General features: G+C 53.8%; 110 protein-coding genes, 6 tRNA genes, 3 rRNA genes and 1 pseudogene. 73 read left to right on the plus strand and 47 right to left on the minus strand.

Annotated features, from left to right (window positions below; all coding sequences use genetic code 11):
- Positions 1-384 precede the first annotated feature (384 nt).
- The 9 genes from JDW22_RS08070 to JDW22_RS08110 all read left to right on the plus strand — a co-directional run bounded on the left by JDW22_RS08070 (position 385) and on the right by JDW22_RS08110 (position 6575).
- Entirely contained in the window at positions 385-552 is a 168-nt protein-coding gene (locus JDW22_RS08070; RefSeq protein ID WP_200522595.1) for a hypothetical protein, read from the plus strand.
- Positions 553-579: 27 nt separating this feature from the next.
- Positions 580-948, plus strand: coding sequence for a hypothetical protein (locus tag JDW22_RS08075; RefSeq protein WP_200522596.1), 369 nt, complete (start codon positions 580-582; stop codon positions 946-948).
- A 69-nt stretch (positions 949-1017) separates the two neighbouring features.
- Entirely contained in the window at positions 1018-2913 is a 1896-nt protein-coding gene (gene mnmG / locus JDW22_RS08080) for a tRNA uridine-5-carboxymethylaminomethyl(34) synthesis enzyme MnmG (protein WP_200522597.1), read from the plus strand.
- A gap of 389 nt (positions 2914-3302) precedes the next feature.
- Positions 3303-3761, plus strand: coding sequence for an HvfX family Cu-binding RiPP maturation protein (locus JDW22_RS08085; RefSeq protein ID WP_200522598.1), 459 nt, complete (start codon positions 3303-3305; stop codon positions 3759-3761).
- Between the two features lie 76 nt (positions 3762-3837).
- Positions 3838-4017, plus strand: coding sequence for an HvfA family oxazolone/thioamide-modified RiPP metallophore (locus JDW22_RS08090; RefSeq protein ID WP_200522599.1), 180 nt, complete (start codon positions 3838-3840; stop codon positions 4015-4017).
- Between the two features lie 204 nt (positions 4018-4221).
- On the plus strand, positions 4222-5097 hold the full coding sequence (locus JDW22_RS08095) for an HvfB family MNIO-type RiPP peptide maturase (protein WP_200522600.1): 876 nt from the start codon (positions 4222-4224) through the stop codon (positions 5095-5097).
- Positions 5087-5821, plus strand: coding sequence for an HvfC family RiPP maturation protein (locus tag JDW22_RS08100; protein WP_200522601.1), 735 nt, complete (start codon positions 5087-5089; stop codon positions 5819-5821). The genes JDW22_RS08095 and JDW22_RS08100 overlap by 11 nt, the downstream gene beginning before the upstream one ends.
- Entirely contained in the window at positions 5818-6408 is a 591-nt protein-coding gene (locus JDW22_RS08105; RefSeq protein WP_329610726.1) for a sigma-70 family RNA polymerase sigma factor, read from the plus strand. The genes JDW22_RS08100 and JDW22_RS08105 overlap by 4 nt, the downstream gene beginning before the upstream one ends.
- A complete protein-coding gene (locus JDW22_RS08110; RefSeq protein WP_003793114.1) occupies positions 6405-6575 on the plus strand; it encodes a zf-HC2 domain-containing protein in 171 nt (56 codons plus the stop codon). The genes JDW22_RS08105 and JDW22_RS08110 overlap by 4 nt, the downstream gene beginning before the upstream one ends.
- 118 nt (positions 6576-6693) lie before the next feature.
- Here JDW22_RS08110 and JDW22_RS08115 read toward each other — a convergent pair whose 3' ends face one another.
- Both JDW22_RS08115 and guaB read right to left on the minus strand, forming a co-directional pair.
- Positions 6694-7002, minus strand: a complete 309-nt coding sequence (locus JDW22_RS08115; RefSeq protein WP_003793116.1) for a hypothetical protein — start codon at positions 7000-7002, stop codon at positions 6694-6696.
- 132 nt (positions 7003-7134) lie between these two features.
- Complete coding sequence (guaB, locus tag JDW22_RS08120) at positions 7135-8598, minus strand: IMP dehydrogenase (RefSeq protein WP_003793117.1); 1464 nt, start codon at positions 8596-8598, stop codon at positions 7135-7137.
- A 163-nt stretch (positions 8599-8761) separates the two neighbouring features.
- Here guaB and JDW22_RS08125 point away from each other — a divergent pair, with 163 nt between their 5' ends.
- The 3 genes from JDW22_RS08125 to JDW22_RS08135 all read left to right on the plus strand — a co-directional run bounded on the left by JDW22_RS08125 (position 8762) and on the right by JDW22_RS08135 (position 11815).
- On the plus strand, positions 8762-9193 hold the full coding sequence (locus tag JDW22_RS08125; RefSeq protein ID WP_207748822.1) for a hypothetical protein: 432 nt from the start codon (positions 8762-8764) through the stop codon (positions 9191-9193).
- 229 nt (positions 9194-9422) lie between these two features.
- Positions 9423-10898 (plus strand): aldehyde dehydrogenase family protein, encoded by a 1476-nt coding sequence (locus JDW22_RS08130; protein WP_003793121.1) that lies wholly within the window; start codon positions 9423-9425, stop codon positions 10896-10898.
- A 146-nt stretch (positions 10899-11044) separates the two neighbouring features.
- Positions 11045-11815 carry a hypothetical protein gene (locus tag JDW22_RS08135; RefSeq protein ID WP_235965033.1) on the plus strand — a complete coding sequence of 257 codons (771 nt, stop codon included), beginning with the start codon at positions 11045-11047 and terminating at the stop codon, positions 11813-11815.
- Between the two features lie 448 nt (positions 11816-12263).
- Here JDW22_RS08135 and hemL read toward each other — a convergent pair whose 3' ends face one another.
- A complete protein-coding gene (gene hemL, locus JDW22_RS08140) occupies positions 12264-13547 on the minus strand; it encodes a glutamate-1-semialdehyde 2,1-aminomutase (protein WP_200522604.1) in 1284 nt (427 codons plus the stop codon).
- Between the two features lie 35 nt (positions 13548-13582).
- A complete protein-coding gene (locus JDW22_RS08145) occupies positions 13583-13858 on the minus strand; it encodes a hypothetical protein (protein WP_200522605.1) in 276 nt (91 codons plus the stop codon).
- A gap of 54 nt (positions 13859-13912) precedes the next feature.
- Between JDW22_RS08145 and rsmD the strand changes: the two genes are divergently transcribed.
- The 18 genes from rsmD (at position 13913) to JDW22_RS08235 (ending at position 29873) form a co-directional block, all read left to right on the plus strand.
- Positions 13913-14494 carry a 16S rRNA (guanine(966)-N(2))-methyltransferase RsmD gene (gene rsmD / locus JDW22_RS08150; RefSeq protein WP_200522606.1) on the plus strand — a complete coding sequence of 194 codons (582 nt, stop codon included), beginning with the start codon at positions 13913-13915 and terminating at the stop codon, positions 14492-14494.
- 110 nt (positions 14495-14604) lie between these two features.
- Positions 14605-14856 (plus strand): YfhL family 4Fe-4S dicluster ferredoxin, encoded by a 252-nt coding sequence (locus tag JDW22_RS08155; protein ID WP_200522607.1) that lies wholly within the window; start codon positions 14605-14607, stop codon positions 14854-14856.
- A gap of 83 nt (positions 14857-14939) precedes the next feature.
- Positions 14940-15023: transfer RNA gene (locus JDW22_RS08160), tRNA-Tyr, on the plus strand.
- 34 nt (positions 15024-15057) lie between these two features.
- A tRNA-Gly gene (locus JDW22_RS08165) sits at positions 15058-15131 on the plus strand.
- Positions 15132-15138: 7 nt separating this feature from the next.
- A tRNA-Thr gene (locus tag JDW22_RS08170) sits at positions 15139-15213 on the plus strand.
- Positions 15214-15269: 56 nt separating this feature from the next.
- The gene (gene tuf / locus JDW22_RS08175) at positions 15270-16454 is read left to right on the plus strand and encodes an elongation factor Tu (RefSeq protein WP_003793138.1); all 1185 of its coding nucleotides are present in this window, start codon (positions 15270-15272) and stop codon (positions 16452-16454) included.
- Between the two features lie 11 nt (positions 16455-16465).
- Positions 16466-16541: transfer RNA gene (locus JDW22_RS08180), tRNA-Trp, on the plus strand.
- A gap of 65 nt (positions 16542-16606) precedes the next feature.
- Entirely contained in the window at positions 16607-16828 is a 222-nt protein-coding gene (secE, locus tag JDW22_RS08185; protein WP_081446068.1) for a preprotein translocase subunit SecE, read from the plus strand.
- Between the two features lie 2 nt (positions 16829-16830).
- Entirely contained in the window at positions 16831-17370 is a 540-nt protein-coding gene (nusG, locus tag JDW22_RS08190; RefSeq protein WP_003793139.1) for a transcription termination/antitermination protein NusG, read from the plus strand.
- 122 nt (positions 17371-17492) lie between these two features.
- Positions 17493-17927: a 50S ribosomal protein L11 gene (gene rplK / locus JDW22_RS08195; RefSeq protein ID WP_003793142.1), complete on the plus strand. Its 435-nt coding sequence runs from the start codon at positions 17493-17495 to the stop codon at positions 17925-17927.
- Positions 17927-18622 carry a 50S ribosomal protein L1 gene (gene rplA, locus JDW22_RS08200; RefSeq protein ID WP_200522608.1) on the plus strand — a complete coding sequence of 232 codons (696 nt, stop codon included), beginning with the start codon at positions 17927-17929 and terminating at the stop codon, positions 18620-18622. The genes rplK and rplA overlap by 1 nt, the downstream gene beginning before the upstream one ends.
- A gap of 242 nt (positions 18623-18864) precedes the next feature.
- Positions 18865-19362 (plus strand): 50S ribosomal protein L10, encoded by a 498-nt coding sequence (rplJ, locus tag JDW22_RS08205; protein WP_003793148.1) that lies wholly within the window; start codon positions 18865-18867, stop codon positions 19360-19362.
- 72 nt (positions 19363-19434) lie between these two features.
- Positions 19435-19809: a 50S ribosomal protein L7/L12 gene (rplL, locus tag JDW22_RS08210; RefSeq protein WP_003793150.1), complete on the plus strand. Its 375-nt coding sequence runs from the start codon at positions 19435-19437 to the stop codon at positions 19807-19809.
- A gap of 271 nt (positions 19810-20080) precedes the next feature.
- Positions 20081-24277, plus strand: a complete 4197-nt coding sequence (gene rpoB / locus JDW22_RS08215; protein ID WP_200522609.1) for a DNA-directed RNA polymerase subunit beta — start codon at positions 20081-20083, stop codon at positions 24275-24277.
- Entirely contained in the window at positions 24258-24440 is a 183-nt protein-coding gene (locus JDW22_RS08220) for a hypothetical protein (protein WP_003793154.1), read from the plus strand. Before rpoB ends, JDW22_RS08220 begins: the two co-directional genes overlap by 20 nt.
- Before the next feature lie 8 nt (positions 24441-24448).
- Positions 24449-28675, plus strand: a complete 4227-nt coding sequence (gene rpoC / locus JDW22_RS08225) for a DNA-directed RNA polymerase subunit beta' (RefSeq protein ID WP_200522610.1) — start codon at positions 24449-24451, stop codon at positions 28673-28675.
- Between the two features lie 84 nt (positions 28676-28759).
- Positions 28760-29245, plus strand: coding sequence for a prolyl-tRNA synthetase associated domain-containing protein (locus JDW22_RS08230; RefSeq protein ID WP_200522611.1), 486 nt, complete (start codon positions 28760-28762; stop codon positions 29243-29245).
- Between the two features lie 70 nt (positions 29246-29315).
- On the plus strand, positions 29316-29873 hold the full coding sequence (locus JDW22_RS08235) for a hypothetical protein (protein WP_200522612.1): 558 nt from the start codon (positions 29316-29318) through the stop codon (positions 29871-29873).
- A 53-nt stretch (positions 29874-29926) separates the two neighbouring features.
- Here the strand turns inward: JDW22_RS08235 and JDW22_RS08240 are convergent, their stop codons facing one another.
- The 3 genes from JDW22_RS08240 to JDW22_RS08250 all read right to left on the minus strand — a co-directional run bounded on the left by JDW22_RS08240 (position 29927) and on the right by JDW22_RS08250 (position 33055).
- Positions 29927-30076: a hypothetical protein gene (locus JDW22_RS08240; protein WP_155802908.1), complete on the minus strand. Its 150-nt coding sequence runs from the start codon at positions 30074-30076 to the stop codon at positions 29927-29929.
- A gap of 197 nt (positions 30077-30273) precedes the next feature.
- Complete coding sequence (gene uvrC / locus JDW22_RS08245) at positions 30274-32133, minus strand: excinuclease ABC subunit UvrC (protein ID WP_200522613.1); 1860 nt, start codon at positions 32131-32133, stop codon at positions 30274-30276.
- 112 nt (positions 32134-32245) lie between these two features.
- Positions 32246-33055, minus strand: coding sequence for a hypothetical protein (locus tag JDW22_RS08250; protein WP_200522614.1), 810 nt, complete (start codon positions 33053-33055; stop codon positions 32246-32248).
- A gap of 141 nt (positions 33056-33196) precedes the next feature.
- Between JDW22_RS08250 and JDW22_RS08255 the strand changes: the two genes are divergently transcribed.
- Entirely contained in the window at positions 33197-34408 is a 1212-nt protein-coding gene (locus JDW22_RS08255) for an esterase-like activity of phytase family protein (RefSeq protein WP_200522615.1), read from the plus strand.
- A 98-nt stretch (positions 34409-34506) separates the two neighbouring features.
- Here the strand turns inward: JDW22_RS08255 and JDW22_RS08260 are convergent, their stop codons facing one another.
- The 5 genes from JDW22_RS08260 to JDW22_RS08280 form a co-directional block, all read right to left on the minus strand.
- Entirely contained in the window at positions 34507-35406 is a 900-nt protein-coding gene (locus JDW22_RS08260; RefSeq protein ID WP_200522616.1) for a bifunctional helix-turn-helix transcriptional regulator/GNAT family N-acetyltransferase, read from the minus strand.
- Between the two features lie 174 nt (positions 35407-35580).
- Positions 35581-38328, minus strand: coding sequence for a DNA gyrase subunit A (gyrA, locus tag JDW22_RS08265; protein WP_200522617.1), 2748 nt, complete (start codon positions 38326-38328; stop codon positions 35581-35583).
- 187 nt (positions 38329-38515) lie between these two features.
- The gene (locus tag JDW22_RS08270; protein WP_003793177.1) at positions 38516-39124 is read right to left on the minus strand and encodes a hypothetical protein; all 609 of its coding nucleotides are present in this window, start codon (positions 39122-39124) and stop codon (positions 38516-38518) included.
- A gap of 78 nt (positions 39125-39202) precedes the next feature.
- Positions 39203-39796: a hypothetical protein gene (locus tag JDW22_RS08275; RefSeq protein ID WP_200522618.1), complete on the minus strand. Its 594-nt coding sequence runs from the start codon at positions 39794-39796 to the stop codon at positions 39203-39205.
- A 79-nt stretch (positions 39797-39875) separates the two neighbouring features.
- Positions 39876-40544 carry an NAD(P)H-dependent oxidoreductase gene (locus tag JDW22_RS08280; protein ID WP_200522619.1) on the minus strand — a complete coding sequence of 223 codons (669 nt, stop codon included), beginning with the start codon at positions 40542-40544 and terminating at the stop codon, positions 39876-39878.
- 196 nt (positions 40545-40740) lie between these two features.
- Here JDW22_RS08280 and JDW22_RS08285 point away from each other — a divergent pair, with 196 nt between their 5' ends.
- From JDW22_RS08285 to JDW22_RS08295, 3 genes are all read left to right on the plus strand, one after another.
- Positions 40741-42102, plus strand: coding sequence for a chloride channel protein (locus JDW22_RS08285; protein ID WP_235965044.1), 1362 nt, complete (start codon positions 40741-40743; stop codon positions 42100-42102).
- Between the two features lie 101 nt (positions 42103-42203).
- Complete coding sequence (locus JDW22_RS08290) at positions 42204-42455, plus strand: hypothetical protein (RefSeq protein ID WP_200522620.1); 252 nt, start codon at positions 42204-42206, stop codon at positions 42453-42455.
- 33 nt (positions 42456-42488) lie between these two features.
- Complete coding sequence (locus tag JDW22_RS08295) at positions 42489-43214, plus strand: nitroreductase family protein (protein WP_200522621.1); 726 nt, start codon at positions 42489-42491, stop codon at positions 43212-43214.
- Between the two features lie 43 nt (positions 43215-43257).
- Here the strand turns inward: JDW22_RS08295 and JDW22_RS08300 are convergent, their stop codons facing one another.
- The 3 genes from JDW22_RS08300 to JDW22_RS08310 form a co-directional block, all read right to left on the minus strand.
- Positions 43258-43503, minus strand: coding sequence for a hypothetical protein (locus JDW22_RS08300; protein WP_200522622.1), 246 nt, complete (start codon positions 43501-43503; stop codon positions 43258-43260).
- 15 nt (positions 43504-43518) lie between these two features.
- Positions 43519-44982, minus strand: a complete 1464-nt coding sequence (locus JDW22_RS08305; protein WP_200522623.1) for an efflux transporter outer membrane subunit — start codon at positions 44980-44982, stop codon at positions 43519-43521.
- Positions 44983-45049: 67 nt separating this feature from the next.
- Entirely contained in the window at positions 45050-45277 is a 228-nt protein-coding gene (locus JDW22_RS08310) for a hypothetical protein (RefSeq protein ID WP_200522624.1), read from the minus strand.
- A gap of 326 nt (positions 45278-45603) precedes the next feature.
- Here JDW22_RS08310 and JDW22_RS08315 point away from each other — a divergent pair, with 326 nt between their 5' ends.
- Complete coding sequence (locus tag JDW22_RS08315) at positions 45604-46461, plus strand: TIGR02452 family protein (protein ID WP_200522625.1); 858 nt, start codon at positions 45604-45606, stop codon at positions 46459-46461.
- 5 nt (positions 46462-46466) lie between these two features.
- Here JDW22_RS08315 and JDW22_RS08320 read toward each other — a convergent pair whose 3' ends face one another.
- On the minus strand, positions 46467-46838 hold the full coding sequence (locus tag JDW22_RS08320; protein ID WP_200522626.1) for a winged helix-turn-helix transcriptional regulator: 372 nt from the start codon (positions 46836-46838) through the stop codon (positions 46467-46469).
- A gap of 86 nt (positions 46839-46924) precedes the next feature.
- Here JDW22_RS08320 and JDW22_RS08325 point away from each other — a divergent pair, with 86 nt between their 5' ends.
- On the plus strand, positions 46925-47473 hold the full coding sequence (locus JDW22_RS08325; protein WP_200522627.1) for an NAD(P)H-dependent oxidoreductase: 549 nt from the start codon (positions 46925-46927) through the stop codon (positions 47471-47473).
- Positions 47474-47635: 162 nt separating this feature from the next.
- Positions 47636-48394, plus strand: coding sequence for a 4,5-DOPA-extradiol-dioxygenase (gene ygiD / locus JDW22_RS08330; RefSeq protein ID WP_200522628.1), 759 nt, complete (start codon positions 47636-47638; stop codon positions 48392-48394).
- Positions 48395-48550: 156 nt separating this feature from the next.
- Here the strand turns inward: ygiD and JDW22_RS08335 are convergent, their stop codons facing one another.
- Positions 48551-49678: an ABC transporter permease gene (locus JDW22_RS08335; protein ID WP_200522629.1), complete on the minus strand. Its 1128-nt coding sequence runs from the start codon at positions 49676-49678 to the stop codon at positions 48551-48553.
- 67 nt (positions 49679-49745) lie between these two features.
- Positions 49746-50882 carry an ABC transporter permease gene (locus JDW22_RS08340; protein WP_200522630.1) on the minus strand — a complete coding sequence of 379 codons (1137 nt, stop codon included), beginning with the start codon at positions 50880-50882 and terminating at the stop codon, positions 49746-49748.
- 339 nt (positions 50883-51221) lie between these two features.
- On the opposite strand from JDW22_RS08340, the gene JDW22_RS08345 reads away from it, so the two are divergent.
- On the plus strand, positions 51222-52022 hold the full coding sequence (locus JDW22_RS08345; protein ID WP_200522631.1) for a DUF4198 domain-containing protein: 801 nt from the start codon (positions 51222-51224) through the stop codon (positions 52020-52022).
- A 97-nt stretch (positions 52023-52119) separates the two neighbouring features.
- Here JDW22_RS08345 and JDW22_RS08350 read toward each other — a convergent pair whose 3' ends face one another.
- The 3 genes from JDW22_RS08350 to JDW22_RS08360 all read right to left on the minus strand — a co-directional run bounded on the left by JDW22_RS08350 (position 52120) and on the right by JDW22_RS08360 (position 54110).
- Entirely contained in the window at positions 52120-52440 is a 321-nt protein-coding gene (locus tag JDW22_RS08350; protein ID WP_329610728.1) for a Rossmann-fold NAD(P)-binding domain-containing protein, read from the minus strand.
- Between the two features lie 7 nt (positions 52441-52447).
- Positions 52448-53011 (minus strand): SDR family NAD(P)-dependent oxidoreductase, encoded by a 564-nt coding sequence (locus JDW22_RS08355; protein ID WP_200522633.1) that lies wholly within the window; start codon positions 53009-53011, stop codon positions 52448-52450.
- Positions 53012-53252: 241 nt separating this feature from the next.
- Complete coding sequence (locus tag JDW22_RS08360; protein ID WP_200522634.1) at positions 53253-54110, minus strand: LysR family transcriptional regulator; 858 nt, start codon at positions 54108-54110, stop codon at positions 53253-53255.
- A 162-nt stretch (positions 54111-54272) separates the two neighbouring features.
- Here JDW22_RS08360 and JDW22_RS08365 point away from each other — a divergent pair, with 162 nt between their 5' ends.
- Genes JDW22_RS08365 through JDW22_RS08375 form a run of 3 tightly spaced genes read left to right on the plus strand, consistent with a single transcriptional unit; the run spans position 54273 to position 55135 of the window.
- Positions 54273-54674: a nuclear transport factor 2 family protein gene (locus JDW22_RS08365; RefSeq protein WP_200522635.1), complete on the plus strand. Its 402-nt coding sequence runs from the start codon at positions 54273-54275 to the stop codon at positions 54672-54674.
- Positions 54674-54904: a DUF2798 domain-containing protein gene (locus JDW22_RS08370; protein ID WP_003793222.1), complete on the plus strand. Its 231-nt coding sequence runs from the start codon at positions 54674-54676 to the stop codon at positions 54902-54904. The genes JDW22_RS08365 and JDW22_RS08370 overlap by 1 nt, the downstream gene beginning before the upstream one ends.
- A 54-nt stretch (positions 54905-54958) precedes the next feature.
- Positions 54959-55135, plus strand: coding sequence for a hypothetical protein (locus JDW22_RS08375; RefSeq protein ID WP_200522636.1), 177 nt, complete (start codon positions 54959-54961; stop codon positions 55133-55135).
- On the opposite strand, the gene JDW22_RS08380 is transcribed toward JDW22_RS08375, so the two are convergent.
- From JDW22_RS08380 to JDW22_RS08400, 5 genes are all read right to left on the minus strand, one after another.
- Complete coding sequence (locus tag JDW22_RS08380; RefSeq protein ID WP_200522637.1) at positions 55122-55748, minus strand: zinc-binding dehydrogenase; 627 nt, start codon at positions 55746-55748, stop codon at positions 55122-55124. The two genes, JDW22_RS08375 and JDW22_RS08380, sit on opposite strands and share 14 nt — an antisense overlap.
- 42 nt (positions 55749-55790) lie before the next feature.
- Entirely contained in the window at positions 55791-56069 is a 279-nt protein-coding gene (locus JDW22_RS08385; protein ID WP_200522638.1) for an alcohol dehydrogenase catalytic domain-containing protein, read from the minus strand.
- The gene (locus tag JDW22_RS08390) at positions 56066-56395 is read right to left on the minus strand and encodes a hypothetical protein (RefSeq protein WP_200522639.1); all 330 of its coding nucleotides are present in this window, start codon (positions 56393-56395) and stop codon (positions 56066-56068) included. Before JDW22_RS08390 ends, JDW22_RS08385 begins: the two co-directional genes overlap by 4 nt.
- Before the next feature lie 219 nt (positions 56396-56614).
- A complete protein-coding gene (locus tag JDW22_RS08395; RefSeq protein WP_200522640.1) occupies positions 56615-56965 on the minus strand; it encodes a winged helix-turn-helix transcriptional regulator in 351 nt (116 codons plus the stop codon).
- Between the two features lie 53 nt (positions 56966-57018).
- Positions 57019-57762, minus strand: a complete 744-nt coding sequence (locus tag JDW22_RS08400; protein ID WP_200522750.1) for an alpha/beta fold hydrolase — start codon at positions 57760-57762, stop codon at positions 57019-57021.
- Between the two features lie 246 nt (positions 57763-58008).
- Here JDW22_RS08400 and JDW22_RS08405 point away from each other — a divergent pair, with 246 nt between their 5' ends.
- Entirely contained in the window at positions 58009-59022 is a 1014-nt protein-coding gene (locus JDW22_RS08405; protein ID WP_200522641.1) for a zinc-binding alcohol dehydrogenase family protein, read from the plus strand.
- 347 nt (positions 59023-59369) lie between these two features.
- Here JDW22_RS08405 and JDW22_RS08410 read toward each other — a convergent pair whose 3' ends face one another.
- From JDW22_RS08410 to JDW22_RS08430, 5 genes and pseudogenes are all read right to left on the minus strand, one after another.
- A complete protein-coding gene (locus tag JDW22_RS08410) occupies positions 59370-59750 on the minus strand; it encodes a putative quinol monooxygenase (RefSeq protein ID WP_200522642.1) in 381 nt (126 codons plus the stop codon).
- An 80-nt stretch (positions 59751-59830) separates the two neighbouring features.
- The gene (locus JDW22_RS08415; protein WP_200522643.1) at positions 59831-60679 is read right to left on the minus strand and encodes an aldo/keto reductase; all 849 of its coding nucleotides are present in this window, start codon (positions 60677-60679) and stop codon (positions 59831-59833) included.
- Positions 60680-60756: 77 nt separating this feature from the next.
- Complete coding sequence (locus tag JDW22_RS08420; RefSeq protein ID WP_200522644.1) at positions 60757-61176, minus strand: cupin domain-containing protein; 420 nt, start codon at positions 61174-61176, stop codon at positions 60757-60759.
- Positions 61177-61178: 2 nt separating this feature from the next.
- Entirely contained in the window at positions 61179-61508 is a 330-nt protein-coding gene (locus JDW22_RS08425) for a carboxymuconolactone decarboxylase family protein (RefSeq protein ID WP_200522645.1), read from the minus strand.
- Between the two features lie 118 nt (positions 61509-61626).
- Positions 61627-62571, minus strand: a pseudogene (locus JDW22_RS08430) (SDR family oxidoreductase).
- Here JDW22_RS08430 and JDW22_RS08435 point away from each other — a divergent pair.
- From JDW22_RS08435 to JDW22_RS08470, 8 genes are all read left to right on the plus strand, one after another.
- A complete protein-coding gene (locus JDW22_RS08435) occupies positions 62522-63343 on the plus strand; it encodes a class I SAM-dependent methyltransferase (protein WP_200522646.1) in 822 nt (273 codons plus the stop codon). The pseudogene JDW22_RS08430 and the gene JDW22_RS08435 sit on opposite strands and share 50 nt — an antisense overlap.
- A 160-nt stretch (positions 63344-63503) precedes the next feature.
- The gene (gene fabA, locus JDW22_RS08440) at positions 63504-64028 is read left to right on the plus strand and encodes a 3-hydroxyacyl-[acyl-carrier-protein] dehydratase FabA (RefSeq protein WP_200522647.1); all 525 of its coding nucleotides are present in this window, start codon (positions 63504-63506) and stop codon (positions 64026-64028) included.
- Positions 64029-64133: 105 nt separating this feature from the next.
- Positions 64134-65348: a beta-ketoacyl-ACP synthase I gene (gene fabB, locus JDW22_RS08445; RefSeq protein ID WP_200522648.1), complete on the plus strand. Its 1215-nt coding sequence runs from the start codon at positions 64134-64136 to the stop codon at positions 65346-65348.
- A gap of 112 nt (positions 65349-65460) precedes the next feature.
- The gene (locus JDW22_RS08450) at positions 65461-65715 is read left to right on the plus strand and encodes a type II toxin-antitoxin system prevent-host-death family antitoxin (RefSeq protein ID WP_200522649.1); all 255 of its coding nucleotides are present in this window, start codon (positions 65461-65463) and stop codon (positions 65713-65715) included.
- Entirely contained in the window at positions 65715-66143 is a 429-nt protein-coding gene (locus JDW22_RS08455) for a type II toxin-antitoxin system VapC family toxin (RefSeq protein WP_200522650.1), read from the plus strand. The genes JDW22_RS08450 and JDW22_RS08455 overlap by 1 nt, the downstream gene beginning before the upstream one ends.
- A gap of 59 nt (positions 66144-66202) precedes the next feature.
- A complete protein-coding gene (locus JDW22_RS08460) occupies positions 66203-66742 on the plus strand; it encodes an SUKH-4 family immunity protein (RefSeq protein WP_200522651.1) in 540 nt (179 codons plus the stop codon).
- 124 nt (positions 66743-66866) lie between these two features.
- Positions 66867-67004 carry a hypothetical protein gene (locus tag JDW22_RS08465; protein WP_200522652.1) on the plus strand — a complete coding sequence of 46 codons (138 nt, stop codon included), beginning with the start codon at positions 66867-66869 and terminating at the stop codon, positions 67002-67004.
- The gene (locus JDW22_RS08470; protein ID WP_200522653.1) at positions 67001-67165 is read left to right on the plus strand and encodes a hypothetical protein; all 165 of its coding nucleotides are present in this window, start codon (positions 67001-67003) and stop codon (positions 67163-67165) included. The genes JDW22_RS08465 and JDW22_RS08470 overlap by 4 nt, the downstream gene beginning before the upstream one ends.
- 279 nt (positions 67166-67444) lie before the next feature.
- Here the strand turns inward: JDW22_RS08470 and JDW22_RS08475 are convergent, their stop codons facing one another.
- The 8 genes from JDW22_RS08475 to JDW22_RS08510 all read right to left on the minus strand — a co-directional run bounded on the left by JDW22_RS08475 (position 67445) and on the right by JDW22_RS08510 (position 75271).
- Complete coding sequence (locus JDW22_RS08475) at positions 67445-67909, minus strand: four-helix bundle copper-binding protein (RefSeq protein ID WP_200522654.1); 465 nt, start codon at positions 67907-67909, stop codon at positions 67445-67447.
- Positions 67910-68015: 106 nt separating this feature from the next.
- The gene (locus JDW22_RS08480) at positions 68016-68207 is read right to left on the minus strand and encodes a hypothetical protein (protein WP_200522655.1); all 192 of its coding nucleotides are present in this window, start codon (positions 68205-68207) and stop codon (positions 68016-68018) included.
- Entirely contained in the window at positions 68200-68547 is a 348-nt protein-coding gene (locus tag JDW22_RS08485) for a DUF2019 domain-containing protein (RefSeq protein ID WP_200522656.1), read from the minus strand. Before JDW22_RS08485 ends, JDW22_RS08480 begins: the two co-directional genes overlap by 8 nt.
- A gap of 103 nt (positions 68548-68650) precedes the next feature.
- Positions 68651-68932 (minus strand): DUF6966 domain-containing protein, encoded by a 282-nt coding sequence (locus JDW22_RS08490; RefSeq protein WP_200522657.1) that lies wholly within the window; start codon positions 68930-68932, stop codon positions 68651-68653.
- 34 nt (positions 68933-68966) lie between these two features.
- A complete protein-coding gene (locus JDW22_RS08495) occupies positions 68967-70040 on the minus strand; it encodes an AI-2E family transporter (RefSeq protein WP_200522658.1) in 1074 nt (357 codons plus the stop codon).
- 169 nt (positions 70041-70209) lie between these two features.
- Positions 70210-70458 carry a hypothetical protein gene (locus JDW22_RS08500; protein WP_200522659.1) on the minus strand — a complete coding sequence of 83 codons (249 nt, stop codon included), beginning with the start codon at positions 70456-70458 and terminating at the stop codon, positions 70210-70212.
- Between the two features lie 214 nt (positions 70459-70672).
- Entirely contained in the window at positions 70673-73873 is a 3201-nt protein-coding gene (locus JDW22_RS08505) for a YadA-like family protein (protein ID WP_200522660.1), read from the minus strand.
- Between the two features lie 408 nt (positions 73874-74281).
- Entirely contained in the window at positions 74282-75271 is a 990-nt protein-coding gene (locus tag JDW22_RS08510; RefSeq protein WP_235965056.1) for an Acg family FMN-binding oxidoreductase, read from the minus strand.
- Here JDW22_RS08510 and JDW22_RS13700 point away from each other — a divergent pair.
- On the plus strand, positions 75270-75491 hold the full coding sequence (locus JDW22_RS13700) for a hypothetical protein (RefSeq protein WP_235965059.1): 222 nt from the start codon (positions 75270-75272) through the stop codon (positions 75489-75491). The genes JDW22_RS08510 and JDW22_RS13700 overlap by 2 nt on opposite strands.
- A gap of 275 nt (positions 75492-75766) precedes the next feature.
- Here JDW22_RS13700 and JDW22_RS08515 read toward each other — a convergent pair whose 3' ends face one another.
- The 3 genes from JDW22_RS08515 to JDW22_RS08525 form a co-directional block, all read right to left on the minus strand.
- On the minus strand, positions 75767-76216 hold the full coding sequence (locus JDW22_RS08515; protein ID WP_200522662.1) for a DUF4304 domain-containing protein: 450 nt from the start codon (positions 76214-76216) through the stop codon (positions 75767-75769).
- 175 nt (positions 76217-76391) lie between these two features.
- Complete coding sequence (locus tag JDW22_RS08520; RefSeq protein ID WP_235965062.1) at positions 76392-77846, minus strand: OmpP1/FadL family transporter; 1455 nt, start codon at positions 77844-77846, stop codon at positions 76392-76394.
- A 308-nt stretch (positions 77847-78154) separates the two neighbouring features.
- Positions 78155-79699 carry an ATP-binding cassette domain-containing protein gene (locus tag JDW22_RS08525; protein ID WP_200522664.1) on the minus strand — a complete coding sequence of 515 codons (1545 nt, stop codon included), beginning with the start codon at positions 79697-79699 and terminating at the stop codon, positions 78155-78157.
- Between the two features lie 335 nt (positions 79700-80034).
- On the opposite strand from JDW22_RS08525, the gene arcD reads away from it, so the two are divergent.
- The 4 genes from arcD (at position 80035) to arcC (ending at position 84962) form a co-directional block, all read left to right on the plus strand.
- On the plus strand, positions 80035-81492 hold the full coding sequence (gene arcD, locus JDW22_RS08530; RefSeq protein ID WP_200522665.1) for an arginine-ornithine antiporter: 1458 nt from the start codon (positions 80035-80037) through the stop codon (positions 81490-81492).
- 87 nt (positions 81493-81579) lie between these two features.
- Entirely contained in the window at positions 81580-82824 is a 1245-nt protein-coding gene (gene arcA, locus JDW22_RS08535; protein WP_200522666.1) for an arginine deiminase, read from the plus strand.
- Positions 82825-82928: 104 nt separating this feature from the next.
- Positions 82929-83939, plus strand: coding sequence for an ornithine carbamoyltransferase (locus tag JDW22_RS08540; protein ID WP_200522667.1), 1011 nt, complete (start codon positions 82929-82931; stop codon positions 83937-83939).
- 78 nt (positions 83940-84017) lie between these two features.
- Positions 84018-84962, plus strand: a complete 945-nt coding sequence (gene arcC, locus JDW22_RS08545; protein ID WP_200522668.1) for a carbamate kinase — start codon at positions 84018-84020, stop codon at positions 84960-84962.
- Positions 84963-84981: 19 nt separating this feature from the next.
- On the opposite strand, the gene JDW22_RS08550 is transcribed toward arcC, so the two are convergent.
- The gene (locus JDW22_RS08550; RefSeq protein ID WP_200522669.1) at positions 84982-85248 is read right to left on the minus strand and encodes a SemiSWEET family transporter; all 267 of its coding nucleotides are present in this window, start codon (positions 85246-85248) and stop codon (positions 84982-84984) included.
- Between the two features lie 284 nt (positions 85249-85532).
- Positions 85533-89591, minus strand: a complete 4059-nt coding sequence (locus JDW22_RS08555; protein ID WP_200522670.1) for a pilus assembly protein — start codon at positions 89589-89591, stop codon at positions 85533-85535.
- Between the two features lie 378 nt (positions 89592-89969).
- Between JDW22_RS08555 and JDW22_RS08560 the strand changes: the two genes are divergently transcribed.
- Entirely contained in the window at positions 89970-91070 is a 1101-nt protein-coding gene (locus tag JDW22_RS08560) for a putative transporter (RefSeq protein WP_235965080.1), read from the plus strand.
- A 111-nt stretch (positions 91071-91181) separates the two neighbouring features.
- Here JDW22_RS08560 and JDW22_RS08565 read toward each other — a convergent pair whose 3' ends face one another.
- On the minus strand, positions 91182-91586 hold the full coding sequence (locus JDW22_RS08565) for a hypothetical protein (protein WP_200522671.1): 405 nt from the start codon (positions 91584-91586) through the stop codon (positions 91182-91184).
- Positions 91587-91826: 240 nt separating this feature from the next.
- Here JDW22_RS08565 and JDW22_RS08570 point away from each other — a divergent pair, with 240 nt between their 5' ends.
- Both JDW22_RS08570 and JDW22_RS08575 read left to right on the plus strand, forming a co-directional pair.
- Complete coding sequence (locus tag JDW22_RS08570) at positions 91827-92597, plus strand: sulfite exporter TauE/SafE family protein (RefSeq protein WP_200522751.1); 771 nt, start codon at positions 91827-91829, stop codon at positions 92595-92597.
- A gap of 37 nt (positions 92598-92634) precedes the next feature.
- Positions 92635-92979 carry a hypothetical protein gene (locus JDW22_RS08575; RefSeq protein ID WP_200522672.1) on the plus strand — a complete coding sequence of 115 codons (345 nt, stop codon included), beginning with the start codon at positions 92635-92637 and terminating at the stop codon, positions 92977-92979.
- A 168-nt stretch (positions 92980-93147) separates the two neighbouring features.
- Here the strand turns inward: JDW22_RS08575 and JDW22_RS08580 are convergent, their stop codons facing one another.
- The gene (locus JDW22_RS08580; protein WP_200522673.1) at positions 93148-93354 is read right to left on the minus strand and encodes a (2Fe-2S)-binding protein; all 207 of its coding nucleotides are present in this window, start codon (positions 93352-93354) and stop codon (positions 93148-93150) included.
- Between the two features lie 244 nt (positions 93355-93598).
- Here JDW22_RS08580 and JDW22_RS08585 point away from each other — a divergent pair, with 244 nt between their 5' ends.
- From JDW22_RS08585 to JDW22_RS08650, 14 genes are all read left to right on the plus strand, one after another.
- Positions 93599-95857, plus strand: coding sequence for a UvrD-helicase domain-containing protein (locus JDW22_RS08585; protein ID WP_200522674.1), 2259 nt, complete (start codon positions 93599-93601; stop codon positions 95855-95857).
- A gap of 313 nt (positions 95858-96170) precedes the next feature.
- Positions 96171-96680: a pilin gene (locus JDW22_RS08590; RefSeq protein ID WP_200522675.1), complete on the plus strand. Its 510-nt coding sequence runs from the start codon at positions 96171-96173 to the stop codon at positions 96678-96680.
- A 365-nt stretch (positions 96681-97045) separates the two neighbouring features.
- The gene (locus JDW22_RS08595; protein ID WP_003793334.1) at positions 97046-97555 is read left to right on the plus strand and encodes a type IV pilin protein; all 510 of its coding nucleotides are present in this window, start codon (positions 97046-97048) and stop codon (positions 97553-97555) included.
- Positions 97556-97763: 208 nt separating this feature from the next.
- The gene (ligA, locus tag JDW22_RS08600) at positions 97764-100103 is read left to right on the plus strand and encodes an NAD-dependent DNA ligase LigA (protein ID WP_200522676.1); all 2340 of its coding nucleotides are present in this window, start codon (positions 97764-97766) and stop codon (positions 100101-100103) included.
- Positions 100104-100115: 12 nt separating this feature from the next.
- The gene (locus JDW22_RS08605) at positions 100116-100511 is read left to right on the plus strand and encodes a hypothetical protein (protein WP_200522677.1); all 396 of its coding nucleotides are present in this window, start codon (positions 100116-100118) and stop codon (positions 100509-100511) included.
- A gap of 175 nt (positions 100512-100686) precedes the next feature.
- Positions 100687-101799, plus strand: coding sequence for an aspartate-semialdehyde dehydrogenase (asd, locus tag JDW22_RS08610; RefSeq protein WP_200522678.1), 1113 nt, complete (start codon positions 100687-100689; stop codon positions 101797-101799).
- Between the two features lie 630 nt (positions 101800-102429).
- A 16S ribosomal RNA gene (locus JDW22_RS08615) occupies positions 102430-103970 on the plus strand.
- A 67-nt stretch (positions 103971-104037) separates the two neighbouring features.
- Positions 104038-104114 (plus strand) — tRNA-Ile (locus JDW22_RS08620).
- A 50-nt stretch (positions 104115-104164) separates the two neighbouring features.
- Positions 104165-104240 (plus strand) — tRNA-Ala (locus JDW22_RS08625).
- Between the two features lie 369 nt (positions 104241-104609).
- Positions 104610-107498 (plus strand): 23S ribosomal RNA (locus tag JDW22_RS08630).
- Positions 107499-107636: 138 nt separating this feature from the next.
- A 5S ribosomal RNA gene (rrf, locus tag JDW22_RS08635) occupies positions 107637-107749 on the plus strand.
- The 16S, 23S and 5S rRNA genes sit together here with 2 tRNA genes alongside, the layout of an rRNA operon.
- Before the next feature lie 190 nt (positions 107750-107939).
- Positions 107940-108278: a ComEA family DNA-binding protein gene (locus JDW22_RS08640; RefSeq protein WP_200522679.1), complete on the plus strand. Its 339-nt coding sequence runs from the start codon at positions 107940-107942 to the stop codon at positions 108276-108278.
- 141 nt (positions 108279-108419) lie between these two features.
- Positions 108420-110129: a biotin--[acetyl-CoA-carboxylase] ligase gene (locus JDW22_RS08645; RefSeq protein WP_200522680.1), complete on the plus strand. Its 1710-nt coding sequence runs from the start codon at positions 108420-108422 to the stop codon at positions 110127-110129.
- A 2-nt stretch (positions 110130-110131) separates the two neighbouring features.
- A complete protein-coding gene (locus JDW22_RS08650; protein WP_200522681.1) occupies positions 110132-110734 on the plus strand; it encodes a cell division protein in 603 nt (200 codons plus the stop codon).
- A gap of 341 nt (positions 110735-111075) precedes the next feature.
- Here the strand turns inward: JDW22_RS08650 and JDW22_RS08655 are convergent, their stop codons facing one another.
- On the minus strand, positions 111076-112140 hold the full coding sequence (locus JDW22_RS08655) for a 2,3-butanediol dehydrogenase (RefSeq protein ID WP_200522682.1): 1065 nt from the start codon (positions 112138-112140) through the stop codon (positions 111076-111078).
- A 358-nt stretch (positions 112141-112498) separates the two neighbouring features.
- Here JDW22_RS08655 and sstT point away from each other — a divergent pair, with 358 nt between their 5' ends.
- Positions 112499-113734, plus strand: coding sequence for a serine/threonine transporter SstT (gene sstT / locus JDW22_RS08660; RefSeq protein WP_200522683.1), 1236 nt, complete (start codon positions 112499-112501; stop codon positions 113732-113734).
- Positions 113735-113799 lie beyond the last annotated feature (65 nt).

The following is a 113799-nucleotide window of genomic DNA, read 5'->3' on the forward strand; positions in this document are numbered from 1 at the left end:
TTACCTGAATATTGGGTTTTTCTTATTGTTTTTTTCAAATTAAGCGGTGTTTGCTGGTGAAAATGATACAGGCAAACAGTGTTTTGCATTCGGACGGCTGGGTATGAAAGAACCGGCTTGGTTCTCGCTTTTGCGGCAGCCTGAAAAGCGCAGTCAAACGGCAAGGCAAAAATGGTTTTAAAAGCGCGTATAATCGCGCGCCTTAATTATCAAGGCAGCCTGAAATCGCGTAAAATTTGCGCTGTTTAGTGAACCCGAATAGGAGCGTTACCATGCAAACCAAAATCTGTTTTAGCGTTATCGCATTATCCGCTTGGCTATTGGGCGGTTGCGCCACATAAGTTGATGCACGACAAAGTCGATCAAATACCTGAGCAAAAGGAAATGTACAGCCAAGAAACCCTGTGCTACATGGGTTTGGACAAAGACGGGCAGTTGATTATGATGACCGACTGGCATCATCTGGTGTTGTCGCCTAATGAATCAACGTTGCGCCAGCATCAGGCAAAAATATTTGCCAAAATGAACCGCTGGGCGCAGCAATATCCCTAAGCGGCGGTCAGAATCGATAAGGTTTATTTGAAAAACGATGGCAGCGCAGAGGCGGAAATTTCGTGGCGACTGGAAAATCCCGCCATTATTAAAGATTTTTCCAGCGAATACAGCTGCGCGTGCATGCAGCCGGACGCGCATAGCCATACGGTTAAAGTGGAGCTGTCGTATGAAGGCAAATACTACGTCGCCGCGCCGGATACCGATTACCGCCTCAACGGCATAACGGCGATGAATATGCCGATAAACGTGGTGCAGTACCGCCGCAGCAAAGCACACGCTGCCGCCAAAGCAGCGGCCGTGCTGGCCACGCCGTTTACCGCAGCGGCGGATGTGATTACGCTGCCGATTCAAATTCCTGTTTTTATTCACGGCTTGTCAAGCATCAGATACTGAATGATTTTTTATTTTCAGGCTGCCTTGTGATGATAAAAAGGCAGCCTGAAACCCGAAAGACACACCCCAATGACCCCCATCACTTACCCCAAAACCTACGACGTCATCATCGTCGGCGGCGGCCACGCCGGTACGGAAGCTGCGCTGGCCGCTGCACGCATGGGCGCGCAAACGCTGCTGCTCACCCACAATATCGAAACGCTCGGACAAATGTCGTGCAACCCCTCCATCGGCGGCATCGGCAAAGGCCATCTCGTGCGCGAACTCGACGCGCTCGGCGGCGCGATGGCGTTGGCAACCGACAAATCCGGCATCCAGTTCCGCCGCCTGAACGCCAGCAAAGGCGCGGCAGTGCGTGCCACGCGCGCGCAGGCAGACCGCATTCTCTACAAAGCCGCCATCCGCGAAATGCTGGAAAACCAGCCCAATTTGGACTTGTTCCAGCAGGCGGTGGACGACATCCTGCTTGACGGCGAGCGCGTATCGGGCGTGAAAACCGCGATGAATGTCGTGTTCAAAGCCCGCGCCGTGGTGCTCACCGCCGGCACATTTTTGGCGGGCAAAATCCACATCGGTTTGGAAAACTATTCTGGCGGCCGCGCAGGCGACCCTGCCGCACAGTCGCTTTCAGGCTGCCTGAAAGAGCTGAACCTGCCGCAAGGCCGTCTGAAAACCGGCACGCCGCCGCGCATCGACGGGCGCACGATTGATTTTTCCGTGCTGGAAGAGCAGCCCGGCGACACGCCGATACCCGTGATGTCCATGCGCGGCAACGCGGCGATGCACCCGCGCCAAGTGTCGTGCTGGATTACCCACACCAACACGCAAACCCACGACATCATCCGCACAGGCTTTGACCGCAGCCCGATGTTTACCGGCAAAATCGAAGGCGTGGGCCCGCGCTACTGCCCATCCATCGAAGACAAAATCAACCGCTTCGCCGACAAAGACAGCCACCAAATCTTCCTCGAACCCGAAGGCTTAACCACGCACGAATACTACCCCAACGGCATCTCCACCAGCCTGCCGTTTGACATCCAGCTTGCCCTCGTGCGCTCGATGAAAGGCTTGGAAAACGCCCACATCCTGCGCCCCGGTTACGCCATCGAATACGACTATTTCGACCCGCGCAACCTCAAAGCCAGCCTGGAAACCAAAACGATTAACGGCTTATTCTTCGCCGGACAAATCAACGGCACAACAGGCTACGAAGAAGCCGCCGCGCAAGGCTTGCTCGCGGGCGCAAACGCCGTGCAGTATGTGCGCGGGCAAGAGCCGCTGATTCTGCGCCGCGAACAGGCGTATCTCGGCGTGTTAGTCGATGATTTGATTACCAAAGGTGTGAACGAGCCTTACCGCATGTTTACCAGCCGCGCCGAATACCGCCTGCAACTGCGCGAAGACAACGCCGATATGCGGCTCACCGAAGACGGCCGCAAAATCGGCTTAATCGGCGACGCGCAATGGCGCGCGTTCAACGAAAAACGCGAAGCCGTCGAGCGCGAAATCCAGCGGCTCAAAACCACTTGGTACACGCCGCAAAAGCTGCCCGAGTCCGAACAAATGCGCGTATTCGGACAAAAGTTAAGCCGCGAAGCCAACCTGCACGACCTGCTGCGCCGCCCCAATCTCGACTACGCCGCCCTGATGACCCTGCCCGACGCAAGGCCGTCTGAAACGCTGCCTGAAAACGTGGCGGAACAGGTGGAAATCCAAGTCAAATACCAGGGCTACATCGACCGCCAGCAGGAAGAAATCAACAGCCGCCGCGACATCGAAACCCTGCGCCTGCCCGCCGAAATCGACTACGCCAAAGTGAAAGGTTTGTCCGCCGAAGTGCAGCAGAAACTCAACGCCCACAAGCCCGAAACCGTGGGGCAGGCGAGCCGCATTTCGGGGGTAACGCCCGCTGCGGTCGCGCTGTTGATGGTGCATTTGAAACGTGGGTTTAGAGACGCGAAGTAAACGGTGAAGGCAGCCTGAAAAGCCATTGCCCCGTTTTCAGGCTGCCTTTGTCATGCTGATCAAGAAACCACCCTGTCCGCCTGCTGCGCCGCCATCACATCAGCCCAACTGCACGGCATCATCAAACCCGAAATCCTGTGCGAAGCCGCAAGTTATCAGGGGCAAAGTGCGCCGGACAAATCCAAACCACACAACCGATAGGCAGCCTGAAAAGCCATTACCCCGTTTTCAGGCTGCCTAAATGCTGTCTTTCAGGTAGCCTGAAAACTTTTTCTCATTTGAAAACAGTGCATAAGAAAATTTTTCACCTTCCCCCGTAAGAAACTTTTCAGGCTGCCGTCCAAAGCTGCATAAGGCAATACAAACCACCAAACAGAAAGGAACCCACCATGCCCCGCACCGCCAAAAAGCAGCCTGAAAAACTGTATCCGCTCATCGGCGAAGCCGTCGGCCAGCTCGGACTGCGCCTCTTGCTGGCGTATGAATTCTTCGAATCCGGCCTGACCAAATGGAACGGTGAAAACTGGTTCGCCGAAATCCAAGACCAGTTCCCCTTTCCCTTTTCGCTGTTTTCGCCCGATGCAAACTGGTACGCGGCAATGGGTAGCGAGCTGCTGTTTCCCGTGCTGCTGCTGTTGGGGCTGTTCACCCGCTTTTCCGCTTTCGCACTGATGGTGCTGACCGCCGTGGCGTGGTATGCCGTCCACGCGGGCAACGGCTACAATATCGGGCAGGGCGGCTACAAGCTGTCGCTGATGTACATCGTGATGCTGCTGCCGCTACTGGGGCAGGGCGCGGGCGTGTTGTCGCTGGACTATCTGTGGAAACGCTACCGCAGCGGCAAATAAACCGATTGTTTAACGCCGACGAAGCCGGGCGTTTTCAGGCTTCATTTTTTAATCTTTTTTATTGGAGTACACCATTATGAAAAAATCTTCCGCAATCGCATTGGCCGGCGCTTTGGCGCTGACTTTGGGCACTCAGGCCGTTGCCGCTCCCGCCGCGAAACAAGACGCGCCTGCCGTGAACAAAACCATGAAAGCCAAAGCCAAAACCAAAGCCGCCGAAGGCAAATGCGGCGAGGGCAAATGCGGTTCACACTAAGCCCGCAGGCATAAGCCGACCCCGTTTTCAGGCTGCCTCTGACAACTGCCTCGGGCAGCCTGAAAGCTCCCGCAAGGGCAAACCCCCGCCCTGCCGCCGTTTGGCGGAAAACCGTGCCGCCGCGCCGTTTTCCGCGAAACGGCAGCCTGAAAAACCATACGGCCTGCTCCCAGAGGCAGCCTGAAAACCACAATAAGGACCGCCATGACCCGAACACTACAAGGTGCAGGACTCGGCTACCGCCGCGACTTGGCAGACGATTTTCTCAACCTGCCCGCCAACAGCCCCATCGCCTTTATCGAAGCCGCGCCCGAAAACTGGCTGAAAATGGGCGGCGCGGCGCGCAAACGCTTTGACGAAGCCGCCGAACGCCTGCCGCTGGCCTTGCACGGGCTGTCCCTCTCGCTGGGCGGGCAAGCTCCACTGGACACCGAACTGCTCGCCGGCATCAAAGACATGATGCGCCGCTACGGCTGCACCTTCTTTTCCGACCACCTGAGCTACTGCCAAGACCTAGGCGGGCATCTTTACGACCTGCTGCCGCTGCCCTTCACCGCCGACAGCGTGCGCCACACCGTCCGCCGCATCCGCCAAGTGCAGGATTTCCTCGGCTGCCGCATCTCGGTGGAAAACACCTCCTACTACCTGCACAGCCCGCTGGCGGAAATGAACGAAGCCGAATTTCTCAACGCCGTGGCGCAGGAAGCCGACTGCGGCATCCATCTGGACATCAACAACATCTATGTGAACAGCGTGAACCACGGGCTGCTCGCGCCGCACGATTTCCTCAACACCGTCGATATGGCGCGGGTGGACTACATCCACATCGCCGGCCACGACGACGAAAACCCGCAAATCCTCATCGACACCCACGGCGCTCCGGTGAAAGACAACGTGTGGGACCTGCTCGCCGCCGCCTACCGCCGCATGGCGCACATCCCGCCCACCCTACTGGAACGCGATTTCAACTTCCCGCCCTTTGCTGAGCTGGAAGCCGAAGTCGCCCGCATCGTCGGCATCCAAGCCGCCGCAATGCAACCTGCCGCCGCCATGAAAACGGAGTACGCCCATGCAGCCTGAAAACGCCTCAGCCGCCTTCCAAGAAACGCTCGCCCGCGCCGTGCGCCAAGGCAGCGCCGATGCCGATGCCAATACCCCGCTGGATGCCGAACGCCTCGCCGTGTATGCCCGCCTGGTGCGCAACAACATCAACGGCTTTATCCAACGCTGCTACCCGCAGGCCGCGCGCTACGCCGACCCCGAGCAATGGGCGGCCGCCAAAGAAGCCTTTGTGGCCGAAGGCAGCGCCCACAGCCCCTATTTCCAAGACATCCCCGGCGAATTTCTCGCCTTCTGCCGCCAAGGCCGCGCCGCTTTCAGGCTGCCCGAGCACATCTTGCAGCTGATGCGCTTCGAGCACAGCCAATTGGTTGCCGAAATCGCCGCCACCCCGCCCAACGCCGCCTTCGAATGGGACGAAGACACCCCCTTCGTACTTTCCCCCGTCGCCGGCATCGCCGACTACCCGTTCAACGTGTGCGCCGACGAACCCGATTTTCAGGCTGTCCCCACCACCGTAGCCGTGTGGCAGGACGCGGGCGGCAGCGTGTACCACAGCCCGCTGGACGAAATCGACCGCATCCTGCTACAAGCCGCCGCCCAGTCCCCCCTGTCGCAAGCGCAAATCTGCGAAAGCCTCGCCGGCGTGTCCGAACAAGCCGCCCAATGGCAGCCTGAAATCGAACGCCGCTGGCAGCAATGGGTGGACGCCGACGTGCTGCTGCCCGCGGAGCGCAGCGCGTGAGCGCCGCCCTGCAATGGGACGAAGCCGATTTGGTGGCTCTGCAAAGCGACTTGCTGCGCTTTGCCCGCATCCAAACCGGCAACGCCGAAACCGCCGAAGACCTCGCCCAAGAAACCCTGCTCGCCGCCCTGCGCCACCGCGAGCAGTTTCAAGGGCGCGCCCAGCTCAAAACCTGGCTGTTCGCCATTTTGAAAAACAAAATCACCGACCACCTGCGCCACAAACAGCGGCATGGCAGAATCTTCGCCGACACCCCCGCCGACACCGAACTGGACGAACTCTACCAATCCCAGTTCCGCGCCGACGGCCACTGGCTGCCCGACGCCGTCCCCGCCCACACCGCCGGCCCCGAACAGGATTTGGAAAACCGCCAGTTCCAAGCCGTATTCCAAGCCTGCCTCTACCGCCTGCCCGAAAACACTGCCCGCGTATTCATGCTGCGCGAAATCATGGGCTGGGACGCGCCCGACATCCAAAGCCACTGCGGCATCAGCGCCGCCAACTACTACACCGTGATGCACCGCGCCCGCGAAGCCCTGCGCCAATGCCTGCAAATCAAATGGTTCAACCATCGGGAGCCGACATGAAAAAATGCCGCCAAATCACCGCCCTCATCTCCCAGCGCGCCGACCGGCCGCTCACCCGCAGTGAACGCCTCGCCCTGCGCCTGCACCTGATGATTTGCCCCCACTGCCGCGAATACGCCCGCCAGATTGAACTGGTGCAGCAGGCGGTGAAGAAATTCGAGCCGTAAACCGCGGCTACAAACAACGGATGCGCCGCCCGTGCACACGCGGACAAGCAAAAGGCAGCCTGAAAAACCACCTATCTGGTTTTCAGGCTGCCTTTTGTCTTTTTGATTGGCTTGCCGGCTATTGCGACAGCAGCCAAAACTCGTGCAACACCTCGCACGGGCAGATTTCGGTTTGAAGCAGCAGGCTCACTTTCACCTGCCCGCGCACCGCCGCCACCCCTTTCACCATCAAATGCAGCGTATCGCCCCCGCGTTCCGACACCACGCGCAAACCGCTGCCCGCAGGCAAAATCCGCGCCCGCGCTGACACAATCTTCCCCTCGGGCAGGCTGATATGGGCGCAATAGCCGTGCCCCACGCGGGCGGGCGGCAGGCGGTGGGTGCAGGCATCATCCAGCAGCAGCAAACATACAGACAAATCTTTCATTATCACTCCGTTTCAATCGTTTCCTGCCGTGTAGATAGTGGCAGAGCATCATTTTATAAAGAGACGCAACGCAAAGGCAGCCTGAAAATGGAAAATCCTGTTTTCAGGCTGCCTTTGCATGATTCAACCCGCTTAGCGGCTGTAATTCGGCGCTTCCTTGGTAATCTGCACATCATGCACGTGCGATTCGCTCATCCCCGCAGACGTAATCTCCACAAACTCCGCCTTCTCGTGCATTTCGGCAATGGTGGCGCAGCCCAAATAGCCCATGCTGGAACGCAAGCCGCCCATAATCTGATGGATGATGTTGATAATCGGGCCTTTGTGCGGCACGCGCCCCTCAATGCCCTCGGGCACGTATTTGTCCGTGTTTTCTGTTTTCTCTTGGAAATAGCGGTCGCTCGAACCTTGGCTCATCGCCCCCAGCGACCCCATACCGCGATACGATTTATACGCCCGCCCTTGGTACAGCTCGATTTCGCCTGGCGCTTCGTCTGTGCCCGCAAACATCCCGCCCAGCATCACGCAATCCGCGCCCGCCGCCAACGCTTTGGCGATGTCGCCCGAAAAACGGATGCCGCCGTCGGCAATCACCGAAACGCCCGTGCCTTTCAAGGCTTCGGAAACATTATGCACCGCCGTCAATTGCGGCACGCCCACGCCCGCCACAATGCGCGTGGTGCAAATGGAACCGGGGCCGATGCCCACTTTCACCGCATCCGCGCCCGCTTTTGCCAAGTCCAGCGCCGCCGCCGCCGTGGCGATGTTGCCGCCGATAACCTGCACATCGGGGAAGGTCTGCTTCACCCATTTCACACGGTCAATCACGCCTTGGCTGTGCCCGTGCGCCGTGTCCACCACCAGCACATCCACGCCCGCTTCCACCAGCGCCCGCACGCGCGCTTCGGTTTCGCCGCCCGTGCCCACCGCCGCGCCCACGCGCAAACGCCCCTCGCTGTCTTTGTTGGCATTGGGAAACTCGGTGTTTTTAACGATGTCTTTCACCGTAATCAAGCCTTTGAGCTCGTCTTGCTCATTCAAAACAAGCACGCGTTCGATTTTATGCCGGTGCATCAATTCGCGTGCTTCTTCGATACTCGTGCCAACGGACACGGTAACCAATTTTTCGCGCGGGGTCATGATGGCGCGCACGGGCAAATCCAAGCGCGTTTCAAAACGCAAATCGCGGTTGGTAACAATGCCGATTACCTTGCCGTTTTCCACCACCGGCAAGCCCGACATTTTGCGCTTGCGCTCCTGGCGCTCCGCCAGTAAATCGCCAATCAGCTTATCGGGCGACACGGTAACTGGGTCTTTCACCACGCCGCTTTCATGGCGTTTCACCTTGCGGACCGCCAAGGCCTGCTGTTCAACGGTCATGTTTTTGTGAATGATGCCGATGCCGCCTTCTTGCGCCATAGAAATCGCCAAGCGCGCCTCGGTAACCGTGTCCATAGCGGCCGACAGCAAGGGCAGGTTCAGGGTGATTTTTTTAGTGAGCGGGGTTTTGAGCGAGACATCGCGCGGAAGAATTTGAGAATGGGCGGGGACGAGCAGAACGTCGTCGAACGTGTAGGCTTTTTCTATGATGCGCATTTTTTCATACCTTTACGGCTGTTTAAAATGCACGCGATTGTAGCATATTTGACGCGCTTTTAGGCAGCCTGAAAACGGTTTTCATGACAGGGCGAAAGAAACCCATTAGAATTCAGTCTGTTTACACGCAGTGTGCTTTGATAACTTAAACAAGGAAAAGATTATGAAAACGAAAATTGCTTTATCCGCCATCGCTTTGGCGATTGCCGCCTCGTCTGCCATCGCCGCCGATACTTCTATCTTCACATGGAAACAACGCAGCGGCGCAACCGCATTTGCCGACACGCCCCCAGGCTTGAAAATGGGGCGCGCCAGCACCATCAACGTACGCACCCGCACCGTAACCCCGCCGCCCGTTGTGAAAAAAGACGACCCCAATATGTCCACCGCCGACAAACAAGCCGCGTTGAACAAAGAAATCGAAGAAGAAAACCGCCGCAAAGAAGAAGCCAACAAAAAACAAATGGAAGAAGCGAAAAAAGAAAACTGCAAAGCGGCGCAAATGAACAAAGAAACCGTAACCAAAGCCAACGCGAAAAACAAAGATGCGTTGATTCCCAAATACGATGCCGATATTGCCAAATACTGCAACTAATCCGGCATAAAACGCTTTTTAGGCTGCCTAATATTCCATATTTAGGCAGCCTGAAATTTTATTACTATCTTGCAAAATCAAACGTTTAAAACAGCATCTTGGCGAGCGCTCTTGTATCTCCGCGCCAACTACACCATACTACATCCACGCAATCGCGTAAGGCAACGCTCTATATCTAAATAGCATTCGCAGTCGGCATTGCCCTCAACAACTCATCAAGGAGACCGTCATGGCTAAAAATCTAAACGTGTTTGACAAAGAGTATGGTTTATTGATTAACGGCGCGTGGACGAAGCCCGCCAATTTGCTCGCTTCCTACAACCCCGCCAATGGTGCGGAACTGGCAAAATTCACCGATGCCAGCGATGCCGATGTGGATGCCGCTGTTGCCGCCGCGCAAGAAGCGTTCAAAACTTGGAAAAAAACCACCACCACCGAGCGCGCGGCTATTTTGAACAAAATCGCTGACGTGATTGACGAGAATGCCGAATTATTCGCGCTGCAAGAAACGCTGGACAACGGCAAACCCATCCGCGAAACCCGCGCCGCCGATATTCCGCTGGCTTCCGACCATTTCCGCTATTTTGCCAGCGTGATTCGCGGCGAAGAGGGCACTGCCAACCAATTGGACGAGGAAGATTTGTCGCTGGTGTTGCGCGAGCCGATTGGCGTGGTGGGGCAAATCATTCCGTGGAACTTCCCGTTTTTGATGGCAGCTTGGAAAATCGCGCCTGCGTTGGCGGCGGGCTGCACCATTGTGATTCATCCGTCCAGCAGCACGTCTTTGAGCCTGTTGTCGCTCGCGCAAAAAATCAATCATTTGCTGCCCAAAGGCGTGTTGAATGTGATTACGGGGCGCGGCAGCAAATCGGGCGAATATATGCTGCACCACAAAGGCTTCAACAAGCTGGCGTTTACCGGTTCAACCGAAGTGGGCCGCCGCGTGGGCATTGCCGCTGCGGAATTGCTGATTCCTTCTACTTTGGAATTGGGCGGCAAATCGGCCAACATTTTCTTTGACGATATGCCGTTTGACAAAGCGTTGGAAGGCGCGCAAAAAGGCATTTTGTTCAACCAAGGGCAAGTGTGCTGCGCGGGTTCGCGGATTTTTGTGCAAGAGGGCATTTACGATAAATTCGTGGCTGCGCTGGCAGAGGAATTTAAAAAAGTGAAACTGGGCCTGCCTTGGGAAGACGACACGCAAATGGGTTCGCAAGTGAACGCGGGGCAGCTGGAAACGATTTTGAAATATGTGAAAATCGGCGAGCAAGAGGGCTGCCGCATCATCACGGGCGGTAAGAAAGTGGCGGGCGATTTGGCCGGCGGCGAATTTGTCGAGCCTACTTTGATTGAGGTGAAAGACAACAGCGCGCGCGTGGCGCAAGAGGAAATCTTCGGTCCGGTGGCGACTGTCATCAAGTTTAAAACGGAAGAAGAAGTGGTTGCCATGGCAAACGACAGCGAATACGGCTTGGGCGGCGCGGTGTGGACGCGCGACATCAACCGTGCGTTGCGCGTGTCGCGCGCGCTGGAAACAGGGCGCGTGTGGGTGAATTGCTATAACCGCTTGCCTGCCGGCGCGCCGTTTGGCGGCTACAAAACGTCGGGCATCGGGCGCGAAACGCATAAAATGATGCTGGCGGCTTACACGCAAGTGAAAAACATTTACATCAGCACCCGCGAAGAGCGCGAAGGCTTGTATTGATGTAGGTTAAGCAGGCAGCCTGAAAACGGGGTTCTCCATTTTCAGGCTGCCTTTTTGCGGCTATGATTTTGCGGTTTGATGTGTGGCGGGAACGGGCATGCCCCTCCGCGCAAATGATTTTCAGGCTGCCCATAAGGAGTGCGGTTATGTCTTTTTCTCGGTTGAAACCTTTGGCGGTAACGATGTTGGCAACGGCTTTGGCGGCGTGCATGTCGCAGCCGATGGCTGACCGCGTGGCGGCGGTGTCTATGGAAACTGCGCCCGATAATGCGATGGCGCATAAATCGGTGGCGCGGGCGGAGCGGCTGGGCACGCAATGGGGCGATGAAGTGCAATCGTCTGTGCGCCATGTGAACTTGATTCGCGTGGACTCGCAGCCTTTGGCGGAACACGTTTTGCATTATTCGGCAAAGGATTATCGCGGGCGCAGCCTGAATTCTATTTCGCTGGCGGCGGGCAGGGTGGCGCTTTCGGTGCAGGGTGATAACCGCCACGCTTTGCCGATTTTCCGCGACAACGGGCGGTATTTCTTGCGCGGCAAGGCGGGGCAGGCTTATCAGCTGGTGTATCAGAACAACAGCGATAAAACGCTGGAAATTGTGGCGAGTGTGGACGGCTTGGATGTGATTTCCGGCAGGGCGGCAAGCCGTTATCACAGCGGTTATGTATTGCGCCCGCATGGCACGTTGAGAATTGAAGGTTTCCGTAAGAGCGACAGCTCGGTGGCTTCGTTTATTTTTGGCAAGCCAAGCGATGCTTATGCGGCGAACACAGACGCGGGGTCGGTGCAGAACGTGGGCGTGATTGGCACGGCGGTTTTTGAACTGCGCGACCCGAATCGTGCGCCTGATGGGGCGGCGAATGCGTTTCCTGCGGATGGGGAGCGGGATAATGGTTATGCGAAAGCGCCGAGGTAGTTTGGTGTGAATGAGGCAGCCTGAAAGTGGGGAAAACCGTTTTCAGGCTGCCTTTGTGTTTGGAATGGGGGTGATGTGAACACGAATAGCGGGATAAATCAGAAATGCCAATCAATCGGCGTGTAGGAGATGTGCTACAGGCACGCACGTGGACTTTGGTTGAGGATTGGCAAACCGCGTGCGTGGCAAAGCCACACGCCCTATTGGTGTTGGTGTGATTTTGTCTCGCTACAAAAGACAGCCTGAAAACAGAAATATGGTTTTCAGGCTGCCTTTAATAGTGGAAATAGAGCAGGGCGATGTGAACAAGATTTTGAGGCAGCCTGAAATCTTGGCGAAACCGCCGACCCCATCCAACTGCTGTCATGCTCATCCACGCGGGCATAACGGCATTTCTTGCTTTTCAGGCTGCCTTTGGGCTTGGGCAAAGGTTTCAGGCTGCCTCTGCCTACGCCATCCCCGCAAACACCTCCGCCGCCACCGCAATCGTTTCGTCCACCAGTTCCGCCGTGTGCGCGGCAGACATAAAGCTGGCTTCATACGCCGATGGTCCGAGTGCCACGCCGCGTTCCAGCAGCCCGTGGAAAAAGGTTTTAAACGCGGCGATGTTGGAAGCTGCCATGTCGCTGTAATTTTGCGGGGCGTGGTCGGCAAAATAAAAGCCAAACATGCCGCCGATGCTGTCGGCGGTGAAGGTGATGCCTGCTTGTTTTGCGGCTTGGTTGATGCCGTTTACCAGTTGCTCGGTGCGCGCGGTGAGGTGTTCGTAAAAGCCTGTGCGTTGGATGATTTCCAGCGTTTTCAAGCCCGCTGCCACGGCAACGGGGTTGCCCGACAAGGTGCCTGCTTGGTAAACCGCGCCCAACGGCGAAATGCAGTCCATAATCTCTTTTTTACCACCAAACGCTGCCAGCGGCATCCCGCCGCCGATGACTTTGCCCATGGTGGTCAAATCGGGCGTGATGCCGTGCACCGATTGCGCGCCGCCCAACGCCACGCGAAAGCCAGTCATTACTTCGTCGTAAATCAACACACTGCCGTGTTGCGCGGTGATTTGGCGCAGCGTGTGCACAAATTCTGGGCTCGGTTTCACCAAGTTCATGTTGCCCGCAATCGGCTCCAAAATCACGCAGGCGATTTGCTCGCCAAACTGCTCAAAACAGGTTTTCAGGCTGCCTACATCGTTATACGGCAGCACGATGGTGTGTTGAGTGAAATCGGCAGGCACGCCCGCCGAGCTGGGGTTGGCAAACGTGAGCAAGCCGCTGCCCGCTTTCACCAGCAAGCTGTCGGAATGCCCGTGGTAGCAGCCTTCAAACTTCACAATCTTGTCGCGCCCCGTGTAGCCGCGCGCCAAGCGGATGGCAGACATCGTTGCCTCCGTGCCCGACGACACCAAGCGCAAACGCTCCACGCTGGGCATAATTTGTGCGATGGCTTCTGCGATGACGATTTCCGCCTCCGTGGGCGCACCAAACGACAGCCCGCCCAACGCCGTCTCGCGCACCGCTTCAATCACCTCGGGATGTGCGTGTCCCACAATCGCCGGCCCCCACGAGCCAACGTAATCAATATAACGCTGCCCGTTTTCATCCCACACAAACGCCCCCTGCGCCTTGCGGATAAAACGCGGCACGCCCCCCACGCTGCCAAATGCCCGCACAGGCGAGTTCACGCCGCCGGGGATAATTTTTTTTGCACGTTCAAAAAGCTGCTCATTGCGGTTTGCCATGATGATTTTCCTGTTGATTGAGTAAAAATGAAATTTTAGCATTTAAGGCAGCCTGAAAATACCGCCCAAGCCATTTTCAGGCTGTCTATTGAGCGGAAAACAAGCAAACGCAAGCCAACTACCACGCCTGCAATAGGCAGCCTGAAAACCGTGTGAAGCCGCAAACGACGGCGCAGCAAAGGCGTGCTAATCCGTTGCCAACTATTAAATGCGCCCTGCACATAGTTTTCAGGCTGCCTTATTATGGCGGGCAACAAAGGCAGCCTGAAAATCAGCAAAACACCGCAGCCCAGCCCATCTTCGCCGTGCAAGCAACGCCCGCAAATCCGCTATAATTCCTCTCCTTTTTCCATCCCCAGCACGCCATGAACCCCAGCAAAAAACACAACCCCAAACACAGCAACCAAGTCCGCATCATCGGCGGCGACCTACGCGGCAGAAAAATCCCCTTTATCAGCGCAGACGGTTTGCGCCCCACCCCCGACAGCGTGCGCGAACGCCTGTTCAACTGGCTCGGGCAAAACCTCACCGCACAACACACCCTAGACCTCTTTGCAGGCAGCGGCGTACTCAGCTTTGAAGCCATCTCCCGCCACGCCCAAAGCGCCACCCTGTGCGACACCCATCCCCAAACCGTCCGCCAACTCCGCAGCATCGCCCAACAGCTCAACATCGCCCGCCAAACCCACATCCACCAACAAAACGCCATCGCCTACCTGCGCGCCACCACCCAGCAATACCACACCCTATTTCTAGACCCGCCCTACGCATGGAATGATTGGGTAAATCTGTTTCCCGCCATTCAGCCCCGTCTTCATGCCCATGCTTATGTTTACCTGGAAGCCGGCCAAATTCCCCCGCTGCCGGAATGGCTATCCATCCATCGGCAAGGCAAAGCGGGGCAAAGCCGATTTCTGCTGCTCAAACATACTCAACCCACTGATTAAAATAAACATAATAACCATTCTCAAACCGTAAAACGCACTGCAAAAGCAGCCTGAAAATAAAAAATCCGCTATAATCCAGCCCCATTTCAAACCACACAAAGAGATTCAAAATGTCCCTATTCATCACCGATGAATGCATCAACTGCGATGTATGCGAACCCGAATGCCCCAACGATGCCATCTCGCAAGGCGAAGAAATCTACGAAATCAACCCCAACCTATGCACCCAATGCGTCGGACACTACGATGAACCCCAATGCCAACAAGTCTGCCCCGTAGACTGCATCCTGATAGACGAAGAACACCCTGAAACCCATGAGCAGCTGCTCGCCAAATACTACAAAATCGTCCAAGAAAAATAAACGCAAAAACAAAAACATCCAACAAAATAACAAACTTATGCTTGACCAAAATTTAAAAACTAACGTATAGTTGCAATTCTTTTGGTGGGATTCCCGAGCGGTCAAAGGGAGCAGACTGTAAATCTGCCACGAAAGTTTCGAAGGTTCGAATCCTTCTCCCACCACCATAAAATTCTTGCTGTATTTTGGAGTAGAAAATAAGCGGGTGTAGCTCAATGGTAGAGCAGAAGCCTTCCAAGCTTACGGTGAGGGTTCGATTCCCTTCACCCGCTCCAAATTAAAGCCCATGTAGCTCAGGGGTAGAGCACTCCCTTGGTAAGGGAGAGGCCGGCAGTTCAAATCTGCCCATGGGCACCATCTAAAAATATTTCCAAATCCAATTTATTAACAAACTAACTGAATAGGAATTTGCCATGGCAAAGGAAAAATTTGAACGTAGCAAACCGCACGTAAACGTTGGCACCATCGGTCACGTTGACCATGGTAAAACCACTTTGACTGCTGCCCTGACCACCATCTTGGCAGAAAAATTCGGCGGCACAGCAAAAGCGTACGACCAAATCGACGCCGCTCCCGAAGAGAAAGCACGCGGTATTACCATTAACACCGCACACGTTGAATACGAAACCGAAACTCGCCACTACGCACACGTTGACTGCCCAGGGCACGCCGACTATGTGAAAAACATGATTACAGGCGCAGCGCAAATGGACGGCGCCATCTTGGTGGTATCTGCTGCTGACGGTCCTATGCCCCAAACGCGTGAACACATCTTGTTGGCCCGCCAAGTAGGCGTACCTTACATCATCGTGTTTATGAACAAATGTGACATGGTGGACGATGCTGAGTTGTTGGAATTAGTAGAAATGGAAATCCGCGACTTGTTGTCTAGCTACGATTTCCCAGGTGATGACTGCCCAATCGTACAAGGTTCAGCTTTGAAAGCCCTAGAAGGCGATGCTGCCTACAAAGAAAAAATCTTTGAATTGGCTGCCGCATTGGATAGCTACATCCCCACCCCAGAACGCGCCATTGACAAACCTTTCTTGTTGCCAATTGAAGACGTATTCTCCATCTCTGGTCGCGGTACCGTAGTAACAGGTCGTGTAGAACGCGGCGTTATCCACGTAGGCGACGAGATTGAAATCGTAGGCTTGAAAGACACTCAAAAAACCACTTGCACCGGTGTGGAAATGTTCCGCAAATTGCTGGACGAAGGTCAAGCAGGCGACAACGTAGGCGTATTGTTGCGCGGTACCAAACGCGAAGAAGTAGAACGCGGTCAAGTATTGGCAAAACCCGGCACCATTACCCCTCACACCAAATTTAAAGCCGAAGTGTATGTATTGAGCAAAGAAGAAGGTGGTCGTCATACCCCATTCTTCGCCAACTACCGTCCACAATTCTACTTCCGTACTACTGACGTAACGGGTGCGGTTACCTTGTCTGAAGGCGTAGAAATGGTGATGCCGGGTGAAAACGTAACCATCACCGTTGAATTGATTGCACCGATTGCGATGGAAGAAGGCTTGCGCTTTGCGATTCGCGAAGGTGGTCGCACAGTAGGTGCGGGCGTTGTGGCTAGCGTGATTGCTTAATTAAGGTTAATAGGCCAATAGCTCAATTGGTAGAGTATCGGTCTCCAAAACCGAGGGTTGTAGGTTCGAGACCTACTTGGCCTGCCATAATAGAAAACTAACCGGTCTAGAATCGGTTAGTTTTTTTCTTATCTATTTATTTCGGGTGAAAAATGAATAAAAGTGCTCACCAAGATAATCGAGTTAGATTTAATTTATTTCGATATATCAAAGATTCTGTTGCGGAAGTAAAAAAAGTAGTGTGGCCCAGCCGTAGTGACACAGTGCGAATGACGATGTTCGTGATTGCATTTACATGTGTTTTTGCTATTTTTATTTATGGCGTAGATACCCTTATTGGGATAGTGTTTAATTATATTTTGGTAAAGGGATAATAATGTCAAAGCAATGGTATGTCGTGCAAGCTTATTCTGGATTTGAAAAAAATGTGCAGAAGGCGTTAAAGGAGAGAATAGCGCGAGAGGGGGTGGAGAATTATTTTGGTCAGATTTTAGTTCCCGTTGAAGAGGTGGTTGATATTAAAAACGGGCGCAAAACGGTTTCTGAAAGAAAGTTTTTTCCCGGTTATGTGTTGGTAGAAATGGAAATGACTGATGCTTCATGGCATCTTGTCAAAAGCACACCTAGGGTGAATGGTTTTATCGGTGGGACTGCAAACCGCCCTTTACCAATATCTCAACGAGAAGTTAACTCCATCATGGAGCAATTTGGTGGCATGCAAGGAGAGAAGAAGCCTAAGCCTAAAACCGAATTTGAAGTTGGGCAACAGGTTCGAATTAATGATGGTCCTTTTGCTGATTTCACAGGTGATGTGAACACGGTTGATTATGAACGTAGCAAATTGCGTGTTTCTGTTCAGGTTTTTGGGCGAGAAACGCCTGTCGAATTGGATTTTGGGCAAGTGGAGAAAATATAAGGCGTGGGTAATCTGTTGTGATTTCGGTATTGCTTAAAATACAATAATTATTTACAATAGACAATTCGTTTTTTGGGGAGCGGATTTTCCGCGTTATACCCGTTTTTTGGAGTAAATTTAAAATGGCTAAAAAAGTAGTCGGCTATATTAAACTGCAAATTCCTGCAGGTAAAGCCAATCCTTCACCACCCGTTGGTCCTGCATTGGGTCAACGTGGTTTGAATATTATGGAGTTTTGTAAGGCGTTTAATGCGGCAACGCAAGGTATGGAACCTGGTTTGCCTACGCCTGTTGTGATTACTGCGTATGCGGATAAATCGTTTACGTTTGTAATGAAAACGCCACCTGCGTCTATTTTGTTGAAAAAAGCAGCGGGCTTGCAAAAAGGTAGCTCTAATCCTTTGACCAATAAGGTGGGTACGGTCACTCGTGCGCAATTGGAAGAGATTGCTAAAACTAAGCAGCCTGATTTGACTGCAGCAGACTTGGATGCCGCGGTTCGTACGATTGCAGGTTCTGCACGTTCTATGGGCTTGAATACGGAAGGAGTGGTGTAATGGCTAAGGTTTCTAAACGCTTAAAAGCTATTCGTGCCACAGTAGAAGCTAACAAACTGTATGCGCTTGATGAAGCTATTGCTTTGGTAAAAAAAGCGGCAACTGCAAAATTTGATGAGTCTATTGATGTTTCATTTAACTTGGGCGTAGATCCACGTAAATCCGACCAAGTTATTCGTGGCTCAGTTGTGTTGCCAAAAGGTACAGGTAAAACCACACGCGTAGCTGTATTTACGCAAGGTGCAAACGCTGATGCGGCAAAAGCTGCTGGTGCAGATATTGTTGGCTTTGAAGATTTGGCAGAAGAGATCAAAAAAGGCAACATGGATTTTGATGTTGTGATTGCCTCGCCTGATGCTATGCGTATTGTAGGTCAGTTGGGTACGATTTTGGGACCACGCGGATTGATGCCAAATCCTAAGGTTGGCACAGTAACACCTAATGTGGCGGAGGCAGTTAAAAATGCTAAAGCGGGTCAGGTGCAATATCGTACTGATAAAGCAGGTATCGTTCATGCAACAATCGGTCGTGCTTCGTTTGTGGAAGCGGACTTGAAAGAAAATTTTGATGCTCTGCTTGATGCTTTGGTAAAAGCAAAACCTGCCGCTGCTAAAGGGCAGTATTTGAAAAAAATCGCCGTATCCAGCACGATGGGCTTGGGTGTGCGTGTAGATACATCTAGCGTTAATAGCTAATGAAATTTTAGGCTGTTTGTTTTTCAGGCAGCCTGAAACTGGGCTACTTAAATAAAATTAAGTAGGAGTCCAAGACCGTAGGGAACGCAAGTTTTAATCGTTAGAAACCCTACGCAGACGGTAGTCCTGAAACAAGGTAGTGCGTGAGCGTGTCGCTTGCAAAGTGTCTTTAACATCAGGTTGCCGCGCTGGTGGGTAGTCTGTTTTCAGGCTGCCTGAATTTAAACAGTGGGAGGTAGACCTTGAGTCTCAATATTGAAACCAAGAAAGCAGCCGTAGAAGAGATTGTGGCAGGTATTGCCAATGCTCAAACTATGGTGGTTGCTGAATATCGCGGTATCAGTGTTGCCAGCATGACCGAACTGCGTGCGAATGCGCGTAAAGAAGGCGTTTATTTGCGCGTTCTGAAGAACACATTGGCTCGTCGTGCGGTTGAAGGAACTTCTTTTGCAGCTTTGGCTGAACAAATGGTTGGTCCATTGGTTTATGCTGCATCGGAAGATGCGGTAGCCGCTGCGAAAGTGCTGCACCAATTCGCGAAAAAAGATGACAAAATCATCATCAAAGCAGGTTCTTATAACGGTGATATGCTAGATGCTGCCCAAGTGGGCGAGTTGGCATCTATTCCAAGCCGAGAAGAGCTGTTGTCCAAACTGTTGTTTGTTATGCAAGCACCTGTTTCAGGTTTTGCACGTGGTTTGGCTGCTTTGGCAGAGAAAAAAGAGAACGAAGCGGCTTAATTGCGTGTTTTGTGAACTTGGATTTTGTTTTTAAATTTTAATTTTTACTCAATATTTTAGGAGTTTAATAGCATGGCTATTACAAAAGAAGACATTTTGGAAGCGGTAAGCAACCTGACTGTAATGGAATTGAACGAGCTGGTTAAAGCTTTTGAAGAAAAATTCGGCGTGTCTGCTGCGGCTGTTGCCGTTGCGGCTGGTCCTGCTGCTGGCGGTGCTGCTGCTGGCGAAGCCAAAACTGAATTTGATGTGATTTTGGCATCTGCCGGCGACCAAAAAGTTGGCGTGATTAAAGTGGTTCGTGCCATCACTGGCTTGGGCTTGAAAGAAGCTAAAGACTTGGTTGACGGTGCGCCTAAAACCCTTAAAGAAGGTGTTTCACAAGCAGAAGCTGATGACATCAAAAAACAATTGGAAGAAGCTGGCGCAAAAGTGGAAATCAAATAAGATTTCGCCAATTAGCGCAATGGGCTGGCAGTTTTACTGCCAGCCTTGTTGTGCTTTGAAACCAGCTCTTTGTGTAAATTTACCAAGATTTACTTTAGTATTGTAAGCGTGAGTAAAATTTTGGTAAATCTATATTAATTTTGCTTATCAGGCAGCCTGAAAAGGGTGCTGTCTGTTTTATTCTTATCTATTTGAATATTTAGGTTTTTCTTTTTTCAGACTGCCTGAAATTCTGTTTTCTTCATTGTTGCCCATTTGGAGTCTCTAAATCATGAGTTACACCTTTACCGAGAAAAAGCGCATCCGCAAAAGTTTCGCCAAACGTGAAACCGTTTTGGATGTGCCTTATCTGCTGACAACTCAGTTGGAATCGTACAGCAAGTTTTTGCAACAAGATTGTGCGCCTCAAAAACGCAAGGATGAGGGCTTGCAAGCGGCATTCAGTTCTATTTTTCCTATTGTGAGCAACAATGGTTACGCAGAATTGCAATTTGACCAATATGTATTGGGTGAGCCCGAATTTGACATCGCCGAATGCCAATTGCGTGGCATCACTTATGCTGCGCCTTTGCGCGCCAAAATCAAACTGGCTATTTTCAATAAAGAAGGCTCAAACAAAGTAGAAGAGCGTGAATTGAAAGAGATTCGTGCCAATGATGTGTATATGGGCGAAATTCCTTTGATGACACCCAGCGGTTCGTTTGTGATCAACGGCACAGAGCGCGTAATTGTGTCTCAGCTGCACCGCTCGCCCGGTGTGTTCTTTGAGCATGACCGTGGCAAAACGCACGCATCCGGCAAATTATTGTTTTCTGCGCGAATTATTCCTTATCGCGGCTCGTGGTTAGATTTTGAGTTTGACCCCAAAGATTTGCTTTATTTCCGTATTGACCGCCGCCGCAAAATGCCTGTAACCATTTTGCTGCGCGCTTTGGGCTACAACAACGAACAAATCTTGGCGATGTTCTTTGATTTGGAAACATATTATTTATCCGGCACAGGTGTGCAAACGGCGCTGGTGCCTGAGCGCTTGCGCGGTGAAACAGCAAAATTTGATATCGCCGACAATGAGGGTAATGTGTTGGTTGCGGCAGGCAAGCGCATCAATGCGAGAAATATTCGCGATATTCAGGCTGCCGGTCTTACCCGCTTGAATATTGATGCTGAAAGTCTGATTGGCAAAATTATCGCGCGTGATGTGATTGTGCCTGATACGGGTGAAGTGTTGGCAACGGCAAACGCGGAAATCACAGAAGAATTGTTGGCGCAATTTGATATTCAAGGCATTAAAGAAATCCAAACTTTGTTTGTGAGCGAAACCGAAGCGGGTGCGTACATTTCTGCAACGTTGAATACGGACGAAACGGCTGATCAACAAGCCGCCAAAATTGCAATTTACCGCATGATGCGCCCTGGTGAACCGCCTACTGAAGAAGCGGTGGAAGCCTTGTTTAACCGATTGTTCTTCCAAGAAGAAAGCTATGATTTGTCGCGCGTGGGCCGCATGAAATTCAACACCCGCACTTATGAGCAAAAATTGCTGCCCGTGCAAGAAAACAACTGGTATGGCAGATTGCTCAATCAAACTTTTGCGGGCGTCGGCGAAAAAGAAGCCAAGCTGCACATTCTAAGCGTGGAAGACATTGTGGTAACGATTGCCACGCTGGTAGAGTTGCGTAACGGGCATGGCGAGGTGGACGATATTGACCACTTGGGCAACCGCCGTGTACGTTCGGTGGGCGAATTGGTGGAAAACCAATTCCGCAGCGGTTTGGCGCGTGTGGAGCGTGCCGTTAAAGAGCGTTTGAACCAAGCTGAAAGCGAAGGTTTGATGCCAACCGATTTGATTAACGCAAAACCTGTTTCCGCTGCGATTAAAGAGTTTTTCGGTTCTAGCCAGTTGTCGCAGTTTATGGATCAAACCAATCCGCTGTCTGAAATCACGCACAAGCGCCGTGTTTCGGCTTTGGGGCCGGGTGGTTTGACACGCGAACGCGCGGGCTTTGAAGTGCGCGACGTACACCCAACGCATTACGGTCGCGTGTGCCCAATTGAAACACCAGAAGGTCCAAACATTGGTTTGATTAACTCGCTGTCGGTTTACGCACGCACCAACGAATACGGCTTTTTGGAAACACCGTATCGCCGCGTGGTGGACGGCAAAGTAACCAATGAAATTGACTATTTGTCTGCCATTGAAGAAGGCCGCTATGTGATTGCGCAAGCGAATACCGATTTGGATAAACACGGTAAATTGCTCGGCGATTTGATTACCTGCCGCGAAAAAGGCGAAACCATTTTGGCAACGCCTGACCGCGTGCAATATATGGACGTGGCAACGGGGCAAGTGGTATCCGTGGCGGCTTCGCTGATTCCGTTCTTGGAACACGATGACGCGAACCGTGCTTTGATGGGTGCGAACATGCAACGTCAAGCTGTTCCTTGCTTGCGCGCTGAGAAACCGTTGGTGGGAACGGGCATTGAACGCTCGGTAGCCGTGGACAGCGCAACAGCTATTGTGGCGCGGCGCGGCGGCGTGGTGGAATATGTGGACGCAAACCGCGTGGTGGTGCGTGTACATGATGATGAGGCGACGGCCAAAGAAGGCGGTGTGGACATTTACAATTTGGTGAAATTCACCCGTTCCAACCAATCCACCAACATCAACCAACGTCCTGCCGTGAGCGCGGGCGATGTATTGCAACGCGGTGATTTGATTGCCGACGGCGCCTCTACCGATTTGGGCGAATTGGCGCTTGGTCAGAACATGACCATCGCATTTATGCCGTGGAACGGCTACAACTACGAAGACTCTATTTTGATTAGCGAAAGAGTGGCGGCAGACGACCGTTACACCTCTATCCATATCGAAGAGCTGAACGTTGTGGCGCGTGATACCAAATTGGGCGCAGAAGAAATCACCCGCGATATTCCGAATCTGTCGGAAAAAATGCAAAACCGTTTGGACGAAAGCGGCATCATTTATATCGGCGCGGAAGTAGAGGCGGGCGACGTGTTGGTGGGCAAAGTAACGCCCAAAGGCGAAACGCAACTCACGCCGGAAGAAAAACTGCTGCGCGCCATTTTCGGCGAAAAAGCCTCTGACGTGAAAGACACGTCTTTGCGCATGCCAACAGGCATGAGCGGCACGGTGATTGACGTGCAAGTGTTCACGCGCGAGGGCATTCAGCGCGACAAACGCGCCCAAGCCATTATTGATGCGGAATTGAAACGTTACCGTCAAGATTTGAACGACCAAATCCGTATTTTTGACAACGATACGTTTGACCGTATCCAACGCATGATTGTGGGCCAAAAAGCGAATGGCGGTCCGAACAAACTGGGCAAAGGCAAAGTCATCACGCAAGAATATTTGGACGGGCTAACCAGCCGCCACGATTGGTTTGATATTCGCGTTGCCGATGAAGAAATCGCCAAGCAGCTTGAATTGATGAAGCTGTCGTTGCAAGAAAAACGCAGCGAAGCCGAAGCCTTGTTTGAAGTGAAAAAGAAAAAAATGACGCAAGGCGACGAGCTGCCGGCCGGCGTGCAAAAAACCGTGAAAGTGTTTATCGCGATTAAACGCCGCTTGCAAGCGGGCGACAAAATGGCGGGCCGCCATGGGAATAAAGGCGTGGTGTCGCGCATTCTGCCTGTGGAAGACATGCCTTATATGGCGGATGGTCGCACGGTGGACATCGTGTTGAACCCATTGGGCGTGCCTTCGCGTATGAATATCGGTCAGATTTTGGAAGTGCATTTGGGCTGGGCAGCAAAAGGCATCGGTCAGCGTATTGACAAAATGCTGCAAGAGCATCGTAAGGTGAAAGAAATCCGCGCGTTCTTGAACAAGCTGTATAACGGCAGCGGCAAGCACGAGGATTTGGATAGCCTGAGCGACGAAGACATCTTAGTTTTGGCGGATAACCTGCGCCGTGGTGCAACCTTTGCTTCGCCTGTGTTTGACGGCGCGAAGGAAAAAGAAATCTACGAGATGCTGAATTTGGCGTATCCAAGCGATGATCCCGAAGTGCAAAAATTGGGCTTTAACGACACCAAAACGCAAATCACGCTGTATGACGGGCGTTCGGGCGAACCGTTTGACCGCAAAGTAACCGTGGGCGTGATGCACTATCTGAAACTGCACCACTTGGTGGACGAGAAAATGCACGCGCGTTCAACCGGTCCATACAGCTTGGTAACGCAACAACCGTTGGGCGGTAAAGCGCAGTTCGGTGGCCAGCGGTTCGGTGAGATGGAGGTGTGGGCGCTGGAAGCCTACGGCGCGGCGTACACCTTGCAAGAGATGTTGACGGTGAAATCCGATGACGTTACCGGTCGCACGAAGATGTATGAAAACATCGTGAAAGGCGAACACAAAATTGATGCGGGCATGCCTGAATCGTTTAATGTGATTGTGAAAGAAATCCGTTCGCTGGGTTTGGATATTGATTTGGAAAACAATTGATGCCGAGCGAGGCAGCCTGAAAACGCGCAAACCGGTTTTCAGGCTGCATCTAAACGCCAGCGATGCTGTTCGGCAGCCTGAAAATGAATACGCAGCATACGCCGCAAAACCTGTTTCAGGCAGCCTGAAAGCCACCCCATTGCAAAAATCGCCCAATTATTAGGAGCAAAAATGAACCTAACCGATTTATTCGCCCCCCTGCAACAAGCAGGTTCAGAAGAATTTGATGCCATCAAAATCGGCATCGCCTCGCCCGAAACCATCCGCTCATGGTCATACGGCGAAGTGAAAAAGCCCGAAACCATTAACTACCGCACGTTCAAACCCGAGCGCGACGGCTTGTTCTGCGCCAAAATTTTCGGTCCGGTAAAAGACTACGAATGCTTGTGCGGCAAATACAAACGCTTGAAATTCAAAGGCGTAACCTGCGAAAAATGCGGCGTGGAAGTAACGCTCACCAAAGTGCGCCGCGAGCGCATGGGGCATATTGAGCTGGCCGCGCCCGTTGCCCACATCTGGTTCTTGAAATCCCTGCCTTCGCGCTTGGGCATGGTGTTGGACATGACTTTGCGCGACATCGAGCGCGTGTTGTACTTTGAAGCGTTTGTGGTAACCGACCCCGGCTTAACCAATTTGCAACGCCGCCAACTGCTCACCGAAGAAGATTACTACGCCAAATTGGAAGAATACGGCGAAGAGTTTGATGCCTACATGGGCGCGGAAGGTATCCGCGAGTTGTTGCGCAGCCTGAATGTGGAGCAAGAAATTGAAATTTTGCGCCAAGAGTTGCAAGCCACCAGCTCCGACACCAAAATCAAAAAAATCGCCAAACGCCTGAAAGTGCTGGAAGCGTTCCAACGCAGCGGCATGAAGCTGGAATGGATGATTATGGACGTGCTGCCCGTGCTGCCGCCCGATTTGCGCCCGCTCGTGCCATTGGATGGCGGACGTTTTGCCACTTCCGATTTGAACGATTTGTATCGCCGCGTGATTAACCGCAACAACCGTTTGAAACGCTTGTTGGAATTGCGCGCGCCCGACATCATTGTGCGCAACGAAAAACGCATGCTGCAAGAAGCGGTGGACAGCCTGCTGGACAACGGTCGCCGTGGTAAAGCGATGACAGGCGCAAACAAACGCCCATTGAAATCGCTGGCGGATATGATTAAAGGTAAGAGCGGTCGCTTCCGTCAAAACCTGCTGGGTAAACGGGTGGACTATTCGGGTCGTTCCGTGATTACCGTAGGTCCTTACCTGCGCCTGCACCAATGCGGCTTGCCGAAAAAAATGGCATTGGAATTGTTCAAACCCTTTATTTTCCACAAGCTAGAACAGCGCGAACTGGCAACCACCGTTAAGGCAGCCAAAAAATTGGTGGAACAAGAAGTGCCCGAAGTGTGGGACATCTTGGAAGAAGTGATTCGCGAACACCCTATTTTGCTGAACCGTGCGCCTACCTTGCACCGCTTGGGTATTCAAGCGTTTGAGCCGATTTTGATTGAAGGCAAAGCCATCCAGCTGCATCCCTTGGTGTGTGCTGCGTTTAACGCCGACTTTGACGGCGACCAAATGGCGGTTCACGTGCCATTGAGCTTGGAAGCACAAATGGAAGCGCGCACTTTGATGCTGGCTTCTAACAATGTGCTCGCGCCGGCCAACGGCGAGCCGATTATCGTGCCATCGCAAGACATCGTGCTGGGCTTGTATTACATGACCCGCGACAAAATCAACGGCTTGGGCGAGGGCACCTTGTTTGCCGATGTGAAAGAAGTGCACCGCGCTTATCACACCAAACAAGTGGAACTGGGCACCAAAATCACCGTGCGCCTGAAAGAGTGGGTGAAAAATGACGAAGGCGAATACGAAGCCGTCATCAACCGCTACAACACCACCGTTGGGCGCGCATTGTTGAGCGAAATTCTGCCCAAAGGCTTACCGTTTAGCTACATTGACAAAGCGTTGAAGAAAAAAGCGATTTCGCAACTGATTAACGCCTCATTCCGCTTGTGCGGTTTGCGCGATACGGTGATTTTCGCCGACCATTTGATGTACACAGGTTTTGCACTAGCAGCCAAAGGTGGCATTTCCATTTGCGTGGACGACATGGAAATCCCGAAAGAAAAACCGAAATTGCTTGCCGAAGCCAATGCCGAAGTGAAAGAAATTGAAGACCAATACCGTCAAGGTTTGGTAACCAACGGCGAACGCTACAACAAAGTGGTGGATATTTGGGGTCGCGCAGGCGACAAAATCGCCAAAGCGATGATGGACAATCTGTCGGTGCAAAAAGTGCAAGACCGCGAGGGCAACACCGTAAACCAAGAGTCGTTCAACTCCATTTATATGATGGCGGACTCAGGCGCGCGGGGTTCGGCAGCGCAGATTAAACAGTTGTCGGGTATGCGCGGCTTGATGGCGAAACCAGACGGCTCCATCATTGAAACGCCGATTACCGCAAACTTCCGCGAAGGTTTGACCGTGTTGCAATACTTTATTGCGACCCACGGCGCGCGTAAAGGCTTGGCGGATACGGCGTTGAAAACGGCAAACTCAGGTTACCTGACCCGCCGCTTGGTGGACGTTACCCAAGATTTGGTGGTGGTGGAAGACGATTGCGGCACGGATGAAGGCTTTGCCATGAAAGCCGTGGTGCAAGGCGGCGACATCATCGAAGCTCTACGCGACCGCATTTTGGGACGCGTTACCGCCACCGATGTGGTTGACCCCAATTCGGGCGCAACCATTATTGAATCGGGCACGCTGCTTGACGAAAAACTGGTTGATTTGATTGATAACTCAGGCGTGGATGAAGTGAAAGTGCGCACGCCGATTACCTGTCAAACCCGCTATGGCTTGTGCGCCAAATGCTACGGGCGCGACTTGGCGCGCGGTAAATTGGTGAACGCGGGCGAAGCAGTCGGCGTGATTGCGGCGCAGTCTATCGGCGAACCGGGCACCCAGCTGACGATGCGTACGTTCCACATCGGTGGCGCGGCATCGCGTGCGGCGGCGGCGAGCCAAGTGGAAGCCAAGTCTAACGGCACGGTGCGTTTTGGCGGGCAAATGCGTTACATCGCCAATAATAAAGGCGAATTGATTGTGATTGGCCGCTCGTGCGAAATCATGATTTTGGACGCGGCAGGCCGTGAACGCGAGTTGCACAAAATCCCTTACGGCGCGACGCTGAAAGTGCAAGATGGAGAAGAGTTGAAAGCAGGCACGATGCTGGCGACTTGGGATCCGCACACCCATCCGATGATTACCGAACACGCAGGTCGCGTGGAATTTGAAAACGTGGAAGAGGGTGTTACCGTTACCCGTCAAACCGACGATGTTACGGGCTTGTCCACTTTGGTGGTGATTGACGGCAAACGCCGCGCCAGCACCAGCAAATTGCTGCGCCCAACGGTGAAACTGTTGGACGAAAACGGCGAGCCTGTGTTGATTGCGGGCACGCAAACGCCTGTTAGCATGACTTTCCCTGTGGGTGCGATTATCCAAGTGCGCGAAGGGCAAGAAATCGGCAAGGGCGATGTGTTGGCGCGTATTCCGCAAGCGACCACCAAAACACGCGATATTACGGGCGGTTTGCCGCGCGTGGCCGAATTGTTTGAAGCGCGCGTGCCCAAAGACGCCGGCATGCTGGCGGAAGTGACCGGCACGGTGTCGTTCGGCAAGGAAACCAAAGGCAAACAACGTTTGGTGATTACCGATTTGGACGGCGTAACCCATGAAACGCTGATTTCCAAAGAGAAACAGCTTTTGGTGCATGACGGGCAAGTGGTGAACCGTGGCGAAACGGTGGTGGACGGGGCGGTTGACCCGCACGACATCTTGCGTTTGCAAGGCATTGAGGCTTTGACGCGCTACATCGTGCAAGAGGTGCAAGAAGTGTATCGCTTGCAAGGCGTGAAAATTTCCGACAAGCACATTGAAGTGATTATTCGCCAAATGTTGCGCCGCGTGAGCATTGTGGATCCCGGCGATACCAACTTCATCACGGGCGAACAAGTGGAGCGCGCCGAAGTGATGATTGCCAACGAGGCGGCGATTGCGGCGGGCAAAGAGCCTGCGCGTTTTGACAACGTGTTGCTTGGCATCACCAAAGCCTCGCTTTCCACCGACAGCTTTATCTCGGCGGCCTCGTTCCAAGAGACCACGCGCGTGCTCACCGAAGCGGCGATTATGGGTCGCAAAGACGACTTGCGCGGCTTGAAAGAAAACGTGATTGTGGGTCGCTTGATTCCTGCTGGCACAGGTTTGAGCTACCATCGCGCCCGTCGCGCCGCATGGGCAAGCCAACGTGCTGCGGCTGCGGTGGCAGAAAGTCGCGAAGTGATTGCAGCAGAAGCGGCAGAAGCAGCCGATGCCATCGCCATGGATGACGAGGAAGCATAAAGCGCAGTAATAGAGGCAGCCTGAAAACGAGTAAAATCGCTTTTCAGGCTGCCTTTTTATCAACCATTATGAAAGGAAAACGTTATGGAAATGCCTACTCCCGATGTGGCTTATGATGTGCTGGCGAAGTTGAACATTGCTTACGAGCGGTTAGACCACGCGCCGATTACTTCGGTGCGCGACACGGATATTGTATTGCCTGGACAGCAAGTGAAAAATCTGTGTTTGAAAACCAAAAAGGGCAAGCAGTATTTTTTGGTGATTTTGCGCGATGAGAAAAGCGCGGATTTGAAACGCTTGGCAGAAGCGTTGAGCGTGAGCCGCTTGTCGTTTGTGGGCGATGAAGAATTGGCGGCGTTGCTGGCGGTGGAAGCAGGCGCGGTTACACCGTTTGGCGTGCTGTTTGATGCGGATAACAAGGTGCAGGTAGTCATCGACGCGGAGGTGGACGAAACGCAAACGGTGGGCTTTCATCCGTTTATCAACACCACCACGCTGAATATTGCTTATGCCGATTTTGTGCGCTTTTTGGAGTATGCGGGGCATCCGCCGTTGCGGGTAATGTGTTAGCGTTCGCTTGTTGCAGCCCGCGGTTTTCAGGCTGCCGTTCTCATCGTAAACAGGATAGAAGGATGATTTGATGAAACTTATTCGTTCTGCGCTAACGACCGCTTGCCTGCTGGCGGCATCATGGGCGATTGCTGCGCCTTCGCCCGTTAAAATGGAAGGCAAAATTCTGCCGCAAGAATTTGTGGGGCAGATGACGGCATCGGAACGCTTGAAGGAGTACGTCCCCGCCAATGAAACCTTCGAGCGGTGGATGCGCTTAATCGGGCTGCGTTTGCAAAGCGCGCCGCAAATCAACAACGACCCGATGAAGATGGCGCAAAACATGGCTGCGCTGGCGCGGCGGCAATATCCCGATATGCCGCCGCCGAATATCCGGCCGCAAAAAGACGGGGCGGTTGTGCAGTTTTATGCGTACCAAACGGGCAGGAACGGCTTTATAGAATCCAATGTGTTCCGCTATTGGAAAGGCAGGGAGGGGCTGTATTCCGTGCAGTTTGCCCGCCGCTCGCCCTTGTCTTCGCTTGACGGCAACAAGGCGAAAGATTGGGCGAATCAAAACGTCGCGTTGATTCAAGAGATTGCGAATGTGAACAAGCGGCAAGTGGAGAAGGCGTTGATGTTGCGCTGATGTTGTCCTGCCCACGCGCCAAAGGCAGCCTGAAAACAGTTTTGAATGTTGTTTTAGCTTCGCTGAAACTCGCTTCGCTCGTTTTCAGGCTGCCTTTGGCTTTGGCGGATGGCGTATTTAATAGACTGAAACCTTTGCAAAGGTTCTGAGGCAGCCTGAAACCTAAAATGGAGCGACGGCTCGCTGCTAAATGGTTTATTCAACGGGGCTTTATTGGTTGGCAATGTCGGCGAGCCGCCAATGCTCCACGGATTGCAGGTTTTGCCAAGGTTTCAGGCTGCCTTGTGTCGGGGTGGATGGATTGCGCCGTTGCCCATAAAGGAAAGGCAGCCTGAAACGCTATTTCCCTGTTTCAGGCTGCCTTTTATGGCTATGACTAGCGCACGCCCTTGCCCCGCGCCTAGCCATGGAAATACCCGTAAATCTTCTCTGCCAGCGCGCGGCTGATGCCGTCGGTTTGCGCCAAGTCGTCTATGCTGGCCGCCTGAACGCCGCGCAACCCGCCAAAACGGGTTAACAGTGCGGCTTTGCGTTTGGCGCCGATGCCCGCGATGTCGCCCAGCGATGAAGTAACGCGGGCTTTGTCGCGTTTGGCGCGCATGCCAGTGATGGCGAAGCGGTGGGATTCGTCGCGCACGGTTTGCAATAAATGCAGCGCGGGGCTGTTGGGCGGCAGCCTGAATTGGCGGTTTTGGAACGGCAAAATCAATTCTTCCAAGCCTGCTTTGCGTTCTACGCCTTTGGCGATGCCAACAAGGGGGATGTGCAAGCCGAGTTCTGCCCACACTTCGGTTGCCATGCGGATTTGCCCTTTGCCGCCGTCTATCAGCACGGCATCGGGGAAACGCACGGTTTCGCCGTTGTTGCGGGCTTGTTGCATTTTGCCGTAGCGACGGGTGAGCACTTCGCGCATGGCGGCGTAGTCGTCGCCTGCTTTGGCGGTGGTGATGTTGTAGCGGCGGTATTGGCTGGGTTGCATGGCGTATTGGTCGTACACCACGCAGCTGGCGAGGGTGGCTTCGCCTTGGGTGTGGCTGATGTCAAAGCATTCTAGCCGTTGCAATTCGTTTTCAGGCAGCCCGATGATTTCAGCAAGGGCGGCAACGCGCTCTTGTTGATTGCTGTTTTGCAGTTGGTGTTGCGATAGGGCGTGTTCGGCATTGCGCACCGCCATGTTGAGCCAGACTTTGCGCTCGCCCCTCTCGCCTTGGGTGAACACGATTTGGCGCGGGTGTTCGCTGTTTAACGCGGTTTGCAGGCTTTCAGGCAGCCTGAAATTGGTGATGAACACATCGGGCTTGGGCTTGCCCAAATAATGCTGGGCAACAAAGGCTTCGGCGTAGTCTTGCGGGTTGGGGCTGGGGTCTTGGCGGGTGTCGGGGAAGAAGCTGCGATCGCCCACATGCCGCCCGCCGCGTATGCTTACCCAATGCACGCAGATGCTGCCTTGCGCTTGGGCGATGGCGATGATGTCTATGTCTTGCTGTTTACTGTTTTGGTTTTGGCTGTCGATGAATTGTTTGGATTGCATCACGGCTAGGGCTTGGATTTGGTCGCGCAGCCCTGCGGCGCGTTCAAAGTCCAGCTTTTCGGCGGCTTGGTGCATGGCAGCTTCCAAATCGCGGGTTAAATCGGCGGTGCGCCCGTTTAAAAAGGCGGTAGCGCGGCGCACTTGCTCGGCATATTCTTCGGCGGAAACTGCGCCCACGCAGGGGGCGGAGCAGCGCTTGATTTGATGGAGCAGGCAGGGGCGGTCGCGGTGGGCGAACACGCTGTCTTCGCAGGTGCGCAGGCGGAATACTTTTTGCAAAATTTCTATGCTGTCGCGCACGGCGTAGCCATTGGGGTAGGGCCCAAAGTATTGGTTGGGCTTTTTCAGGCTGCCTCGGTAGTAGGCAAGCTGGGGGTAGGCGTGCCCGCTAATCATCAGGTAGGGATAGGATTTGTCGTCGCGGAACAGGATGTTGTATTTGGGCGAGAGCGATTTGATGAGGTTGTTTTCCAAAATCAGCGCTTCGGCTTCGCTTTGGGTGAGCGTGATTTCTATGCGCGCGACTTGTTGGAGCATCAGACGGATGCGCGGGGAGTGGTCGTTTTTTTGGAAATAGCTGGACACGCGGCGTTTGAGATTAACCGCTTTGCCGACGTATAACACCGTGCCGTCGGCGGCAATCATGCGATACACGCCTGCGCTGTTGGGCAGGGATTTGAGGAAGATTTCTAGGTTGAAGCCGTTGGGCTGGGCGGGGGCGGTGGGCATTTTCAGGCTGCCTATGGGGTTTGGGGGATGGATTATAAGGAAAAAGGCAGCCTGAAAACGAAAAAAAAGGTTTTAAGGCTGCCTTGGGCGTGGGCAAGGGTTTCAGGCTGCCTTAGTTGTGCGCCAAACTTCGGGCTAGGCTATCCGCTTGCTGCAAACCCGCCTCCACTTCGTTTTGAATGCGGTCGCAGGCAATCGGCTGGGCGGCTTCGTTCCAGCAATAAGTGGTGGCGAATGTTCCCGTGTCGGCGGCGATGTCGCCTTGGAACATCGCGCTACCGTTGGAGTAGAACAGAATGGCGCGGGTGGTGTTGCCGCGTTCGGTAAGGGCGGATGCCATTCGGGCGTTGTCGTCTAGCGTATAAACGGTGGTGCCGTTGTCGGTTTTTTCCGTTGCCAGCACAGCTTTGCCGTGGCGGATGCCCAACGTTGCGCCGATGGGTTTGCCTTTTTCGTAATCGCCCATTTCTTCCACATCGCCGCCGCGCGTAAACCACACGATGCGCCCGTTGTTCACATCCGAATCAAACGATGCGATATCGGCGTCGTCTTCCAGCACAAAAGGCGCGGTTTGCGGCGTTTGGCTGCTTTGGTAAAAATCTTGCACCACGCGCTTGCCCTCGGCGGTTTTGCCCAGCAGCTCGCGGTAATAGCCTTCGTTGCTGGGCGCGCTGGTGGCTGCGCCGTTGTTGGCAAAGTAGTAAACCGTTTTGGTTTGGGCGGGGGTGAACGCGATGGGGCTGGTGTAGGTTTGGCTGGTTTGCGTGGCGATTTGCTGCCAGCCCTCCGGCAGGCGCAAGGTGTAATCGGCGGTGCGCGGCGGCGCGGGCTGATTGCGCAAGGCTTGGTTATTATCCGCACGGTAGCAGCCTGAAAACGAGAAAACGCAAAATAGAACCAGCGTGGCTTTTTTTAGCATCATGGTGTGTAACCTTTTAAACACAAAGAGAAAGAATTTTAGCGTTTTTTCAGGCTGCCTTAACTTTTCGCTTTATTCCTTAACAAAAAATAAATTAGAATGCCGAGTTTTTACAAACTTTGCTTTAAATTAACAGAGGAAAACATGAAACACACCATCCTTGCCGCCGTAATCGGCGCATTCGTTGCCCACCAAGCCTTTGCCGAAACCCTCCCCATGCCCGTGGAAAAACTGGGCGAGGTGCAAGGCGTACCGTTTTACAAAGGCTATGGCTCGTCCATTGATGCCGACCCGCAAAACCCCAAACGCTTCTACGGCCTAACAGACCGCGGCCCCAATGCCGACGGCGGCGAGCACATCAAAATCTTCCTGCAACCGAGCTTCACGCCCAGCATCGGGCATTTTGAAATCCAAGCCAACGGCACCATCAAAAAACTGCGCGATATTCCGCTAAAAGATAAAAACGGCAAACTGCTCACCGGCCTGCCCAACCCAGAAGGTTACGGCACTTCCACCGAAACCGTGGTGGATGCCAACAAGCAGCCCTTGCAGCGCGACATCACCGGCATCGACAGCGAAGGACTGGCGGTGATGCGCGACGGCACCTTCTGGGTGTCGGACGAATACGGCCCGCACATCGTGCATTTTGACCGCAACGGCATCGAGCTGGAACGCATGAGCCCGCGCGGCGTGAAAACCACAGGCCGCCGCCTGCCCGCCGTGCTCGGCCATCTGCGCCCCAACCGCGGCATGGAAGGGCTGACCACCACGCCGAGCAACCGCGTGCTGGTGGGCATCATGCAGTCCGCGCTGCACAACCCCAGCAAAAAAGATATGAAAAACAAATCGGTAACGCGCATTTTGTCGTTTGATTTGGCAACCGGCAAAACCAAGCAATACCTGTATCAGCAGGGCGGCGATTATTGGAAAAACTCCGAAATCCGTGCGATTGACGAGCACCGCTTTTTGGTGGACGAGCACAACGACAAAAACGTGAAACACGTTTACCTGATTGATTTGAACGGCGCAACCGACGTTTCCGACCCCACCGACAGCGAAAACGGCTTGAAAGTGAACGGCAAAGCCATCGAAGAAAACACGTGGGAAGAACTTGCCGCGGCGGGTATCAAGCCCGTGCGCAAAACGCTGGTGAGCGACGTGAAAAAAGACGTGGATTTCCAATCGTCCAAATTTGAAGGCATGTGGGTCGCCGACGGCGGCAAAACGCTGTGGATTATCAACGACGACGATTTCGGCATTGATTCCAAAGACGAACAAACCATCGTGCCCAAACGTTTGCCCAACGGCGAAACCGATGCCACGCGCCTGTACCGCATTCCGTTGAACATCAAATAAGCACAATAAGCACGAAACAAAGGCAGCCTGAAAACCTGTGCGCAAGGTTTTCAGGCTGCCTTTTTGTGCACGCTAAATAAATGGTAAAACAGCTTTCATCACTCCCACAGCCAATCTTCTTCAATAATCGGCTTGGCTTTCCATTGGGCGTTAGGCGTTTCGCGCACGGGGCGAAAACCGAATTGGGCGTATAAGGCACGGGCAGCGGCTAGTTCTTGTACGGTGCTTAACACAACGCGCTTAATGCCTTGGCTGTGCACAAAATCCATCAACGCCGCCATCAGTTTTTTGCCCAAACCCAAACCCTGATAACGGCTATCCAGCACAAACCAGCGCAGCTGCCATTCGTCCGCATCCTTTTGCACAAGACTGACCGTGCCAACCCGCTGCCCGTTTACCTTGGCAATCCAAATTTTGCCTTGGCAGCCGTTTCGCACAAATTCAGACAGCGCATCAAGCAAATAAGGCTGCAAATCCGCTCTCCAACCCATTTGCGCATACACGCGGCAATGCAAATCGGCGATAAACCCGACATCGCGCCAATCGCCCGCCACAATTTCAACGTCGTTATTCTGCGTGTAAAGGCGTTCAAATTGGTTTGCCGCTTCTGCCAACAAGCCGATTTGCGCTTCGGAAAACGCCTGCAATTCTTGCAGTAACATCGCGTCTGTTTGCTCCAGTTGCGCCATAAAAGCCGCTTTACCCTGCTCGGTTAAAACCAATTCAAATGCCCGTTTGTCCTGTTCGCTGGGTAATTTTTGAATCAAACCCGCGTGTTCCAATTTCTTTAAAACCACACTTAACTGCCCTTTGTTTAGCGATAAAGTCTGGCTGATTTGTTGGGCAGTTATATGGGAATTTTGCTGGATTTCGGTGAGTACGTTGGCTTCGGTCATCGTCAGCGCTTCGTTGTAAAACGTGCCGGCAAAACGCGCCAATAAATTGGCATAAAAACGGTTAAAACGGCGGAATGGTGTGAGAAATTTAGAATGTTGCATTATTTGACCTTATTTGGTTTATAAATTAAACCAAATAATAAACGGGCATCTTGCTTTTGTCAAACATGTTTATAAATTAAACCACTTTAAATAAAGGCAGCCTGAAAAACTAAAGCAGCCTGAAACCCCGTTCACAGGATTTCAGGCTGCCTTTTCTTGCGCGATTAGCTACGGCTACGCTTCGCCGCTGCCGTTTTGTTCAACTGCATCAACCGCATCAAGCGCTTCCGTTTCATCAGCATCATCCGCATCATCGCTTTCCACCACGGGTTCAATGCTCACCAGCGTGGTGCCTTCGTCTAAGTTAATCAGCTTCACGCCCGCAGCGGTGCGCCCTGTTTCGCGCACTTGCTCCACTTTGGTGCGAATCAGCACGCCGCTTGATGTAATCAGCATCAAATCATCGTTTGGCGCAACCAATGCCGCGCCGACCAATTCGCCGTTGCGCTCGCCCGTGTCTATGGCGATGATGCCTTGCCCGCCTTTGCCTTTGCGCGTGTAGTCTTCAATTGGCGTGCGTTTGCCGTAGCCATTGGCGGTAGCGGTTAAAACTTGCAAGCCGCAGTTTTCCTGCGCCACCAGCAGGCTCACGATGCGCCCGTTTTCAGGCAGCCTCATGCCGCGCAAGCCGCCCGAGCCGCGCCCGCTGGGGCGCACGCCGTTGCCCGGTTTGGGCGCGGCGGTTTCGCTGTCGGCATCGTCGTTTTCAGGCTGCATATCGTTGTCTAACTCAGCATCATCGTCTGCGGCATCGGCTTTGCCTACCCAATATTCGTTAAAGCGCAAGGCTTTGCCGAGGTTGGAGAACAGCATAATGTCGTCTGCGCCGCCTGTTTTTACCGCGCCAATCAAGCTGTCGCCCTCTTTAAGCGCAATGGCTTTGATGCCTTTGCTGCTCACGTTTTTAAACGCAGAAAGCTGCACTTTTTTCACCATGCCCAGCGCGGTGGCGAAGAACACATATTCGTTTTCGGGGAACTCGCGCACGGGCAAAATGGCGGAAACTTTTTCGTTTTCGTCGAGCTGAATCACGTTGTTAATCGGGCGACCGCGCGAATTGCGCCCGCCTTCGGGCAGGCGGTACACCTTAATCCAATGGCAGCGACCCAGATTGGTGAAGCACATCAGATAATCGTGCGTGTTGGCGATAAACAGCGTTTCAATAAAGTCTTCGTCTTTGGTGGCGGCGGCCTGTTTGCCGCGCCCGCCGCGTTTTTGCGCTTGGTAGTCGCTGGTGGGCTGGGTTTTGATGTAGCCGCTGTGGGTGAGCGTTACCACCATGTCGCGCGGCGGAATCAAATCTTCGTCGGCAATGTCGCCGCCGCCGAAGGCGTTGATTTCGCTGCGCCGCTCGTCGCCAAACTGGGCTTTCATTTCCACCAGTTCGTCTTCAATAATTTGGCGCACGCGCTCGGGTTTTGCCAAAATGTCTAACAAATCCACAATAATCGCCATCAATGCTTTGTATTCTTTAACGATTTCGTCTTGGTCTAGCCCTGTTAGGTTACGCAGGCTCATGCGCAAAATCGCGCGCGCTTGTTCGTCCGACAGCCAATAGCCATCGGCTTGCAGCCCACGGTTTTCAGGCAGCCATTCGGGGCGGGCTTGGGTTAAATCCAAATCGCTGCGGCTGAGCATTTCGCTCACAAGGTTAGACTGCCAAGCGCGGCTCAACAGCGCTTCGCGCGCGCTTTCCACATCCGCCGATGCTTTAATCAGCGCAATCATCTCGTCAATATTAGACAGCGCAACGGCTTTGCCCTCGGCAATATGCCCCTCGGCGCGGGCTTTTTTCAGGCGAAACAGCGTGCGGCGTGTTACCACTTCGCGGCGATGGCGCAAGAATTCGCTCAGGATTTGTTTCAGGTTGAGCAAGCGCGGCTGCCCATCCACCAGCGCCACCATGTTGATGCCGAAGGTATCTTGCAGCTGAGTAAGCTTATACAGTTGATTTAAAATGACTTCGGCGTTTTCGTTGCGTTTGAGTTCAATCACGATGCGCGTGCCGTCTTTATCCGATTCGTCGCGCAGTTCGGCGATGCCTTCAATGCTTTTCTCGCGCACCAGCTCGCCAATTTTTTCCACCAGCTTGGCTTTGTTTACTTGATACGGGATTTCATCCACGATAATCGCTTCGCGCTCGCTGTTTTTGCCGATGGGCTCAATATGCGTTTTGGCGCGCATCACCACGCGCCCGCGCCCAGTTTGATAGCCTGCGCGCACGCCTGTTAAGCCGTAGATGGTTGCGCCTGTGGGGAAATCGGGGGCTTTGATGATGTCTATTAACTCGTTGATGTCGGCTTCGGGCTGGTGCAGCAAGTGTAGGCAGGCTGAAATGGTGTCGCTGAGGTTATGCGGCGGGATGTTGGTTGCCATGCCCACGGCGATGCCCTCGGAGCCGTTTACCAGCAGGGCGGGAAAGCGGGTGGGCAATACCAGCGGCTCTTGCTCGCTGCCGTCGTAGTTGTCGCCAAAATTAACGGTTTCTTCTTCAATATCCGCCAGCATTTCGTGGGCGATTTTTGCCATGCGGATTTCGGTGTAACGCATGGCGGCGGCGGCATCGCCATCCACCGAGCCAAAATTGCCTTGCCCGTCCACCAGCATATAGCGCAGCGAAAAGGGCTGCGCCATGCGCACGATGGTTTGATACACGGCAGAATCGCCATGCGGGTGGTATTTACCAATCACATCGCCGACCACGCGGGCGGATTTTTTATACGCGCTGTTCCAGTTGTTTTTCAGCTCGTGCATGGCGTAGAGCACGCGGCGGTGCACGGGCTTTAAGCCGTCGCGCACATCGGGCAGTGCGCGCCCGACAATCACGGACATGGCGTAATCCAAATAGGATTTTTTCATTTCGTCTTCTAGGCTGACGGCGATGGTTTCTTTGGCGAATTGATGGTCGTTTGAGTGGGTCATGTGAGGATTTTGATGGGGTCAAAAAGGGGGCAATTTTACCATAAAATGCGGGGGTTAGGCTGGTTGCAAACAGGGGCTTGGCGGGGTTGGGGATGCATTAAGGCAGCCTGAAAACGGGCGAAGCGAGTTTCAGCGAAGCTAAAACGCATCTCAAAATGTTTTTCAGGCTGCCTTGGGTGCGGGCGGGTTAATTTAAGGTTTTCGGCGGTTCGTCGATGTCCAGCTTGAAGTAAATTTGTTTTTCGCCGCTGGCTTGGTCGGTGAGTTCCAGCATGTCGGGTTTGCCGTCCCACCGCAGTAGACGAGCTTTGGAGGTAATTGTTTTGCCGATTTTGGATGGGTCTTGTTTGAATGGAGCATCGTTTTCGGAGGTGGCAAAATCGGTAATGCGCTGGGTGAATGTTTGCGTTTTTTCGTTAAATTGCCATGTGAATTGTTGTCTGATGGTTAGGCGGCTTTGGGTTTTTCTGATGCTGAGAGCAGCAACATTTGTACCTGTGTGGTTTTTGTCAATTATGCTTGTGTGTAACGATATGCCTTCATCTGTTTCGGTGTAAATCAACCATTCGTCAATCAGGTTTTTGGCTTTGAGATGTTTGACAGGTTGCAACTTGCTGTTTGGGATTTGCTGCAACTTGTTTTGGCTTCGCTGAAACTCATCCCATACGTTTTCAGGCTGCCCTTGGGGATGGGTTTGGGCGGCGGCCGGTTTGGCGGTTTTGGGCGCGGCGAGGGTTGGGACAGCGAGGACGAGCGATGCGGCAAGCAGGGCGGTGGTTAGGATGGGGCGGGGCATGATATTTCCTTGTGGATTGAGGCAGCCTGAAAACGGTATTTCTTGTTTTCAGGCTGCCTTTGGTGTGGGCGGGTTGGTTTAGGGCTTTAAGATTTCGCGCAGTTTGTTGAGGTCCTGCTTGAAGTAGCTTTGTTTTTCGCCGTTGGCTTGGTCGGTGAGTTCCAGCATATCGGGTTTGCCGTCCCACAGCAGCATACGTGCTTTGGCGGTGCTGGTTTTGCCGATTTGGGATTTGTCTTGTTGGGAGGGTTCGTTGTCGCGTGTGCTGGCAAAATCGGTGATGCGTTGGGTGAAGGTTTGCGTTTTTTCGTTAAATTGCCATGTGAATTGTTGTCTGATTTTCAGGCTGCTTTTGGGGTTGTTTGTTGTGAGAATCATCAAGTCTGTACCCGTGCCGTCTTGGCTCATTATCGTCATATTGAGCATCGAGCCTTCGTCTATTGTAACGCCTTGACCCCATACGCCGATAAGGTCTTCGGTTTGGATGTGTTGGGCGAGTTGCATGGGGCTGTCGTTTTGGCTACGCCGAAATTCGCTGCGCTCATTTTCAGGCTGCCTTTGGGCTTGGGTTTCTGCTTTGGTTGGCTTGGCGGCTTTGGGTGCGGCGAGGGTGGGGGCAGCAAGGGCGAGTGATGCGGTAAGCAGGGCGGCGGTTAGGATGGGGCGGGTCATAAGGTTTCCTTGTGGGTTTTGTCGATTGAGGCAGCCTGAAAACGGTATTTCTTGTTTTTAGGCTGCCTTGGGCTGGAATTTATTCTAACCAAGTTACCACGTCTTCCATCGGTTTGCGTGCTTTGGGGGCGATGTCTTGGGCGCGGTAGCCGAAGGTGGCAGCAACGGACACGCCCCATTCAGCGGGGTCAAACGCGCCTGCTTCGGCGAGCACGCGGTTCATTTCATCGTAGTTGAAGCCTTCAATGGGGCAGCTGTCGATGCCGATGAGGGCGGCGCCGGTCATCATGTTGGCAAGGGCGATGTAGGTTTGCTTGCCGCACCAGTCAAACAGGGTGCGCTCGCTGTCTAGCAGGTGGGCATCGTCGGCTTGGAAGCTGCGGTATTTGGCGAGGGTTTTGCCGATGGCTTCGGGGTCGGTGATGCCGCGGCGTTTGATGCCGTCCAGCATAAAGGGGCTGTCGTAGCGGGCGTTTTTCTTGGCGAGGATAACGACGATGTGGCTGGCGGTGTCCAGCGTGGCGGCCATGCCCCATGCGAAGGGTTTGAGTTTTTGCCGCAGCTCGGGGTTTTGCACGACGAGGAATCGCCATGGTTCGCTGCCCACGGAGCTGGGCGACAGGCGGGCGAGTTCTAGAATGTAGTTGAAATCTTCGGCGCTGATTTTGCGGCTGGGGTCGTAGTGGCGGCAGGATTTGCGGTATTGGTAGGCGGGGAGGATTTGGGCGGGGGTGAAGAATGTTGTCATGGCGGTTTCCTTTGGGTGGGTTGAAAAGGGGATTATAGTGATTTTCAACCTTCGCTGCGCTACGGTATACCCCTTTATACCCAAATCAAAGATTTGGACAAAGGGGTAAGGCTGCCTTTGGGGGGAGGCAGCCTGAAACCGTGGCAAGATAAATGGGTGGGTATTTGTTGGGCATCAATGCCCGAGCCACGGAACTTTGCCGCGCACCATTTCAGGCTGCCGCACCGTTTTCAGGCTGTCTCTGCGTTTATTTGCGTTAAAATGGGCGCGGTTTTTGTTAAACAGTAAACAGGATATGGCGATGGAATCGCGCGATTTTTCGCTGCGCTTGGGCGTGGCGTTGTTGCTAACGGGGCTGCTGGCGGGTTTGGTGGGGATTGGTTTTACCCATTTGCTGCATTTTTTGCAGCAGTTTGTGTTTCATGGCGGCTTGGTGGCGGGGCACGTTTCGTTTCGGGAGCTGGCGCAGCAGGCTTCGGGGGGGCGGCGGTTTGCGGCGTTGCTGGCGTGCGGCGCGGTGGTGGGGCTGTGTTGGACGCTGTTGCAAAAATATGGCGCGCCGCTGATGGAGGTGAAAACGGCGGTGAAGCAGCCTGAAAAGGATATGCCTGTGAAAACAACCATCTGCCATGCGGTGTTGCAGATTGTTACCGTGGGCATGGGTTCGCCTTTGGGGCGGGAGGTTGCGCCGCGCGAGATGAGTGTGGCGTTGGCGACACCGCTTTCAGGCTGCCTCAAATTGTCGCCCGCGCAAAAGAGTGTGGTGCTGGCGTGCGCTTCGGGGGCAGGCTTGGCGGCGGTGTATAACGTGCCGTTGGCGGCGACGGTGTTTGTGTTGGAAACGCTGCTGGCAGCTTGGTCGGTGCCGATGGTGCTGGCGGCGTTGTTGGCTTGCGGCGTGGCGGTGTTGGTGGTGCGCGTGGGGCTGGGCGATACGGTGCAATACGCGCATTTGCCGAATTTGGAAAATGTGGCGTTTGATGCGAGCTTTTTGGCTTGGGCGGCGGTGTGCGGCGTGTTGATTGCGCTGGGCGTGAATGCGTTTGCGTGGAGCAACGGCAAGCTGCCGAAGCTGAACAAGGCGAGTTGGAAGATGCTGCCGATTGCGCTGCTGTCGTTTGCGGCGATTGGGGCGATGGGGATGTGGCAGCCTGAAATCTTGGGCAACGGCAAGGCGGGCAATCAGTTGAGTTTTGCCGATGCGCTCACTTGGCAAACGGCGCTGGCGCTGCTGGCAACGAAATGGGCGGCGGTGCTGCTCGCTTCGCTGGCGGGGGCGTATGGCGGGCGGATTACGCCGTCTATGATGCTGGGCGGGATGATTGCCTTTGCCAGCGCGGTGGCTTGGAATGCGGCGTTGCCGCCCGTTTCGGCGGGGGCGGCGGCGTTTGTGGGGGCAACGGTGTTTTTGGGCTTGGCGCAAAATATGCGGCTGACGGCGGTGGTGTTTATGCTGGAATTGTCGCGGTTGAGCACGGCGTTTTGGCTGCCCGTGTGCGTGTGCATGGGCGTGGCGATGGCGGTGCAGATGGGGTGGACGCGGCGCAAGGCGGGGTGAACGGGGGATGCAAGGCAGCCTAAAAACGGGATTTGGCGTTTTCAGGCTGCCTTTTGCGTTTGGGGCTATCCGTCCTGATACCTTTGCGAAACCGGCAGCCGATGGAACGCCGGCGGTTCACCGATATTGTCCAACCCATAAAACCCTGTCAAACCCGCATTGGGCAACGAGCCCTTGCCGCTCCGTTTTGGATTTCAGGCTGCCTTGTTGCGGGCAGGTGTTGGGTTGCCAAACTGTTTACCGCGCCGCAATCGCGCTTATCCGATGTTCAACGGGCAAGCCGACCGGTTTCCCCGCAACGGCACGCCGCCGTTTTCAGGCTGCCGTTCGGCCGCCGCGCCGACGGCGTATAATTGCTCCACCGCAACCCGGCAGAAAGCAACACCATGACTTTACGCGACCTTTTGCAACACCGCCGCGCCGTGCGCCGTTATGCCGGCACGCCGATAGACCCCGACACCGTGCGCGAATGCCTGCGGCTTGCCCAGCTTGCGCCCAGCAGCTCTAATATGCAGCTTTATGCGTTTTACCACGTTACCGATAAAGCCGTGCTGGCGCAGCTTGCCGCCGCGTGCTTGGGGCAGTCGTCCGCCGCCACCGCGCAGCAGATGGTGGTGTTCGTTACCCGCCAAGACGCCTATCGCAGCCGTGCGCAGGCGGCGTTGGCGTTTGAGCGCGGCAACGTGCGGCGCAACAGTCCGCCCGAAAAGCAGACCAAACGCATCGCCAATTTTGAGGGCTACTATGGCAAGCTGATGCCGTTTTTATACGCGCGTTGCTTCGGCTTGCTGGGCGGCTTGCGCTGGCTGATTTCGCGCACAATCGGTTTGTTCCGCCCAATGCAGCGCGAAGTAACCGAAAGCGATGTGCGCGTGGTAATGCACAAAAGCTGCGCCCTTGCCGCGCAAACGTTTATGCTGGCGATGGCGGAGCGCGGGCTGGACACCTGCCCGCTGGAGGGGCTGGACAGCCGCCGCGTGAAGCGGATTTTGCAGCTGCCGCGCGGGGCGGAAATCAATATGATTGTGTCGTGCGGGGTGCGCGAGGGGGATAGGGGCGTGTGGGGCGAGCGTTTCAGGCTGCCGTTTGACGAGGTGTATCGGGAGGTGTGAGCGGGAATGATGAATAGGCAGCCTGAAAACGGGAATAGCGTTTTCAGGCTGCCTCTGCCATCCCCCAATGCAGCCTGAAAATGGTTTGCACGGCTTGCCAATATTTTGGCTGAATGGAAACATTCCCCTCATTCTGTTCAACCGTTTGGCGAAGAGCCGTCGCCGTTCCGTTTTGGATTTCAGGCTGCCTCAGGCAGTTGGCAAACATCTCAACCCAAAAACGCTTCATCATTCCAACTAATAAGGCAGCCTGAAAACGCGATTTCCCGTTTTCAGGCTGCCCTTCCATTGCCCCTTCAAAAAATCAATCCTGCCATCCCCCGCCCAACGCCTGATACAGCCGCAGCAGATTCTCCCCTTCCGCCAGTCTTGCCCGCACCAACGCTTCCTGCGCTTGGCTGGCGGCGATTTCGGCGGTTAATGCTTGGTCCAGCGTGAGCTTGCCCAGCTCAAACAAGCGGCGCGACTGGCTGGCTTGGCGGCTGCTTTGCGCGGCGGCATCGGCGGCGCGGGCGCGCTGGTCAAACAAGCCGCGTTGCAGATGGTAGCTGCTGTCCACTTCCGCCAGCGCGGTGAGCACGGTGTTGTCGTATTGCGCGGCGGCGGCTTGCACGCGCGCATCGGCGGCGGCGATGTTGGCACGGATGCGCCCCGCGGTAAACAGCGGCACGGTTACGCCCGCGCTCAACAGCCCGCCTGTGCTTTTGGCGATGGACGACAAATTGCTGTCCAGCCCGATGCGTCCGTTGCTCCATGCAAATTGGATGTCAAAGCGCGGCAGCCTGTCCATCTTGGCGCTGGCGAGCTTGGCAGCGGCGGCGCGGGCTTGGCGTTCGGCAGCGCGCACATCAGGGCGGCGCGTGAGCACATCTAACGGCGTTGCCCCTTGCGGTGGCGCAGGCAAATTTGTCAACACGTTTGCCCCGCTTTCAGGCAGCCTGAAACCCTGCGGCACTTGCCCCGTGAGCACGGCAATGCTGCGAACGTGCGCCGCGCGTTGCGCATCCAGCGTGGCGGTTTCGGCTTGCGCGGCGGCAAGCTGCGCCTGAACTTGGCGCACTTCATACGCGCTCACATGCCCCGCCTTAAACCGCGCCTGCACATAGCGCAACAGGTTTTTCAGGCTGCCTATGCGCTGCGCAGCCTGCACCTGCCGCGCTTCCAATGCCCGCGCGTTTAAATAATGCTGCGCCGTTTCCGCTGCCAACATCAGCTGCGCGCCGTGCCAACGCTCCGCCTCGCCCAACGCCACTTGCCGCGCCGCTTCGGCATCGCTTTTCTTCTGCCCGAAAATGTCGGGCGACCACGATGCCGACAACGCCGCGCTGCGCAGGTTCACATTGTCAAAATCCGCCTGCCCCAGCTGCGGGTTGATGCTGCCCGCCGCTTGGCGCACGCCATTGGGCAGCGGATTGTCCTGCTTGCCCGTGGCATATAAATTCGCCCCCGCGCCGATTTGCGGGCGGCGGACGGCATCCGCCAAATCCGCCTGCGCCTGCGCCGCCTGCATGGTTGCCTGCGCCGCCGCCAGATTGCGGTTTTCGCGCAAAGTTTGTTCCACCAAATCGCGCAGCACGGGGTCTTGCCATGTTGCCCACCAGCGGGCAAGGTCGTTTGCGTTTTCAGGCTGCCCTATCGCGCCCGCCTGTTCGCCTGTCTGTTCAAACGACGGCGGCACCGCCACGCGGCTGGGCACATCGGTGTTTACGGCGCAGGCGGCAAGCGCGAGCGGGATAATCAGGGCGAGGAGTTTGGTTGGGGTGTGCATGGTTTTTGCCTTTTGGGTTGGGAGGATTGGAAAGGGACGCGCGGTGTAGGCAGCCTGAAAAACGGGATTACGGCGCATTCAAATAATCCAGCATTTGCGTATCGGAGCACAGCGTATCGGCGGCAGGCGGCGCGTTAAAACACGTCCAGCCGTCTGCGCTGCGCGTGGTTTGGATTGCGCTGCCGTACACATAGCCTTGCGGCGTGTTTTGCAAGGCAACGGCGAAATCTTGCGCGTTTAGCGCGTTGTCGGCGCGTTGGAACAGCAGCACGGCGGGGTCGGGCGATTGCGGCATCGGCGTTTTCAGGCTGCCTATCGCTCGCGGTTAAGCGGGGATGGGCAGATAAAATGAAAGCTCACTTTGGCGAGCACATAAAACGTTACCCACATCGCCGCAACGCGCCACGGCAGCCATCAAGCGGGCGGCAACATAAGCCCAAACTTTGTCGCGGCTGTCTTCATACAAGCCGACAAACACGCCGAATGGGGTGGCGAACAGGATTAAATAGTGCGATTAGCGTCGTCATCATCAAAACAATCCGTGTTGCGCGTTTTCAGGCTGCCCCAATGCGGGGCAAGCGCGTAAAATTCACATTTTAATCAATAAATAAGGATGCCGTCATGAACAACAAAACGCTCGCCCGACAAGCTCTCAGTATCAGCCAAATAGGCAAGCTGCCCCTGCCCGACGACGGCTTTTTGGATTTTTCCGCCGCGCAGCAAGCGGCGCAACGCGGCACCGTGCTGTATCGCCCCGACAAATTAGCCCGCTGGCGCGAAACGCTGCGGCAGCCTGAAAACGGGTTTCGGTGCAGCCCCAACCGCCGCGCCGTGCAAATAGAAGTTACCCCCGAAAGCACGCAGCAGGCCGCCTATCGCTTGATGGTGAAAGAGGGCTTGGGCGATGTGGTGCTGCTCAATTTTGCCTCCGCCAAAAACGCAGGTGGCGGCTTTCTAAACGGTGCAAAAGCGCAGGAAGAAGACCTATGCCGCAGCTCGGGGCTGTATCTTTGCCAGCTAGAACAGCCCGATTACTACGCCGCCAACCGAGCCGAAAAATCCATGCTCTACACTGACCACATCCTTTATTCGCCGCGCGTGCCGTTTTTCCGCGTGTCGGGCGATGGGCTGCTGAACGAATGCTTTTATCCCTCGGTGATTACCGCGCCTGCGCCCAATGCGGGCGTGTTTTTGCAGCGCGAGCCGCACGGCGCGGCGGCGTTGGCAGCGGCTTTGCAGCGGCGGGCGGATTATGTTTTAGCCGTTGCCAAGCACCAAGCGCAGAAAAATCTGGTGCTGGGCGCATGGGGCTGCGGCGTGTTCCGCAATCCGCCCGAGCAGGTTGCCGCCGCCTTCGCGCAAAGCCTGCGGCAGCCTGAATTTGCCGACTGCTTTGAGCGCATCGTGTTCGCCGTTTACGACCGCAGCCCGGGTAAAGCCGTGTTCAAAGCGTTTGCCGCGCAGTTTCAGGCTGCCTGACAGTTTTAGTCTGCCTGAAAGCACCCGCCATCCAGCGCTAGTGCATTGCCCCAAGCGGTAACCGCCTGCAACACGGGAATCGCCGTGCGCCCCAATTCGGTGAGCGCGTATTCGGTTTTCAGCGGCGGTTTGGTGCCGTATTGCGTGCGCGAAACCAGCCCGTCCCGCTCCAATTCTTTCAGCTGGCGGCTCAACACCGCCTCGGTGGCAAACACCAGATGCGCGTGCAATTCGCCAAAGCGTTTTGCCCCGTCTTGCAGGTGATACAGTACCACCGCCTTCCATTTGCCGCCGATTAAATCCATCGCCAGGCTCACCGTGCAAGCATAGCGTTTGCCGTTTGCTTCCAAGCACTCAGCCGTGCATTCCGTTTTCATTTTTTTTTGCACCTATTCAAAAAGATAGCTCTTGCCTTTGCCGTTTTGCGCCGCCACAATCCGCGTTTTTTCAGCAAGGAGCAAACATGGCACTCATCATTCTCGCCCACCCCAACTACGCCCAATCCGTTGCCAACCGAGCCGTTATCAACGGCTTGCAAGGCAGCGGCTTGGATTTGGAAATCCGCCCCATCGCCGAGCTGTATCCCGATTTTCAAATTGATGCCGCCGCCGAGCAGCAAGCCCTGCTGCGCCATCAAACCATCGTGTTCCAATATCCGTTTTATTGGTACAACATGCCCGCCATTTTGAAGCAATGGTTTGACTGCGTGTTCACCTACGGCTTTGCCTATGGCAGCGCGGGCAGCCGGCTCAAAGGCAAAAATTTTGTCGCCAGCTTTACCGTAGGCGCGCCCGAGCGCGAATACCACACGCTGGGCGAGCATCATTTTCCCGTGGCGGAATTTTGCAAAAACCTTGCCCAAACCGCGTATTACGCGCAGATGAATTTTGTGCCGCCGTTTTGGTTTCACGGCACATCGCCCGCGTTATACAGCGCCGACGAAATCCAAGCCAAAGCGCGCGGGCAGGCGGCGCAACTGGCGGCGAAGTTGCAAGCCTTGGAAGCGGCATAAAGGCAGCCTGAAAACGGGTTTATGCCGGTTTGATTGCCGCCTGCGGTTTTCAGGCTGCCTATTGTTTCTTTGCGGGCAATACTGCTTTCGTTTTCGGCTATTTATTTGCATCATCCGAAAAAATACAATGCTGCCACATTTAACTTAAACGGAGCAAACAGCATGAAAACCGCATTATTTCTCGGGCACGGCAGCCCCATGAACGTGTTACACGACAACGCTTACAACCGCGCTTTTCGCCAAGTGGGCGACAGCCTGCCCGCGCCACGCGCCATTTTGTGCGTGTCTGCGCATGGTTACGGCAACGGCACATGGGTGAGCAGCAGCCCGCGCCCCAAGCTGATTTACGATTTCTACGGCTTCCCCGATGCGCTGTATCAACAGCAATACCCCGTTTCAGGCTGCCCCGAGCTGGCAGAAGAAGTGTGCCGCCTGTTGCCCCACGCCCAGCTAGATCCCGATATGGGGCTAGACCACGGCGTGTGGACGGTGCTGAAACCCACGTTTCCCAACGCCGATATTCCCGTGGTGCAGCTAAGTTTGGACGCATCGCTTAGCAGTGCGGAACACTTTGCCCAAGCCAAGCTGCTGCGCCCGCTGCGCGAACAAGGCGTGTTGATTGTGGGCAGCGGCAATATTGTGCACAACCTGCGTGCATACAGCCCCGACGCGCCGCCGTATGACTGGGCGCAGGATTTCAGGCTGCATATCAACGCCGCGTTGCAGCAAGGCGAGTTTGACCGCATTGCCGATTATCTGAACCAATGGGGCGATGCCGCGCGGCTGTCTGCACGCACGCCCGAGCATTTTTTGCCGCTGCTGTATGTGCTGGCGCAGCACGATGATGGGCAGGCGGTGGTATTGTTTAACGATGAAATCGTCGGTGGCGCATTGAGCATGACTTCCGTGCGGGTGAATTAGGCGCGGCGGCGAAGCGAAATGCAACAGCCGGCATCAAGCAGAGGGCGTATTTTTCAATGCGCCCTTTTTTTGCGCCGCGCGGTTTGATTTCAGATTGAGGCAGCCTGAAAACGGGAGGGCATCGTTTCAAGCTGCCGCAACGCGCGTTTGCCCGCCTTAGCCCTGTTTTTCCAACATCTTGCGAAACCGCACCAGCGCCAGCCCCAAAAACACCGCCCCCGACACCGACAACGCCAAAAGCTGCACCCACACCGTTTCCAGCCCCGCGCCGCGAAACATCACCGATTGCGCGAAGCGGGCAAACTGCGTGCTAGGCCAATATTCGCTCACCCGCTGCGCCATCTCGGGCATATTGGCGCGCGGCGATGTGCTGCCTGAAAACATCATAAACACAATGTAAGTGGGCACCATCAGCAGGCTGTATTGCGGCATGGTGGGCGCAAGCGTGGCGAGCATCACCGACAACGAAGCCACCGAAAACATAAACAGCACCACGCCCAGCGCATACAGCGCAAACGACCCCGCCAAATGCGCCCCAATCGCGCCGCCCACCACAAACTTCATGCTCAACACCGCCGCCGCGCTTACCACCAAGCCGTTTGCCAAGATTTTGGCGGCAACGATTTCGGTGGCGGTTACCGGCATCACCAGCAAGTGTTCCATCGTGCCGTGCTCGCGCTCCCGAATCACCGCCGCGCCCACCAACACCAATGTAATCAACATAATATTGTTGCCCGCCATCGCCGCGCCCATAAACCAGCTGCTTTGGTTGTTCGGGTTGTATTGCAGGTTCACCGCCGCGCGCACGGGCATGGCTTGGCTGATTTGCTGTTTCACGCCCATGAACTCTTGGATTTCGTGGCTGAAAATCTGCGTGATATAGCCCGCGCCCATGCCCGCTTGCGTCATCGCCGTGGCATCCACCAAAAGCTGCGCTTCAGGCGCACGCCCCGCTTGCACATCGCGCTGAAAATTCGGCGGAAACTCCAACACAAAAGTCAGCTCGCTTTTATCCAGCATCTCTTGCGTGTCGTTGGGATTAACGTAAACGGGTTTAGCAAATTGCGGCGGCAACAGCGCGGCAACAATTTGGCGCGTGAGCGGGCTGCGGTCGTAATCCACAATGCCGATGTTGGCGTTTCTCACATCGGATGTGGCGTTGGTGGCGGTGTTGTACACCATCGTGCTGAACATCATCACGATAAAAATCACCAAGATGGTGTCGCCAAACAGGCTGCGCAGTTCTTTGCCCGATAGGGCGAGAATGTTTTTTAGGGTACGCATTTTGGATGCTTTCTTGGGGTAGAGGCAGCCTGAAAACGAATCAGCGCGTTTTCAGGCTGCCTTTGCGTTACTTCTCTTGCTTTTGCAAACTCAAACACGCCAGCGTTAAAAACACGGCGGCAAACATCGCCAGCATGGCGTATTCCCTGCCCAAATCCCACACGCCCAAGCCTTTGGTGAAGCCGCCGATGGACACGCGCTGATACCACGACGCGGGAAAGCTCACGCCGATGACATACGCGCCGCCGCTCATGGTGGAGACGGGATACATCAGGCCCGAAAAGTTGGAAGCGATGGTTACACTGCCGATGGCAGAGATGAAAAACGCCGCCGTTTGCGATTTGGTGAACGCCGAAACCAGCAGCCCGAACGCCGTTGCCGCTGCAACGTGCAGCAGCGTGCCGATAAACAATGCCAGCAGCGAGCCTTTGAGCGGCACGCCAAACCAAAACACAATCATCAGCGAGAGCGACACAAAATTAAACACGCCCATCGCCAAATAAGGCAACTGCTTGCCAATCAGATACTGCGGCACGCTGGCGGGGCTGGCGTATAAATTGGCGATGGAGCCGATTTCGCGTTCGCGCACCACCGAAAGCGCGGTCATAATCGCGGGAATCATGGTCAGCACCATCATCAGCACATTGGGCACAATCGCGTTCATGCTTTTGAAGTCTTGATTGTAAAGAAAGCGCGGCACGATGGCGGCGGCTTTGGGCAAATCCATGCCGCGCGCTTTGAGCGTGTCCAAGTTATACCGCTGCACCATGCTTTGCGCGTAGGCTTGGATGTTGCTGGCGTTGAACGGAATGGTGCCGTCTATATAAAACCCGATTTCAGGCTGCCGCCCCTGTGCCAAGCTGCGCCCGAAATCGGGTGGCACATCAATCACCAGCACCACTTGGTTGCTTTTCAAGCGCGCTTCCGCCTCTTGCAGGGAATACACGGGCGGCTGCTCTTTGAAATACGGCGAGCCGCGGAAATACTCAACCATGTGGCGGCTGGCTGCCGATTGGTCGCGGTCTAACACGGAAAATTTCAGGTTCGCCACGTCAAACGAAATCGCCCAGCCCACGGCGGCGAGCATAATCGCCGGGCCGAGCGCGGCGAAAAACAGGCGGATTTTGTCGCGCAGCAATTCTTTGGTTTCGCGGCGGGCAAAGGTGATGACGGTGGCAAACCAGTAGGCAAGAGAATGAGACATGATGAAATGGGATGGCAAAGGCAGCCTGCGTAGCGAAGCGGAGTTGCGAAGCTAAAACGAGTTTGGTAAAGCGAAAACAACGGCAACAGGCAACAAAATTTTATGAAACAAAATATTGGTTTAGCCTTTTCAGGCTGCCGAATTATAGGAGTTTGTTGGACGGGTGTCCAATTTTGCTTTTCAGGCTGCCTTAGGCGTTTTGCCGATGATTTGCCAATCAGTTACCTATCATTTTGTAAACAAGATGCGCTGCCACGCAAACAAATCTTTACAAAAACAGCGTTATGCCATAACATCTAGCCCGCATTTTTGCAGCAAAATAACAAAGGAAAAAAGAGTATGAGCAAAACACTATTGGCTGCGCTGTTGTGCGCGGCTTCGCTATCCGCCCACGCGCACCGCGTTTGGGTGTCCACCGACCACACGCATGGCGGTGAGATTTTGAAGGCGGAACTGGGCTACGGCGAGTTCCCCGAATTTGAGCCGATTGCCAAAGAACGGCTGGATATTTTCAAACCCCTGCAACTGGTTACGCCGCAGGGCAGGGAAAATTTGGTGCAAAAGGGTTTGCACAATTATCAATTCCAAAGCACGAAGCCCGTGAAAGACGGCAGTTTTTTGGTGCTGGCGGAATATCAGCCAACGTTCTGGTCAAAAAACGCGGCGGGCTGGAAGCGGCAAAACATGACGCAGATGCCCGATGCCACTTATTGCGAGCAAACGCGGATGTATGGCAAGAATATTGTGAACGTGGGGCATGAAAGCGCGGATACGGCGGTGATTACGCGCCCTGTGGGGCAGCTGTTGGAGATTGTGCCGCTGGACAATCCCGCCAATATTCAGGTGGGCGAGCGGTTTAAAGTACGCGTGTTGCTCAACGGCGAGCCGCTGCCCAATGCTACGCTGACGGCAACGTTTGACGGCTTTGACACCAGCGATAGAGGTAAAACGCACAAGGTGGAGGCGCAGGCATTTTCGGATACCACGGGCGATGACGGCACGGTGGCGATTATTCCGCTGCGGCAGGGCTTTTGGAAAGCCAGCGTGGAGCATAAGGCGGATTTTGCCGACCAAAAAGTGTGCCAAAAACAGGCGAATTACACCACGCTCACCTTCCAAATCGGGCACGCGCATCATTAGGATGATGGGACAGAAAGGCAGCCTGAAAACGGGATTTCGTTTTCAGGCTGCCTTTTATTTTGTTTTAACGGTGTACCAATCTGCATTTCACCCTGCCTCACCCCTCATATCGGGTGCTGTGCGACAACTCCTCCCACGCCGCCATTTCCGCCGCCACTTTGCCCATTTTGCGCTCCATCGCCGCGAAGCTGTCCGCGCCCAGATAGATGCGTTTGGGCGGGTTGTCCGCCGCGGCGAGGGCAATCAGCGCGCGGGTGGCTTTTTCGGGGTAGCCGCTTTGGTTTTGGTTCAGGCGGCGGTAGGCGTTTTCGTAGTCGCACACGCCGGCGTAGTCCACAATCGGGTGCTCGGGGAAACGCGCCGAGCCGCCGAGAAACGAGGTGCGCAGCCCGCCGGGGCAGACAGCGGTGGCGCGCACGTTAAAGTCACGCCCTTCTTCGTCCACCGCTTCGGTGAGAGCATGATGACGGAGGCTTTGCTGGCGCTGTAAATCGCCTGCCCGGGGTCGGTAACGCTGCCTGAAATGGATGAATATTGAGAAAACGTCCGCTTTTTTGCGCGCGGTAAACGGGCATCACGGCGCGGATGACGTTCATCATGCCGAACACGTTGGTGTCAAAATTGGCGCGGATTTCGGCGTCGGTGAGCTCTTCAATCGCGCCGACAAGGATGTAGCCTGCGTTGTTCACAGTAACGTCGATGCGGCCGAAACGTTCGGTGATGGCGGCGATGCCGCGTTTGATGTCGGCTTCGTCGGTGAGCGCCATGGTGAGTGCGAGCAGGTTTTCGCTGTCGCCGACGGCTGCGGCGAGCTTGTCGGCATTGCGCGTGGTGGCGGCGACGCGGTGCCCTGCGGCGAGCAGCTGCCTAACGAGGGCGAGCCCGAGTACGCCGGACGCGCCGGTTACGAGCCAGACTGGGGGGGGTGCATGGGGATTCCTTTCGGGGTGGGGGTGGGTAGGGGTTTCAGGCTGCCTTGCAGAGGGCATCCGAGGCAGCCTGAAAAGGGGAGTATAAGGATTTTAAACGACTTCAGAGGCAGCCTGAAAAGCAGAATGTGTTTTTTCAGGCTGCCTTTTCATTCTTTCAAAAAACCGTATTCGTACACCAGTTTCGTAGGTCGGGCATTTATGCCCGACAAATCCCGTTCACAATGTCGGGCATAAATGCCCGACCTACGGCAGCCGTCTTTAAAGGCAGCCTGAAAACGGCGAAGCGCATTTTCCGTTTTCAGGCTGCCTGCTCTGCCAGCACTTCGCCCAGAAAATCCGCCACGGCGCGGATTTTGGGCGAGCGGCGCAAATCTTCGTGCATCACCAGATAGAGGTCGGCGGCAAATTCTTCCGGTTGCGCCGCGCCGTTCGGGGCAACCTGCACGAAGCCGTCTGCGGGGCGCACGTAGAAATCGGGCAAGAGGCCGATGCCGGTTTCGGCGGCGACGGCGGCTTTGATGACATCGAAGTCGTTGCAGGCGAGGATGATGCGGCGACCGGCGAGCAGCTGCTCCTGCCACAGCCCGTGCTGGCCGCCGATGTTGAGGCAGAGAAACGCCTGTTCGGCGCGGGGGCGGCTGCGCAGGTAGCCCTCGCGGGCGTAGAAGCGGTAGCGGATGGGGCGCAGGCGGCGGGCGACGAGGTCGTTTTGCGTGGGGCGGACGATGCGCAGGGCGATGTCGGCCTGGCGCGCGTGCAGGTTGCTGATGTGCGCGTCGCTTTGCAGCACGAGGCGGATGTTGGCGTGGCGGCGGGCGAAGGCGGCAAAGTGCGGCATCAGCAGCCCTTTGGCGACCAGCGGCGGCGCGGAGACGACAACTTCGGCCATTTCTTCGCGCTGCTCGCGCGCGGTGCGCAGCAGGCTGTCCATGCCCACGGCGATTTCCTGCGCTTGCGCGCGGATGCGTGCGCCTTCGTCGGTGAGCAGGTAGCGGCGGCCGATGCGGTCAAACAGGCGCAGCCCGAGCGTGGCTTCCAGCCGCGCGATGCGGCGCGATATGGTGCTGTGCTGCACGCCGAGCGTTTCTGCGGCGGCGGTAAGGGTTTGTTTTTCCACGAGCACGGTGAAGCAGTGCAAATCGTCCCAGTCGTTCATGGCGGTGCTTTCCTTAGGCAGCCTGAAAGCCGGCGAACCGGTTTTCAGGCTGCCTGATTGTGCGTTGGTTATCGGACACGGATGTTTTTTCGTATTTTAACCGTTTTGCGCACGGATTAAACTGCCGCCCCATTCAACCAAACACCTATTCAGGAGCAAAAAATGGACTGTCTTTCCCTTGCGCAAACGATTTTCGCCGACCTTGCCGCCGGCAATCTGGAAGCCGTGCTGCAACGCTGCGCCGACGACGTGCGCTTTACCACCGTGCGCGCCGAACCCTGCGCCGCCGTGCCGGCATACGGCGAATACGTCGGCAAAGACGGCGCGCGGCAGTTTTTCCAAAAGCTCGGCGCGGCGGTGGAGTTCGGCGAATTCCGCCTCGACGGCGCGGCGGCGGGCAAGGATTTGGCGATGATGCACGGCCACCTGCGCCACACCGTGCGCGCCACGGGCAAAGTGTTCGACAGCGATTGGGCGCTGGCGATGCAGTTTGCCGACGGCCTGCTGGCGCATTACCGTTTCTACGAAGACAGCGCCGCGCTGGAAAAGGCGATGGAGGCGTGATGAAGAAGCTGCCGAAAAAATACGCGGGGCTGCTGTTTACCTTTTACACCTCGGCGATGATGGTGCTGATTGTGAGCGGCGTGCTGGTGGCGCTGAACACGGGGCTGGACGCGGGCTATCCGGCGCGGCTGGCGAAGTCCTACCTGATTACCTGGCCGGTTGCCTTCGCCAGCCTGCTGGCGGTGCGCCCGCTGGTGGTGAAACTGGTAGCGGCGAGCGTGGGGGAGTAGAGCGGTTTGAGGCAGCCTGAAAACGGGAAACTGGTTTTCAGGCTGCTTTTGGTTTTGGAAATCGCGTGCGTGGCGGTGGATGCGTCCTACGGCATACGGGCGACGGCTTGCTACACCATGCAGGCTGCACTTGCCCAAACCCCGTGCGTTTTTGGGGGTGGTTTTCAGGCTGCCCCAATACCGTTTGCAACGCTGCCCGAAGGCAGCCTGAAACCGCCTAGCCCTGCGTAAAATCCAACAAAACCTTGCCAGTATGCGTGCCCTTATCCATTTCCGCGTGGGCGGCGGCGACTTCTGTCCACGGATACACGCGGTGCAGGTGCGGTTTGGCGATGCGGCGGCTGGCGAGCAGCGGCAACACATGTTCGCGCAGGCTTTGGGCGATGGCGGCTTTTTCGGCGCTGTTGCGGCCGCGCATGGTGGAGCCGGTGATGTGCGCGCGTTTGACGGCGATTTTGAGCAGGTTCACTTCGGGCGCGATGTTGCCGCCCATAAAACCGATAAGAAAAATGCGCCCGTCCTTGTTCAGGCAGTCTAGGTTTTGCGCGACATAGCTGCCGCCGACCACGTCTAAGATGCCGTCTGCGCCGCCGTGTTGTTTCACGGCTGGGGCGAAATCGTCGGTTTTGTAGTTCACGGCAATCGCGCCGTATTGCTCTACCACGCGCATTTTTTCGGCGTTGCCGACGGTGGCGATGGTGCGGATGCCGAACGCGTGGGCGATGGCAAGCGCGGTGATGCCGATGCCGCTGGTGCCGCCGTGCACCAGCAGGGTTTCGCCTGCGCGCATTTGGCCGTCTATAAACACGTTTGCCCACACGGTGAACAGGGTTTCGGGCAGCATGGCGGCTTCGGCAAGACTGTAACCGTCGGGCAGCGGCAGGGCTTAGGCGGCTTTGACGGCGCAATATTGGGCATACGCGCCGCCGTCGGTGAGCGCACAAACGGGGTCGCCGAGGGCAAAACCGCTCACGCCTTCGCCGAGTGCGGCGACGGTGCCCGACAGTTCCAGCCCCATAATCGGCGTTACGCCGTCGGGCATGGGGTAATGCCCCTGCCGCTGCATGATGTCGGGGCGGTTCACGCCGGCGTAGGCGGTTTTAATCAGGATTTCGCCCGCTTGGGGCCGGGGGGACGGGCGCGGTTTCGGTGAAGAGGACTTCAACGCCGCCGTAGCCGTTCATATTGATGCGCTGCATGGTTGGGGGCATGGGGTTTCCTTTCTGTTGATTGGGTGGGATGGTGATTGGGCAGGATGGTTTTCAGGCTGCCTGCGCGGGGCATGAAAGGCAGCCTGAAAACAGGAATGCCGTTATGCCCGCGAGAACAATCTGTCGCTCGGATTTTATCCAAACGCCCGCCCGCGCGGAAATGATGCACTTCAAACAGGCTGGGTGTCGGGCAAAGCAAGGTTTCAGGCTGCCTTTGGAATGATAGGCAGCCTGAAAACGTATTGGGCTGGGGTTTGCTTTTCAGGCTGCCCCGCTGCATTGCGGCAAGCCGTTTGTCGAGGCGGATGGAAACCGTTGCAAGGGGGTTGTAGACTGACGGCGCAGGGCAACGGGGAGGGCAAAGATTTCAGGCTGCCTTTGGGAACGCTAAGGCAGCCTGAAAATGTTTCCGACAGGGCAAACAAACACGCCATGCCGTTTGTTTTGAACGTTGTCCGCTTGGGCAGCCTGAAAGCGCATCAGGCGGGGTTTTGCCTTTTCAGGCTGCCTCTGACCGCGCCTTATGCCCGTCGCCCCATGCCTTTAACGCCAGCAGCACCGGCGCAAGCGTTTGCCCGTAGGCGCTCAAGCGGTATTCGACGCACGGCGGCACTTCGGCGTAAACGGTGCGCTCGATGATGCCGTCGGCTTCCAGCGCGCGCAGTTGCGCGGTCAGTGTGCGTTGCGACACCGCGGGCAGGATGCGGCGGATTTCGTTGAAGCGCAGCACGCCGTCGCGGTGCAGGCGGTAGAGTATTGTGCCTTTCCACTTGCCGCCGATAACGGCAAGCGCGGCTTCCACCGAGCAGCCTTCGGCGCAGTCGAATGCGCGGTGTGCGGTTTTGCCCATGATTGTTCCTTGTGTGATGGTTGGATGCCGTCTGAAACGGTTTTCAGGCTGCCTTACAGCTTGTAAAACACTTTCATCGCCGCCCACAGGATTTCAGGCTGCTCTTTGATGACTTCATGCGCGGCAAACGGCACGTTCATCAGGTGCGCTTCAGGTAGGACTTGGCGCAAGCTGTTCAGGGCTTCGGCGGAGAGCAGGAAATCGTCTTCGCCGCGCACCGCCAGCACGGGGGTTTTGATGTTGGTGGTGTTTTCATTCGGGAATCCTGCCGCCGTGTCGTCCGTCCACAGGCGGCGCAGGTCGGCGACCAGCGCGTCCAAATCGGGGCGGGGGTTGTGTTTTTGGTAGGCGGCGACCTGCTCGGACATCTGCCCGCGCACGTCGGCAACGGTGAGGCTTGCCATCATTTCGCGCGGGGTGTCGCGGCTGTGCCATTGCGCGCCGACGGTCAGCACGGACTGCACGCGGGTATCATCGGCGGCAATGCGGTAGGCGGTAACACCGCCGTCGCTGAATCCGAACAGGTGAAACTGGCGCAGCCCGACGGCTTCGATAATCTGCCGCGCGTCGTCGGCGGTTTGGGCGTAAGTCAGCGGTACGTCGCCGCGCGTGGAGCGTCCATGTCCGCGCGTATCGATAGCAAGGGTACGGAAATGCGCTTGCAGGCGGGGCAGCAGCGGGGCGAAATCTTCCGCCGAACCGAGTCCGCCGTGCAGCAGGACGATGGCGGGCGCGTCGGCTTTGCCGCCGAGTTGGTAGGACAGTTCGGCGTTTTGGTAATGCAGGGTTGCGGTCATGGGTTTGCTCCTGTTTGGATTGAAATGGGATGTTGTGCCGCTGCGTTTCGGTGCGGCAAGGATGGGGGGCGCCAATGCGGATAAAGTGGCAGCGGCGGTAATTTTGAGCAGGGTGCGGCGGGTGGGCATGATTGTTCCTTTGCCAGTATCCAATAAGTAACCTACTGAAAAATAAGTGCGTTCTTAACAAGCACGCGCCCGCATTTTAAGATGCACGTCCCTTTTACACAACCGGAGAAGCATCAAATGAAAGCCATCGGATTCAACCGCCCGCTGCCCATCAGCGATGAAAACTGCCTGCTCGACATCGAGCTGCCCACGCCGGAATTGCGCGAACGTGATTTACTGGTCGAAGTGCGTGCCGTGTCGGTCAATCCCGCCGACGTCAAAGTCCGCGCCGCGCATACGCCTGCAGCAGGGCAGTACCGTATTTTGGGCTGGGATGCAGCGGGTGTGGTCAGAGCCGTCGGCAGTGGCGTGCAGCATTTTCAGGTCGGCGACGAAGTTTATTACGCCGGCGTGATTAACCGCCCCGGCTCGTATGCAGAAATGCAGGCGGTGGATGAGCGCATCGTCGCCCGCAAACCGCGCACGCTCGATTTTGCCCAAGCCGCCGCGCTGCCGCTGACCGCGCTCACCGCGTGGGAAACGCTGTTTGACCGCCTTGATGTGAACAAACCCGTCGCCGGCGGCAGCCGCGCCCTGCTGTTGGTGGGCGGTGCGGGCGGCGTCGGCTCGATAACCGTGCAGCTGCTGAAAACGCTCACCGACATCCAAATCATCGCCACCGCTTCGCGCCCCGAAAGCGAAAACTGGGTGCGTGCGCTCGGCGCGGATTACGTCATCAACCATCATCACAAGCTGCCCGAACAAGTGGCCGCGCTCGGCATCGGCGCGCCGTCGTGGGCATTTTCCACCAACTACAGCGAACGCTATTTGCCGCAACTGGCGGAACTGCTCGCGCCGCAAGGCCGCATCGCGCTGATTGATGACCCCGACGTCCTCGACGCCAACCCGTTGAAAGGCAAAAGCATCTCGCTGCATTGGGAATTCATGTTCACCCGCCCCATGCGCGAAACCGCCGACATCGCGCGCCAGGGCGAAATCCTCGCCAAAGTGGCGCAACTGGTGGACGAAGGCCGCCTGCATAGCACCGCGACGCAAATCATCGACGGCATCAACGCCGCCAACCTGCGCCGCGCACATCAGATGGTGGAACGCGGCGACATGGTGGGCAAGGTGGTGCTGGCAGGGTGGTGATTGGGTGAATGGCGCGGGATGCACAGAAGGCAGCCTGAAAAATCATCTGTGCCGTTATCCTGTGCCTGCCGTTTTCAGGCTGCCTCAATATGGCAAGGCAGCCTGAAAACGTTGCTCAACCTGCCACCGATGTGGCCAACCGATGGAATACGCCGTTGGCAAAGAGCTGTTGCCGCGCCATTTTAGATTTCAGGCTGCCTTTGGGACGGGCGAAGATTTTAGGATGATGAGGTTGGTACGCTCGTTTTGTATCAAGGAGAAAGGCAGCCTGAAACCTAATCCATCCAGCAAAAAACCGCGTGGCAGAACACCAAGCGGCTTTGTTTTTCAGGCTGCCTTAAATAACTTCACTCGCCGCCCCAACGTACCCCGCCCTTATTCCCCAACTCGCTCGGCGCAATCTCATAAAACGTTTTATCCGCAATCATCGCGCCTGTGTCGCGCAGATAGTGTTGAAAATGCGGCGTGGCGCGGTGCGCTTGGTAGGCGGCATCATCGGCATAGAGTTCAATCATATACGCCATGTTGGGGTTGTCTTTGCGCTTGACGGAGTACATCGCCAGCGTGCCTTGTTCGCCTGCGATGGAGGTTTGGATATTGTGCTTGCCCACTGCGTTGTATTGCGCGGTTTTTTCAGGCTGCACGCCGAGTTCAAAAATGTTGAATACGGGCGCGGCTTGGGCGGAGAGGGTGAATAGGGTGGTCATCAGTAGGGCGAGGGTTTTCATGGGTTTTCCATTTTCAGGCTGCTTAACACGCGAAAGGCAGCCTGAAATCTATTTACAGCGTTTCAGGCTGCCTTTTGGGTTTACACATCAAACACCCAAGACTTTACCTCCCGCACGCATTCAATGCTCTGGTGGTTCATAAACTGGCTCTCGCCCGTGTCCAAGCCCGCGATGGCGGCTTTGTCTTCATCGCTCAGGGCAAAATCAAACACATTCAGGTTTTCCGCCATGCGCTCGGGTTTCACCGATTTGGCGAGCACCACAATATCGCGCTCCACCAGCCAGCGGATAATCACCTGCGCCACGGATTTGCCGTATTTTTTGCCGATGGCGGCAAGCACGGGGTTTTGGAAGATGCCGTTTTTGCCCTCGGCAAACGGTGCCCACGCTTCCACGGCAATGCCTTCGCTTTGCAGCGCGGCGATTTGCTCGTTGCGTTGGTGGAAAGGATTGATTTCAATCTGGTTTGCCTGCGGCATGACTTGGTTGAATATGCCCAAATCCACCGCACGGTCGGGGGTGAAATTGCTTACGCCGATGGCGCGGATTTTGCCCGCCGCCTGATAGCGTTCCAGCGCACGCCATGTACCGTACACATCGCCGTAGGGCTGATGAATCAGCACCATGTCTATATAGCTCAAATTCAGGCGGGCAAACGAACGTTCCAGCGAGGCGGCTGCGGCTTCTTCGCCTGCGTTTTCCACCCACACTTTGGTGGTTACAAACAATTCTTCCCGCGCCACGCCGCAGCGGGCAATGCCGCGCCCCACTTCGCTTTCGTTCACATAAGCCTGCGCGGTGTCGATGTGGCGGTAGCCCGCTCGGACGGCGTTGATAACGGCCTGCTCGGTCTCTTCGGGCGGAATCTGGTACACGCCGAAGCCGAGTACGGGGATTGGGATGCCGTTGGCCAGTTGGATGGTCTGCATGGGGAACTCCTTAATCGAGTGTGGGAAAATAGGGGAACGGGCAGTCTGAAAACGGTTTTCAGACGGCCTTTCCCGTTTCAGTCGGGCAGCGCGTTGTAGTGCACCTCGTCCACGGGTTCGAGAAACTCGGTGCTGCCTGCGGTGATGGCGATGTGGCTGAACCAGCAGTCTTTTTTCGCGCCGTGCCAATGCTTCACGCCTTTGTTGGTTACCACCACGTCGCCCGCTTGCAGGCTGCGGGCGGGGCTGCCGTGTTCCTGATACCAGCCTTCGCCGCCTGTAACGAGCAGGATTTGGTAGCCGTCGGTGTGAATGTGCCAGTTATTGCGGCAGGCAGGTTCAAAGCTGACGTGGGCAACGGTTGCCGATGCGTCGGGGGCGGCAGCCAAGCCTGCCAGATAGCTTTGCCCGACAAACACGTCGGCGTACCGTTCGTTTTTTTCGCCAAACGGAAAAATGCCGTGTTTGACTTGTTGTTCGCTGTTTTGGGTGTTCATTTTTATGCTCCTTGTTTGCCGTACACTTCTTTTGCCAAATTGAACGCCGACCACGCTTTCGGCCAGCCGACATAAAACGCCAGATGGGTAATCACTTCGGCGATTTCCTGCTGCGTGATGCCGTTTTGTTTGCCGATATTCAAATGGGCGGGAAGCTGCTCAAAGTTACCGCCTGAGATTAAAGCGGCAATGGTAATTAAGCTGCGCGTATGCGGCGCAAGCTCGGCTTCGCGCGACCAAACCTGCCCGAACAGCACGTCATCGTTCAGCTCAGCGAATTTTGGGGCGAACGTGCCGAGATGGTCTCGCCCTGCGGTTTGTTTCTTAGCCATTTTTTACTCCTTATCGGTATGGGCTTACAGGCCGTCTGAAAAACACTTTTTCAGACGGCCTTTGGTTTTCAGGCTGCCTTTGATGTTAGCAAGGCAGCCTGAAAACGGTGTTACGCGCTTACCACGGCTGCGTAGTCGGGCCGACGGTGAACTCGCTCACATTGGTGTCGGCGGGCTGGCTGATGGCGAACGCCACCACCGCGGCGATGCGCTCGGCGGGGATTTCGTAGTTGTCGTACAGCTCGCGGTAGCCTTTGGACGTGCCCTTGTCGGTGATGTGGCTCACCAGCTCGGACTGCACGGCGGCGGGGTAAATCGTAGCCGTGCGGATGTGCGTGCCCGCCTGCGCCGATTCCATGCGCAGGGCTTCCATAATCGCGCGTACCGCCCATTTGGTGCCGCAATACACCGCCGCGCCGGGGTAAACCTTCAAGCCCGCCACGGACGAGGTGGTAATCACATGACCGCTTTTTTGCGCGTTAAACTCGGGCAGCACGGCGGCGATGCCGTTGAGCACGCCTTTGATGTTCACATCAATCATCGCGTTCTAGTTTTTGGTTTCCAGCGCGGACAGGGGTGAGGAGGGCATCAAACCCGCGTTGAGGAAAATCACGTCCACTTTGCCAAACGTTTCTTTGGCAAGGGCGACGAGGGCGGCGTTGTCTTCGGGCTTGACCACGTCGGTTACGCGGTAAACCGCCTCGCCACCGTCGGCTTTGATTTGGTCGGCAATGGCTTTGAGCTTGTCTTCGCGCCGCGCGCCGAGCACGATTTTCGCGCCTTCGCGGGCGAGTTTGTAGGCGGTGGCTTCGCCGATGCCGCTGGACGCGCCGGTGATGATGACGACTTTGTTGGCGATGTTTTGCATGGGGGACTCCTTGGGGTTGGGTTTCAGGCTGCCTTTTGCCGTTTCAGCCGACACGTTTATTCTCGCAGGGCAACGATTTGCCCGCGCCGTATGATAAGCGTATATTGATTGTTGCAAGTTATTCGCAATAACAAGGAGAAGCAAAATGAGCGAGAAAATTTCCCCCAAAGACATCACCGTGCTATCCGCCACCATGCTGATTCCGCTGTGGGCAAAAGCGGTGGAATATGAGCGGTCCGATGCTCTTTTGCGCGACAAAGAAGCGGCGCGAATATTGAACATGATTGATTACGATTTCGCCCCGTTTACCAAAGCCCCCGCCTCGCAAGTGGGCTGCTGCGGGCGGGCAAAGCTGTTGGACGATATGGCGGCGCACTTTATCGCCGAACACCCCGATGCGGTGGTGGTGCAACTGGGCGCAGGCTTGGACGCGCGTTACGAGCGCATGGGGCGACCCGCCGTTACCGCGTGGTACGACCTTGATTTGCCCGAGGTGATTGAAGTGCGGCGTATGCTGCTGCCCGAATCGGGCAATCATTATTTAGGCACGTCCATGTTTGACGAAAGCTGGACGCAAACTGTTGCCGCGCATGGCAAGCCTGTGCTGCTGATTATTGAGGGCGTGCTGATGTATTTTGACGAAGCGCAGGTGAAAGCGTTTTTTGAAATGGTGCAACGCAAGCTGCCGCACACGCAAGTGGTGATGGACGCGCTGTTTAAACGCATGGTGGGCAAGGCGCAGTATCACGATGCGCTGGGCAGAATGGGCGAGAAACCGCCCGAGTTTCGTTGGGGTATCAGCAACGCGAACGATGTGTTGAAGCTGGCGCAGGGCAGCCGCTTGGTGGAAGAGGAGCATTTGAGCGATTATTGCGGCAAGCGGTATCCGTTTATTTTGCGGCTGATTTATAAAACCAAATGGGGGCGGGAAAATATGGATATGCGAATGTTGCGTGTGCAGTTGTAAACATGAAAGGCAGCCTGAAAATGGGAAATACGTTTCAGGCTGCCTTTTTGGGTTGAGCGTTATTCCATTTTCAGGCTGCCTGAAATTTGCGCCCATCGCCGTAATGCAATAGAATAGACATTCTATACTTATCGCGCCAACACGGCATTAAGGAAAATACATGACCACCTTCACTCCACAAAACAGCTACACCAAAGAAGAATTGCTTGCCTGCGGGCGCGGCGAATTGTTTGGCGCGGGCAACGCCCAGCTTCCGCTGCCCAATATGCTGATGATTGACCGCATTGTTGAAATCAACAACACCGGCGGCAAATACGGCAAAGGCGAAATCATCGCCGAATTAGACATCAACCCCGATTTATGGTTTTTCGGCTGCCATTTTGTTGGCGACCCCGTGATGCCGGGTTGCTTGGGCTTAGATGCCATGTGGCAACTGGTGGGCTTCTATCTAGGCTGGACAGGCGCACCCGGCAGAGGGCGTGCATTGGGCTGCGCCGAAGTAAAATTCAGCGGACAAGTGTTGCCCAAGCATAAAAAAATCACTTACCACATTCACATCAAGCGCGTGATGAACAGCAAGCTGGTGTTGGGCATCGCCGATGCTGAAATGAGCGTGGACGGCAAAAAAATCTACGAAGGCAACGGCTTGCGCGTAGGCTTGTTTACCAGCACCGAAGATTTCTAATCGCCCGCAATAGCGGATTGATGATACAGCTTTGATTAAGGCAGCCTGAAACCGCAAAAATTCCTTTTCAGGCTGCCTTTTCTTATTTAATGATAGGAGACATACATGAAACGAGTGGTTGTAACCGGCATCGGCATCGTATCCAGCTTAGGCAACAACTGCCGCGAAGTGCTGGCATCGCTGCAAAACCTAAAATCAGGCATCGCCTTTGACGAAAGCTACCGCGAAATGGGGCTGCGCTCCAACGTGGCGGGCAACATCAACATTGATTTAAAAGAACATATTGACCGCAAAATCCTGCGCTTTATGGGCAGCGCACCCGCCTATGCCTACATCGCCATGCAAGAAGCGATTGAAAACGCAGGGCTCACCGAAGCGCAAGTTTCCAATATCCGCACCGGCATTGTGGCGGGCAGCGGCGGCGCATCATCGGCATCGCAAGTGGAAGCCGCAGACGTATTACGCGCCAGCGGCATCAAGCGCGTTGGGCCTTACGCGGTAACCAAAACCATGGGCTCAACCGTAGCCGCCTGCTTGGCAACCCCGTTTAAAATTAAAGGGGTAAACTATTCCATCAGCTCCGCCTGCTCCACTTCGGCGCACTGCATTGGGCACGCTGCCGAGTTAATCCAACTGGGCAAGCAAGACATCGTGTTCGCAGGTGGCGGCGAGGAAGTGTCGTGGCAGATGAGCAGCCTGTTTGACGCGATGGGCGCGCTATCCAGCAAATACAACGACACACCCGAAAAAGCCAGCCGCGCCTACGACGCCAACCGCGATGGCTTCGTGATTTCTGGCGGCGGCAGCATTTTGGTGCTGGAAGAATACGAACACGCCAAAGCGCGCGGCGCAAATATCATTTGCGAATTAACAGGTTACGGCGCAACATCAGACGGCTACGACATGGTGCAGCCATCGGGCGAAGGCGCGGTGCGCTGTATGCAAATGGCGTTGGCGCAACACGGCGGCAGCGTGGACTACATCAACGCGCACGGCACGTCCACCCCCGTGGGCGACACGCGCGAATTGGGCGCAATCCGCGAGGCGTTTGCAGGGCAAGCCGTGCCAATGATTAGCTCCACCAAATCGCTGTCGGGGCACGCGCTGGGCGCGGCAGGCTCCAACGAAGCGATTTACTCCATCCTGATGATGCAAAACGATTTTGTTTGCGCCAGCGCGAATATTGAAACGCTGGACGAGCAGGCAGAAGGCCTGCCGATTGTGCGCGAAAATCACAACGTGAAATTGAACGCGGTGATGTCCAACAGCTTCGGCTTCGGCGGCACCAATGCCACGCTGATTTTCAGCCGCGCGGAATAATCCGGCATCATAAAGGCAGCCTGAAAACGGGTTTTTCCGTTTTCAGGCTGCCTTGTCTTTTCCCGCCAATCGGCTACAATGTGCAAACGTTGCTACATATAAGGAGACGACCATGCAAACCATCAGCAGCCGCGAATTCAACCAAAACGTTGCCAAAGCCAAAAACATGAGCGACACCGCCCCCGTGTGCATCACCGACCGCGGCGAGCCAGCCTATGTGTTGATGAACTATGCGGCGTATCAGTCTTTAAACAAACACCCCAAAAGCAATGCCGAACGCCTCGGCATGAGCGTGGAAGATTTGGAATTGGTGGGCGAAGTGGAATTTCCGCGCTGCATCATCGCCGACCGCGAGGAGTTGTTCTGATGTATCTGATTGATACCAATGTGTTATCCGAAATCCGCAAAATTCAAAGCAGCCACACGCCGCCTGAATTTTTGGCGTGGTTCAACGCAATCAATCTGAACGACTGTTATCTTTCCGTCATCACCCTGCTGGAAATCGAACAAGGCATTTTGCGCGTGCAACATCGCGGCGACGAAGCCCAATTTCTGCGCCTGCAACACTGGCTGAACGACACCGTCATCCCCACTTTTGACCAACGCATCCTGCCCATCGACCGCCACACCGCCCGCATCTGCGCCCGCCTGCACATGCCCGACCAACGCCCCTACAACAACGCGCTCATCGCCGCCACCGCCATCCGCCACGACCTCACGCTGGTAACGCGCAATGTACGCGATTTTGCCGAACTGAACGTACCGCTGCTCAACCCGTTTCCGGGCAAGGGGTAGAGAACCTGCATTCACTATTTGCATAGGCAGCCTGAAAACGAGTTGTCGGTCGGGCATCAATGCCCGAGCTACGTTTTGCAAAGGTTTCAGGCTGCCTTTCCGCCACCCCAACCAAGAAAACCGCCATGAACCATTTTGCCCAGCCGCTCCAATTTCTCGCCCGCGAAGGTTTTACCCTTGCCGCCCCGCGTGCCCGCCAAACCATGACCATTGAGCAAATCCAAGGCAATCTTTACGGTTATTTAGACGATTTCGCGCCGCTGAATTTCCGTTTTATCCGCTATCCCGACCAAGCCGTTACGGCAACGGAAACCGCCACAGGGCAGGCGTTCGAATGCTTCGGGCGGTGCGAATTGGGCGCGCTGGCAAGCGATGGGCAGGGGCGCGTGTGGCTGCTGGTGCGCGACCGCGAAAGTTTTGAGGGACGGGCAAGGGTTTTTGCCAACGCCACCTTGGCGCAGTTTGTGGCGTGCTATTGCCGGTTTGTTGCCAGCATTTACCGCTTGAAAAGCCAGATGCAGGCGGCTTGGGACGGCTTGGAAGCCGAAGCGGCGGATTTGGCGGCTCAGATTGAGCGGATTGAAGCCAACGCCACCTGAGCAGGCAGCTTTTGGGCGCATTTGGTGTATTTGATTGAGGACGATTTTTTCTACTACCGTCTGCCCTTGTCGCAATATATGGAGGAAGGGCGGTGGGGTGGGTAAAGGCAGCCTGAAAGTTAAAATGGAACGGCGGCGGCTCGCTGCCCAATGGCGGATTACACAGGGCATGACGGGGTTGCCAAGCTGTCGACGAGCCGCCGACGCTCCATCGGTTAAGATTTCAGGCTGCCTTATCGGTTGGGCAAAGGCATCGGCATGAATAGGGCGCGTGGGCGGTTTGCCCGTATCGGCAACGGGCGCGGTTTTATGCCGCGCCAGATGCCGCCGTTTCTTCCAATCATCAGCAAATCGCCAGCAAAACGCCGCGCTAGGGTTTCCTCCGCGCGGCGTTTGATTTTCAGGCTGCCGATACATGGCTGATTACACAGGGCATAACGGGTTTGCCAAGATGTCGGCAAGCTGCCGACGCTCCATCGGTTAAGATTTCAGGCTGCCTTATCGGTTGGGCAAAGGCGTCGGCATGAATAGGGCGCGTGAATGGTTTGCCCATATCGGCAACAGGTGCGGTTTTATGCCGCGCCAGATGCCGCCGTTTTTTCCAATCATCAGCAAATCATCAGCAAAACGCCGCGCTAGGATTTCCCCCGCGCGGCGTTTGATTTTAGCTTCGCAACTGCGCTTCGCTACGCAGGCTGCCGGTTAGGCGGCGATTTTTTCGCACGCTTGGATGCAGTTGAGGCAGGATTCGTAGCAGGCTTTGCATTCGGCGTGGTGCGCGGCGTGTGCTTTGCAGGCTTGGGCGCATTGTTTGCAGGCTTCAACGCACACTTTTGCCAATGCGGGCGTGAGGCGCGAATTTTGCGCGGCTAGGTTTTGGATGGCGCCGCACAAGGCGAGCATTTGGTTCACGGCAACGGCGCAGTCTTTCATGGAAGTGTCGCCGCTAGAGAGCAGGGCGATGCAGTGGCTCAGGCACACTTGCCCTGCGGCAACGCAATGCTCGGCGGCGGTGCGCACGGCTTCGTATGCGCGGGGGGCTGCGGCGGGCATGGCGTGGCTGCCGTGCGCGGCGTGGTCGTGATGGTCGTGGGCTTGGGCGGCGGTGGCAACGGCGGCCAGGGTGGCGGCTGCGGCGGTGCTGCTGATAAATTGGCGGCGGTTCATGTTATGGAACGTCCTTTGTGTAAAGTGGGCGTGTGCCCGTTGGGAATAAATTTCAGGCTGCAGTGAATATGGGATAAGGCAGCCTGAAATGCTAAGAAACGGCATTTTACGTTATTTTATGGCGTGATGCAGCCTGAAAATGGGGGAATAGGTTTTCAGGCTGCCTCTGCAAAGCCTGCAACTGGTGGCGCGTCGGCGGCTCGCCGACATCTGCCAACCCATCAAGCCCTATTGAACGACTTGGCGACGAGCCATCGCCGCTCCATATTGAGTTTTCAGGCTGCCTCTGCTCAATCACCCAACGTCAAATTCCCCTTGCGCCATTGGGCAAGCGTTTGCTCGGCATCGGCGATTAAAATGCCTGCGCCGTGTGCGGCAATAGTGGTTAAAACAGCTTCGGTTTGCTGGGCAAACGGCGGGCAGAATAACAAATAACGCGCCGCCCATAGCCGCACGGCGGCGTGTTCGTGGCAAAGCAGCGGGACGAGTGCCGCCAAATGCCCGCCGGCGACTAGGCTGTCTTTGGCTCGGACGATTTGGGCATAGGCGCGATTGGCGGTGCGGGCATTGCTTTGCTGCGTGGCTTGGTAGTGGCATTCGGCTTGCGCGGCGAATCGGGTTATTTTAAGGCGGGGCATGGTTTTAGCCTTGGGGGATGTTTGAGGCAGCCTGAAAACGAGCGAAGCGGGTTTCAGCAAAGCTAAAACGTGCATCTAAACTTGTTTTCAGGCTGCCTTCTATTCAGGATGAAATCAGCTCAAACAATTTCGCGCGAAGCCTATCCAACTGCGTGTCTGCCGCCGTATCCGTCGCGCCGCGCGTTTGCATCACCAAATCGCTGAACGAACCCGCGCCCGCAAACAGCCGCCGAATGTCGGCTTGAATAGGGGCGAGCGGGGCGGTTTCATCGTTTAATCGCGCCAGCAAACCGGCAAAAATCGCCGCCCACGCGGGTTCATTGGCTTGCGCGGCAAGCAAGCGGTGAATCTGCGCGCATAATGCTTTGATTTCTGAGCGTTGCATTTTAACTTTGTTGCCGCCCGCGGTTTCAGGCTGCCTATCGCTTGCGGTAAAAACTGCTGTTCACATACGCCTGCTTGCCCTCTTGCAGCAGCACAAGGCAGACAGCCGCCAAGGGCAGCGCCACCAGCATGCCGACAAAGCCGAGCAGCTGCCCGAACGCCATCAGCGAAAAAATCACCCAAAACGGCGACAACCCGATTTTGTCGCCCACGATTTTCGGCGTAATCAGGAAACTTTCCAAAAACTGCCCCACGGCAAACACCGCCCACACGGAAACCAAGCCGTGCCACGAGCCGAATTGCAGCAGCGCGGCGAGCGTTGCCAGCAGCAGCCCGGTGAACGCGCCCAGATAGGGCACGAACACCAGAATGCCCGCCACCATGCCGATGGCAAAGCCCGATTCCAAGCCCGTGAGCATCAGCCCCGTGCCATAGAGCGTGCCCATAATCAGCATCACCATCAGCTGCCCGCGCAAAAATTCGCCCAACACGGTGTTCATATTGCCGGTGATGCGGGAGTAGGTGTCCAGATAACGGCGCGGCACCAGCTCGGTCGCCCCCGCTTCCCAGCGCGCCCAATCCAGCAAAAAGTAATACAGCAAAAGCGGCAGCAGCACGATGTTGCTCAAACTGGTTGCCAGCGATGCGCCGCTTTGCATCAGCGCGGGCAAGGCTTGCTGGATGCGCGTTTGGATGGTTTGCGCGTTGCTGCGCAGCCAGTTGGCGGCGGTTTCGTTGTTGAGCGAGAGGTAATGCCCGAATTTTTGGTTAAACCACGGCAGCGCGGTGCGGTGGATGTAATCGGCAAACTGCGGCAGCTTTTGGATGATGCTTTGCGATTGCTGCACCAGCATCGGCACAATCACCAGCAGCAGCGCGGTGAGCAAAAACAGCGCGAACAGCATCACCCACATGGAGGCGCGCCCGCGTTTGATGCCGTGCGCTTCCAGCTTGCTCACCAGTGGGTTGAGGATATACGCCAACACGGCGGCGATGATAAACGGCGTGAGTATGCCGCCGAGAAAGTGGAAAAAGGCAACCAGAAAGGCAATCAGCAGAAAGCCGGCCAGCCACGGCAGCCACGGGCGTTTTTTGTTGGGGAGGTACATGATGGTGTGAACGGGGGTTGAAAAAGGGCGATTGTAAACAAAAAAGGCAGCCTGAAAACGGGTTTTACCATTTTCAGGCTGCCTTGTTTCACGCGAACTATTTTATCCGCACAACTTGCATTGATGCCGTTTCGCCGTTATCGCCCATGTTTGCCGCAATCCGATAATCTCAGCCGTCTTGCAAACAATAGGCAAACAAGGCAACTTCGTTGTTTGCCGCCGCCACATCGTACACCACAAAATCCGCCAGTTTCGTTTTCCAATCGTGTAGCCGTTGCCCGTAACCATCCACCAGATAGGATTGGTTTTGGCGGGCATCAAACGTGGCATCCACAATGGCGATTTTATCCGCGCCCCACGGGCGGCAGCCAGCCCGTGTCGGTTTGTCAGCGTGTGATTGCGCCCGCAAAAACGCCATGATAATTTTTGGGGCGTGCGCTGCAAAACGGTTTGCCGTTCAGGGTTGCTGGGCGAAAGCTCGGCTGCTGACGGGCAGGATAGGAGAAAATGGGTGATGCGGGGCATGGGATAGTTTCAAGATGAAAGATGAGAGGGTAAAGGCAGCCTGAAAACGGTTCTCCCCGTTTTCAGGCTGCCTTGCTTTGCTGCGTCAGATTATGCGCGGCATCCGCTTACCATTGGAACAGCGCGCCTGCGCCTGCGCCCACGCGCCCTTTGCTGTTCACGGAAACATTGCCTTTGAAAATCCAGTTGCCGCCGTCGGTCATCGCCGATGCGCCCACGGCAAGCGCGGATTGCCCGCCGTAGTAGCCCGTGCCCACGCCCAAGCCAAACGCGCTGGGGCGGGTAACTTGCGGAATCGTGCCTTGGGCGATGGCGCCTGCGATGCCCGCGTTGGCGCGGTCTTGGTTTTTGTCAATTTTGTCTTCCAACTGTTGCAGTTTGGCGGCGGCAACTTGTCCTGTTGCGCCGAGGCGTGCGTTCAGTTGGCTCACATTGACGGCATCGGTGGGGTCGGTGCCTGCGGCAACGTTGGTGATTTTGTTGCCTGCTGCGTCAATGCCTGCTTGGGTTACGCTAGGGCCGCCGTTAATCGTCAAGCCGTTGTTGTCGATTTTGGTGTTGCCGGTGGTAACGCTGTCAAAGCTGGCGTTGTCTTGGGTGGCGATGCTCACGGTGTTGCCGTTTTGGGTTACGCGGATGTTTTTGCCGGCATCAATGGTAACCGTTTTGCCTGCGTTCACGCGCGATACGCTGCTGCCTGAAACGCTGCCCGCGCTGGCGGTGGTGGTCAGGTTGAAGCCTGCTTGGTTGATGGCGTTGGCAATATCGCCTGCGGTCGCCAGTTTGCCTGCATCGGCGGTGGTAGGGGCAACGATGCTGCCGTTGGCGGCGGGCGTGAGCGCGGTGGTATTGGCTTTCAGGCTGCCGTCTGCGGCTTTGGTGATGGTGGTGCCGTCGGTTTTCACGGCTAAGTCATACACCGTTGCGCCTGTGGCGGCGTTGGCGGACGGCGTGATGCTGATGCTGTTGTCGCTGGACGTTACTTCGGTTTTGGCTGCTTTTGCCATTGCCTTAACCGCGTCCAACTGGCTTACGTTCACCGCGTCGGTGGGCGCTACGCCGTTTTTCACGCCGGTGATGGTGTTGTTGCCGTTGTTCAAGCCGTTGCCTGTCAGCGCCACGGCGTTTTTGCCGCTGCCCGCAGGCGGAGTGATAACAACGCCGTTCGCGCCAACGCTGGTGCTGTTGCCTGCGGCGTTGGTAACCGTTGTGCCTGCGGCGTTGGTAACGGTTTTGTTGCCTGCTGCGTCGGTGGCGGTAACACTGTTCACGTCCAAATCGCGTTTCAAGCCGATGGTAACGGTGCCGTCGCCGCTCACTTGGGTGCGGATGTTGTCGCTGTTGTAGCCATCGGCAAACGATTTGCCCGCATTCAGGCTGCCTGTGCCTTTAATGGTTAGCGTTTCGCTTGGCTTGATAGTTTTGTTATCAGCGGTAATGCCCGCAGCATCATCGTCGGCAGCGATTGTGAAGCCTGCGTTAGCGGCATTGGCGTTGTTGTTGGCAGCCTGAATCGCCTCGTGGATGGTGTTTTTGCCTGTGCCGCCGATGTTGGTCATGCTTAGTTTGCCGTCTGTGCCCAAGGCTGCGTTGCCGCCCAGAATGTTCTTAATGGTGGTGCCCACATTGCCGATGGCGGCTTGGGTGAGATACAGCTGGCTGCCGTTGATGGCATCGGTGCTGGTGGCGTTGATGCGGCCTGCGGCCACATTGGTAACGGTACGTTTCAGGCTGCCGCTGCCGACGCTGACGGTGGAATCAGGGGCGTCGCCGGCAAAACCGGAATAGCTAATGCCGTTTACTGTGGCACTGCTGGTGCCGACAGCCGCAGCAGTTTCCGAAGCGCGGCCAAGCGCAACTGCCCCTTCGTGGTTTGCCTTGGCATCGTTACCCAGCGCAACGGCGCCTGCCGCTTTGGCAACGGAACCGGTTCCGGCAGCGAATGCATAATCTGCGCTGGCCTGTGCGCCGTTGCCAACGGCTACCGAATCTTGGTTGTTTGCCCTCGCGGAGTTGCCCACCGCAGTCGCACGCTCGCCCAATGCACGGCTGTTTTTACCGTTTGCCAGCGCATCAATGGCGGTGGCTTGGGCATCGTTACCGATGGCAATCGCACCCAGCTCGGTGGCTTGCGAAGCAGAGCCGACGGCTACGGTGTGGTCTTTCTCTGCATTCGCCCCATGCCCAAACGCGCTGGCGCTGATGCCTTTTGCGGTTGCGATATGACCGTATGCGCTGGCATCGGTTGCCGTTGCTTTGGCAGAGCTGCCCACAGCAAGAGAGTTGCTGCTGCCTGCTGATGCTTTGTAGCCTGCGGCAAGGGAAGTTGAGCCTGATGCGGAGGCGTTGCTGCCGATGGCGGCGCTGTTCCATGCGCTGGCGGCGGAAGTCATGCCGACGGCTAATGCGCCCGCTTCGCTGGCATTGGCGGTTACACCCAGAGCGGTGGCGTAATCGTTCAGGGCTTTTGCGCCATCGCCAATGGCGGTAGCGGATTGGTGGCTGGATTGCGCGCCTTGCCCTACTGCGGTTGAAGTTTTGCCGCTGGCGTTGGCGTTTGTGCCAATGGCAACGGTGTTTTCATTGTCGGCATGGGTGTCTAAACCTGCGGCAAAGGCGTTTTGTCCGCCCGCTTTGGTGCCATGACCAATGGCGGTGGCATTTTTGGCGGTTGCGCCGCTATCTGCGCCGATGGTGATGGCTTTATCGGCATCGTTGGTTGCGTCCAAAGATGTGCCGCTGCCCATGCGAATGCTGTTGGTTGCGCCTACGCCGTTTACGCCTTTATTGCCTACGCCGATGATGCCGCTGTTTACATCTAGGCGACCACCGAGGGTTAAGTGTTTAGAGCCTGCATTTTTTTCGTCAATGGCGTAGCCAAAGGTGGCGTCGCCGTAGAATAAAGTGCGGTTGGTTTGGGTATCAAAATTTTGAGCGGAGTTGCCTGTGGGGCTACAAGGGTTGAAGCCTGTTTTAATGCCGAAGTCGGAGTGGTGGGTTTTATTGGCTTGACCGTTGTTATAGGTTTCGGTTGAGGGGGGCATGTTGCCCAATAAACCATATATGCCTGTTTTTTCCACTTGGTCGTAGCTGGCGGCGCAACCTGTGTCTTGGTAGTCATTCATGTAGATGCCTGGTTGGGCATAGGCTACGGTGCTGCTGGCGGCATAAAAGCCAAACAGGGACACGGAAAGTGCCAATGCTTTGCTGATGCGATTGCCTGATTTGCCACGGGCTTTGGCGGTTTCTTGTACCACTGTCCATGTGTTGGTGTGTTCATTCCAAACGACGCGGTAGGTTTTGTTCATGTGTTTTTCCTGTGAGTTTTCAAAAATAAAAACAGAAACAAACGGTGTTTCTGTGCATGATTGAACAAGGGGCAAGCTGTTTCAGGCTGCCCCAAAAAAGCCTTCTCATGGAGAAGGCTATGTGTTGATGAAATCGGCGAAATTATACAGCTTTCATTTGCTGGTGCTATGGTTAAATCGTTGTATTTTTACCAAGATATGGTGAGGCGGGAGGCAGCCTGAAAATGGTGGGGGCTTACTGGGCTATTTTATGGCGGAGTAAATCAAGAAATGTCCGATTTAATCGGCGTGTAGGGTGTGTGCCGTAGGCACGCACGCGGGCTTGGGTTGTTGAGATTTTGTAAACCGTGTGCGTGGCAGAGCTGTACGCCCTATTTGTGTCGTTGTTGTTTTGTCGTGCGATGCTTTTCAGGCTGCCTGTGTTGTTTGGATAACGCTGTCCACTGCTCTGCGCTGTGAATAGGGCATGGCGGCGGCGTAGCCGAGGCGCAGTAGGATTTGTGGTTGTTTGCTGCCGAGCGCGGGCAGTTGGGCGAGCTGGGTGCGTTGGGCGGGGACTTCGCAGGGTTGGTTGAGGTAGGCATGGGCGATGCCGTGCTGGGTGAGGGCGAGCAGGGTGCGTTGCAGGGTGCGCCCTGTGGTGAGCCATGTGGCGGGGTTGTCTTCTGTGCTGGCAATCAGCAGTAGGTGCGAGGAGCTGGCGATTTTGGCGCGGTCGCTGCGGTTGTGCCGTTTGGCGTTGAGCATGGCGCGAATAATGGGGCGCGAAATCCATGCGGGCAGGTTGGGCGCGCCCATAACGGCGTAGCTGAGCCCGTCGCGGGTGGCGTTGCTGTGGTTTTGGTTGAAGCGTATCCATGACAGCAGCTCGGCTTTGAAGGCGGGGTCGTTCATTTGGGCGCTGTTGCCTGCGATAACGGCTTGGGTGAGGGTGGCGAACTCGGGTGCGCTGGGGGCGAAGGCGTGTAGGGAGACGGTGTCGCTTTGTTGGGCGGCGAGAATGGGGTCTAGCTGGGCTGGGGGTATGGGGCTGCCGTTGTAGGTGGCGCGGTTGGTTTGGCGGCGGGGAATTTGGGCGTATAGGGCTTCGTTTTCAGGCTGCTTTGTGGGTTCGGGCTTCTGGTGTAGGGCGATGTGGACGGTGCCGTCGTCGGCAAGGTGCTCTTGGGCGGCGTAACCGGAATGCGCGGCGGCGAGGCAGAGGTTTTCCAAGGCGCAGCCGAGGCTGATGAAGAGTTCGCGGTTATCGGGATCGACGGCGCTTAGGCGGCAGGAGAAGTCGGGGGCGATGGTGATGCGGTCGTCGCCAAGCGCAAACTGCCACGGCTGGGAATTGTGGCCGGACGGGGCGCGGACGGCGGCTTCGATAAGGGAGTGAAAATCGGTTGGATGGGACATGGCATGCTCCTTGGGGCGGGGTTTCAGGCTGCCTCTGGGATGGGGTTCAAGGCAGCCTGAAACAAGGTTTCTGCGGGATGGGCGGACGGCGTGCGCGGTGAAGCGGCACGCATTACACGCTGCGGTGGGTTTCAGGCTGCTTGTGAGCATGATGAACCGCGCGGCAATCAAGTTGCACACCCCACGCGGGATTGGGCAGCCTGAAACAGGGTGGCGCTAGCGCGTAAACTTGTTTTCGCTTCGCCATGCCGTTTCACTGCGCAGGCTGCTTTGGCAGAATCTGCAACCGATGTTGGTCGAGCATTTGCTGCCCGACTGATGTTTATGCGCTGGTTGTTTGCCGGGCATCAATGCCCGACCTGCGCCATTTGGCGATAAGCCGCTGCTGCTTCGTTTTGGGTTTCAGGCTGCCTTGGCGGCTCTATGAAAGGGCAGCCTGAAAACGGGCAAACGGCGTTTCAGGCTGCCCGAACGGCGGGCGCGGGCGGGAAACGTTTATTCGGGGCGGAAGGTGTGCGCGGCAATCGCTGCCTGCTGCTCTGCCGAAAAATCGTCGCCGAAGCGTTGCAGGAATGCCGTTGTGTCCGTCCATGCCGCCAAAGCGTCGGCGATGGCGGGCAGGCGGGCCAGAAACTGCGGGGCGAACTGGCTGACCAAGGCGGGGTCGTCAAAATCTATGCTGCGTATCGTTTCGTGTTCCGTCGCAAACAGGCTTTCCAGCCGCCCGAACCACAGCGCGCGGTAGTTTTTCTCTTTGGGGTCGCCGTCCGCCAGGCGGTAATACACGTCAAAATAATACTGCCCGCCGTACATGCTTTTTTGGATGGTGAACAGGCACAGCAGAAATTCGGCGCGGTGGAAGTAATTATTGGCGTTGAGGCGTTGGAAACCGTGTTGTTTCAAGGTTGCCCGCAGTTGCTTTAAGAAGGTTTTTGCGTCGGTCATGGTGATTCTCTTTGGGGGATCGGGGGCGGGAGGCTTTGCCCAACCCCGAAGGCAGCCTGAAACCTAAAACGGAGCGGCAGCCGTATCCTTGCATGCTCATCAACGATAAATCAACGATAAAAAAGGCAGCCTGAAACCCTCCTCCGTTTTCAGGCTGCCTTTGGTATATCCCGCATCACTCAAATTTATAGGTGTACTGCAAGCCCAAAATGGTGGCGGAGGCTTTGAATTTGGCGCTGGATGCGCCTTTGCTGTCCACATCGGTGCCGACGGCACGCGGCGCGTTGAAGCGGCTGCTGTGGATGTGCACATAAGACAGCGCGGTGTCAAACACATGGCGTTTTTTGTAGGCGTAGCGCGCGCCCACGGAAAACCACATGCGGTTGGCATCGGGCATGGTGTTCAGGCGGTCTTCCGCGCTTTTCACTGGGCTTTGGTCAAAGGCGATGCCCGCGCGCAGTTGCAAGGGTTCGCTGTATTGGTAGGAGCCGCCCAGCGCGATTTTGTAGGTGTTGCGCCAGTTGGGCGTGATGGTGGTGCGGTCGGATTGCCCGTTTACCACGTTTTTGCGGTTGCCAAAAATCAGGTCGGCTTTGTTGAAGCGGCTGTGGCGCGTCCATGTGATGTCACCGAACAGATTGAGTTTGTCGCTGGCGCGATACATGCCGTGCAGCGAGAGCGATTCGGGCGTGGTGATGTGCACCGATGCGTCTTCGCTGGGCAGGTAGCCGCGCCCTGCGCCGAGGGCTGTGGTGGCGGTGATGGGCGATTGGATGTAGTTTGCCAACGCGGGGGCTTGCACGACTGCGCCTGCAGGTTGCCATTTGGCGGTGCCTTTCAGGTTGTGGCTCACTTTGGAGCGGTAGGCAACGCCGAGGCGGAATTTGTCGTTTACATCAAACATCCAGCCCAGATGGTAGCCGAAGCCCCAGTCGTGCCCTTTCACGTCGCCGCGCCCTTGCCAATTGGCGCGGTTGGCGGTGGCGGCTGCGGGGATGCCCATGCGTTGCAATGCGGCGGCGGTGGCGGCGAGGGTGCGGTTGTCGCGGGCGGCGCTCCAATCGGCGTATTTGGTGAGTTCGGCTTCCGAATATTGGGCAATCAGGCCCACGGCAAATGAATGTTTCTCGTTGAATTTGAACGCAACGGCAGGTTCAAGCGCGATGCTGGTCAAGCCCAGTTTTTTGATGTTGTAGCGTAATACGGAGTCGTCTTGATAGTCGGTTTTCGAGCCAAACGGGATGTACATCCCCATGCCGAGCGTTACGCGGTCGTTGAGCTTGTATGCGCCGTAAACATGGGGCGCGGCGGTGGTTTTGGTGATTTTGCCGTCGGTTGCGCCTTGCACGCTGCCGCCTTGGTAGTAGCTGGCTTGGGCATCGTGATATTTGAGCGCGGGGGCAACGATGTTGATTGCGCCCGTGATTTCGGCTTTGCCGTCCAGATGGGTTAAGCCTGCGGGGTTGTAGAACAGGGTGCTGGCATCGGCGGCTTCGGCTGCGGCGGCGTTGGCGGTGCTTTGCGCACCCACCGATTGCGTGCCGAAATGGTAGCCTGATGCGGCGGCGTGGTGGGCAATTGCTAGGCTGATGAATGCGGTGGTGATTTTGATTTTGTTGTGTGTTTTCATGTGGATGACCATCGTTTAGACAAAAATTTAGGCGGCGTGAAATTTTCAGGCTGCCTTAATCAGGGTAAAACTAGAAATATCATTCTAATGGGATTTTTGGGGGTTGTGTAGAGGTTTGTTAAGATTTGTTGGAAAAATTTTAAGTGATGGGGGGGGTTGATGAAGAGGCAGCCTGAAAAGCTAAATTATTGTGCTTTCAAATTAAAAGCTCATACCAAAGGCAGCCTGAAAGCCGAAAAATGGTTTTCAGGCTGCCTTTATGCTGGGCGATAGGGGCGATGGATGCGCTACGCCATTTTCAGGCTGCCTCACACCATTTTCCCCGTTTCCGCCGCGTCTTGTTCCAAATAATGAATAAACGCTTCTTCCATATTGGGCTGCCCGCTTTGTTTCACCAATTCGGCGGGCGTGCCCATCGCCAACACGCGCCCGCGGTGCATCAGGCTGATGCGGTCGCAGCGTTCCACTTCGTTCATAAAGTGGGTGGTAACGAAAATGGTGATGCGGTCTTGGCGCGAGAGTTTGAGCAGGGTGCGCCAAAACATCGCGCGGGCGGCGGGGTCAACGCCCGATGTGGGTTCGTCCAAAATCAGCACTTCGGGCGAATGCAGGCAGGCGGCAGCCAGTTGCAGGCGCTGGCGGATGCCCAGCGGCAGGCTGGCGGGCTTGGTGTGTTCCACGGCGGATAGGTCAAAATCGCGCAGGGCTTGGCTGATGGCGGTTTTGCCGTCGGCGATTTGGTAGAGCTTGGCGTGCAGTTCCAAGTTTTGGCGCACGGTGAGCTCTTCGTATAACGAAAAGGCTTGCGACATATAGCCCACGCGCTTTTTGGTTTCTATGCTGCCTGCGTCGATTGGCTCGCCCAGCAGTTTGGCGGTGCCCGATGTGGGTTCCAGCAGCCCTGTGAGCATTTTCATGGTGGTGGATTTGCCGCAGCCGTTGGAGCCGAGAAAGCCGAATATTTCGCCCTTTTGGATTTCAAAGCTAACGTGGTCAACCGAAGTAAAGTTGCCAAATTTTTTCGTTAAATCATGTGCTTCCATCGCCAGCGGCGCGTTAGCTTCGGGCGCAAACGGCGGCAAAACCAAATCGGCGGCGTTGTCTTGCTTATCTTGCGGCAATAATTTGATGTAGGCATCTTCCAGCGTGGCGGTGCCCAGCCGCTGCATCACCGCTTGGGTGGGCTCGTTGGCAAGCAGATGCCCTGCGTCCATTGCGAGCAGGTGTTGGAATTGCTCGGCTTCGTCAATGTAAGCGGTGGCAACGATAACGGTCATGCCGCTTTGCTCTTGCTGCAAATCGTGCACGAGCTGCCAGAATTGGCGGCGCGAAAGCGGGTCAACGCCTGTGGTAGGTTCGTCCAAAATCAGCAAATCGGGGTTGTGTACCAAGGCGCAGCACAGACTCAGTTTTTGCTTCATGCCGCCAGACAGTTTGCCCGCCGCGCGGTCGGGGAAGGGGGCAAGGTTCGTGGCATCCAATAACCTTTGGATGCGCGCTTTGCGCTCTGTGCTGCTCAAACCGAATAGTCGGGCATGGAAATCAATGTTTTCTTGCACCGTGAGCGTGGGGTAAAGGTTTTTGCCCAAGCCTTGCGGCATATAGGCGATGCGGTGGGACAAGTCTTGGCGGTCGTGCTTGTTTGCCATGTCGCCGCCGAGCACGCGCACGCTGCCTGTTTGGATTTTGCGCACCCCTGCGATGATGGAGAGTAGGGTGGATTTGCCCACGCCGTCCGGCCCGATTAAACCGACTGTTGCACCGCGCGGGATGGTGAGGCTGATGTTGTCTAGGGCTTGGGTTTTTTTGTTGTAGATATGAGATAGAGTTTGGATTTGAACAGCGTGGGGCATGGGGATAACTCGGCCGCAAGAAAAAAGCGATTATAGTCGCGAGTTGGACGAGTGTCCAAAGGCAGAAAATGCTCGTATTTTTTACAAAATATTTACAAATTGGCGTGTAATTAAGCCAACTTAACAGTTTCCAACAAAATCTTAATTCAATTTGATTCCCATCAAGGTTTGCCAAGAGTGAGAGGAGTATATTACTTCACATAATAAAGAAATATTATGCTTTTATTTTTATTTAGGTTGAAGTTTGTATAGTTGGGAGCAGTATTTTATGGTTAATTATATGAATAAAGATTTAAGTTTCCAAATAAATTCTGTTTTTTTGAGGAGTGATAAAAATGGCTGACCATAAGCTAAAACTGGGTTCGCTTACCGCCTTGGTAATCGGTTCAATGATTGGCGGTGGGATTTTCTCACTGCCCAAAGATATGGCATCGGGCGCGGAAGTGGGTGCGATTCTCATCGGTTGGGCGATTACCGCCGTGGGGATGCTGGCATTGGCGTTTGTGTTCCAAACGCTTGCCAATCGCAAACCCGATTTGGATAACGGGGTTTATACCTACGCCAAAGCAGGGTTTGGTAATTATCTCGGTTTCTCTTCCGCTTGGGGTTATTGGATTAGTGCATGGGTGGGCAACGTTGCTTACTTAATGCTGTTGATGAATACTCTGGGCTATTTCTTCCCTGCTCTCAAAACCACAATCACCGACCCCGTAACGCACGAAGTAACTTCCAGCGTATCTGTTTGGGGTATCGCGTTAGCATCTGTTTTACTTTGGTCTATGCATATGTTGGTATTGCGCGGTGTGAAAACCGCAGCGTTTATCAACACCATCATTACCATCGCCAAAGTGATTCCGCTCTTCGCTTTCATCATTATCTTGCTGTTCTCATTTAAATTAGACATTTTCACCACCGACTTCTGGGGTACAAAATCGCCTGATTTGGGCAGCGTGATGACCCAAGTAAAAAGCATGATGTTGGTAACTGTGTGGGTGTTTATTGGTATTGAAGGGGCGAGCGTTTATTCTGCTAGCGCCGAAAAACGTACCGATGTGGGCAAGGCAACCATCTTGGGCTTTTTGAGCGTGTTGTCCCTGTTGGTTTTGGTGAACGTATTGTCTGCGGGTGTGATGAAGCAGCCTGAATTGGCTGGTTTGGAAAACCCATCTATGGCGCACGTTTTGGCTCATGTGGTTGGTCCTTGGGGTGCAACGTTCATCTCTGTCGGTTTGGGTGTTTCCCTGTTGGGCGCGCTGCTGGCTTGGACGCTGTTTGCCGCCGAAACCCTGTATGTGGCTTCCAAAGACGGCACCGTTCCCGCCTTCTTCCACCGCGAAAACAAAAATGCCGCGCCCATCAACGCGCTGTGGGCAACCAACATCGGTATGCAAATTTTCTTGATTTTGAACTTGTTCTCTGCGGGTTCCTATCAAAAAATGGTGGCGCTGGCGACTTCTATGATTTTGATTCCTTACTTGTTCTCTGCCGCCTATGCCGCGCTTTTGACCGTGCGTAAGGAAACTTATGACAAAGACCCGCAAGATTTGGGCAAAGACAGCATCATCGCTTGGATTGCAACCATTTACGGCATTTGGCTGTTGTATGCAGCGGGCGTTCAATACTTGCTGTTGTCTATGTTGCTCTATGCTCCTGGTACATTCGTGTATATCTGGGCGCGCCGAGAAAACAAACAAGTGGTCTTCTCCGCGATTGAAAAACTGTATGTTGCCGCTGTGTTTATTAGCGCAATCGTGGCCGTAGTTGGTTTAGCACAAGGTTGGCTCAGCCTGTAAATTGAGCAGTTGAAGTTGTAATTTTTCTGTAACGCTTTCGGGTGGCGTTTTCAGGCTGCCTGAAAGCATAATCCTAAGGAGATTATCATGAAACCTGGTGTTTATTCAGAAGTAGGTAAATTGAGGCAAGTGTTGGTATGCTCCCCCGGCTTGGCGCATGCTCGCTTGACTCCTGCGAACTGCGATGAACTATTGTTTGATGATGTGCTGTGGATTGAAAAAGCCCAGCAAGACCATCTGGATTTCCAAAACAAAATGCGTGAGCGTGGCGTTGATGTGCTAGAAATGCACGATATGCTGGCGCAAACTCTTGAAAACAAAGAAGCACTCAAATGGGTGCTGGATCGTAAAATCACCGACAACAGCGTAGGCGCACACGTTTCTCACGAATTGCGCGCTTGGTTGGAAGGTTTGTCTGCTAAACAACAAGCAGAATACTTGATTGGCGGCGTAAGCGTATTTGACTTGCCAAAAGACTTCCACAGCGATGCTGCTGATTTGGTTCGCGCGGCATACGGCAGCGCAGGCTTCGTTCTTCCTCCTCTTCCCAACACTCAATTCACTCGCGACAACACAAGCTGGGTATATGGCGGGGTAACTTTAAACCCGATGTATTGGCCGGCTCGTCGTCAAGAAACGCTGCTGACAACAGCCATCTATAAATTCCATCCCAACTTCACCAAAGACGGCGGCGTAAAAGTTTGGTGGGGCAATCCTGACGTAGATTACGGCGCGGCCACTTTGGAAGGCGGCGACGTATTCCCAATCGGCAATAAAGTAGTATTGGTGGGCATGGGCGAACGCAGCTCCGCTCAGGCTATTACCCAAATGGCGCAAGCCTTGTTCAAACAAGGCGTGGCAGAACGCGTGATTGTGGCGGCGTTGCCGAAAACCCGCGCAGCCATGCACTTGGATACGGTGTTCACATTCTGCGACCGCGATTTGGTGAACACGCATCCCGACGTAGTAGGCGGCATCACCGCATTCTCTCTGCGCCCTGATTCATCTAAACCAAACGGTTTGGACATCCGCAAAGAAAGTGAATCGTTTGTTAAAGTGGTTGAGAAAGCCTTGGGCTTGTCTAAATTGCGCGTGGTGGAGACGGGCGGCGATGCTTATGCTACCGAGCGCGAACAATGGGACGATGCCAACAACGTATTCGCATTAGAACCCGGCGTGGTAATCGGCTACGACCGCAACAAATACACCAACGCTCGCTTGCGCGATGCTGGTGTAGAAGTAGTTTCTATCGCTTCTTCTGAATTGGGTCGTGGTCGCGGCGGTGGTCGTTGCATGACTTGCCCCATCGTGCGTGATGCCGTTGATTATTGATTTGCAGTAATCGGCAGCCTGAAATGGGCAAGCCGTGTTGGCTGCATGATTTTCAGGCTGCCTGAAACCTTGTTTTCCTTAACCTTGTTATTAGGAGTTTTATCATGTCATTCAATCTGAACAACCGTCATTTGCTGAGCTTGGTTCACCACACCGAACAAGAAATCCGCTTCTTGCTGGATTTGTCTCGCGATTTGAAACGCGCTAAATACGCTGGCACAGAACAACAAACCCTGAAAGGCAAAAACATTGCCTTGATTTTTGAAAAAACTTCTACCCGCACTCGTTGCGCGTTTGAAGTAGCCGCTTATGACCAAGGCGCACAAGTAACTTACATTGACCCCACTTCTTCTCAAATCGGTCATAAAGAAAGCATGAAAGACACCGCCCGCGTGTTGGGCCGCATGTATGACGCGATTGAATACCGCGGTTTCAAACAATCCATCGTTGAAGAATTGGCGGAATATGCAGGCGTGCCCGTATTCAACGGCTTGACCGACGAATGGCACCCCACTCAAATGTTGGCTGACGTTTTGACCATGCAAGAACACAGCGACAAACCATTGCGCCAAATCAGCTACGCTTACTTGGGTGATGCGCGCAACAACGTGGGCAACTCTTTGCTGCTGATTGGTGCAAAATTGGGCATGGATGTTCGCATTGCTGCGCCAAAAGAATTGCAACCCACCGAAGAATTGCAAAAAATGTGCGCTGAATTTGCCAAAGAAAGCGGCGCACGCATTTTGGTAACCGACAACGCCGAAGAAGCCGTTAAAGGCGTGGACTACTTGTACACTGACGTATGGGTATCTATGGGCGAACCTATTGAAGCATGGGGCGAACGCATCAGCAAATTGATGCCTTACCAAGTAAACAGCAAATTGGTCGCTGCTACTGGCAACCCACGCGTGAAATTCCTGCACTGCTTGCCTGCATTCCACAACTGCGAAACCAAAGTGGGCAAACAAATTGCAGAAAAATACCCAGAATTGGCAAACGGCATTGAAGTAACCGAAGACGTGTTTGAATCTGCTCACAACGTGTCTTTTGACCAAGCCGAGAACCGTATGCACACCATTAAAGCTGTGATGGTTGCCTCTTTGTCTGGCTTGTAATAGAGCGCTCAGGCAGCCTGAAAACCGATTTTCAGGCTGCCTGAAATGTTTTTAGAACGTATTTTTAGGAGAATATCCATGCGTATCGTTATTGCACTGGGCGGCAACGCCTTGCTTCGTCGCGGTCAGCCCATGACCGCTGAAAACCAACGTGAAAATGTCCGCATCGCTGCCGAGCAAATGGCTAAAGTATACAAAGGCAACGAATTGGTGATTGCCCACGGCAACGGCCCACAAGTGGGCTTGTTGGCTTTGCAAGGCACAGCTTATTATCAACACGTTGATAACAAAGTGGAAGCCTATCCATTGGATGTGTTGGGCGCAGAAACCCAAGGCATGATTGGCTACATGATTGAACAAGAAATGGGCAACTTGCTGCCCAAAGACGTGCCGTTTGCCACCTTGCTGACCCAAGTGGAAGTGGATAAAGCCGACCCCGCTTTCCAAAACCCAACTAAATTCGTAGGTCCTGTTTACGAAAAAGCAGAAGCCGAACGCTTGGCTGCGGAAAAAGGTTGGAGCATCAAACAAGACGGCGACAAATTCCGCCGCGTGGTGCCCAGCCCCTTGCCCAAACGTATTTTTGAATTGAATCCTGTGAAATGGATGCTGGAAAAAGGCGCGGTTGTGGTATGCGCTGGCGGCGGCGGTATCCCTACTTACTACGAATCCGAAGGCAAATTGGCCGGCATTGAAGCTGTGATTGACAAAGACTTGTGCTCTTCATTGCTGGCACGCGATTTGAACGCGGATATGCTGGTGATTGCCACCGATGTGGACGCGACTTATGTGAACTGGGGCAAACCCGATCAAAAAGCGATTTTTGAAGCGCATCCGCAAGCCTTCCGCGATTTGAACTTCCCTGCCGGCTCAATGGGGCCGAAAGTGGACGCAGCGTGCGAATTTGCTGAAAAAACAGGCAAAGTGGCTGTGATTGGCTCGCTGGCTGACATTGAAGCGATTGTGGCGGGCAAAGCGGGCACCCGCATCAGCACTCAATTTAACGGCATCACTTATCGTTAATTGACCTGCCTCTTTATTTTTAAAACTTCATAATACTGGTAACAAAAGTAATCAGTCCCAAGAAAATACCGGGCGCGTTAGCGAGGACAACCGGCCAGTCGCGCTGTTTTTTCAACAGGCCATAGGCAACCCACAAGGTGCAGTTGACTGCGGCAACGAGCGGTTGCAGCCAGTCACCGGGTTGTCCGTTCAGGTTGTTTATGATTTGCGGAATATATGAAACATACATCCCTACCGCAGTGAGCGCGGCAGCAACGGAGAGGATTTTCATCTGTTTTTCGGTCATGCTTTTCTTTCTAATGGTTGGTAAAGGGTAAATCGTTTTTGTTTTCCGACGGTGTTTTCAGGCTGCCTGAAAAGAAATTGGGATATTCTGGCTAAAAAAGCACGAATTGCAGAATTTACGAAACGTGCTTCCAGTTGGTTGATGGCAGATGCCTAACTTGTCGGAAAGCAAGGCATTTTAAGCAAATTAGGGTAGGAAGTCAAGTTTCAGGCAGCCTGAAAACAGCTAACAAAAAAACGGCATCTGCATTAAAACAGATGCCGTTTGTTTAGCGATTAACCGGATTAGAAGATTTCACGCCATGAAAGGCGGCGGAGAATCGGGTTGTCAGACAACGGATTTTGGTTAATGGAAATGACACCATTTGTACCAATCGCCATCGTCATATTAGAGAGTTGCCCGTTAATAGATACTTGTGTGTTTCCGCTATTAGGAGCAATATTGTTGTTGTAGGTTAACATGCCAACTAGTGTATCTTTGTTGTCATATTTTCCATCTCCATTTGTATCTATCAATGGTTGTTTAAATAAACCACCATTTCGTAGGTCTACGTTAATGAATGATGTAGCACCCGTTAAAGAGCAGGCATTATCGTCATGAGTGCGCATAACAGACTGGAATCGCGCAACTTTATTACGATATATGTTTGCATCTGCGGTAACAACTTGCCCTTTAGGTAAGGTAATAAACCATCCTTTATGGGAGTCAGTTATTTCGTTTTCTGAAATTGTCCATGCAGAGGCATTTGCTGCGGTAATAGCATTAACACCCTCAGTTATTTTTGCACCAATAGTTTGATTTAATAATTCTCCTTCTGTTATGGTTGTTTTACCATCATCAAAGAAACCATATGCATAGTTTTGCTGATTACTATCCAAAGCATCTGCCGTCAAATATTGACCAGTACCAGCAATAACATAAGTTTTGCCATAAGCAATAGTTGCTGCTGGTGCGGTTGTAAATGGAGCAGAGCCACCAGTAAAGAGTTTGCTTGGTGTCCATTGACCAGTTGTGTGGTCATAATTAACTCGCCATAGGTTGCCATCATAGTCGCCCGCATACAGTTTTTCTGGGATACCATCTCCATTTGAATCAAACACGAACACAGGACCAACGCCTCTAGTGCCTAGTTTGATTTTTGTGTAGTTAGTATTTTCAGTCCATGCTTGTCCCTTGGATTTATCTAGATTCAAAATAAATATAGAACCAGTATCAGAAACATTTTCATATCCACTACTTACGATGGCGATTGCTTTCCCATCTTTATCTTTCGCAATAGAAGGTGAGCCAACAGTTAACCCAAAATCAGCATCATCAGCATTTGAAAATTCCCAAAGCAAATTTTCATCAGTTGGATTAGTTAAATCAGTAGCATCTAACGCATAGATAGAAGCCCCACCCTTACCAGCTGTGCTTACAACAACGGTATGAGCCTTGCCATCTGCTGCTAAGCAAACATCTTTAACGGTAGGTGTACCATCATTTAAATATTGATGAATATAGCTAGGTTGGGCGTATTTAGGGAGTGATGGAATTGCTGTTGAAACCACATATGCCATTTTCTCTCTACCGTCATTGCCCAATAAGTGCATCATGCCATCATTGGAATTGACAATATAATTCCAAGAACGAGAACGCACGGCAGCAGGGTTTGCAAATGTACAGCCAGCAGGAGGTTCAATTGAGTTTTTTACTAACGCAACAGTTGGGCTAACTAATGTGCCTAAGATGCTTGTACGATAACGCGCAGAACCTGTTACTGTTTCTGTTCCTTCTTTGCTATTGTCGCCAAGTGTATAGTTAATAACATCGTCATCCGTTAGGCTACCAGCACCCGTTACTGTTTCAGCAAATAGCCCTTTGTTGTTAGTGCTAAATTTAACAAAGCCATTTGCTTTATTACGAGTGTAAACGTTACGATTTACATAATTTGCATTATGGAATGTTTCGGTCATTAACGATCCAGCGACCCATTCTTTAACACCCGATGCGGTTAATTTATTATTTTTGAAACTATAACGTTCCGAAACCACATCCCCTGTTAGTTTATCAAAATCATAGGTAGTTGATAAAATTACGGTTGATTGACCAGGTGATAAATCAATAACTTGTCCTGGTACATTCGTAAAGGTTGGTGCGGCTTGGGATGGGTTATTAAATTTACCCGCCGACAATAATGCTTTTTTCAAGGCATTAATCAAGTTATCGGGGTTGTTACCCAATGCAAAGTTATCTGGTATGCCTTTAGGAAAATCAGGATCTGAAGTTCTGCCTACAGGATCTTGAGTCCAAGAAGTTCTATCTAAATTGGGGTTTAAGAGAGTAACAGGTGTCTCTACGCTACCACCTGTTCGGTAACCGCCATATTTAGCTGCCATATAATATGTATTACCCTTGCGATCCTCTGATTCTTTGGATACACCATTTTCCAAAACGTCAATAATAAAGTTATTTTGGAATTGATTGCCTGGGATGTCAGTACGCGTATCTGTTGTATGCGCCCAATACGCTAAGGCTGCCATACCAGCTGGAGAATATCCAAAATTGGTAATTGGACCTGAACCACGGTTATACATCCATGTGCTGCTCCCCCATCCTTCCATATCTAGCACTTGTTTCAGAATTGCACCTGTTTCTAGGGTTGGTACATCAGTAACTTGAGGCGAAGCATTAGCAACAACATTACTTCCTTCTGGATTCAGCTTGGGCAAATTGGTATCCGCGTGAGTATTTGTATCGCCAATATAGATAATTGTATTGGGACGACACATAGGTTCTTTGCTGGTTGCAGTGAAATCGCTTTTTAATGGATCTTCCCAGTCATAAATAGCAGGAAAGCCATCTAGCTCATCAGTAGTTAGAGTCCTATTTAATTTATAGACAGAAGAGTTTATACCTTGCGAACCTGTTCTCAAATAACGCATGGCTGTGTAATATAATTCAGCGGCCGGATCATGAGTTTTATAACCAGATTTATCGCCAAATTTATTTAAATAGTTAATTGCGCCACTATTACCTTCCAATGCGCGCTCTGGATTAGGGAACAATTTACCAGTATTCGCATCCCATTCTGGGTTAGGCACGGAAGCGGAACCCGATGTTGGTTGGGTTAAATATTTCATTCTGCTGCGTAATACGCCACCATCTACACCAGTTGTTCCTGGGATATTAAGATAACCTAAAGTGGCAACACGAGTTCCCGTTCTTGCATACTGTTGTAATAGACCTTCAGGTTTTTTGACGCGACCATAATCAACACAAACATCCTTATCTACACCAGTAGCAGAATCGCATACCTGCACAACAACAGGCATTTGGTTGAGTATTGGGCTCGATACGGCACGATATGAATTTGCCTTAGCTCTTAAATTATTAACCAATTTTCTTAAATCAGCATTGTTTGGATTGGGTGTAATGGCATTAACATCTAACCAAGCGAATTCAGTTACTCCCCTAACTTTAATCGCACGGGCAGGTACAGTAGTAAATCCTATATTAAAAAAGTATAGATTTCCATCTGCAAATGTAGCAGCATTGTCTACTAAATCATTGGATAATCTTCTAGGTGAATTTTTAGTAACAATGAGTTTAAATCCTGCTGCTCTTGGAGCGCCTGCAACATTCACTTTTGAAATAGAATCTTGCATAACTAAATCAATAATAGCGGCGGGAAATAGTTGTTTTAAGAAAGCAACATCAGGATTGCCCCATGGTTGCTCTATACCTCGGATAATCAAACGGTTAGCAGTATTGGAGTTTTGTCCAATTGGGAATACATTAGCTCGGCGCAAAAATGTTGCTGTGTCAGTATCTCCAAGAGAATATGCTGCACTATCATTGTTTGTGCCAAAGGCGCGATTGCCACCTGTCATTGTATTGCGGAAAATATCTAGAGCAGACATAGTAAGCCAGTTCATAATATTTCCACTAAATTCTGTTCCAGAGGAGCAGGTGCCATTAGCAGCGGCTGATGAAGTGGCTTTAAAATACCCGCCATTGCCAGAGGCATTTGCTATATATGTATAGCATTTTGAGTTATCAAAATAGCCATGATATTTGCGAGAAAAGTGTCCTTTGTTTTTATACAAAATTGGATAATCTTTATGGAGCGTCCCACTAAATTCGTTTGCAGAATATGCAGCACCCGCAGTTGGGAACTCTACAGATAGCGCTAGCGTAATATTAGGAGAGTATTTTGCCGCAACACCAGCCAACGGAGCTTGGCTTGGCATGATTTTAGGAGCAGCAAAAGCCACAGCGGGTATAAGCATAATAGAAGATGCAATTAAATTCAACTTAAAACCACATCTCTTATTTATATTTTTTACATTTTTAATAGACATAATACTGTATCCTATTATATTTATGGTTGTAAAAACGAAAGGTTATTTAAAATAAGCAATTTTTGTGCAAATAACGTATTGTAGTTTTTAGGCAAAAAAATAGCACGTTCGGCGGGGAACGTGCTGGGAAATTATTCTTTGGAGATATGCTAAATTGCGTTTAACTGTGCAAGATGGGCTTATTCTAGCTAACAATTTTTGTTTTGGCAAGAAAAAAACGACAAAATTTGTCATATTTTTTATTTTGGCAGCCTGAAATTTGGTTGCCAGTTTTGTTTGAGCTTGATTTGTTGTTTTAAATCATTGTGTTATTTATTTTCAGGCTGCTGGGTTAGGTTTTGTTAAAATGTGCGTTTTTTTGATGATGGCGGGAATTTTATGTTTCGTTGTTTCTTTTTGAATGATAAGTGGCGGGTATGGGCTTGGCTTGGGGCGGCTGTGATTTTGGCTTCCATTTGGTTTAAGGTGGAATTGGATGTGCAAATTAACGAGTGGTTTGGGGTGTTTTATGATGGGATTCAGGATATTTTGAAGTCGCCTAATTCGGTTACGTTTCCGCAGTTTTTGGCTAAATTGTTGGTGTTTGCGAAGATTGCGGGGGTATCGATTGTGCTGACGATTTTGTTGGATTTTTTTGGTAAGCATTACATTTTTCGTTGGCGTTCGGCGATGACGGAATATTATGAGGCAAATTGGCATTGGGTGCGGCAGGTGGAGGGGGCTTCGCAGCGGATTCAGGAGGATACGATGCGTTTTGCGCGCACGATGGAGGCTTTGGGAGAGAGTTTTATTCGGGCGGTTTTGACTTTGGTGGCGTTTTTGCCGCTGTTGTGGGCATTGAGCGAGCGGGTTACGGTGTTGCCTTGGGTGGGGCATGTGCCGCATTCGTTGGTGTTTGTGGCGTTGGTGTTTTCTATTGTGGGGACGGTGGTTTTGGCGGCGGTGGGGGTGAAGCTGCCGGGGTTGGAATATAACAATCAGCGGGTGGAGGCGGCGTATCGTAAGGAGTTGGTGTTGGGGGAGGATGATGCGACTCGGGCGCAGCCTGAAAATTTGCGGGTTTTGTTTGGGGCGGTGCGGCGCAATAATTTTGTGTTGTATGCGCATTATTTGTATTTTGATTTGGTGCGCTGGTCTTATTTGCAGTTTGCGGTGGTGGTGCCTTATATGGCTTTGGGCCCGAGTTTGATTGCGGGGGCGTTGTCGCTTGGGGTGTTGCAGCAGGTGGTGCGGGCGTTTGGGAAGGTGCAGGATGCGTTTCAGTTTTTGGTGCAGTCGTGGACGACGATTGTGGAGTTGATGTCTATTTATAAGCGGTTGCGGGAATTTGAGCGGCAGATTGTGGTTAATCAGGGAAATGGTGTGGTTGCCATGGTTTCAGGCTGCCTGAATGGGATTGGAAGTAATCGGAAGATGGGGATTGGATTGCGGCGCAGGGTTATGGTGCGACAGGCTATACGAACGAGAATGATGCGATAGTTTTACTTTGCTGAACTCGTTTTCAGGCTGCCTTATTGGTGGGGTGTATAGGCAGCCTGAAAAAAGGGGATAACGATAAAAGCACGCTTGTTGGGGCGTGCTTTTTTGTGTTTACCACATCATGCGTTGTGGGTTGTCGTTATACCAGCGGTTTGGGTATTCGCGGCGGTTATCGTCGCGCCAGTCTCGGCGGTCGCGCCAGTCGCGTTGGTCTCGATAATCGCGGCGGTCGTAATCGTTGCGGTAGCGGCGGTAGTCGTCGTAATCGCGGATGCGTTCTATGCGGGCGTTGCGCGATGGGCGGTAGTCGCGGGGGAGGCGGTTGTAGTCGCGGTCGTAGTAGTGGTTGTCGCTGGTGTTGAAGAAGAGTAGGCTGGCTACGCCGATGGTGGCGGCTGTGGCGGCAGCGTTGGTGAGTGGGTCGTTGGAGATGGTGCAGCCTGAAAGTGCGCCTGCGAGGATGCTGGTGGCGAGGATTGCGTTGATGCGGCGTTGCCATTTATTGCGTTGTGCCATGGGGTGTCCTTTGTTGGCGGTTGAAATAGGCGGTATTGTGGCAAGCGGTGGGGATGGGTGTATAGCGGGTTTGTGCAAAGTTGGGTGGGCGAATGTTAGGCAGCCTGAAAATGTGTTAAGTTGGCTTGGGGGTAAGCGGTTTTCAGGCTGCCTTTGCGCGGTGTGGTGTTTACCTCTATATATAATGTGCGGCGTTTTGGCTACGCCGAAACTCGTTTTCAGGCTGCCTTGGGAGGACTGATGGATAGTGTTTTGTTGGGTTTGATAGTGGCGGGGTTTGCGGCGGGGCTGATGGATGCGGCGGTGGGCGGGGGCGGGTTGTTGCAGATTCCCGCGCTGTTTGGTTTGCTGCCGGGCAACACGCCTGTGCCGTCGGTGTTGGGGGTAAACAAGTTTGCTTCGTTTACGGGGACGGCGATGGCAGCGGGGCAGTTTGTGCGGCGCGTGCGCGTGCCGTGGCGGATGCTGCTGCCTGCGGCGGTGTTGGCGTTTGCGGCGTCGTTTTTTGGGGCGAAATTGTCGGCGCTTGTGCCGGTGCGGTATATGAAGCCTGCGATGTTGGCGGTGATGCTGGCGATGCTGGTTTACACGTTTTGCAAGAAGGATTTGGGTCAGATGGTGCGCGATGCGGCTTTAACGCGGCGCGAGTATGCCGTCGGCTTGGCAACGGGCGCGGCGATTGGTTTGTATGACGGCATATTGGGGCCGGGCACGGGCAGCTTGCTGGCGTTTGTGTTTGTGCGCTTTTTTGCGTATGACTTTTTAACGGCGACGGCTTCGGCGAAAGTGATTAATTTGACCACGAATTTGGCGGCGTTAGCCTTTTTTGTGCCCAACGGGCATATTGTGTGGGCTTGGGCGTTGCCGTTGGCGGCGGCGAATTTTTGCGGCGGGTTTGTCGGCTCTTGGCTGGCGATGCGCGGGGGAGTGAAGTTTTTGCGCGTGGGGTTTATGCTTGCGCTGGCGGTGCTGATGGGGAAATTCGGCTGGGATATTTGGCTAAACGGATAGGCAGCCTGAAAAGCGTATTGGAGTGGCGATGCTAAAAATGAGTGAACAACAAAGATTTGAAACCATCCGCCGGCTGGTGCGCGATTGGGTGGACAATAATCGCGCGGCGTTTGCCCGGCAAGGCGGCGAGGTGGAAGAGCACGAGGGCGCAGATTGGGATGGCGCGGCGTTTTACACGGCAACTTGCTTGCTGCCGCATTGCGTGGCGCGGGTTGTGGTAATCATGCCTGCGTTTCATCCGTTTCGGTTTGTGGGCATGGAGGCGTTGAGCGCGGAAACGGGCGATTGTTTGTTGAATTGGCACGACGGCGATGGTTGGGCAACCGATGAGGCTATTCAAACCGTGCTGCGCCATTTGCAAGATATTTTGCTGGATGGTTAAACGCAAATAAGGCAGCCTGAAACTTATTTTTTGGTTTCAGGCTGCCTTTTGAGCGCAATTCAAACAATGAAAAGAAAGGGGCAACCTGCGCGGTTGCCCAAAAAAACTTGATAAAGGAAAGGATACATCAAAATGAAAAACTGTTTGAATATTATATGTCTTTTGGGGTTATTGTTCAACCCTAATGCCCGAAATTGTTGTTTTATTACCCGCAATCGCGTTTACGGTTAAAAATGAACTCGCCAAATCTGCGCAGCAACCGCAGCAAGATGCCACGCCTAATTGGTCTTTCAAATCGGTTAAAGAAGATGCGCCTGCGGCAACGGCTTCTTTGATTTTGTGGTCGCTAATGGCGTTACAGATGCAAACGTACATGGTGTGTCTCCTGAATGTTGAGTGATAAACACTCTTAACTTTTTTGTGGCGCGAATGATAATGTTGTTCATTTTGGTTTGCAAGCGGTAAATTTAGGAAAAATAATGCGCGGCAAAAATACAACATCTGCCACACCAACGCGCCCTTGTAAGCAGCCTGAAAAACGCCCTACAATCGCGCTTTTTCTATTTTCAGGCTGCCTGATGCCTATTGTGAACAGGCATTCCAGCCACGCACCGACATCATGCATTTCTCATCCGAAAATCCATCCCAATCATTGTTAAACAACCTCAACCCCGAGCAGCTTGCCGCTGTAACTTATCCGCCACAATCCGCGCTGGTGTTGGCAGGCGCGGGCAGCGGCAAAACCCGTGTGCTCACCACGCGCATCGCATGGTTGCTGCAAAACCAAATGGCGAGCGTGCACAGCATTTTGGCGGTAACGTTTACCAACAAAGCCGCCAAAGAAATGCAAACGCGGCTGGGCGCAATGCTGCCGCTCAATTTGCGTGCCATGTGGTTGGGCACATTTCATGGCTTGTGCCACCGCTTTTTGCGTTTGCATTACCGCGAAGCAGACTTGCCGCAAACCTTTCAAATTTTAGACAGCAGCGACCAACTCTCGCTGATTAAACGCCTGCTCAAACAGCTCAATATTTCCGAAGACAGCCTTGCGCCGCGCGTGCTGCAAGGTTTCATCAACGCGCAAAAAGAAGCAGGCTTGCGCGCAGGCAGCCTGAACGCGCCCGACCCGCATTTGCAACGGCTCATCCTGTGCTACGCCGAATACGAAAAACAATGCCAACAAGAAGGCGTGGCGGATTTTGCCGAGCTAATGCTGCGCAGCTACGAAGTGCTCAACACCAACGAAGTGCTGCGCACGCACTACCAAAACCGTTTCAACCACATTTTGGTGGACGAATTCCAAGATACCAACAAGCTACAATACGCATGGCTCAAACTCATCGCAGGCGAGCAAAGCGCGATTTTTGCCGTGGGCGACGACGACCAATCCATCTATCGCTTTCGCGGCGCAAACGTGGGCAACATGACCGACCTGATGCGCGAATTTCACATCGCCGCCCCCATCAAGCTGGAACGCAACTATCGCTCCGTGGGCAACATTCTTGCCGCCGCCAACGCCGTTATCCAAAACAACAGCGAGCGGCTGGGCAAAAACCTGCGCACCGAAGCCGAAAGCGGCGACAAAATCCGCTATTTCTGCGCCTATAACGACTACGAAGAAGCCCAATTCATCACCGAAGAATGCCGCCACCTGCAACGCCACGGCACGCCGCTAGATCAAATCGCCATCCTATACCGCAGCAACGCCCAATCGCGCATCATTGAGCAACAGCTTTTTCAGGCTGCCATACCTTATAGAATTTATGGCGGCTTGCGCTTTTATGAACGCCAAGAAATCAAACACGCCCTTGCCTACTTGCGTCTTGCCGTAAACCCCAACGACGACAACGCCCTGCTGCGCGTCATCAACTTCCCACCGCGCGGCATCGGCACACGCAGCGTAGAGAATATTCAGGCTGCCGCAGCCGAACAAGGCATCAGCCTCTGGCAAGCCGCCTGTGGCATGGGCGCCAAAGCCAGCAAAATCGCCGCTTTCGTGCAACTGATAGACAGCTTCCAACAGCAAATCCCCCATTTCAGGCTGCCTGAAATCCTGCAAACCATCCTACAAGACAGCGGCTTATACGCGCATTACCAAGCGCAAAAACAAGCCAGCGAACGCGAGCACACCGAAAACCTAGACGAACTCATCAACGCCGCCGAATTCTTCCGCCCCGAAGACAGCCCCTTTGAAACGCAGCCTGAAAACAACACCGACAGCCCCGAGTTCCCCATCCTCGCCTTTTTGAGCAACGCCAGCTTGGAAAGCGGCGAAACCCAAGCCGGCGCAGGGCAAGAAGCCGTGCAGCTGATGACCGTGCACGCCGCCAAAGGGCTAGAATTTGACAACGTATTTCTCAGCGGCATGGAAGAAGGACGCTTCCCCAGCGAAATGAGCCTAGTCGAACACGGCGGCTTGCAAGAAGAACGCAGACTCATGTATGTCGCCATCACCCGCGCGCGCAAACGCCTATATATAAGCATGGCGCAGCAACGCCAGCTATACGGCATCACCCAAGCCAGCATCGTCTCCCGCTTTATCGACGAAATCCCCAGCGAACTGCTGCACCACCTATCCCCGCCCAAAGCCCCATTAGGCAGCCTGAAAACGAGTACAACGAGTTTCGGCGCAGCCAAAAATCATTCCGTCCACGCCTCCCAAAGGCAGCCTGAAAACGAGTGCAACGCAACCAGCCCCCCCCCACGCGATTACCACGGCTACACCCTCGGCGAAAACATCCGCCACGCCAAATTTGGCACAGGCGTCATCATCGATGCCATAGACAAAGGCAGCAGCGCACGGCTCACCATCAACTTCGGCGCAAACGGCATCAAAGAGCTGGATACCGCCTTTGCCAAGCTGGAAAAGCTGGCATAGAGCGCGAGAGCATTTTCAGGCTGTCTTCTTGTGGATGTAGCAAACTTACGCAGGAACATCTAAAAACCTGACAAATTCCGTCAGCAAAGTGGCAAAAAATCACCCAAAATTACCCAAAACGCCACTGACCAAAAATGTCATAAAAATAAAAACAAAAACAAAAACAATAAATTGAAAGAAAATCACGAGCTGGCACAACCCATGCTAAAATCTAAGCACAACACACTTGATTCGCAACGCGGCGCACGAGCAAGTGTTCTTCCCTGAAAAACGCGCCGCACATTCTTTGTAAACTTTATCTTGGAGATAAAACATGAAAACTATGCAAAAAGGTTTCACGTTGATCGAGTTGATGATCGTAATCGCAATCTTGGGTATTTTGGCTGCTATCGCATTGCCTATGTACCAAGACTACATTTCTAAATCTCAAATGACTCGTGTGGCTGGCGAATTGGCTGCTCGTAAAACCATCGTTGATGCTGCTTTCTTTGAAGGTCGTACCGTAGTTCGTGGTGCCACTACTGATACTGCTACGGCAGACACTTTGAATTTGTTGAATGGTAAGGAGGATGCTGGTACTCCTACTTCTAATCTGATGTCAGCTGTTACTGCTTCTCCTTTGGCTGGTCCTGACTTTGTCATGGAAGCTACTTTGGGTGATAAAGCCAACACCGCTATCAAAGGTGTTAAAGTGAAGTATACACGTACCAAAGATGGTGTTTGGACCTGCACAATTGACAAATCTGGTGCTGGTGCATGGAAAGATAAATTCACTCCTGGTGGTTGTACTGTAGGTGCTGCTACTCCAGCTCCAGCTCCTTAATAGTTAGTATTTGGTTTTGTAAGACCATGCCACATATGTGGTGTGGTCTTTTTATATATAACAAAAAACTATTTTTATTGAAAGTAGAAAAATAATCGTTGATTTTTTAGAAATTGGCAGCGATGCTTGCAATTTTTGAATTATGAGTGCAAATCAAGTAAATGGTTCTTAGATGTTTCTTAGATGTAAGGAATGACATAAAACACAGTAAAGCTGTTTATATTTAATAATTAATAAGAGTCACCGAAAAAAGAAATCTGTTAGTATGAAGTAGGCAACGTTGTGATAATTTCTAAGCCTGCTACAGGTTTTTTACTTGGTAAAGTAAAAATAAGATAAATTTTTAATTCATGTGAGATGATGCAATGAAAAAAATATATAAAGGAAAGTTGGTAGGATTCACCTTGATTGAGCTGATGGTTTCGGTTGCTATAATTGGCGTATTGGCTGCTTTCGCGTTTCCTATCTATCATGATTATATTATTCAATCGCAAATGGCGCGTATTCATAGCGAAATGTCGGCAGTACAACGCCAAATTGATGCCATTATAGTGAGTGGTGGTGTGCCAACCATTGTTAAAGCGGAAGATGGCACGCCCGATGCAGCAGGCACGCGGCGCGAATACTTTGGCATTGAAACATGGGAAAGCACGTCTGATTTAATTGAAATCGCGCAGCCACAATATGATAGCGCACATAATTTTAATAATCTGCATTTGGTGGTGGGCGATTCGGCCTTGTCATCCATACATGGTTTGGTGATTGATTTAGGTAGAAATGCAGACGGTATCTGGAGTTGTGCTATTTCCAAAACGGGCACGCTTTCGGGTTGGAAAGCAAAATATAATCTGCCAAATTGCAAAGTGGTTAATTAAATAAGAATAGTTAGAAAGCTACTATCAATACTGATGGTTGGAGCGAGTATCAAGAATTAATTGATAAAATTGGCGAAAAATTCATAGCTTGATTTTCAGGCTGCTGAATAATTATCACGAAAGCAGATGCCCCCGCATCTGCTTTTTCCTTTTGATGCAGCCTGAAAATCCCCTAAAATCCCCCTTTTCCATTTTCAGGCTGCCTATCATGCCACACCAAGCACAACAAAAAATCCAAACCCTAACCGCCCAGCTCAACCAATACGCCCACGAATACTACACGCTTGACGCGCCCAGCGTGCCCGATAGCGAATACGACCGTCTATACCGAGAATTGGAGGCGTTGGAAGCCGAATATCCGCAATTCAGGCTGCCTGAAAGCCCCACTAATCGCGTGGGCGGCGCGGTGTTGGAAGGCTTTGAAACGGTAACCCATGCCGTGCCGATGTTGTCGTTGGCGAATGCGTTTTCGCCGCGCGATGATGAATCGGGCGCGTTTGACCACGCCGAAATGCGCGCGTTTGACGAGCGCGTGTGCAAGGATTTGGGCACGGCGCACACCGAATACATTATTGAGCCCAAGTTTGACGGTTTGGCGATTAGCCTGTTGTATCAAAACGGTATTTTGATTCAGGCTGCCACGCGCGGCGATGGCACAACGGGCGAAGATGTAACCGAAAACGTGAAAACGGTACGCAACATTCCCTTGAGGCTGCACGGCGATGAAGTGCCTGATTTAATTGAAGTTCGCGGCGAAGTGCTGATGCTGAAAGCGGATTTTGCCGCGCTCAATGCCCGTCAGTTAGACGCGGGGCAAAAACCGTTTGCCAACCCGCGCAATGCGGCGGCGGGCAGCTTGCGCCAGCTTAATTCGGCGATTACGGCGCAGCGTAAATTGCATTTTTTTGGCTACGGCATTGCGCGGTTGAGTGATGCGTTTAGGCAGCCTGAAAGCCATGCGCAGGAGATTGAACTCTTGGCGCGGCTGGGGTTTAGCGAGCCGCAAGCGCAAATTCGCGTGTGCGCCCATATCCGCGAAGTGCTGGATTTTTACGAAACCATGTCGCAGCAACGCCCCAGCTTGCCTTATGAAATTGACGGCATGGTGGTGAAAGTGAACGATTTGCGGCAGCAGCAAATGCTGGGCTTTGTGTCGCGCGCGCCGCGCTGGGCGATTGCGCACAAATTCCCCGCCGAAGAAGCCTTGACCACGGTTGAAGCGATTGATGTGCAAGTGGGGCGCACGGGTTCCATCACGCCTGTGGCGCGGCTCAAACCCGTGTTTGTGGGCGGCGTAACCGTAACCAACGCCACGCTGCACAACCAAGACGAAGTGTCACGCAAAGATGTTCGCGTGGGCGATACCGTGGTGGTGCGCCGCGCGGGCGATGTGATTCCCGAAGTGGTGCGCGTGGTGTTGGAACGCCGCCCGATGCGCAACGTGGATTTGCTGGGTGAACAGCAAGAGCCGCAGTATCCCGCTTTCAGGCTGCCTGAAAGCTGCCCCGTGTGCGGCAGCGCAGTGGAGCGCGAAATCGGCGAAGCGGTCGCCCGCTGCACTGGCGGCATCGTATGCAAAGCCCAGCGCGCGCAAGGGCTGATTCACTTCGCCAGCCGCAAAGCGATGGATATTGTCGGCTTGGGCGACAAGCAGATTGAAGCCTTGGTGGAACAAGATGTGTTGCACAGTTTTGCCGATATTTATCAATTAAATATAGCCAAGTTGCAAACCATCAAAGACAGCAAATCGGGCGCGAACAAATGGGCGCACAATATTTTGGACGCGATTGCCGCCAGCCGCCAGCCGCCGCTCGCCCGCTTCCTGTTTGCGCTTGGCATTCGGCACGTTGGCGAAAGCACCGCCAAGCAGCTTGCCGCCGCGTTTGGCGATTTGGACACCGTGCGCCGCGCACCCGAGCCTGTGCTCGCCTGCCTGCCCGACATCGGCAGCGTGGTCGCCCATTCCATCGCGCACTTTTTCAGGCTGCCTGAACAGCAAAAATTGCTGGATGATTTGTTGCGTTTCGTGTCGCCGCAAGAGGCAGCGATTGCCACGCTTGTGCACGAATACGTCACGCCCGCGCGTTGGCTGGCGCGTTTGCCCGATTACAAAATCAGCGAAAAACGCGCCCAAGAGCTGTGGGACTTGGCAGGCGGCAGCATCGCGCAACTGCTTGCGGATGATGCCCTGCCGCCCGATTGGCAAACATGGCGGAGGCAGCCTGAAAACGCCCGACTGTTGCGCGAAATAGAAGCCTTTCTCGCCCAGCTGCCCGAGCATGCGCCGCAGCCCGACAACGCCGTTTCAGGCAGCCTGAAAAACGAAATCGCAGGCAAAACTTTTGTGCTCACTGGCACACTGCCCACGCTCAAACGCGACCAAGCCAGCGCGATGATTGAAGCGGCGGGCGGCAAAGTGTCAGGCAGCGTATCCAAGAAAACTAATTTTGTGGTGGCAGGCGCGGAAGCGGGGTCTAAATTGGAGAAAGCGCAGAGCTTGGAGATAACGGTGTTGAGCGAAGAAGAGCTGTTGGGGATGCTGGGGTAGCAAGGGGATTGCATGGAACGAATCGTAGCCATCCGAAAAAACGGCGTTGAATTGTCAGGCGTTTTGAACGATGTAACCACCGCCAGCCATCGCGCCCAAATCACTTTGAATTACAACCAGACGAGCCTCACCAAAACGGCAGACGATTTCTTTGACGCGCTGCGCCAAATCCGATTGGAACTGGAAACGCAAAACGCGATGATTTTATGCAACGGCGCAAGAATAGATGCTTATCCGTCTGGCATGAGCCGCCAAATGAGCCTTGGGCTTATCGTGTATTTGAACCAAATGGGGCAGCCCGCCAAGCAGAAGGCCGCGATTTTTGATAAAGCCGATGCGGATTGGGTTGCATCGGTTGCCGAGCAAGATAAATATCATCGCGATTGGCTGGCGAGTTTGTTGCAATAGGCTGTGCAGCAATCCAAGTTTGCAGATTGGTATCACTGTTGCACTCACCTAAAATCCGTTTCAGGCTGCCCATCCCCCCGATAGGCAGCCTGAAAACCATATCCCCCTTTACAAAACCCTAACAAACGATTAAAACCCCACCTTTTCCATCCACACCATATATTAGGAGACCAACATGAAAGTAGGATTTATCGGCTGGCGCGGCATGGTCGGCTCAGTCTTGATGCAACGAATGCGCGAAGAAAACGACTTCGCCCACATCCCCGAAGCCCATTTTTTCACCACATCTAATGTAGGCGGCGCAGCGCCCGATTTCGGTCAAGCCAACAAAACCCTGCTGGATGCCAACAGCATCCCCGAGCTTGCCAAAATGGACATCATCGTAACCTGCCAAGGCGGCGATTACACCAAATCCGTCCACGAACCCCTACGCGCAAGCGGCTGGAATGGCTACTGGATTGACGCAGCTTCCGCGCTGCGCATGAAAGACAACGCCATCATCGTGCTAGACCCCGTAAACCGCAATGTGATTGATGCAGGTTTAAAAAACGGCATCAAAGACTACATCGGCGGCAATTGCACCGTATCGCTGATGCTCATGGCGCTGGGCGGTTTGTTCCAAAACAACCTAGTTGAATGGGCAACCAGCATGACCTACCAAGCCGCATCAGGCGCAGGCGCAAAAAATATGCGCGAGCTGATTAGCGGCATGGGCGCGGTGCACAGCCAAGTTGCCGCCGAGCTTGCCGACCCCGCCAGCGCCATTTTGGCGATTGACCGCAAAGTATCCGACTTTTTGCGCTCCGAAGACTATCCCAAAGCCAACTTTGGCGTGCCCTTGGCAGGTAGCCTGATTCCGTGGATTGATGCCGATTTGGGCAACGGGCAATCCAAAGAAGAATGGAAAGGCGGCGTGGAAACCAACAAAATTCTGGGCGCCAACCGCCCCGTAATTGTGGACGGCTTGTGCGTCCGCATCGGCGCAATGCGCTGCCACAGCCAAGCGATTACGCTGAAACTGAAAAAAGATTTGCCGCTGGCAGAAATTGAGCAAACCATCGCTGGCGCAAACCAGTGGACAAAAGTCGTGCCCAACACCAAAGAAGCCACCATTCACGAGCTCACGCCCGCAGCAGTAACCGGCACGCTGGCAACCCCGGTTGGGCGCATCCGCAAGCTGGAAATGGGCGGCGACTACATCAGCGCGTTTACCGTGGGCGACCAACTGCTGTGGGGTGCGGCAGAGCCGATTCGCCGCATGCTGAACATCGTGTTAGGGAAACTGTAACCAGAATTGGCGTGTGCGCACGCTTTAAGGCAGCCTGAAACCCGTTTTCAGGCTGCTTTGCTGTGATTTTTAATTTTTTAATTTGAATTAGGGGTAGAGACCGTACCGAATCTTTACAAAAGCGCAGAAGCAGCCTAAAAGCAAGCAAAGCGGGTTTCTGTAACAGGTAAAACAAAACAAAATGCCTACATTGCAAATGTCAAAGGCATCCTGAAAACCCCACACTCCCAACTTCATGCTGTCCATCCCGACCATTTTCAGCAGGCAAAGCTGCCTTTGTTGGTTACCGCAAAAGCCAACCGAACAAAAAAATCATTACAAAAAAACCATTACCGGGCAGGCATTTGCCGGTTGCAGGAGAATATTTTGCTGCGTATGAGTTGACAATATTGGGTGGGGCGGGTATAGTTTGCATCTTTCGCTGCTACGGCAGTCAAAGCTTCTGTAAAGAAGCTTAAGTTTTGTTCTTTAAGAAGACAGATTACCGATAAGTGTGAGTGCCTGATGGTCTCACACTGCGACAAAAACAGACAAGAAGGATTGATGATGATTTAGGCTTTTAGTTTGAATTGTTATTGATTGCCTTGTCAGTTTCTTTGAAGCAGACCAGAATAAAGTAAGTTAGAGATTAAACATAAGAGTTTGATCCTGGCTCAGATTGAACGCTGGCGGCATGCTTTACACATGCAAGTCGAACGGCAGCACGAAAGAGCTTGCTCTTTTGGTGGCGAGTGGCGAACGGGTGAGTAATGCATCGGAACGTACCGAGTAATGGGGGATAACTATCCGAAAGGATAGCTAATACCGCATACGCTTTGAGAAGGAAAGTGGGGGCTCTTCGGACCTCACGTTATTCGAGCGGCCGATGTCTGATTAGCTAGTTGGTGGGGTAAAGGCCTACCAAGGCGACGATCAGTAGCGGGTCTGAGAGGATGATCCGCCACACTGGGACTGAGACACGGCCCAGACTCCTACGGGAGGCAGCAGTGGGGAATTTTGGACAATGGGCGCAAGCCTGATCCAGCCATGCCGCGTGTCTGAAGAAGGCCTTCGGGTTGTAAAGGACTTTTGTTAGGGAAGAAAAGGATAGTGTTAATACCATTATCTGCTGACGGTACCTAAAGAATAAGCACCGGCTAACTACGTGCCAGCAGCCGCGGTAATACGTAGGGTGCGAGCGTTAATCGGAATTACTGGGCGTAAAGCGAGCGCAGACGGTTTATTAAGCAAGATGTGAAATCCCCGAGCTTAACTTGGGAACTGCGTTTTGAACTGGTAAGCTAGAGTATGTCAGAGGGGGGTAGAATTCCACGTGTAGCAGTGAAATGCGTAGAGATGTGGAGGAATACCGATGGCGAAGGCAGCCCCCTGGGATAATACTGACGTTCATGCTCGAAAGCGTGGGTAGCAAACAGGATTAGATACCCTGGTAGTCCACGCCCTAAACGATGTCAATTAGCTGTTGGGGCACTTGATGCCTTAGTAGCGAAGCTAACGCGTGAAATTGACCGCCTGGGGAGTACGGTCGCAAGATTAAAACTCAAAGGAATTGACGGGGACCCGCACAAGCGGTGGATGATGTGGATTAATTCGATGCAACGCGAAGAACCTTACCTGGTCTTGACATGTACGGAATCTTCCAGAGACGGAAGAGTGCCTTCGGGAGCCGTAACACAGGTGCTGCATGGCTGTCGTCAGCTCGTGTCGTGAGATGTTGGGTTAAGTCCCGCAACGAGCGCAACCCTTGTCATTAGTTGCCACCATTCAGTTGGGCACTCTAATGAGACTGCCGGTGACAAACCGGAGGAAGGTGGGGATGACGTCAAGTCCTCATGGCCCTTATGACCAGGGCTTCACACGTCATACAATGGTCGGTACAGAGGGTAGCCAAGCCGCGAGGTGGAGCCAATCTCAGAAAACCGATCGTAGTCCGGATTGCACTCTGCAACTCGAGTGCATGAAGTCGGAATCGCTAGTAATCGCAGGTCAGCATACTGCGGTGAATACGTTCCCGGGTCTTGTACACACCGCCCGTCACACCATGGGAGTGGGGGATACCAGAAGTAGGTAGGCTAACCGCAAGGAGGCCGCTTACCACGGTATGTTTCATGACTGGGGTGAAGTCGTAACAAGGTAGCCGTAGGGGAACCTGCGGCTGGATCACCTCCTTTCTAGAGAAAAAGAGACGATTAGGCACTCACACTTATCGGTAAACTGTACATAAAGATGCGACACATAGGGTTTGTAGCTCAGGTGGTTAGAGCACACGCTTGATAAGCGTGGGGTCGTAGGTTCAAGTCCTACCAGACCCACCAAGAGAAGCAAGCCGCAAGTAAAAAACCTCATGAGAGGAAAAGAGAATACTGGGGGCATAGCTCAGTTGGTAGAGCACCTGCTTTGCAAGCAGGGGGTCATCGGTTCGATCCCGTTTGCCTCCACCAAGATTTCCCAAATCAAAGCAGCCTGAAAGCATGTTAGGCTATTTTAATTTGCGAAAACAACGCATCGATCTTTAACAAATTGGAAAGCCGAAATCAACAAACAAAGACAAAAGTTTGGATTGGTTTGAAATGCTGGTGCAACAGCATTTCAGGCAGCCTGAAATGCCATTTAACGCAAGTTAAAAAGCAAACAGGCAAAAAAGAAACAAACAAAAGAATTTGGGTGATGATTGTATCGACTTAATCCTGAAACACAAAAGGCAGGATTAAGACACAACAAAGCAGTAAGCTTTATCAAAGTAGGGAATCTAAGTTATAGCGGTAGTCAACGCTGGTTATAACGAAGTCAAAAGGTTCTTCAAATGATAGAGTCAAGTGAATAAGTGCATCAGGTGGATGCCTTGGCGATGATAGGCGACGAAGGACGTGTAAGCCTGCGAAAAGCATCGGAGAGCTGGCAATAAAGCAATGACCCGGTGATGTCCGAATGGGGAAACCCACTTAGTTTACTAAGTATCCTTGTCTGAATACATAGGACAAGAGAAGCGAACCCGGAGAACTGAACCATCTAAGTACCCGGAGGAAAAGAAATCAACCGAGATTCCGCAAGTAGTGGCGAGCGAACGCGGAGGAGCCTGTATAAGATAGCCAAACTGTTAGAAGAAGGAATTGGAAACTTCTGCCATAGTGGGTGATAGCCCCGTATTCGAAAACAGATTGGTGGTACTAGGTATACGACAAGTAGGGCGGGACACGAGAAATCCTGTCTGAAGATGGGGGGACCATCCTCCAAGGCTAAATACTCATCATCGACCGATAGTGAACCAGTACCGTGAGGGAAAGGCGAAAAGAACCCCGGGAGGGGAGTGAAATAGAACCTGAAACCTGATGCATACATACAGTGGGAGCGGAATAATTCCGTGACTGCGTACCTTTTGTATAATGGGTCAACGACTTACATTCAGTAGCGAGCTTAACCGGATAGGGGAGGCGTAGGGAAACCGAGTCTTAATAGGGCGACATAGTTGCTGGGTGTAGACCCGAAACCGAGTGATCTATCCATGGCCAGGATGAAGGTGCCGTAACAGGTACTGGAGGTCCGAACCCACGCATGTTGCAAAATGCGGGGATGAGCTGTGGATAGGGGTGAAAGGCTAAACAAACTCGGAGATAGCTGGTTCTCCCCGAAAACTATTTAGGTAGTGCCTCGAGTATGAGACTGATGGGGGTAAAGCACTGTTATGGCTAGGGGGTTATTGCAACTTACCAACCCATGGCAAACTAAGAATACCATCAAGTTGCTCCTCGGGAGACAGACATCGGGTGCTAACGTCCGGTGTCAAGAGGGAAACAACCCAGACCGCCAGCTAAGGTCCCAAATGACAGATTAAGTGGTAAACGAAGTGGGAAGGCACAGACAGCCAGGATGTTGGCTTAGAAGCAGCCATCATTTAAAGAAAGCGTAATAGCTCACTGGTCGAGTCTTCCTGCGCGGAAGATGTAACGGGGCTCAAATCTGTAACCGAAGCTGCGGATGCACTTTTAGTGCATGGTAGGGGAGCGTTCTGTAGGCCTGAGAAGGTGTATCGTAAGGTATGCTGGAGGTATCAGAAGTGCGAATGTTGACATGAGTAGCGATAAAGCGGGTGAAAAGCCCGCTCGCCGAAAGCCCAAGGTTTCCTACGCAACGTTCATCGGCGTAGGGTGAGTCGGCCCCTAAGGCGAGGCAGAGATGCGTAGTCGATGGGAAACGGGTTAATATTCCCGTACTTGATTCAAATGCGATGTGGGGACGGAGAAGGTTATGCTGGCAATCTGTTGGAATAGATTGTTTAAGCCGGTAGGTAGAAGGAGTAGGCAAATCCGCTTCTTTAATACCGAGACGTGATGACGAGTGTCTACGGACATGAAGCAGCAAATACCACGCTTCCAGGAAAAGCCACTAAGCTTCAGTTTGAATTAAACCGTACCGCAAACCGACACAGGTGGGCAGGATGAGAATTCTAAGGCGCTTGAGAGAACTCGGGAGAAGGAACTCGGCAAATTGATACCGTAACTTCGGGAGAAGGTATGCCCTCTAATGTAAAGGACTTGCTCCGGAAGCATCTGAGGGTCGCAGAGAATCGGTGGCTGCGACTGTTTATTAAAAACACAGCACTCTGCTAACACGAAAGTGGACGTATAGAGTGTGACGCCTGCCCGGTGCTGGAAGGTTAATTGAAGATGTGAGAGCATCAGATCGAAGCCCCAGTAAACGGCGGCCGTAACTATAACGGTCCTAAGGTAGCGAAATTCCTTGTCGGGTAAGTTCCGACCCGCACGAATGGCGTAACGATGGCCACACTGTCTCCTCCCGAGACTCAGCGAAGTTGAAATGGTTGTGAAGATGCAATCTCCCCGCTGCTAGACGGAAAGACCCCGTGAACCTTTACTGTAGCTTTGCATTGGACTTTGAAGTCACTTGTGTAGGATAGGTGGGAGGCTTAGAAGCAGAAACGCCAGTTTCTGTGGAGCCGTCCTTGAAATACCACCCTGGTGGCTTTGAGGTTCTAACCCAGACCCGTAATCCGGGTCGGGGACCGTGCATGGTAGGCAGTTTGACTGGGGCGGTCTCCTCCCAAAGAGTAACGGAGGAGTTCGAAGGTTACCTAGGTCCGGTCGGAAATCGGAATGATAGTGCAATGGCAAAAGGTAGCTTAACTGCGAGACCGACAAGTCGAGCAGGTGCGAAAGCAGGACATAGTGATCCGGTGGTTCTGAATGGAAGGGCCATCGCTCAACGGATAAAAGGTACTCCGGGGATAACAGGCTGATTCCGCCCAAGAGTCCATATCGACGGCGGAGTTTGGCACCTCGATGTCGGCTCATCACATCCTGGGGCTGTAGTCGGTCCCAAGGGTATGGCTGTTCGCCATTTAAAGTGGTACGTGAGCTGGGTTTAAAACGTCGTGAGACAGTTTGGTCCCTATCTGCAGTGGGCGTTGGAAGTTTGACGGGGGCTGCTCCTAGTACGAGAGGACCGGAGTGGACGAACCTCTGGTGTACCGGTTGTGACGCCAGTCGCATCGCCGGGTAGCTAAGTTCGGAAGAGATAAGCGCTGAAAGCATCTAAGCGCGAAACTCGCCTGAAGATGAGACTTCCCTGAGGATTTAATCCTCCTAAAGAGTCGTTCGAGACCAGGACGTTGATAGGCAGGGTGTGGAAGCACGGTAACGTGTGAAGCTAACCTGTACTAATTGCTCGTGAGGCTTGACTCTATCATTTGAAGAACTTTGCAATAAAACAAAGTGAAGCAAAGATAAAGCTTACTGATGAATACATTCATCACCGAAATAAGACAAAATAAAGTAATAAATAAAAAGTTGATAAACGGCTTGCCAATTTGACAGTTTATGTTTGGCGACCATAGCGGTTTGGTCCCACTCCTTCCCATCCCGAACAGGACAGTGAAACGAACCAGCGCCGATGATAGTATGGATTCCCATGCGAAAGTAGGTCATCGCCAAACTCCTTATGCAAAACCCCTTTGGTTGCCATCACAGCCAAAGGGGTTTAGTCTTGGGTGCTGTTTGATTTTATTTGTTACAGCAGCCTGTAAGTGAAATATATTTGCTACGGTGCAATGATTGGCTTGCATAATGCATACTTTGAAAATAGAATGCGGCTTTTGTTTTAAATCACTTTATGGAGATTTTATCATGTTAAAAAAATTATTCTTGGCTGTGCTGGCTTCGTTGAGCTTTTCTTTTGCGCTGGCTGCGGTTGATTTGAACACGGCAACGGTGGAGCAACTGAGTACGCTGAAAGGCATTAAGGCGAAAAAAGCTACGGCAATTGTGGAATACCGTCAAAAAAATGGTGCGTTCAAATCAGTGGATGATTTGAAAAACGTGCCCGGTATCGGACAAAAAACGGTGGATAAGTTGAGAAGCGAATTGACGGTGGGCGCTGCTGCGCCTGCCTCCCAACCCAAAGCGGCGCCCAAACCTGCTGCGCCTAAGGCTGATAAGGCCAATAAGGCTGATGCCGCTAAGTAATCTGGAATAACGACAAGAACCGCCATGACTTAATGTCGCGGCGGTTTTGTTTTGGCAAGACGAAGGGTTTGTCCCCTGTTTAGCCCGCCCTAAATCTCGTAAACAAGTGTAGAATCCAGCCTTTTTCTATTTTCATCAATTATGTCCTTTTTGCTTCTATTAACCGCATTATCAGACGGCAAACCCCGCCATGTAACCGAGCTTGCTCAAATTGCTCAAACCACGCCTGCCCAGCTCAACGGCTTATGGCAACAAGCGCCGCAGCATTTGCATAGTTTGCTGCGTCAAAACGATGGTTACTGGAAACTTGCCAAAGCCATCGCACTCTTGCCTGAAAACACACAACATCCTTTGTTTGACGTGCAAGTGCAGCCTGAAACCGCATCCACCAACACATTATTGCTTGACGATGCGCGTTCAGGCTGCCTGATTCATCGGCGCGTGATTGCTGCGCACACGCAAAATGCGGGGCGCGGGCAGCAAGGCAAAAGCTGGCACAACCAGCTGGGCGAATGTCTGATGTTTAGCATGGGGTGGACATTTGAGCAGCCGCAAGCGGAGCTGGGCGCATTATCGTTGGTTGCCGCGCTCGCTTGCCAACGCGCCTTGTCGCAACTGGGTTGTGCCGTGCAAATCAAGTGGCCAAACGACCTTGTTATCGGTATGGACAAGCTGGGCGGCATTCTGATTGAAACCGTGCGCAGCAACAACCAAACCCACGCCGTTATCGGCATCGGTATCAATTTTCTTGTGCCCGAGCAGGCGGAAAACAGCACCTCTTTTCAGGCTGCATCGAGCGCCAAACACAGCACCGCCGAAGTGTTCAACGTTTTGCTCAACGAATTGTACAGCCATCTGACTCAATTCGCGCAAGTAGGCTTTGCCCCGTTTCAGGCTGCCTATGAAGCGGCGCACCGCGACCAAAACCAAACCGTTTATTTATTGCACGGCGACCAAATCACCCAATACGGGCAGGTGCTGGGCGTAACCGAACGCGGCGAATTGCGCCTGCAAACCGACTACGGCGGCGTGCAGCACATCGCCAGCGGCGAAATTAGCCTGCGCCGCCCCGAGCAACTGCACGCCAACAGCCACCATTATCTTTTGCTGGACAGCGGCAACAGCCGTCTCAAATGGGCATGGGTGGAAAACGGTGTCATCCTGCGGACAGGGCAAGCGCTTTACCGCGATTTGTCGCGCCTAGCGCACGAATGGGCAGAATACGGGCAATCCGATACCCGCATCGTGGGCTCATCGGTGTGCAGCATGGCGAAACGCGAAACGGTCGCCTACCGTTTGCAACGCCCCATCGAATGGCTCACCTCCATGCCCCATGCGCTCGGCATGGTTAACCACTACCGCAACCACGAAGAACATGGTGCAGACCGCTGGTTCAACGCGCTGGGCAGCCGCAAGTTCAGCCACAACGCCAGCGTGGTCGTAAGCTGCGGCACAGCCGTAACCATCGATGCGATTACCGCCGACAACCATTATCTTGGCGGCAGCATCATGCCGGGGTTTCACCTGATGCACGAATCCCTGCTGCAAAAAACCGCCAATCTGCACCGCCCCGAAGGGCAGCGCTATCCCTTTCCCACCACCACCGCCAACGCCATCGCCACCGGCATGATGGACGCGGTGTGCGGCTCTATTTTGCTGATGCACGCAAGGCTCAAAGAGCGCAACCACAATCAGCCCACCGACCTCATCATCACAGGCGGCGGCGCGCGCAAGATTGCCGAAGCCTTGCCCGAAGCATTTAGTTTGGACAATAAGGTAAAAATTGTAGATAATCTCGTAATTTTTGGCTTAATCAACTGGTTAGAGCATCAACCAGCCCATAAGGAATAAGAATGAAGTGGATATTTGCCACGCTGGTGGCGCTTAATCTCATCGTGTTTGCGGGATTTGTTGGCAATAAAATCATGAATCCCAAAAAACCGCAGCCGCAAGTCGTGCAAGCGCCGCAGCAACCCCAAGCGCCACAACAAATCATCATTAACACAGGCAATGGCACGCCCACCACCGTTTCCACCAACGGCACAGTAACCACCAACGGCGTGCCCGCAGGCAGCGCCATTGGCAAAATCGTGGGCAGAACCGCCAACACCGTGCGTCCGCAGCGCAATGCGAACGCTAACAACACGGGCGCTTCGCCGTCGGCAGGCAGCGGCAAAACAGCCCAAACGGCAGCCGCCGAGCCGCGCGCCAAATACCGCGCTTGTTCCGCCCGCGTGAGCATCCCCGAGGATGACTACCACCGCATCAAAGGCTTGCTGGGCAAATTCCCGCACGCGGCATCGCGCCAAGTGGTGCAGGGCGGCGGCGAGGGAGACAGCCAAACTTCTGCCCGCATGAATATTATGTTTATGTCGGTGAGCAACGAAGAGGCGGGCGAGTTGCAAAGCATTGTGGGGCGTTATGGCGCGTTGAACCGTACGGCTTGCGACCACTAATTTCAAACGATAGGCAGCCTGAAAACCAGAATAAGCGTTTTCAGGCTGCCTTTGGTTTGTTCAACTTATTCAACTAATGAGGTAGCCTGAAATCTAAAATGGAACGGCGGCGGTTCGCCGCCAAATGGCTGATTAAACAGAACATGACTGGTTCGCCAAGATGTCGGCGAGCCGCCGACGCTCCATCGGTTGTGGATTTTGCAAAGGTTTCAGCCTGAAAACCCATTCCCCCCAACAAAAAACCGTTTGGCGCAACACCAAACGGTTTTGTTTCCTACCAATAAGGCAGCCTGAAACCACTATTTAGGTTTCCAGGCTGCCTCATCATAGGGCGGTTGCCATCACAAATTCGGGTTCACAATAATCTTAACCGCCGATTCATTATTGTGAATCAGCCGTTCAAAGCCTTCCGAAATCAGCTCGTCCAGCTTGATGCGCTGCGTGATAAACGGTTTCAGATTGATTTTGCCCGATTCCACCAGCTTGATGGTTTCGGCATGGTCGTTGCAGTAGGCGATGGTGCCGCGCACGTCCAATTCTTTCATCACCACGCTGTGCACGTTGATGGTGGCGGGTTTGCTCCAAATAGACACAATCACCACTTTGCCCGTTGGCTTCATGGCGGCAACCAAAGTATCCAACACTTTGTTTACGCTGGTGCATTCAAACGCCACGTCCACGCCTTTACCATCGGTGAGTTTCATCACTTCGGCGACCACGTCCACTTCGCTGGGGTCAAGAATGTAGTCTGCCACGCCCGCTTCGCGTGCTTTTTCTTTGCGCGCTTTGCTCAGTTCGGTGATGATGACTTTAAGCCCTTTGGCTTTCAAAATGGCGGATAACAGCAAGCCAATCGGCCCCGCACCGCCCACCAACGCCACATCGCCTTCTTTCGCGCCCGAGCGCACAAAGGCGTGATGCCCCACCGACAGCGGCTCAATCAACGCCGCTTCATCTAGCGGGATGGCATCGGAGATGGGATGCACCCAGCGGCGTTTGACCGCGATTTTCTCTGCCAAACCGCCGCCGCAGCCGCCCAAGCCGATAAAGTTCATGTCTTTGGACAGATGGTAATTGCTGCCTTCGCCCGTTGGCACATCGTCGCGGATGATGTAGGGCTCAACCACCACGTGCTGCCCCACTTGAATATCGGTAACGCCTTCGCCCACGGCATACACCACACCCGAAAATTCGTGCCCCATGGTAACGGGCGCGGATTCGCCCGAAATGGGATGCGGATGGCCGCAAGGCGGAATAAAAATCGGGCCTTCCATAAATTCGTGCAAGTCGGTGCCGCAGATGCCGCACCAAGCCACCTTGATGCCGACTGTGCCAGGGGCAACGGTGGGTTCGGGGATGTCTTCAATGCGAATATCGCCTTTGTTGTGGAAACGTGCTGCTTTCATTTGTGTTTACTCCTATTTGGTAGGTTGGAATAAGCAAACGGGCGGTACTGCTGTCCGCTTGCAGCGGGCAATCGCTTCAAACTACAACAATCGCGCAAGGCAGTTTAGCTGAGCGACTACTGTAACTGTATTGTAAACTTATGAAAAAATAGGGTGCAAGGTTTTTTACACGGATTCTGTTTTCAGGCTGCCTCTGATGTATCGCTGAGGCAGCCTGAAAACCCTTCCCGCCCCCGCCCAAGCAAATAAATCACCGCTTGGGTGCAATTTCCCATTGCCCAATCATTTTAATTTCCCCTACAATGCAAACCACTCTTAACAAATCTCGCTTAAATCTTTACATTTCAAGGAGCATCGCATGAACCAACCCGCTGCAAAACCCGCGTGGTACAACCGCATCGGTCTGATTTGGCAGATTATCATCGGCATGGTAATTGGCATCATCATCGGGCAATTTATCCCATCGGCCGCGCCTACTGTTGGCATTTTGGGCAGCCTGTTTGTGGGCGCGCTTAAAGCCGTTGCGCCGTTTTTGGTGTTTATTTTGGTAACGGCGGCGATTGCCCAGCACAACGAAGGCGCGCAAACGCATATGCGCCCGATTTTGCTGCTGTATTTAATCGGCACGTTTGGCGCGGCGGTGATTGCCGTGGCGGCGAGCTTTATGTATCCCACCACACTTACGCTGGTTGCAGCGCCCGAAACTAATCTTGCGCCGCCATCAGGCATCGCCGAAGTGCTGAAAAACGTGTTGATGAGCTTGGTGTCCAACCCAATTAGCGCGTTATCCAGCGGCAACTACATCGGCATTTTGGCTTGGGCGTTGATGCTGGGCTTTGCGCTGCGCAATGCCAACGAAGTAACCCACACCATCATCGGCGATTTAGCCAGCGCGGTTTCCATGATTGTGCGCGGCGTGATTAGGTTTGCGCCACTGGGCATCATGGGCTTGGTGGCGGTTACCGTGGAAGAAACGGGCTTCAAACGCATGGCGCAGGAATACGGGCATTTGATTTTGGTGCTGCTTGGCTGCATGGGCTTGGTGGCGTTTGTGTTCAATCCGTTGATTGTGTGGTGGAAAATCCGCCGCGACCCGTATCCTTTGGTGTTGATTTGCTTGCGCGAAAGCGGCATCCCTGCGTTTTTCACCCGCTCTTCCGCCGCCAATATTCCCGTGAACATGGCGTTGGCGAAAAAATTGGGCTTGCATGAAGACACCTATGCCATGTCCATCCCGCTGGGCGCAACCATTAACATGGCGGGCGCGGCGATTACGATTACCGTGTTGGCACTGGCTGCGGCGCACACGCAAGGCATTCATGTGGATTTTGGCATGGCGTTGCTGTTGAGCTTGGTGGCGACGGTGAGCGCGTGTGGCGCATCGGGCGTGGCGGGCGGCTCGCTGCTGCTGATTCCCGTGGCGTGCAGCTTGTTTAATATCCCCAACGATGTTGCCATGCAGGTGGTGGGCGTGGGCTTTGTGATTGGCGTGATTCAGGATTCGGCGGAAACGGCGTTGAACTCGTCCACCGATGTGTTGTTTACGGCGGCGGCGGATTTGGGGGCGCAGCGCAAGGGCAAGGGATTAAACTAACCTGCCGCAGCCATTTTTTAAAAACATGATTTTCAGGCTGCCTAATTAAGCCATTATTAGGCAGC

The sequence above is a fragment of the Kingella bonacorsii genome (assembly GCF_016623605.1).
Lineage (GTDB): Bacteria > Pseudomonadota > Gammaproteobacteria > Burkholderiales > Neisseriaceae > Kingella_B > Kingella_B oralis.

Excerpts from the sequence above, each read along its gene's own strand:
- JDW22_RS08070 (WP_200522595.1), top strand. The coding sequence starts at position 385 with ATGTACAGCCAAGAAACCCTGTGCTACATGGGTTTGGACAAAGACGGG.
- mnmG (WP_200522597.1), top strand. The coding sequence starts at position 1,018 with ATGACCCCCATCACTTACCCCAAAACCTACGACGTCATCATCGTCGGC.
- JDW22_RS08085 (WP_200522598.1), top strand. The coding sequence starts at position 3,303 with ATGCCCCGCACCGCCAAAAAGCAGCCTGAAAAACTGTATCCGCTCATC.
- JDW22_RS08090 (WP_200522599.1), top strand. The coding sequence starts at position 3,838 with ATGAAAAAATCTTCCGCAATCGCATTGGCCGGCGCTTTGGCGCTGACT.
- JDW22_RS08095 (WP_200522600.1), top strand. The coding sequence starts at position 4,222 with ATGACCCGAACACTACAAGGTGCAGGACTCGGCTACCGCCGCGACTTG.
- JDW22_RS08100 (WP_200522601.1), top strand. The coding sequence starts at position 5,087 with ATGCAGCCTGAAAACGCCTCAGCCGCCTTCCAAGAAACGCTCGCCCGC.
- JDW22_RS08110 (WP_003793114.1), top strand. The coding sequence starts at position 6,405 with ATGAAAAAATGCCGCCAAATCACCGCCCTCATCTCCCAGCGCGCCGAC.
- JDW22_RS08115 (WP_003793116.1), bottom strand. The coding sequence starts at position 7,002 with ATGAAAGATTTGTCTGTATGTTTGCTGCTGCTGGATGATGCCTGCACC.
- guaB (WP_003793117.1), bottom strand. The coding sequence starts at position 8,598 with ATGCGCATCATAGAAAAAGCCTACACGTTCGACGACGTTCTGCTCGTC.
- JDW22_RS08125 (WP_207748822.1), top strand. The coding sequence starts at position 8,762 with ATGAAAACGAAAATTGCTTTATCCGCCATCGCTTTGGCGATTGCCGCC.
- JDW22_RS08130 (WP_003793121.1), top strand. The coding sequence starts at position 9,423 with ATGGCTAAAAATCTAAACGTGTTTGACAAAGAGTATGGTTTATTGATT.
- JDW22_RS08135 (WP_235965033.1), top strand. The coding sequence starts at position 11,045 with ATGTCTTTTTCTCGGTTGAAACCTTTGGCGGTAACGATGTTGGCAACG.
- hemL (WP_200522604.1), bottom strand. The coding sequence starts at position 13,547 with ATGGCAAACCGCAATGAGCAGCTTTTTGAACGTGCAAAAAAAATTATC.
- rsmD (WP_200522606.1), top strand. The coding sequence starts at position 13,913 with ATGAACCCCAGCAAAAAACACAACCCCAAACACAGCAACCAAGTCCGC.
- JDW22_RS08155 (WP_200522607.1), top strand. The coding sequence starts at position 14,605 with ATGTCCCTATTCATCACCGATGAATGCATCAACTGCGATGTATGCGAA.
- tuf (WP_003793138.1), top strand. The coding sequence starts at position 15,270 with ATGGCAAAGGAAAAATTTGAACGTAGCAAACCGCACGTAAACGTTGGC.
- secE (WP_081446068.1), top strand. The coding sequence starts at position 16,607 with ATGAATAAAAGTGCTCACCAAGATAATCGAGTTAGATTTAATTTATTT.
- nusG (WP_003793139.1), top strand. The coding sequence starts at position 16,831 with ATGTCAAAGCAATGGTATGTCGTGCAAGCTTATTCTGGATTTGAAAAA.
- rplK (WP_003793142.1), top strand. The coding sequence starts at position 17,493 with ATGGCTAAAAAAGTAGTCGGCTATATTAAACTGCAAATTCCTGCAGGT.
- rplA (WP_200522608.1), top strand. The coding sequence starts at position 17,927 with ATGGCTAAGGTTTCTAAACGCTTAAAAGCTATTCGTGCCACAGTAGAA.
- rplL (WP_003793150.1), top strand. The coding sequence starts at position 19,435 with ATGGCTATTACAAAAGAAGACATTTTGGAAGCGGTAAGCAACCTGACT.
- rpoB (WP_200522609.1), top strand. The coding sequence starts at position 20,081 with ATGAGTTACACCTTTACCGAGAAAAAGCGCATCCGCAAAAGTTTCGCC.
- rpoC (WP_200522610.1), top strand. The coding sequence starts at position 24,449 with ATGAACCTAACCGATTTATTCGCCCCCCTGCAACAAGCAGGTTCAGAA.
- JDW22_RS08230 (WP_200522611.1), top strand. The coding sequence starts at position 28,760 with ATGGAAATGCCTACTCCCGATGTGGCTTATGATGTGCTGGCGAAGTTG.
- JDW22_RS08235 (WP_200522612.1), top strand. The coding sequence starts at position 29,316 with ATGAAACTTATTCGTTCTGCGCTAACGACCGCTTGCCTGCTGGCGGCA.
- uvrC (WP_200522613.1), bottom strand. The coding sequence starts at position 32,133 with ATGCCCACCGCCCCCGCCCAGCCCAACGGCTTCAACCTAGAAATCTTC.
- JDW22_RS08250 (WP_200522614.1), bottom strand. The coding sequence starts at position 33,055 with ATGATGCTAAAAAAAGCCACGCTGGTTCTATTTTGCGTTTTCTCGTTT.
- JDW22_RS08255 (WP_200522615.1), top strand. The coding sequence starts at position 33,197 with ATGAAACACACCATCCTTGCCGCCGTAATCGGCGCATTCGTTGCCCAC.
- JDW22_RS08260 (WP_200522616.1), bottom strand. The coding sequence starts at position 35,406 with ATGCAACATTCTAAATTTCTCACACCATTCCGCCGTTTTAACCGTTTT.
- gyrA (WP_200522617.1), bottom strand. The coding sequence starts at position 38,328 with ATGACCCACTCAAACGACCATCAATTCGCCAAAGAAACCATCGCCGTC.
- JDW22_RS08270 (WP_003793177.1), bottom strand. The coding sequence starts at position 39,124 with ATGCCCCGCCCCATCCTAACCACCGCCCTGCTTGCCGCATCGCTCGTC.
- JDW22_RS08275 (WP_200522618.1), bottom strand. The coding sequence starts at position 39,796 with ATGACCCGCCCCATCCTAACCGCCGCCCTGCTTACCGCATCACTCGCC.
- JDW22_RS08280 (WP_200522619.1), bottom strand. The coding sequence starts at position 40,544 with ATGACAACATTCTTCACCCCCGCCCAAATCCTCCCCGCCTACCAATAC.
- JDW22_RS08290 (WP_200522620.1), top strand. The coding sequence starts at position 42,204 with ATGGAACGCCGGCGGTTCACCGATATTGTCCAACCCATAAAACCCTGT.
- JDW22_RS08295 (WP_200522621.1), top strand. The coding sequence starts at position 42,489 with ATGACTTTACGCGACCTTTTGCAACACCGCCGCGCCGTGCGCCGTTAT.
- JDW22_RS08300 (WP_200522622.1), bottom strand. The coding sequence starts at position 43,503 with ATGGAAGGGCAGCCTGAAAACGGGAAATCGCGTTTTCAGGCTGCCTTA.
- JDW22_RS08305 (WP_200522623.1), bottom strand. The coding sequence starts at position 44,982 with ATGCACACCCCAACCAAACTCCTCGCCCTGATTATCCCGCTCGCGCTT.
- JDW22_RS08310 (WP_200522624.1), bottom strand. The coding sequence starts at position 45,277 with ATGCCGCAATCGCCCGACCCCGCCGTGCTGCTGTTCCAACGCGCCGAC.
- JDW22_RS08315 (WP_200522625.1), top strand. The coding sequence starts at position 45,604 with ATGAACAACAAAACGCTCGCCCGACAAGCTCTCAGTATCAGCCAAATA.
- JDW22_RS08320 (WP_200522626.1), bottom strand. The coding sequence starts at position 46,838 with ATGAAAACGGAATGCACGGCTGAGTGCTTGGAAGCAAACGGCAAACGC.
- JDW22_RS08325 (WP_200522627.1), top strand. The coding sequence starts at position 46,925 with ATGGCACTCATCATTCTCGCCCACCCCAACTACGCCCAATCCGTTGCC.
- ygiD (WP_200522628.1), top strand. The coding sequence starts at position 47,636 with ATGAAAACCGCATTATTTCTCGGGCACGGCAGCCCCATGAACGTGTTA.
- JDW22_RS08335 (WP_200522629.1), bottom strand. The coding sequence starts at position 49,678 with ATGCGTACCCTAAAAAACATTCTCGCCCTATCGGGCAAAGAACTGCGC.
- JDW22_RS08340 (WP_200522630.1), bottom strand. The coding sequence starts at position 50,882 with ATGTCTCATTCTCTTGCCTACTGGTTTGCCACCGTCATCACCTTTGCC.
- JDW22_RS08345 (WP_200522631.1), top strand. The coding sequence starts at position 51,222 with ATGAGCAAAACACTATTGGCTGCGCTGTTGTGCGCGGCTTCGCTATCC.
- JDW22_RS08355 (WP_200522633.1), bottom strand. The coding sequence starts at position 53,011 with ATGCCCTCTGCAAGGCAGCCTGAAACCCCTACCCACCCCCACCCCGAA.
- JDW22_RS08360 (WP_200522634.1), bottom strand. The coding sequence starts at position 54,110 with ATGAACGACTGGGACGATTTGCACTGCTTCACCGTGCTCGTGGAAAAA.
- JDW22_RS08365 (WP_200522635.1), top strand. The coding sequence starts at position 54,273 with ATGGACTGTCTTTCCCTTGCGCAAACGATTTTCGCCGACCTTGCCGCC.
- JDW22_RS08370 (WP_003793222.1), top strand. The coding sequence starts at position 54,674 with ATGAAGAAGCTGCCGAAAAAATACGCGGGGCTGCTGTTTACCTTTTAC.
- JDW22_RS08380 (WP_200522637.1), bottom strand. The coding sequence starts at position 55,748 with ATGCTGCCCGAAACCCTGTTCACCGTGTGGGCAAACGTGTTTATAGAC.
- JDW22_RS08390 (WP_200522639.1), bottom strand. The coding sequence starts at position 56,395 with ATGCAGCGGGGCAGCCTGAAAAGCAAACCCCAGCCCAATACGTTTTCA.
- JDW22_RS08395 (WP_200522640.1), bottom strand. The coding sequence starts at position 56,965 with ATGGGCAAAACCGCACACCGCGCATTCGACTGCGCCGAAGGCTGCTCG.
- JDW22_RS08400 (WP_200522750.1), bottom strand. The coding sequence starts at position 57,762 with ATGACCGCAACCCTGCATTACCAAAACGCCGAACTGTCCTACCAACTC.
- JDW22_RS08405 (WP_200522641.1), top strand. The coding sequence starts at position 58,009 with ATGAAAGCCATCGGATTCAACCGCCCGCTGCCCATCAGCGATGAAAAC.
- JDW22_RS08410 (WP_200522642.1), bottom strand. The coding sequence starts at position 59,750 with ATGAAAACCCTCGCCCTACTGATGACCACCCTATTCACCCTCTCCGCC.
- JDW22_RS08415 (WP_200522643.1), bottom strand. The coding sequence starts at position 60,679 with ATGCAGACCATCCAACTGGCCAACGGCATCCCAATCCCCGTACTCGGC.
- JDW22_RS08420 (WP_200522644.1), bottom strand. The coding sequence starts at position 61,176 with ATGAACACCCAAAACAGCGAACAACAAGTCAAACACGGCATTTTTCCG.
- JDW22_RS08425 (WP_200522645.1), bottom strand. The coding sequence starts at position 61,508 with ATGGCTAAGAAACAAACCGCAGGGCGAGACCATCTCGGCACGTTCGCC.
- JDW22_RS08435 (WP_200522646.1), top strand. The coding sequence starts at position 62,522 with ATGAGCGAGAAAATTTCCCCCAAAGACATCACCGTGCTATCCGCCACC.
- fabA (WP_200522647.1), top strand. The coding sequence starts at position 63,504 with ATGACCACCTTCACTCCACAAAACAGCTACACCAAAGAAGAATTGCTT.
- fabB (WP_200522648.1), top strand. The coding sequence starts at position 64,134 with ATGAAACGAGTGGTTGTAACCGGCATCGGCATCGTATCCAGCTTAGGC.
- JDW22_RS08450 (WP_200522649.1), top strand. The coding sequence starts at position 65,461 with ATGCAAACCATCAGCAGCCGCGAATTCAACCAAAACGTTGCCAAAGCC.
- JDW22_RS08455 (WP_200522650.1), top strand. The coding sequence starts at position 65,715 with ATGTATCTGATTGATACCAATGTGTTATCCGAAATCCGCAAAATTCAA.
- JDW22_RS08460 (WP_200522651.1), top strand. The coding sequence starts at position 66,203 with ATGCCCGAGCTACGTTTTGCAAAGGTTTCAGGCTGCCTTTCCGCCACC.
- JDW22_RS08465 (WP_200522652.1), top strand. The coding sequence starts at position 66,867 with ATGGAACGGCGGCGGCTCGCTGCCCAATGGCGGATTACACAGGGCATG.
- JDW22_RS08470 (WP_200522653.1), top strand. The coding sequence starts at position 67,001 with ATGAATAGGGCGCGTGGGCGGTTTGCCCGTATCGGCAACGGGCGCGGT.
- JDW22_RS08475 (WP_200522654.1), bottom strand. The coding sequence starts at position 67,909 with ATGAACCGCCGCCAATTTATCAGCAGCACCGCCGCAGCCGCCACCCTG.
- JDW22_RS08485 (WP_200522656.1), bottom strand. The coding sequence starts at position 68,547 with ATGCCCCGCCTTAAAATAACCCGATTCGCCGCGCAAGCCGAATGCCAC.
- JDW22_RS08490 (WP_200522657.1), bottom strand. The coding sequence starts at position 68,932 with ATGCAACGCTCAGAAATCAAAGCATTATGCGCGCAGATTCACCGCTTG.
- JDW22_RS08495 (WP_200522658.1), bottom strand. The coding sequence starts at position 70,040 with ATGTACCTCCCCAACAAAAAACGCCCGTGGCTGCCGTGGCTGGCCGGC.
- JDW22_RS08500 (WP_200522659.1), bottom strand. The coding sequence starts at position 70,458 with ATGGCGTTTTTGCGGGCGCAATCACACGCTGACAAACCGACACGGGCT.
- JDW22_RS08505 (WP_200522660.1), bottom strand. The coding sequence starts at position 73,873 with ATGAACAAAACCTACCGCGTCGTTTGGAATGAACACACCAACACATGG.
- JDW22_RS13700 (WP_235965059.1), top strand. The coding sequence starts at position 75,270 with ATGGCATGCTCCTTGGGGCGGGGTTTCAGGCTGCCTCTGGGATGGGGT.
- JDW22_RS08510 (WP_235965056.1), bottom strand. The coding sequence starts at position 75,271 with ATGTCCCATCCAACCGATTTTCACTCCCTTATCGAAGCCGCCGTCCGC.
- JDW22_RS08515 (WP_200522662.1), bottom strand. The coding sequence starts at position 76,216 with ATGACCGACGCAAAAACCTTCTTAAAGCAACTGCGGGCAACCTTGAAA.
- JDW22_RS08520 (WP_235965062.1), bottom strand. The coding sequence starts at position 77,846 with ATGAAAACACACAACAAAATCAAAATCACCACCGCATTCATCAGCCTA.
- JDW22_RS08525 (WP_200522664.1), bottom strand. The coding sequence starts at position 79,699 with ATGCCCCACGCTGTTCAAATCCAAACTCTATCTCATATCTACAACAAA.
- arcD (WP_200522665.1), top strand. The coding sequence starts at position 80,035 with ATGGCTGACCATAAGCTAAAACTGGGTTCGCTTACCGCCTTGGTAATC.
- arcA (WP_200522666.1), top strand. The coding sequence starts at position 81,580 with ATGAAACCTGGTGTTTATTCAGAAGTAGGTAAATTGAGGCAAGTGTTG.
- JDW22_RS08540 (WP_200522667.1), top strand. The coding sequence starts at position 82,929 with ATGTCATTCAATCTGAACAACCGTCATTTGCTGAGCTTGGTTCACCAC.
- arcC (WP_200522668.1), top strand. The coding sequence starts at position 84,018 with ATGCGTATCGTTATTGCACTGGGCGGCAACGCCTTGCTTCGTCGCGGT.
- JDW22_RS08550 (WP_200522669.1), bottom strand. The coding sequence starts at position 85,248 with ATGACCGAAAAACAGATGAAAATCCTCTCCGTTGCTGCCGCGCTCACT.
- JDW22_RS08555 (WP_200522670.1), bottom strand. The coding sequence starts at position 89,591 with ATGTCTATTAAAAATGTAAAAAATATAAATAAGAGATGTGGTTTTAAG.
- JDW22_RS08560 (WP_235965080.1), top strand. The coding sequence starts at position 89,970 with ATGTTTCGTTGTTTCTTTTTGAATGATAAGTGGCGGGTATGGGCTTGG.
- JDW22_RS08565 (WP_200522671.1), bottom strand. The coding sequence starts at position 91,586 with ATGGCACAACGCAATAAATGGCAACGCCGCATCAACGCAATCCTCGCC.
- JDW22_RS08570 (WP_200522751.1), top strand. The coding sequence starts at position 91,827 with ATGGATAGTGTTTTGTTGGGTTTGATAGTGGCGGGGTTTGCGGCGGGG.
- JDW22_RS08575 (WP_200522672.1), top strand. The coding sequence starts at position 92,635 with ATGAGTGAACAACAAAGATTTGAAACCATCCGCCGGCTGGTGCGCGAT.
- JDW22_RS08580 (WP_200522673.1), bottom strand. The coding sequence starts at position 93,354 with ATGTACGTTTGCATCTGTAACGCCATTAGCGACCACAAAATCAAAGAA.
- JDW22_RS08585 (WP_200522674.1), top strand. The coding sequence starts at position 93,599 with ATGCATTTCTCATCCGAAAATCCATCCCAATCATTGTTAAACAACCTC.
- JDW22_RS08590 (WP_200522675.1), top strand. The coding sequence starts at position 96,171 with ATGAAAACTATGCAAAAAGGTTTCACGTTGATCGAGTTGATGATCGTA.
- JDW22_RS08595 (WP_003793334.1), top strand. The coding sequence starts at position 97,046 with ATGAAAAAAATATATAAAGGAAAGTTGGTAGGATTCACCTTGATTGAG.
- ligA (WP_200522676.1), top strand. The coding sequence starts at position 97,764 with ATGCCACACCAAGCACAACAAAAAATCCAAACCCTAACCGCCCAGCTC.
- JDW22_RS08605 (WP_200522677.1), top strand. The coding sequence starts at position 100,116 with ATGGAACGAATCGTAGCCATCCGAAAAAACGGCGTTGAATTGTCAGGC.
- asd (WP_200522678.1), top strand. The coding sequence starts at position 100,687 with ATGAAAGTAGGATTTATCGGCTGGCGCGGCATGGTCGGCTCAGTCTTG.
- JDW22_RS08640 (WP_200522679.1), top strand. The coding sequence starts at position 107,940 with ATGTTAAAAAAATTATTCTTGGCTGTGCTGGCTTCGTTGAGCTTTTCT.
- JDW22_RS08645 (WP_200522680.1), top strand. The coding sequence starts at position 108,420 with ATGTCCTTTTTGCTTCTATTAACCGCATTATCAGACGGCAAACCCCGC.
- JDW22_RS08650 (WP_200522681.1), top strand. The coding sequence starts at position 110,132 with ATGAAGTGGATATTTGCCACGCTGGTGGCGCTTAATCTCATCGTGTTT.
- JDW22_RS08655 (WP_200522682.1), bottom strand. The coding sequence starts at position 112,140 with ATGAAAGCAGCACGTTTCCACAACAAAGGCGATATTCGCATTGAAGAC.
- sstT (WP_200522683.1), top strand. The coding sequence starts at position 112,499 with ATGAACCAACCCGCTGCAAAACCCGCGTGGTACAACCGCATCGGTCTG.